Source organism: Bacillus sp. 1780r2a1, from assembly GCA_024134725.1.
In the GTDB taxonomy this organism is placed as follows: domain Bacteria; phylum Bacillota; class Bacilli; order Bacillales; family Bacillaceae_H; genus Priestia; species Priestia aryabhattai_A.
This window is the reverse complement of record CP099863.1, coordinates 3,561,078-3,676,420: the sequence shown is the minus strand read 5'-3', so window position 1 is coordinate 3,676,420 and position 115,343 is coordinate 3,561,078. Positions and strand designations below refer to the sequence as shown.

Genomic DNA, 115,343 nt, shown 5'->3' with positions numbered 1-115,343 from the left:
TGTATGTCCTCCTCAAGAGCTATCCATTGCGGAGACACATGAGTTTGAGAACTTTTAATGCGGTGACAAACAGGCCTCCTTTTCAATTAGGGGGCTTGTTTATTGGCATAATATTATGAAATGCCTTTGAGAACTTTAAAGAATCAGTGTATGATAATGACATACATATAGATAAAATAATGGATGAAGTGGCGTTTAAAATGAATTGATGGAGGCTTATGTTACGAACATGAATAAGAGATTATTAGTAGTAGACGATGAACAGTCAATCTCAACATTATTACAGTATAACCTGCAGCAAGCTGGTTTTGAGGTTAGCACAGCAATGGATGGAGAAGAAGGGTACAATAAAGCACTGGAAGAAAATCCAGATTTAATCGTGTTAGACTTAATGCTTCCCAAAATGGATGGAATTGAAGTGTGTAAAAAGCTTAGACAGCAGAAAGTTATGACGCCTATTTTAATGTTAACGGCTAAGGATGATGAGTTTGATAAAGTGTTAGGCTTAGAACTTGGAGCAGATGACTATATGACCAAACCTTTCAGTCCACGAGAGGTTGTTGCTCGGGTGAAGGCCATACTTCGTCGTTCGCAAATTAGTAATCAAGCGGATCAGGAAGAAGAAGATGGAGAAAGAATTTTTATTGGAGACTTAAAAATTCTTCCTGAGCATTACGAAGCTTATTTTCAACAAGAGCAGCTAGAATTAACGCCAAAAGAGTTTGAACTACTATTATATTTATCAAAACATAAAGGACGGGTGTTAACTCGTGATCAGTTGTTAAGTGCTGTTTGGAACTATGATTTTGCTGGTGATACACGCATCGTAGATGTCCATATTAGTCATTTGCGTGAAAAAATTGAAAGCAATACAAGAAAGCCTATTTATATTAAAACGATTCGTGGTTTAGGGTATAAGTTGGAGGAACCAAAGGTAGATGAATAAGTTCCGCTCGCGCTTACTTTTTGCACTGCTAACCTTAATTATTGTGGTACTGGTTTGTTTAGGCTTATTATTAGCTCAGCTCTTTAAAAACTTCTATTTTCAAACCTTTCAAGAACGTATGGAAAAAGAAGCTGAGCTTGTAGAACTTTTTATTGGTAAAGAAGGCCTGACAAATCCAACTCTGCAAGAAAATGTAGATTCAATTAGTGAGTCATTAAGTGTTCGAGCAACTGTTATTAATAATGATGGCACAATTCTTGTAGATTCAAACGCAAGTAGTGACAGTGGTTCTTTGGAAAACACTAGGATACTCCAAGAGGTAATAAAGAAGCAAAGCATGAATAAGGAAGCGTTCAGTCGTATTGAAGAAAACCATGATCTCTATTACTATGGCGTACCGCTTGTCATTGATGGTGAGAAAGAAGGTTTTGTTGTTTTAAGTACCTCTTTTGCATCGTTAAATCAAGTGAATCAACAAATATGGGGACTGTTAATTGGGAGTCTTGGCGTTGCGTTAATCGTCATTTTATTACTAGGAATAAAGATAATGAATCGCTATACGAGACCAATTGAATCTGCTACTCAGGTAGCCATGGAGTTAGCAAGAGGCAATTATAAAGCTCGTACCTATGAAGATTATATGGATGAAACAGGAATGTTAAGTCAGTCCATCAATGCTTTAGCTCGCAATTTACAAGAGTTAATTCGTAGTCAAGAGATGCAACAAGATCGCTTGCGGACGCTCATTGAAAATATGGGTAGCGGGATGATTTTAATTGATAGTCGCGGCTATATTAACCTAGTAAATCGAGCTTATAAAGAACAGTTCCAAATAAAGATGGATGATTTCTTATATCATCTTTATTATGAAGTGTTTGAACATAAAGAAGTGGTTTCTCTAGTAGAAGAGATTTTTATGACAGAAGTAAAAGTTCGCAAGCATGTTGTACTCTCTAGGAATATTGAGCGTCGTCACTATGATGTATATGGAGCACCAATTATTGGGTTAAATGATGAATGGAAAGGGATTGTTCTTGTCTTTCATGACATAACAGAACTTAAGAAACTAGAGCAAGTTCGTCGAGATTTTGTTGCTAACGTATCTCATGAGTTAAAAACACCTATCACATCAATTAAAGGGTTTAGTGAGACGCTTTTAGATGGAGCTATGGAGGAACCTGAGCTAAGAAAGCAATTTCTATCGATTATCATGAATGAAAGTCAACGGATGGAAACGTTAATACAAGATTTATTAGATTTATCAAAAGTGGAACAGCAAGGTTTTCAGTTAACCGTTCAAACTATTAATATTAATACGCTTCTTTACGAAATTGTTATGGTTCTTTCTAATCGAGCAAAAGAGCGAGAAGTTGATCTTCAAATCGAAACATTGGAAGAGGAATGTTTAATTGAAGGAGATATCCAGCGGTTAACCCAAGTTTTTATGAATTTAATTAGTAATGCACTGAATTATACGATGCCAAGCGGAAAAGTGCATATTCAAATTGAAGAGAAATTAGAAACGGTCCTTGTTCATATCACTGATACAGGGATTGGCATCGCTCAAGAAGAAATTCCTCGGATTTTTGAACGCTTTTACCGGGTGGATAAAGCAAGAAGTAGAAACTCCGGTGGTACAGGTCTTGGACTAGCTATTGTCAAGCATCTTGTAGAAGCACATAAAGGACACATTGACGTACAGAGTAAAGTAAATGAAGGGACAACCTTTTCTGTCACATTAAACAAATACTTAGAAAACTAAGCAAATGTTTACGCTCCTTTTACAAAGTGTTTAAGGAAGCTTAATATAAGCTTGTTATACTTTTCTATGGAAACCCCTTCATCCAAGGAGCCAATTTTGGAAGACGAAAGGAGTCTTCATACTTCTTTCGTCTATTTTTTTATGACATAAGACAAAGGCATTATTCTATAAAGGATAATGCCTTTTTTGTTTATACCATTTATAATTGAGGCGCATTCCTCGTTCAAATTATGTATGAAACTAGTTTCTGGTAAAAAACTAACTGTAATTAGATAGATTAGTTTTTGTTGTTAAGAGGGAACTTTTGATAAAATAGAATAAACGTTCTTTTTTTTGAAATGGAGGATTATTCATGTCCAAGAAATTAGTATTAATAGACGGCAATAGTATTGCATATCGTGCATTTTTTGCTCTGCCTTTACTGAATAATGATAAAGGTATACATACAAACGCCATTTACGGATTTACAACGATGTTAATGCGCATTTTAGAAGAGGAGAAACCAACACATCTTCTTGTTGCATTTGATGCTGGCAAAACAACGTTTCGTCATAAAACATTTACAGAGTATAAAGGTGGAAGACAAAAAACGCCGCCTGAGTTATCAGAGCAATTTCCATTTATTCGAGACTTGCTAGATGCTTACGGAATTAAGCGCTATGAGCTAGAGAATTACGAAGCCGATGACATTATCGGTACATTGGCAACACAAGCTGAAAAAGAGAACTTTGAAGTGAAAGTAATTTCAGGTGATAAAGATTTACTTCAGCTTGTTTCAGAACACATAACAGTCGGTATCACGCGAAAAGGCATTACAGATGTTGATGCCTATACTCCAGCTTTAATTGATGAGAAGTATGGAATTAAGGCTATGCAAATAATTGATATGAAGGGGCTTATGGGGGACTCTTCTGACAACATTCCGGGTGTTCCTGGAGTTGGAGAAAAGACGGCTCTGAAATTGTTAAAAGAGTTTGGTACAGTTGAAAACGTCTTGGAATCGATCGATCAAGTAAGTGGTAAAAAATTAAAAGAAAAGCTATCGGATAACAAAGAGCAGGCACTCATGAGCAAAGAGCTTGCTACAATCGACACAAACGCACCCATTGAAGTGAGCTTGGAAAGCGTTTTGTATGAAGGTGAAAATAGTGAAAAGCTTCTAGCATTATTTAAAGAGCTCGGCTTTAATTCCTTGTTAGATAAATTTGGTGGCGATTCAGAGGATAGCAATTCTTTTGAAGAGCTTGAACATAAGATAGTGCAAAGTGTAGACAAAAATATACTAACCAAAGACGCTGCGCTTGTTGTGGAAGGGTATGAAGAGAATTATCATCGTGATCAGCTGTTAGGCTTTGGTATTAGCAATGAAAACGGCCACTTTTTCATTGAAAAATCAGTAGCCTTAGAGTCTTCTGAATTTGTAAACTGGCTGCAGGATGCATCAATGAAAAAGACCGTATTTGATGGAAAAAGAATGGTTGTCGCGATGCGTTGGGAAGGCTATGAGATTAAAGGAATTGAACAAGATATCATGATTGCTTCCTATATCTTAAACCCTGCGGAAGCCAACGATGATTTAGCTACAATTGCTAAGTTAAAAGGCTATACGCAAGTAAACTCTGATGAAGCAGTATATGGAAAAGGTGCAAAGAAATCTGTACCTGAAGTAGATGAATTAGCAGAACATGTTGCTAGAAAAGCTGCAGCGCTTCGATTTTTAAAAGAAAAGCTGCTAACAGAGCTAAAAGAAAATGAGCAATATGACTTATATGAACAGCTTGAGATGCCCCTGTCATTTGTATTAGCTGACATGGAATATCAAGGAGTGAAAATTGACCACAACCGACTAGATGAGTTAGGGAAAACTATTCATGAGCGCTTGAAGGAATTAGAAGCTACTATTTATAGTTACGCTGGAGAAGAATTTAACATTAATTCAACGAAGCAGCTGGGAGTTATATTGTTTGAAAAGCTTGAGCTTCCCGTTATTAAAAAGACAAAAACGGGCTATTCTACTTCTGCAGATGTGTTGGAACAGTTGGCTAATAAGCATGAAATTATCCAAGAAATCTTAGAATACCGTCAGCTTGGTAAGCTTCAGTCTACATATGTGGAAGGGCTAAAGAAAGTCATTCATTCTGATGAAAAAGTTCATACGCGTTTTAATCAAACGTTAACGCAAACAGGACGGTTAAGTTCAGTTGATCCTAATTTGCAAAATATCCCTATCCGCTTGGAAGAAGGGAAAAAAATACGTTCAGCTTTTGTTCCTTCTCAGAAAGATTGGGTAATCTTTGCCGCCGATTATTCTCAAATCGAGCTGCGTGTCTTAGCACATATTGCAGCGGATGAAAAACTAATTGAGGCATTTACAGAAGATCTAGATGTTCATACGAAAACGGCTATGGATGTGTTCCACGTAGCAAAAGAAGATGTGACGTCGAATATGAGACGTCAAGCAAAAGCGGTTAACTTCGGGATAGTGTATGGCATTAGTGATTATGGGTTATCACAGAATCTCGGTATTACGCGAAAAGAAGCAGCAAAGTTTATTGAGCGCTACTTAGAAAGTTTTCCTGGAGTTCAAGAATATATGGCAGACATTATACGTCAAGCGAAAGAAACAGGCTATGTAACGACTTTATTGCACCGTCGTCGCTACCTACCTGAGATTACAAGCCGCAACTTCAATCTCAGAAGTTTTGCTGAGAGAACGGCTATGAACACACCTATTCAAGGAACAGCTGCTGATATTATCAAAAAAGCAATGCTCGAGATGGCTAAGCGATTAAAAGAAGAAAATTTAGAAACCAAGCTTCTTCTTCAAGTACATGATGAGCTTATCTTTGAAGCACCGAAACATGAAATTGAAATTCTTGAACGCATTGTTCCAGAAGTAATGGAAAGCGCACTGAAATTAGATGTACCTTTAAAGGTAGATTATTCATACGGTGCTACTTGGTTTGATGCTAAGTAAACAACAATGAACTAGCAAAGAGAGGTGGATAAGGTGCCGGAATTACCAGAGGTTGAAACGGTTCGCCGCACGCTCATTCATTTAGTAAAAGGAAAAACAATTGATGAAGTAAAAGTAACTTGGTCAAATATCATTAAGCGACCAGTTGATGTTGAACAGTTTTGTGACGCACTAAAGGGACAGACGATTCTAGATGTACACCGTCGAGGTAAATTTTTGAAAATTATCTTAGATGACTACGTATTGGTTTCTCATCTCCGAATGGAAGGGAAGTACGCTCTTGCTGAAAAGGATGAACCGATTGATAAGCATACGCATGTTATCTTTTTGTTTACCGATGGTACGCAGTTAAGGTACAAAGATGTACGGAAATTTGGGACTATGCATTTATTTCAGCCAGGAGAAGAAGAATCATCACTACCCCTAAGTATACTTGGTCCAGAGCCTTTTGAAGCGCTGTTTACAGCTGAAGTTCTAAAAAAACGAATCGGTCGAACGACCCGAAAAATTAAGGCGGTCTTATTAGATCAACAAGTGGTCGTTGGTCTTGGAAATATTTATGTGGATGAAGCACTGTTTCGAGCTCGTATACATCCTGAACGTGTAGCAAGCGAGCTCACCGATGAAGAGCTGGACCGTTTGCATAAAGAAATAGTAGCAACTCTACAGGAAGCGGTTGAAAAAGGCGGAAGCACCATTCGGTCCTACGTAAACACTCAAGGAGAGATGGGAATGTTTCAGCTTCAGCTTTATGTTTATGGGAAAAAAGACCAACCTTGTGCTATATGTGGCACCCCGATTAGAAAATATGTAGTAGCGGGAAGAGGTACGCATATTTGTCCAAGTTGCCAGAAGCTTGAAGAATAATAACAATGGATGGGCTCCTTTCATATACTTTAGATAGATGAAATGGAAGGAGCTCTTTAAGATGATTTCACTTTCTTTAATACTAGTAGCTTTTGCAGTAAGCCTAGATAGCTTCAGCGTAGGATTAACATACGGATTGAGAAAACTTAAAATTCCGTTTAAATCAATTTTAATCATTGCATGTTGTTCCGCGTTTACATTAACTCTTGCAATGTTTGTCGGTAAAATGATTACTCACTTATTTTCTCCGGCTGCGCTTGACACCATTGGTGGTATTATCTTTGTATTGTTGGGCATGTGGATTTTGTATCAATTTTTTCGTCCTGAAGATGAGGAAACAGCAAAGTTGGAAGAAAAGATTATTTTTAAAGTGGAAATAAAATCTATTGGGTTGGTTATTAACATTTTGAAAAAGCCGACGACAGCAGATTTAGATAAATCCGGCTCTATTACGGGAGTTGAAGCGTTAATTTTAGGTATTGCGTTATCGTTGGATGCATTTGGAGCTGGAATAGCAGCAGCTTTATTAGGCTATTCTCCAATTATATTGGCCATTGCCGTAGCAGCAATGAGTTTTATTTTTCTTACATTAGGAATTCAAATTGGAAAATGGTTTTCTAAATTAGCTTGGATGAGGATGTTTTCATTTGTACCAGGTGTTGTATTGATTTTAATGGGGATATTTAGATTATAAGAATTAAAAAGGGAGAACATTATGACGATTGTTGTTGGTTTAACGGGTGGAATTGCTAGTGGAAAAAGTACGGTTGCAGCCATATTCCGTGAAATGAGTATACCGGTTATTGATGCTGATCAAATTGCAAAAGAAGTCGTTCAGAACGGTAGAGCGGCTTATAGTAAAATTGTTGAGACGTTTGGAAAAGGCATTTTACAAGAAGATTTAGAAATTAATCGTGCTGCTCTTGGTCAGATTATCTTTCATAATGAACAGGAACGTCAAAAGCTAAATTCAATTGTACACCCGGAAGTTCGAAAGGAAATGTTAAAGCAAAAAGAGCAGCTGATTGCTGAGCAATATCAGCTAGTTGTGTTGGATATTCCGCTTTTGTTTGAAAGCAAATTAACGTATCTGGTAGACCAAGTTGTTGTTGTCCATGTAAATGAACTTGTGCAGCTTGAGCGACTACAGAAGCGGAATAACCTTTCTAAAGAAGATGCATTAGCAAGAATTAAGTCTCAGCTGCCTTTAACTGAAAAGGCAAAGATGGCAGATTTTATAGTTAATAATAATGGAAGTATAGCTGAAACAAAAGAACAAGTGATAAAACTTGTATCAAAATTAACAAATTGAGCTGGAGAGAAGTCATTCTTTCCAGCTTTTTTTAATATATGTAGAATAAGACAATAAAATAATGTGCAATAATTCTTCATTTTAAAATTATTTATGTTATACTATTTTGTATAAAAGGTTAAATAGTATAACATATTTGTTAGGGGGAACAGCCATGAAAGCACGAATTGCAATTAATGGTTTTGGGAGAATTGGAAGAATGGTTTTTCGAACAGCAATTGAAGAGGAGAAGTTAGATATTGTTGCAATTAATGCAAGCTATCCTGCAGAAACATTAGCACATTTAATTAAATATGACTCTATTCATGGTCCATTTAATGGAGAAGTTATTTGTGAAACAGATGCGTTGATTGTAAATGGTAAAAGAATTCAACTGCTTGACTCGCGAGACCCACTCTTATTACCGTGGAAACAGTTGCAAATTGATCTAGTGATTGAAGCAACTGGGAAATTTAACTCTAGAGAAAAAGCACAGTTACATATTGAGGCTGGTGCTCAAAAAGTTGTCTTAACAGCACCTGGTAAAGATGAAGATGTCACGATTGTAATGGGGGTAAATGAAAAGGTATTGGATGTGCATAAGCACCATATTATCTCAAATGCATCTTGTACGACAAACTGCCTAGCGCCTGTTGTGAAAGTATTAGACGAAGCTTTCACCATTGAGAACGGATTGATGACAACAGTTCACGCATATACGAATGATCAAAAAAATATTGATAATCCACATAAAGATTTGCGACGCGCGCGCGCATGCGGTCAGTCCATTATCCCTACAACAACTGGGGCTGCCAAAGCATTATCGCTGGTGCTTCCTCATCTCAGTGGGAAATTACATGGTATGGCGCTGCGGGTTCCAACGCCAAATGTCTCGCTTGTCGACCTTGTTGTCGATGTTAGGAAAGCGGTAACAAAAGAAGCGGTGAATGAAATGTTTATTCAATCGGCAGAGGGTCCCTTACAAGGCATATTGGCATTTACAACAGAACCATTAGTATCAATTGATTTCAATACAAACCCTCATTCAGCAATCATTGACGGCTTATCAACGATGGTCATGGATGAACATAAAATTAAAGTATTAGCGTGGTACGATAATGAATGGGGATACTCACAAAGAGTAGTCGATTTGGTGAAATATATTACAGCAGAAATGATTCAAAATTCAAAGCTAAAAGTTGGATAAAAAAGCGAGGCAATCATGCCTCGCTTTTTGTGTTTGAATTCATTGTTTGTTCTAATTAAGATAGGGAACTAATAAATGAGAGGTCTTAAGAAAGCGGTGGGGCAGAGAATAAATTGTGTTTAGCTACAGATTGTAAATTTAAATAAAATCACGTGTTGCAAAATAAGTCTAAACAAAGTATACTATGTTTCGTGAACTTCTTGTGTACCTTTCGGTTATGTATCTACTTAAAGGGTTAGGACCTCTCTGGACTAACTTTCCCCCGTGGTAGTTAACATGCTATATGGCGAAAGAATTTCATATTTAACGATTAAAAATTGTTAAAGGGGGAAATATCATTATGGAAACAATGGGTCGTCACGTTATCTCAGAATTATGGGGTTGTGATTTCGATAAGTTGAATGATATGGATTATATTGAAAAAACGTTTGTAGATGCAGCATTAAAGACTGGAGCGGAAGTTCGTGAGGTTGCTTTTCATAAGTTTGCACCTCAGGGTGTAAGTGGGGTTGTTATTATCTCAGAATCACACTTAACTATTCACAGCTTTCCAGAGCATGGATATGCAAGTATCGATGTATACACATGTGGAGACTTAGATCCAACAATCGCTGCTGACTATATTGCAGATGAACTAAATGCTCAAACACGTGAGACAATTGAAGTGCCACGTGGAATGGGTCCTGTACAAGTAAAGCAAACGAAAGCAAATGTACTTTAATAGTATAAAACAAAGCTAAGACAATTAGGGACTGCTCTATAAATTGGACTCGCCATTTATAGACAGTCCTTTTTAGATACAAAAATATCGTTTATCCATTATAATAAAGAAAGTAGCTAGTATATTTTTAATAGCTATAGCGATTATTTTGATAAAAAGGAGTCTATACAACATGGGGATTATTCAAAAAGTAAAGTCAGTTTTTTCGAATCATTCTGAAACTAGAGACCACCACGAGAATCCAAAGTTACAAACACATTACTATAAATCAACAGCCTCTCAAACATTTACTCAGGTGCAAAATTTATTGAAGAATATGAATGGAGTAGAGATTTTAGCTGCTTATGAAGAGCGTGGAGAGATTAGTTTAAACGTATCTAAGGGGCGAAAAGCATTTGTTGTTATTACGATTATTTCATTACGACCTTTTGAAACCGCTATCGATTTTTCGGTTACAACGGAATCAAAAGTGATGCCATTCGATTTTGGGTATAGTAAAGAATTAATCATCTTTTTTTATAAGCATTTTGATCAGCATTTGATTGCTATTAAGTAAGGGAAATAAAGTATATTGAATAAATAAAGCTGTATAACGCCTTTATCTATTGGAAAACAAATGTTTTAGGAAATAAAATTTCAGAATTCATTCTCCTTCACTTGTATTCAAGCTTTGTTTTCTATAATATGAAAAGAAAGTGAATTTTTATTTTAAATTTCTAACATACATAGGCAGTCAGTTCGTACAAGCTGCTTAGTTTATACAAATATAAAAGGTTATTTATTGGAGTTGAGAAGATGAAATGTCCTTCCTGTCAGTATAATGGAACGAGAGTGTTAGACTCACGGCCTGTTGAAGAAGGTCGTTCAATTCGCAGGCGACGTGAATGCGAAAATTGTCACTACCGTTATACAACATTTGAAAAAGTAGAAGAGCCACCTTTAATCGTAGTGAAAAAAGACGGAGCGCGTGAAGAATTTAGTAAAGAGAAGATTTTACGCGGTTTGATTAAGGCATGTGAAAAAAGACAAGTTAGCTTGAAACAACTTGAAGATACTGTACATGATATTGAATCTGAACTGCGTAGTCAAGGTGCATCAGAAGTTCAGTCGGACGTTGTTGGGGAAATGGTAATGGAAAGGCTAGCTGCTATTGATGAAGTATCGTATGTACGCTTTGCCTCTGTTTATCGTCAATTTAAAGACATTAATGTCTTTATTGATGAACTAAAAGAGTTAATTAAGAAAGAAAAACTATAAAAGAGCTATTAAAGAGATTTTTTAGCTCTTTTTTGCTATTTTAGAATTGGGTAGGTAATGATGATGAATGAGCAACATTGGAAAGAAATTATTCCAGTTGACCGTTATGTTGTGAGAACGAGCGGCGTTATTCAAGAATATGATCGAAAAGTGTTAACAACTCTCTATCAACCGTTAATTGGAACCGTGTGCTATGGCTTATATATGACGTTATGGAGTGAACTAGAGCAAGGGCGCTTGTGGGGAGCAGAAGTAACGCATCATCATCTAATGGCCGTTATGCAAATGAACTTAAAATCCATTTATCAAGAGCGATTAAAGCTTGAGGGAATTGGCTTATTAAAAACCTATATGAAAGAAGATGACGGGGGAAGAGTTTATATTTATGAGTTAATTCCTCCATTAACACCACAACAGTTCTTTGATGATGGTGTTTTAAATGTCTACTTATACAATCGATTAGGGAAAAATGTATTTCAAAAAATTAGACGATACTTTATGGACCCAGCTGTTGACCAGATGGAATTTAAAGACGTTACTCGGTCATTTAACGATGTCTATAAGTCAGTACAAACGACAGAGCTCACGTCAAGTTTACAACGAGAGAATCAAGATGTCTTCATACCAAGTAAAGATTTAGACTATGTTGATAACTCCAAAAGAGCGAATATAACGATTAGGGATGCAGGGTTTGATTTTGATTTATTTCTGGCAGGTTTAACCGAGTCCATGATTTCTAAAAAAGCCATTACAATCAAAGTAAGGTCAGCAATTGAAAAGCTGGCGTTTTTATATCAAATCGATGCTTTGCAAATGAAGAATGTTGTCTTGGACGCGCTTAATGAAAATGATCAAGTAGATATTGAAATGCTTCGAAAAGCTGCTAGAAACCATTATCAGTTTGAAAATGGTGAAGCACTGCCTAACTTAAGTGAACAAGTTCAGCCGCCGTTATTACGAACAATGGAACATAAAGAGCCTATTTCTCAAGAGGAGAAGTTAATTAAGCAGTTAGAAGTGACGTCGCCAAAGCAGCTACTGACAGACTTGTCCGGTGGAGCAACGCCTTCTAAAGCAGATTTACAAATGGTTGAAGACGTTATGTTTCATCAAAATCTTTCTCCTGGTGTTGCTAACGTACTTATTTATTATGTCATGCTAAGAACAGATATGAAGTTATCGAAAGCATATGTGGATAAAATTGCGGGGCACTGGGCTCGTAAAAAGGTAAAAACAGTGGAAGAAGCGATGATTATTGCGAAGAATGAGCATAAGGAATACCAAAATTGGGCTGAGTCTAAGCAAGCAACGACGAAGAAAAAACGAACGGTTCGTAAAGAGCTGGTCCCAGACTGGTTGAAAGAAGAGTCGGAAGAGGAAAAGAAACCTCAAAGCCAAAAAGAAGATTTAGATTTTGAAGAAGAAAAGCGGAAACTTGAAGAAGAATTAAAGCAGCTTGATTTGGACTTAAAGAAGAATCGTGAGGATTAATGAATGGAAAGGAGAGGTAATGGGATGAAGTCAATCAATGATTCACTAAACAAATTAGCGAATAATCAAGGTTTTAAGGAACGATTTGAAACGTTAAAATCAGAAGTACTTTCTGATCGTAATGTCCAAGATTTTTTAAGGAAGAATCGGGATCAATTGGATGAAGGTATTGTAGAACGTGGTCTTATTAAGATGCATGAGTTTAAAGGGCAGAGCAAAGAGTGTCAAGACTGTCCATCTTTACAAAGCTGCGTTAATATGATTAAAGGCTATCATCCAAAGCTTTCCATTGATGGTAAGAATATTGATGTAACTTATGAGCGCTGTCCTAGAAAAGTAACTGAAGATGAACGCAAAGAGCAAGAGTCATTTATTCAGTGTCTTTATGTACCGAAAGATATTTTGAGCGCTTCCATGTCAGAGATTGAAATTGAGCAAGGCCGGCTTGAAGCTATTAAGTTAGTGCGAGATTTTGTCAGGGAGTATGAACCTAATAAAAAGATGAAAGCTCTTTATCTACATGGGTCTTTCGGTGTTGGGAAAACCTACTTTTTAGGTGCGATTGCTAATGCCTTAGCTGAAAAGAAAGTGAAATCAACCATTGTATATGTTCCTGAGTTCTTGCGAGAGCTTAAAGGATCTTTTCAAGATAAAACTTTTAACGAGAAGATAGAATACGTTAAAAAAGTGCCCGTCTTAATGTTAGATGACTTGGGCGCAGAATCTGTAACGAGCTGGATGCGAGACGATGTGCTGGGCACTATCCTTCAATTCCGAATGCTGGAAAATCTACCGACTTTTTTTACGTCAAATCTAAATTTTCAGCAGATGAAGCACCATTTAACGTATACACAAAAAGGTGAAGAGGAAGAGTTGAAAGCCGCGCGGATTATGGAACGAATCAAGACGTTAGCCACTCCTGTAAAGGTGGAAGGTGAAAATAAACGTAATAAATGAGCAGTTCTTTTACATTTCATGTAAGGACTTGCTCATTTTTTTTCATGTTGCCCCATATATATAAATAAAGCGTGTCCAAAAGGGGGCTAACATTAGTGAGAATTTTCTTTAAGTATGAGAAAGAAGCAATTGGTATTTACAGGTCTCTATGCGCGAAACGAAGCGCTTTATCATATGCTCCGCAATGCTTTAAACTTGTGAACAGTCAGCTTCTAGTAATTGACGTGACATATAATCGAGACGAAATTGTACACGATATGCTAATCCCAGTATTGACAGATTTTATATTAGGGCAGAAAGAAGAGTCCATTTTAAGTGAGATTTTGACACAGAAATTTTTTTATACAGATTCACAAGAGCTACAGCTTATTATAGACATGGTCTATCATATTGTAGAGGGTGAGAAAGAGGATGTACCAAAACAGGATTTTTCAATGCCGAAAGAGCTATTAATTAGAGAAGCGCTGCAAGATTTCTTAGTGAACAACGTTACGTTTACATTTGAGTCCTTTCTCCAGTTTCGATTAAAGAATTATCGATCTCGCTTACAATACTATGTAGAAATCGCTATTGATGAATATAAACTAGAATATGAATATCAAATGTTTGTTGAACAGCTCAGACAAGTTATTTTAACGGAAGAGGCAAACTGCGAAGCAATACATGTTGTGTATTCACAAGAAAGTGAATTTCAACTCTATGATGAAAATTTTACATTGTTAACAGCAAATCAGCGTCAACATTTAGCTGAGGAATTTATGAAAAAGAATGAGTCGTTATACATAGATCCATCCGTTATAGCGCCTCTCATTACGCTATCTCCAGAGCATATTTATATTTATAGTGATCGTGAGCATACACATGATTTCATTTATACCATTCAAAACCTTTTCCAAGAGCGAGTAATCATATGTACAAAACAAGAAGCCACATTTTTAAAAAAAGAGAATCTGACTTGAGAGGTTGATTTCTATTTTAAAAATGAATATAATAGGCTCATATTGTAAAAATATTAATTAGCGATAAGTAATGATGAGGACATGAGTTTATATTTACGGTTTATTAGAGAGGGAATCCATGGCTGAAAGATTCTTAACACGATTTATATCCTTACCACCTCTAAACTTCAGTAGTAAACAAGTATTTTACTTTAGTAATTACTGACGGAATTTCCGTTATCAAGCCTCGAGCTGTCTTTTATTGTGCTTTATTAAGCAGAAAGACAGAAACAAGGGTGGTACCACGTGTATACACAACTCGTCCCTTACTAAGGGACGAGTTTTTTTATTTGCATAAATAACCAGTTTATGCAGGATTATACTGAGATAAATAAGGAGTTGAATCACATGTCAGAAGTTATTTCAATGACATTTCCAGATGGTGCAGTAAAAGAATATCCTAAAGGTACAACGACAGAACAAATTGCGTCATCGATTAGCCCAGGGCTAAAGAAAAAATCAATTGCAGGTAAGGTAAACGGTGAGCTTTTAGATTTACGTACACCAATTTACGCAGACGGTCAGCTTGAAATCATCACGCAAGATTCAAGTGAAGCACTTGAAATTATGCGTCACAGTACGGCTCACTTAATGGCTCAAGCGATTAAGCGTGTTTTTAAAGATCAAAAGGTTCAGCTTGGCGTAGGACCAGTTATCGAGAGTGGATTTTATTATGACATTGATATGGAGCAATCCATTACGCCTGACAATCTAATTGAAATTGAAAAAGAAATGAAGAAGATTGTGAATGCAAATATTGATATTGAGCGTCGCGAAGTATCTCGTGAAGAAGCAATTGAGCTATATAAAGAAGTTGGAGATGAATTAAAGTTAGAGCTTATCGATGCAATTCCAGCAGGTGAGACTGTAACAATTTATCAACAAGGCGAGTTCTTTGATCTTTGTCGCGGTGTTCATGTTCCATCAACCGGCAAAATTAAAGAATTTAAGCTATTGAATATTGCTGGTGCTTACTGGCGTGGAGATAGCAACAATCAAATGTTGCAGCGTATCTACGGTACAGCATTCTTCAAAAAAGCGGACTTAGATGAGCACTTACGCTTATTAGAGGAAGCGAAGGAGCGTGATCACCGTAAAATTGGTAAAGAGCTTAATTTATTCACAAACTCACAAAAAGTTGGACAAGGTCTTCCATTATGGTTACCAAAAGGGGCAACAATTCGTCGCGTTATCGAACGCTATATTGTGGATAAAGAAGTTGCACTAGGTTATCAACACGTGTACACACCAGTCCTAGGTAGCGTAGAGCTATATAAAACATCTGGTCACTGGGATCATTATCAAGACGGCATGTTCCCAGCAATGGAAATGGATAATGAAGATTTAGTTCTTCGTCCAATGAACTGTCCGCACCATATGATGGTATATAAAAATGATATTCATAGCTACCGTGAATTACCGATTCGTATCGCAGAGCTAGGTACGATGCACCGTTATGAAATGTCCGGTGCACTTGCTGGTCTTCAGCGTGTTCGTGGTATGACGCTAAATGACGCGCACATTTTTGTTCGTCCAGATCAAATTAAAGAGGAGCTAATTCGTGTTGTTCGTTTAGTAGAAGCTGTATATAAGGATTTTGGCTTTGAAAACTATTCGTTCCGCTTATCATATCGCGATCCAGAAGATACAGAAAAGTACTTTGATGATGATGCAATGTGGGAAAAAGCACAAACGATGTTAAAGGACGCAATGGATGAGCTTGGTTTAGATTACTATGAAGCAGAAGGAGAAGCGGCATTCTATGGTCCAAAGCTTGACGTTCAAGTTAAAACGGCTCTTGGAAAAGAAGAAACTCTTTCAACAGTACAGCTAGATTTCTTATTACCAGAACGCTTTGATTTAACATATATTGGAGAAGATGGGAAGCAACATCGTCCAGTTGTTATTCACCGCGGTGTTGTGTCAACAATGGAACGCTTTGTAGCCTTTTTAATTGAAGAATACAAAGGGGCGTTCCCAACATGGTTAGCACCTGTTCAAGTTCAGGTGATTCCAGTATCTCCAACAGTTCACTTAGACTATGCAAAAGAAGTTCAAGAGAAACTTCAGTTAGCAGGGGTGCGCGTGGAACTAGATTCACGTGAAGAAAAAATTGGTTATAAAATTCGTGAAGCTCAAATGCAAAAAATCCCTTACATGCTAGTAGTGGGAGATAAAGAAGTAGAAGAAAAAGCAGTCAATGTGCGTAAATACGGCGAGCAAAATTCAGAAACTGTTGATTTTGAACAGTTCTTAGCAGGGCTAAAAGTAGAAATTACTCGCTAATAAAAAAGTGGAGAGGGGACCCTCTCCACTTTCCTTTTTTAAAAAAAGCAAAAAAAATGTTGCATAAATGTTTTTCCTTTGGTAAAATAATTTTTGTTGTTAAATAAAGAACGAAATCATTGACTTTTGTCTTTGTTGATACTATAATAGCTTAAGTAATTGAATACTTGTTTGTGCAGAAGAAGAAGCACCCGCTTCTCACCTGATTGACGCCTATAGAGCAGTTAGCAGGTTGACATCGTATTTACTTTTAACGATAGTAGTGTGGGTGCATTGTGTACTCACGCTTTTTTGTGTGTATACTCAACATCTACACAAGCGTATTCATTCATTAAACCTTGGAGGTGGCTACTTATTAGCAAGGACATGATGGTAAACGAGGGCATTCGAGCTCGCGAAGTTCGTCTAATTGATCAAAACGGTGAGCAATTAGGAATTAAATCAAAAAATGAAGCACTTGATATTGCTGCACGAGCAAATCTTGACTTAGTAATGGTTGCTGCAAACGCGAAACCACCTGTATGTCGTATTATGGACTACGGTAAGTTCCGCTACGAGCAACAGCGTAAAGAAAGAGAAGCTCGTAAAAACCAAAAGGTTGTTAACTTAAAAGAAGTTCGTTTAAGCCCAACAATCGATGAGCATGATTTTAACACAAAACTTCGTAACGCACGTAAGTTCCTTGAAAAAGGTGATAAAGTAAAAGCGTCAATTCGTTTTAAGGGTCGTGCTATTACTCATAAAGGAATTGGACAAAAAGTACTTGATCGTTTTTCAGAGGCTTGCGCTGATATTAGTTCAGTTGAATCAGCTCCAAAAATGGAAGGACGCAGCATGTTCTTAGTGCTTGCACCTAAAAACGAAAAGTAATAGAACGAGGAGGAACACCCCATGCCAAAAATGAAAACACATCGTGGCGCTGCAAAGCGTTTCAAAAAAACTGGAAGCGGTAAGTTAAAGCGTGCTCGTGCTTACACTAGTCACTTATTCGCTAACAAATCTACTAAACAAAAACGTAAATTACGTAAAGGTTCTTTAGTAAGCAAAGGTGACTTCAAACGTATTCGTCACTTATTAGATAACATTAAGTAATTTGGGTTGAGATAGAAACATAACAGGAGGTAACAATTATGCCACGCGTAAAAGGCGGTACAGTAACACGCAAACGTCGTAAAAAAGTTTTAAAATTAGCCAAAGGTTTCTTCGGTTCAAAGCATAGATTATACAAAGTTGCTAATCAGCAAGTAATGAAATCATACATGTATGCTTATCGTGACCGTCGTCAGAAAAAACGTGATTTCCGTAAATTATGGATCACACGTATCAATGCAGCAGCTCGTATGAACGGTCTTTCTTACAGCCGTTTAATGCACGGATTAAAATTAGCAGGTATTGAAGTTAACCGTAAAATGCTTGCTGACTTAGCTGTAGCTGACGAAAAAGCATTTGCTGAATTAGCAGCAGCTGCTAAAAAAGGTTTAGAAAAGTAATTTTCTACTGAAAAGTCTTGTTACCACGAGGTAGCAAGGCTTTTTTTGTTTATTGGAGGGATTATTTTTGTTTTTGATAATATACGCAGTGTTTATTAATCTTGTTGGCTTATACGTAATGAATACAGACAAAAAGAGAGCTAAGCGAAATGAATGGAGAATTAAAGAGCAGACTATTTGGACTATTGCTATTATAGGAGGAGCTCTAGGGGCAACGATTGGCATGAATCTCTATCGTCATAAAACAAAGCATGCAAGCTTTCGTTTGGGTCTCCCTTCTTTAGTAATCATTCATGTGGCTTTATTGCTAATCTATATGTAAATAATGTGAAGAACGAAGTGGGGCAGACAATGAAGGCGTGAAAATTTATGAAGTAGAAGCTGATTATCAACGAATAGTAATGAAAGACTTAATGTTTCCAGAAATAGTTTTCAAACTAGATGAGTAGTGAGCAGGGCGAGATCCCCCAGTTTACGAGGAGGCTCGGTACTTACCCTGCGGAAAGGGAGAAATTTGTAATGGAAGTTAGGCCAAGCAAAGAGGCTTTTTTCAACTAGAAGTAAGCACATTGTTTTTCAAATGTTCTCTCACTAAAAAAGCCCAAAAGCTACTGCTTTTGTGGCTCTTTCTTTAAAAACTCTCGTACAGGACTTTTCCAGGTAATAATAGCTTTTGGATATAAAGTTGATACCTTAGTGGACACTGATCTTATATCTTCATGAGTTAAATCATTGAGCTGGTCAGGATTTTTTAATAACATAGTAATAGAAAAAACTTGTTCATTTATATATTTTTCACCTTCAAACAAAATACCTTTATACGTTAGTTCTAAGTTTTTACGAATATTTTCTGCTTCATCAATTACATAAAACTCATTTTGCTCTTTGGCTTGCATTAATTTTCGCTTTGGATTTCGAACATATCGTATAATAAAAAGCACAAAATAGACTAATAAAGCAATTACTAATAGTCGCATTAAGAGCACAATCAAAGCAATATCGCCTCCTTGCCAGGGGTTGTTTCCTAACAGTACGTATAAAAGGGGAAAAGGTTTCATTTATTTTTAGTTTTATATTAATATTTATTTTATTTTAGGAGAGATTAGATATGAACTTAAAGTCTTTATTTAACATGCAGCGTCAGCTAGACCAACATATTGAAACAAATCATAATCTTCAAAACGAGGATTTGGTTTCACGCAAGCTTCTTGCTTTATTAGTAGAATTAGGTGAGCTGGCTAATGAAACGCGTTGTTTTAAGTTTTGGAGCCTAAAACCGTCAGCAGATAAAAAGATTATTTTAGAAGAGTTCGTAGACGGCGTTCATTTCTTGTTATCTTTAGGGATTGAATGGGGGTTTGATTCAATTGAAGAGCTTCCGGTTAATGCGGACAAAGAAACTGCAACAGAACAATTCTTACACGTGTTCTCTTTGCTCACACAATTAAAAGCAACCGTAAGCCTAGAACAGTACATAGAAGCGTTCTCTTCATATATGGGACTTGGAGAAGTTCTTGGCTTTGCAGCTGAAGAAGTGAAAACGGCTTATATTATGAAAAATGAAGTAAACTTTAAGCGTCAAGATGAAGGGTATTAAGAAGAAACCGTTTCCTCTGAAAATGCTTTCTTATATAATAAAAGATATACATATGAAAGGGGTATGAATAGATGAAAAAGTTAGATGAAACATTACAAATGTTAAAAGACTTAACTGATGCAAAAGGTATTCCTGGAAACGAACGTGAACCAAGAGAAGTGATGAAAAGATATATTGAATCTTACGCTGATAGCATTTCAACAGACGGACTTGGAAGCCTTATTGCCGAAAAAGTTGGAGATGAAAAAGGCCCTAAAATTATGGTTGCAGGTCATTTAGATGAAGTTGGCTTTATGGTTACTCAAATTGATGATAAAGGCTTCATTCGTTTTCAAACGGTAGGTGGCTGGTGGTCGCAAGTAATGCTAGCGCAGCGCGTCACAATTGTAACGCGTAAAGGTGATATTACAGGGGTTATTGGTTCTAAACCACCGCATATCCTACCAGCTGAAGTGCGTAAAAAGACCGTTGAGATTAAGGATATGTTTATTGATATCGGCGCATCTAGCCGTGAAGAAGCAATGGAGTGGGGCGTCAAGCCTGGAGATCAAATCGTTCCTTATTTTGAATTTACCGTTATGAATAACGAAAAAATGCTGTTAGCAAAAGCATGGGATAATCGTATCGGCTGTGCTATTGCTATTGATGTGCTCAAAAATTTAAAGGGGCAAGAGCATCCAAACGTTGTATACGGTGTTGGAACAGCTCAAGAAGAAGTGGGCTTACGCGGTGCAAAAACATCAGCTAATCTTATTCAACCTGATATTGCATTTGGGGTAGATGTAGGTATTGCTGGTGATACGCCTGGGGTGTCAGAGAAAGAAGCAGCGTCAAAAATGGGTGAAGGTCCGCAAATCATTTTATATGATGCATCGATGGTTTCTCATAAAGGTCTACGTGACTTTGTAACAGACGTAGCTGATGAAATGAACATTCCATACCAATTTGATGCGATATCAGGCGGTGGTACTGATTCAGGCGCTATTCATATTTCAGCTAACGGAGTACCTGCACTATCTATTACAATTGCTACTCGCTATATTCATTCACACGCTGCAATGTTACATCGCGACGATTATGAAAATGCTGTGAAGTTAATTACAGAAGTGATTAAAAAACTTGATCGTGAAACGGTTAATAAAATTACGTTTGAATAAAACAAAAGGTGCACTCAGTTTGAGTGCACCTTTTATACTTACTTTAAGCTATTTTCAAGGGTTGTTAAAATTTCTTCTTTTTCACTTTTAGGTGAGTTTTCCCATAGTACTTCGAAAAGCACCCCTAGACCCGGAAGCATTTTTTCTTCACCGCTTTTAATAGCATCCATAATCGTTGCTTCAAGCTCTTCTTGAGAATTACCTGAAACATTTGATATAATAGCATTTCGTAAATTAAGATCCATCGTGATCACCTCAACTATAGATAGTAAAATCAAAAATAGTTTGTGTATGTCACATTCAATTTATGTATCGTAACTGAAATTGATAAATAGAGGAGTTATGTTTGGTGAAGCGCATTGATTCCGTGAAGAACCCACAGGTTAAACTATGGAAAAAATTACACACAAAAAAAGAACGTGATAATCAAGGATTGTTTTTGGTGGAAGGTTTTCATCTTGTGGAAGAAGCCTTGAACCAAAGAGAAATGATTAAGCATCTCATTGTTGCTGATAACGTTGATATTCCATCGCATTGGAATGTTGATACGATTGAGATTATTGTGGTGACGTCTGCTGTTATTAAAGCAATTGCTGATACGGAAACCCCCCAGGGAATTGCCGCAGTATGTTACCAGAACCAGTCATCATCAGTTATACAGACAGCGCGTCGATTAGTACTGTTAGATGCCGTCCAAGATCCAGGTAATGTAGGAACTATTATTCGGACAGCCGAAGCGGCTGGAATCGATGCGGTCATTATTGGAGAAGGCTGTGTAGATGTTTATAATAGTAAAGTCATCCGTTCGACTCAAGGTGCAATTTTCAACTTGCCTGTTATTAAGAAAGATTTAATTAGTGCGATTAAAGAGATAAAGGAACTTGGAATTAACGTGTATGGTACATCCTTACAAAATGCTTCGGTGTATACAGAAGTTGAAAAGCCAGAAGCTTTTGCTCTGATTGTTGGTAACGAAGGGAACGGTGTAAGCTCAACGGTGCTGAGTGAAACGGACCAGAACTTATATATACCGATCTTTGGAAAGAGTGAATCCTTAAATGTAGCAATTGCATCAGCAATTTTAATGTACTATTTACGTGGAATGTAGTTGCAACGGCTAGCCGTTTTCACTATAATAATACAATAGCTAAATATGCGAAAAGCAGTGATAGAGAGCAGTAGCTTATGTAACGTTATTCAGGGAGAAAATGCCGTGACTGAAAGCATTTTTATAAGCGTGATAAGTGAATTCACCTCTTGAGTTGACACTTGGACCATCATTTTTGATGTAAAGGTGTTCCGGATATTCCGTTAACGTTAATGAAGTGAACCATGCTTTTGTATGGTTAACAAGGGTGGTAACGCGATTAAACCTCGTCCCTTTTTGGGGAGAGGTTTTTTTATTTGCAATTTTTTAAAACAAAAGGAGGATTATTCAATGAAAGAGCGTTTACAAGAGCTGCAACAAGAAGCCATTGTTAAAGTTAATGACTCAAAAGATTTAAAAGCATTGAATGATGTACGTGTAGCTTATTTAGGAAAAAAAGGACCAATTACAGAAGTACTTCGCGGAATGGGGAAATTATCTGCTGAAGAGCGTCCTGTAATGGGGGCACTGGCAAATGAAGTACGTGAAGCAATTGCTTCAAAGATTGAAGAAAAGCAGGTAGCGCTAGAAGCAGAGGAAATTAACCGCAAGCTAGCTTCAGAAACAATTGATGTAACACTGCCTGGCCGACCAGTTAAAGTGGGTACGCATCATCCGTTAACAAGCGTAATTGAAGAGGTTGAAGATTTATTCCTAGGCATGGGCTATGAAGTAGCTGAAGGGCCTGAAGTAGAGCAAGATTACTACAACTTCGAAGCGTTAAATTTACCAAAAGGTCACCCTGCTCGTGATATGCAGGATACGTTCTACATTACCGAAGAAACGTTATTGCGTACTCATACATCAACTGTACAAGCGCGCGTAATGAATGGAAATGAAGAAAAAAGTCCAATTAAAATCATTTGTCCTGGTAAAGTATATCGTCGCGATGATGATGACGCTACGCATTCCCATCAATTTATGCAAATTGAAGGTTTAGTGGTAGATGAAAATATTCGCATGAGTGACTTAAAAGGAACACTTGAAGTGTTTGTGAAAAAAATGTTCGGGGCTGAGCGTGAAATTCGTCTGCGTCCAAGCTTTTTCCCATTTACTGAACCATCTGTTGAAGTAGATGTATCGTGTGCTAAATGTGGAGGGAAAGGCTGCAACGTTTGTAAGCAAACAGGGTGGATTGAAATTTTAGGTGCTGGTATGGTACACCCAAATGTACTTGAAATGGCCGGCTATGATTCGAAGAAATATCGCGGCTTTGCATTTGGAATCGGTGTAGAACGTATCGCTATGTTAAAGCACGGCGTTGATGATATTCGTCATTTCTATACAAATGATGCTCGTTTCTTAAATCAATTCAAACAAGTATAAAGGAGGGACTAACATGTTTGTATCATATCGTTGGTTGCAAGAATATGTAGATTTATCAGGAGTAAAAGCAGAAGAGCTTGCTGATAAAGTCACAAAAAGTGGAATTGAAGTTGAAGGTGTAGAAAAATTAAATAAAGGGATAAGTGGTGTTGTTATCGGTCATGTCGTAGAACGTGAACAACATCCAAACGCAGATAAGTTAAGCCGTTGTCAAGTTAACCTTGGGGATGAAACGGTTCAAATCATTTGTGGTGCTCCAAACGTAGCACAAGGTCAAAAGGTAGCCGTAGCTAAAGTGGGCGCCGTATTACCAGGTAATTTTAAAATTAAACGCGCTAAGCTTCGCGGTGAAGAATCAAACGGCATGATTTGTTCTCTTCAAGAGCTTGGAATTGAAAGCAAGCTTGTCGCAAAAGACTATCAAGAAGGAATCTTCGTATTCCCAAATGATGCTGAAGTTGGAGCAGATGCTTTAGAGGCATTGAACTTGTATGATGAAGTATTAGAGCTTGGATTAACGCCAAATCGCTCAGACTGTTTAAGTATGCTAGGCGTAGCTCATGAAGTAGCAGCAATCTTAAATCGCGAAGTGAAATATCCAAAGGTGGAGCTTCAAGAATCGGAAGAAAAAGCATCTGATTACATTTCAGTTGCAGTAGAAGCAAAAGAGGATAATCCGCTATACGTAGCACGTGTTGTAAAAAATGTTAAGATTGCGCCATCACCACTGTGGATGCAAACGCGCTTGATGGCAGCTGGCATTCGACCACATAATAACGTAGTTGATATTACAAACTACATTTTACTTGAATACGGCCAACCACTTCATGCGTTTGATTATGATCGTCTTGGCTCAAAAGAAGTTGTTGTTCGTCGTGCAAAAGAAGGTGAAGAAATTGTAACTCTTGATGATCAAAAACGCGTACTGAAAGGAAATCAGCTTGTTATTACAAATGGCAAAGATCCAATTGCCTTGGCTGGTGTAATGGGAGGCGCGAATTCTGAAGTGCAAGATGACACGGTCAATGTGTTAATTGAATCTGCTTACTTCCGCGGATTATCTGTGCGCCAGACTTCTAAAGAACACGGTTTGCGCAGTGAAGCAAGTGCACGTTTTGAAAAAGGAATCGACCCAAGCCGTACGCGCGTAGCAGCTGATCGTGCTGCTGAACTAATGGCTGCGTATGCTGGTGGGGAAATTATTTCAGGAACAGTTGAATTTGATGAAATGACAATTGAGCCTGCTGTAGTATCTGTAGCGCTTGAGCGTATTAACCACGTTCTTGGTACAGAATTAGAAATGGACGAAGTTCAAGAAATCATGAATCGCCTTCAGTTTGAAAGCAAAGTGGAAGAGGATACTATCATTGTAACCGTTCCAACGCGTCGCGGTGATATTACAATTGAAGAAGATATCGTGGAAGAAGTAGCTCGTATGTATGGATACGATCATCTGCCAACAACTCTTCCTGTGACTGTAGCAACGCCAGGTCGTTTATCAGATTATCAGCTAAAGCGTCGTAAAGTACGCCGTTTCTTAGAAGGGGCTGGGTTAGCTCAAACAACAACATATTCATTAACAAGTGCGGATAAAGCAACACAGTTTGCATTAAATACTGCATTAACAGTTCGCCTAGCAATGCCAATGAGTGAAGACCGTAGCGTTCTTCGTCAAAGCTTAGTACCACACTTACTTGAAGCTGTGAAACATAATAACGCCCGTCAAACGGATTCAATTGCGTTATATGAAACAGGTTCTGTGTTCTTAGGCACAGAAGAAGGTAAGCTACCAACAGAAGAAGAGAGAGTAGCGGGTGCAATTACAGGCTTATGGCATTCTCACAGCTGGCAAGGCGAAAAGAAAGCAGCTGATTTCTATGTGGTCAAAGGTGTTGTGGAAGGGTTATTATCAACATTAGGTCTTAATAATCAAGTTGGATATCAACCTACACACCAAGAGGGCATGCACCCTGGCCGTACAGCAGCAGTTGTATTAAACGGTCAAGAAGTTGGGTACGTTGGTCAGCTACACCCAGTCACACAAAAACAATATGGTCTTCGCGAAACATATGTATTTGAACTAAACCTAAAAGCAATCTTTGCAGCGAAAATAGAAGAAGTTCGCTATTCTGCAATTCCTCGCTTCCCATCAATTACAAGAGATATTGCTCTTGTTGTGGATACGGAAGTATTAGCAGGAGAACTTCAAAGAGCGATTTATGAAGCTGGTGGAGAACTATTGAAAGAAGTTGCAGTGTTTGACTTATATGATGGTGAAAGAATGGAAGAAGGCAAAAAATCTGTCGCTTTCTCTTTACGTTATCTAGATCCAGAGCGCACGCTTACGGATGAAGAAGTATCAGCAGCTCATGCTAATGTATTGAAAGTGGTCGAAGGACAGTTTAAAGCGAGTTTACGTTCATAAAAAATAAGGAAGCGCCCTTGGGCGCTTCCTTATTTTTTGACTAAAGCTAAAGCTTTTTCCGTATTTGCGAAGTGAGTTTTAGCAATGGAGTGTAAACCTTTGACTCCGTGCTTTTTAATAATGGAGGCAGCTGCGATATCCACCTGTTTGCCTGCGCCACGAGGAATGGTCATACCGACCGTTTCCGAAAGCTTATCCATCTGTTTTAAAAATGCATACCTTGCAATAATAGAAGCAGCAGCTACTGCCAAATGTACGCCTTCGCCTTTTGTACTAAAATATACGTTTTCATTAGCAATTGCTTTCTCGTTAGCAATGTGCTTGTAGTAAGTATTTTTTTCAACAAATTGATCAATTAAAATCGCGTCTGGCTTTTCAGGACTAAGCTTATTCAGCACATTTAAAATGACTTTATTATGAAGAAGTGCTTTCATTTTTCCTTGAGTCATCCCGCGTTCTTGGAAAGTATTGTACTTTTCATTATGTAGAACGAGCAAGCTGTATGGGATAATTTTTATTAATTGCTGAGCAAGTGAGATGATTTTTTGATCGGTTAAATCTTTTGAATCGCGAACGCCGAGCTCTTTTAACAATGGAATTTGTTCTTTTTTTACGTATGCAGCAACAACGGTCATTGGACCGAAGTAATCACCAGTACCTACCTCATCAGAACCAATTACTGACAGCTCACTAAAATTTGGAGGTAAAGTTGTATTGGCTTTAGAGACTTTCTTTTTTGTCGGCGCGGTTGTCTTGCCCCACTTCTCAGCTTCTATCTCTGCATCTTTTCCTTGAAAAAGGACTTTTCCAGATCTATAAGCAGTGATTGAGCAACTTCCTGTTTTTGCAGTAAATAATGCACCAGCAGGCACTTTAGCCTGTAAATGCGGGGTGTAAAATGCTTTCATTTTGAAGATGTCATCAGATGACAGTGTTAAAACAGCGTGTGACATATGTCTCCACCTTTCTTTGTCAATAAGCTGGTAAGTCAACTTATTTTACAAATAAACGTCTATTTTTTATAATAACGTAAATATTGATATGTTTCCATTGCAGTCTTCTTCATGATATGATATTGATTAGGATTTTTCGTGGAACGGAGGACTTTCTCGTGTCAGGACAAGATAAAACACGTGCGACAGTTGATATATATGGCCAACCCTATAAAATTGTTGGAACAGAAAGTACTAGTCATATTCGACTAGTGGCTTCTATCGTTGATGATAAAATGAGGGAGATTAGCAAAAAGAATCCGTATTTAGACATTAATAAACTAGCTGTTCTAACTGCGGTCAATATTGTAAATGAGTATGTAAAGCTCAAAGAAGAATATGAAATGTTAGAAAAAAAACTTCATCGGAAAGAGGAATGAGACTTCTAATGTTAGACATTATTTTAGTTATCCTGCTGCTGTTGGGATTTGTTACTGGATTAAAACGCGGGCTGATACTACAAATTGTTCATCTTGTGAGTTTTGCCGTAGCGTTTATTGTGGCCTATATTTTTAGCGCAGATTTAGCACCTCGACTACGTTTGTTAATTCCGTTTCCAAATATGCAACAGCAAAGCGTTGCTTCATTTGTACTAGATCCTGCGTTTCTTGAAGATGCGTTTTACCGCATGATTGCCTTTGCGATTTTGTTCTTTGTAACCCGTCTTGTTTTACGTATGGTTGGTTCTGTACTAACTGCTTTAACGGACCTTCCAATTTTACGTCAGTTGAATAGATGGGGAGGAGGAGCATTAGGATTTGTAGAGGTTTACGTTCTTGTATTCATTTTACTATATCTTGGAGCTGTTCTTCCTGTAAATGACGTACAAATGGCGATTCAGCAGTCGGCAATTGCTACAAATATTGTAGAAAATACACCTTATCTATCATCTGTTATTCAAGATTTGTGGACAGAATACGGTATGGTATAAGTAATTAATTTAAATAGACAGTGGAGAGGATTGCTCAGAAGTGGCATAATACTTTTGAAATCCTCTTTTTTTGTTTTACAATAATGAAGAAGGACTAAACGTAAATAAAGCTTTTTAGTGTCAAAATAGTAAAGATAAAGATAGACGGTACTCATACATATAAATCTTGAATCGAGGTTGAATAATGAATAAAAAAGATGTTATTAAACTTTTGGAGACTATTGCTATATATATGGAGTTAAAAGGGGATAATCCATTTAAAATTTCTGCTTTTCGTAAAGCTGCTGCAGCTCTTGAAAGCGATGAGCGTAGCCTAAGCGACATTGGAGACGTAACAGCTCTACAAGGAATTGGAAAAGGTACGGCGACGGTAATTGAAGAGTTTAGAGAGACAGGTCAGTCATCCGTATTAGACGACTTGAAAACAGAGGTTCCCGAAGGACTAGTGCCACTTTTGAAACTTCCTGGATTAGGTGGGAAAAAGATTGCGAAGTTATATAAAGAGCTAGACATTGTGGACATCATTTCATTAGAAGAAGCTTGCCGTAATGAAAAAGTTCAGGGATTAGCCGGCTTTGGTAAGAAAACGGAAGAAAAGATTTTAGCTGCAATCGCGGAATATGGAAAAAGACCAGAGCGTTTACCACTTGCATTCATGCTGCCAATTGCTGAAGAAATTCTAGGCCAACTAGAAGCGATGACAGATATTATTCGATATTCACAAGCTGGAAGTATTAGACGAATGAAAGAAACGGTAAAAGATTTGGATTTTATCATTTCAACGGAAAACCCAGCAGCTGTTCGAGAACAGCTTGTATCACTACCACTTGTTAAAGATGTCATTTCAAATGGAGATACAAAAGTTTCTGTTACGCTAGGCTATGATTATGATGTATCTGTTGACTTCCGTCTTGTCCAAGATGAAGCTTTTGTTACAACGCTTCATCATTTCACGGGTTCTAAAGATCATAATGTTCGCATGCGTCAATTAGCCAAAGAAAACGGTGAGAAGATTAGTGAGTACGGTGTGGAAAACGTAGAAACAGGTGAACTTCAAACATTTGAAACAGAAGAAGCGTTCTATCACCATTTTGGACTAGCATTCATTCCACCCGAGGTGAGAGAAGATGGACGTGAAGTAGATGTGTTTATAAAGAACCAAGAGCTCTTAAAGCATGAGGATATTAAAGGTGACTTACATATGCACTCAACTTGGAGTGATGGAGGTTACTCGCTTGAAGAAATGGCTGAAGCGTGTCGAGCAAAAGGCTATGAATATATGGCTATTACCGATCACTCACAGTATTTAAAAGTAGCTAATGGATTAACACCAGAACGTATTCGCAAGCAACGAGAAGAAGTAAAGAGGTTAAATGAAAAATATACTGATTTTACAATTCTAGCAGGAATTGAAATGGACATTTTACCAGATGGGACGCTTGATTATGAAGACGATTTATTAGCGGAAATGGACTTTGTCATTGCGTCTATCCATTCAAGCTTTTCACAATCACGTGAAGAAATTATGATGCGTTTGAAAAATGCATTAACAAATCAACATGTAGATTTAATTGCACATCCAACCGGCCGCTTAATTGGTCGAAGAGAAGGATATGATGTGGACATTGATTTGTTAATCTCACTTGCTAAAGAAACCAATACTGCGCTTGAGTTAAATGCAAACCCGAATCGCTTAGATTTAGCAGCAGAACATATTAAAAAAGCACAAGAAGCAGGGGTGAAAATCGCTATTAATACAGATGCTCACAACCTTGAGATGTTAGAAGACATGAAGGTTGGTGTATCAACTGGCGTAAAGGGATGGTTAAAGCCTGAAACAGTATTGAATACGTATAATTTAGATGAGTTAAAGATATTTTTAAATCGCCATAAAGAGTAATAATTATCAGGAGGAATTTATTTTGCAACCAAGGATCTTTCAAGTGCTTGAATTTAATAAAGTAAAAGAACAGCTAGCTACAAAAGTTGCCTCATCTCTAGGAAGAGAAAAAGTAGAACAGCTTGTTCCATCTACAGACTATGAACAGGTGTTAAAATGGCAGGATGCTACAGATGAAGCAACAACGGTTCTAAGGCTTCGTGGACATGCCCCTTTGGGAGGAATTTCGGATGTGAGACAAAGCGTAAAACGAGCTGAAATTGGAGGAACATTAAGTCCAAATGAGCTTTTAGATATTGCAGGTACAATTTATGCAGCGAGACAATTAAGACAATTTATTGAACAGTTAGCGGAAGACGAAGACGTTCAAATTCCAATTATTCAAGAACATATTGAAAAGTTAATATCGCTCCCAGAAGTAGAGCAAGCAGTTAAGATGAGTATCGATGAAAATGGAACAGTTCTAGATGGTGCTAGCGAACAGCTGAGAGGTATTCGTCAAAAACTTCGTTCGACTGAATCACGTATTCGCCAAAAGCTAGAGAGCTTAGTTCGCTCATCTTCTGCTCAAAAAATGCTCTCAGATACGGTTGTAACAATTCGAAATGACCGATTTGTTATTCCGGTAAAACAAGAGTATCGAAGTGCTTACGGGGGTATCGTTCACGATCAATCATCTTCAGGTGCAACACTATTTATTGAACCGCAAGCAATTGTTACGTTAAATAATGAATTGCAAGAAGCAAAAATGAAAGAAAAGCAAGAAATCGAGAAGATTTTGATTGAACTCACGACTCAAGTAGCAGAAGTAGCAAATGAGCTGAGACAAAATGTTTATTTGCTTGGTGAATTAGATTTTATGTTTGCTAAAGGCCGTTATAGTCATGAATTAAAAGCTTCAAAGCCAAAAATGAATGACCGAGGTTACATTAAGCTATTTAAAGCGAAGCATCCTTTGATTTCACAGGATGAAGTGGTAGCCAATGACATTGAGCTTGGTAATGACTATACGTCAATTGTTATCACTGGTCCTAATACAGGTGGTAAAACCGTTACGCTAAAAACAATTGGTTTATTTACATTAATGGCTCAAGCAGGTCTTCAAGTTCCAGCGCTAGACGGTTCAGAGATGGCAGTGTTTAAAAACGTATTTGCTGACATTGGAGATGAGCAATCAATTGAACAAAGTTTAAGTACGTTCTCTTCTCATATGGTTAATATAGTAGATATTTTAAAGAAAGTAGATAGCGAAAGTCTTGTTTTATTTGATGAGCTGGGAGCGGGTACAGACCCTCAAGAAGGAGCAGCTCTAGCTATTTCGATTTTGGATGAAGTATATGGATGCGGTGCAAGAGTGGTTGCAACCACTCACTATCCAGAATTAAAGGCGTATGGATATAACCGGGCTGGTGTTGTAAATGCGAGCGTGGAGTTTGATATTGAAACGTTGAGTCCAACTTATAAGCTGTTAATTGGTGTACCAGGACGAAGTAATGCATTCGAAATTTCCAAGCGACTAGGGCTAGAAGATAAAGTCATCGATCATGCTAAGAGTTATATTGGTTCTGAGACAAATAAAGTAGAAAACATGATTGCGGCTCTTGAAGAGAGCAGACGTAAATCAGAAGCTGAGCTAGTTGAAGCGGAAATGTTACGTAAGGAATCTGAAAAGCTTCATCAAGAGCTTCAGCGTCAAATCATTGAATTTAATGAACAGCGTGATAAGCTCTATGAAAAAGCAGAAAAAAAAGCTGAAGATACAATTAAGGAAGCATCACAAGAAGCAGAAAACATTATCCGAGATTTACGACAAATGCAAAAAAATCAGCAGGCATCGATTAAAGAGCACGAGCTCATTGAAGCAAGAAAGCGTCTAGAAGATGCAGTCCCTACATTGGAGAAGAGTAAAAAGAAAGTTTCTAAACCTCAAAAGCAAGAACGAGTTCTGTCGTCAGGAGATGAAGTAAAAGTATTAACATGGGGACAAAAAGGCACATTAATTGAGCGTACGGGGAGTAATGAGTGGCAAGTTCAGATGGGCATTATGAAAATGAAAGTAAAAGAAAAAGATTTAGAGTATATTAACTCACCAAAACCTGTTGAAACAAAGCCTCTTGCAACGGTAAAAGGTAAAGACTATCACGTTAGCTTAGAATTAGATCTTCGAGGAGAAAGATTTGAAAATGCACTTAGTCGAGTTGAAAAATATTTAGATGATGCGCTTCTTGCAGGGTATCCACGCGTATCTATTATTCATGGAAAAGGAACTGGTGCTTTACGAAAAGGTGTGCAAGAATACTTGAAGAACCATCGTTCGGTTAAATCAGCTCGATTTGGCGAAGCTGGTGAAGGAGGGACAGGTGTTACTGTCGTAGAATTTAAGTAATAGAGAAAATGAGGGGGAGGAGAGCTGCAAGGAATGGATAATTTTTGGAAAGATCCGTACGTGGAATCAGCTGCTTACTACAGCGTTGTTATATTAAGTATCGTTGTATTTTTAGCGATTTTTGAACTCGTAACAAAGTATAAAAATTGGGAAGAGATTCAAAAGGGAAATCTTGCAGTTGCCATGGCTACAGGAGGTAAAATATTTGGATTAGCCAATATTTTTAAATACTCTATTGAGCATAATGATAATTTATTTACAATGCTGGGTTGGGGAATTTATGGATTTGTTCTTTTGTTAATCAGCTACTTTATCTTTGAGTTTTTAACACCAAAGTTTCGAATCGACGACGAGATTGAAAAGGATAATCGCGCAGTCGGCTTGATTTCATTGATTATTTCTGTTGGCATGTCGTTTGTCATTGGTGCAGGAATTGGATAGGGGAGCAGAGACATGGAACTATTGGCAAAAGTATTGATTGGACTATGTGGATTGTTTATGGTGATTGGCCTTATATATTTGTTGTTTTTTTCATGAGTTAGTTAGAGAAGAGAAGAGTGAAAACCTCTTCTCTTTTTTTATAACTATTTGTCATGCTAACCGCTGGTTCAAAAGTAGTATACTTTAAGAAGAAAGAAAATTTTAAAAATAAAGGGAGGGAGCAGTATGCTTGATAAGCCATGGGTTTCTCAATATCCACCTGAAGTACCTCATTCACTTGCATACAGTGAAAAGACATTAGCACAGCTTTTTGAGGAAGCAGCTAAGAAGAATCCTCATAAATGTGCTGTGCATTTTTTAGGAAAACGACTCACGTTTCATGAACTATACGAGCAAGCCATTACGTTAGCTGTATACCTAAAGGAACTAGGTGTCCAACACGGAGATCGAGTCGCCATAATGCTGCCCAATTGTCCTCAAGCTGTTATTTCTTTTTACGGGGTTCTCTTAGCCGGAGGAATCGTTGTTGAAACTAATCCGTTGTACACAGAAAGAGAATTAGAGTATCAATTAAATGATTCAGAAGCAATATGTATTATTGGTTTAGATTTATTGTATCCACGCATTTCAAAAGTGAAAGCGTTAACAAAAGTTAAGCACGTTATTTCAACTTCAATTAAAGACTACTTACCATTCCCGAAAAACCTATTATATCCTTATGTACAAAAAAAGCAGCAAACCATCACTGTTCAAGTTGAGCATATGGGTGATACGCACCTATTCCCAACTATTATGAAGCGTAAAAGAGAATCTGAAATCTTTGTATATGACGTTACTTCTAATGCGGATATTGCCTTATTACAATATACTGGTGGAACAACTGGATTTCCAAAAGGGGTTATGCTTACCCATAAAAATTTAGTAGCGAACGCAACAATGTGCTCTCATTGGCTTTATCGATGCAAACAAGGTCAGGAAAAGATTCTTGGAGTTTTACCGTTCTTTCACGTATATGGTTTAACAACCGTACTCATCTTATCTGTTTTAGAAGGTTATGAAATGATTTTATTACCCAAATTTGATGCGGAAAGTGTTTTAAAAACGATTCATAAGCAGCGGCCTACCTTATTTCCAGGTGCACCAACTATTTATATTGCGTTATTAAACCATCCAGATCTGAGCAAATATAATTTGTCATCCATTGATTCATGTATTAGTGGTTCTGCACCTCTCCCTGTTGAAGTACAGGAAAAATTTGAGGAAATAACGGGAGGAAAGTTAGTAGAAGGTTACGGCTTAACCGAAACTTCTCCAGTTACACACTCTAATTTTGTTTGGGCAAAGAGAATTAGAGGGAGTGTCGGTGTTCCTTGGCCAGATACAGATGCCAAAATTGTTTCTTTTGAAACTGGTGAAGCTTTGCCAATTAATGAAGTTGGTGAAATTGTGGTAAAAGGTCCACAGGTTATGAAAGGATATTGGAAACGTCCTGACGAAACGGAAGCTGTGTTACAAGATGGATGGCTGAAAACAGGTGATGTTGGTTATATGGATGAAAGTGGGTTCTTCTATATTGTAGATCGTAAAAAAGATATGATCATTGCAGGGGGATATAATATTTATCCTCGTGAAATTGAGGAGATACTCTATGAACATCCTAAAGTACAAGAAGTCGTTGTGGTTGGGATTCCAGATGAATATAGAGGAGAAACAGTAAAAGCTTACATTGTTCTAAAAAATGGTGTATCATGTACAGAAGAAGAATTAAATACTTTTTCACGTCAATATTTAGCGGCATATAAAGTTCCTCGGGTATACGAGTTTCGAAAAGAACTTCCGAAAACAGCAGTCGGAAAGATTTTAAGGAGAGCACTCGTTGAGGAAGAAAAAGAAAGCCAAAAAAAGGCGACGTGATAAACGTCGTCTCTTTTTTTTATAAAACACAATTGACAGAATCATCTTATTTCTTTATTATAAAAATATGAATGAATCATCATTCATATTTTAAAGGAGCGTATCTAGATTGAAAAGAAATAAGCCAAAGTACATGCAAATTATTGATGCAGCAGTAATTGTTATTGCTGAAAACGGCTACCATAATGCTCAGGTTTCCAAGATTGCTAAACAAGCAGGGGTAGCTGATGGAACGATTTATTTATACTTTAAAAATAAAGAAGACGTATTAATTTCTTTATTTCAAGAAAAGATGGGGCAGTTTATTGAAAAAATACAGGAAGAAATCGTTGAAGTAAACACTGCTTCTGAACGCCTGTATATGTTAATTGATAAACACTTCTCATTCTTAGCAAGCGATTATTCATTAGCAGTTGTCACACAGTTAGAGTTAAGACAATCTAATAAAGAGCTTCGTTTGAAAATTAATGATGTATTAAAAGATTATCTTACTGTTATTGATACCATTCTTCAAAAGGGAATTGAAACAGGAGAGTTTCCAGAAAACTTGGATATTCGTTTAGCACGCCAAATGATATTTGGAACAATTGATGAAACGGTCACTACATGGGTGATGAATGATCAACGTTACGAATTGAGCGAATTATCTAAAAAAGTACACTATTTATTAATGAATGGATGCAGTGGCTCTCCGCTTTAATGGGGAGAGCTCATGCTCTACATAAATTGAAGCAAGAGGTGAGTAGAATTGAGCGCTTTGTATAGTGAAACAATTCAAGGAATGACGTTTATTACATTTAATAACCCACCTGCTAATGCGTTGTCTCAAGGCGTATTACAAGAGCTTTCACAACTATTAAAAAAGTACGAAACAATTGAGGAAACTCGAGCTATTATTCTAAAAGGTGAAGGGCGCTTTTTCTGTGCAGGAGCCGATATTAAAGAGTTTACTTCCTTACAACAGTCCACTCAATATGAAAACTTAGCTAAAAAAGGTCAAGACTTATTCGAGTATATTGAAAATTATTCAAAGCCTATTATTGCCATGATTCATGGAGCGGCTCTAGGCGGCGGGTTAGAATTAGCAATGAGCTGCCACATGCGATTTGTTACGCATGATGCAAAGCTTGGCCTACCTGAACTGCAGCTTGGAATCATTCCTGGATTTGCAGGTACCCAGCGACTACCACGCTATGTGGGAACTGCTAAGGCATGTGAAATGATGCTAACAAGCAGACCAATTAAGGGAAAGGAAGCGGTAACTCTTGGACTAGCGAATGCTTCCTACGAAGAGGAGGAACTGCATTCAAAAGTAACAGCGATAGCAGAAGCTATTGCTAAAAAGAGCCCAAGTTCTGTAAAAGCAACTCTTGAATTACTACAGTATACAAAAACGAACCGTTATTACGAGGGTGTAGAAAAAGAAGCGCACCTTTTTGGAAGCGTATTCAATACAGAAGATGCAAAAGAAGGCGTTACGGCTTTTATTGAAAAAAGAGAGCCAAAGTTTGTTGGGAAGTAACTATCTTTAGGAGGGGAAATAAATGAATATTTATGTTTTATTAAAAAGAACATTCGATACTGAGGAGAAAATCGCTTTACAAAACGGTCAAATTGCAGAAGATGGAGCAGAGTTTATTATTAACCCTTACGATGAATATGCAGTAGAGGAAGCAATTCAGCTGAAAGATAAGCACGGGGGAGAAATCACGGTTGTAACGGTAGGAAGTGAAGAAGCAGAAAAAGAGCTTCGTACAGCACTCGCAATGGGAGCTGACAAAGCAGTGTTAATTAACATTGAAGACGATGTTGAGTATGGAGACCAATATACAACAGCTAAAATTTTAGCGCAGTATTTAAAAGACCAATCGCCGGATTTAGTTTTAGCAGGAAACGTGGCAATCGACGGAGGATCAGGCCAAGTTGGTCCACGTGTCGCTGAATTATTAGAAATTCCGTACGTTACAACGGTAACCAAGCTTGATATCAATGGAACAAGCGTAACAGTTGTAAGAGATGTAGAGGGTGACTCAGAAGTTATTGAGACAACGTTACCGCTGCTGGTTACTGCGCAACAAGGTCTAAATGAACCACGTTATCCATCTTTACCAGGTATTATGAAAGCGAAAAAGAAGCCGCTAGAAGAGCTGGAATTAGATGATTTAGATTTAGATGAAGATGATGTTGAAGCAAAAACAAAAACAATCGAAATTTATTTACCGCCTAAAAAGGAAGCAGGACGGGTTTTAAGTGGCGATATTCAAGATCAGGTAAAAGAGTTGGTTACGCTATTGCATTCAGAAGCAAAAGTAGTTTAAAAACGCTTAGGATAATGGGGGAATCGAGATGGGACGCAAAGTATTGGTGTTAGGAGAAGCAAGAGAAGGTGCATTACGACACGTATCATTTGAAGCAATTGCGGCAGGTACAGCGGTTGCCGAGGGTGGAGAAGTGGTTGGAGTTCTTGTTGGTAAAGGGGTAAAAGATTTAGGGGAAGAACTCATTCATTACGGAGCAAACCGAGTCATTGTAATTGAGCATGATGATTTGGCTTCCTACACATCTGATGGCTACGCACAAGCACTCTTGACTGTTATTCAAGAAGAAAAACCAAACGCAATTATATTTGGTCATACGGCTTTAGGAAAAGATTTATCGCCTAAACTGGCTGCTCGTCTAGATAAAGGACTGATATCAGACGTAACAGCGCTTGAAGTAGCAGGTGGAAACTTAGTTTTTACTCGTCCAATTTATTCAGGAAAAGCGTTTGAAAAGAAAATTTCTACAGACGACTTTATTTTTGCTACTATTCGTCCAAACAATATTTCAGTGTTGGAAAAAGATACGAACCGTACAGGAGATATAAAAGAACTTGATGTGGAAATTAAAAATCTACGTACAATTGTAAAAGAAGTAGTTCGTAAAGCCACTCAAGGGGTAGATTTATCAGAAGCAAAAGTGGTTATTGCAGGTGGACGTGGTGTAAAAAGCGAAGGCGGATTTAAGCCGCTAGAAGAATTAGCTGATGTGCTTGGTGGAGCAGTTGGAGCATCCCGTGGAGCTTGTGACGCGGAGTATTGCGATTACTCACTTCAAATTGGTCAAACAGGAAAAGTCGTAACACCAGATCTCTATATCGCTTGTGGTATCTCAGGAGCCATTCAACATTTAGCTGGGATGTCGAATTCAAAAGTTATTGTGGCTATTAACAAGGATGCAGAGGCAAACATCTTTAAAGTAGCCGATTACGGCATTGTCGGAGACTTATTTGAAGTCGTACCAATGCTTACAGAAGAGTTTAAAAAATTAAAAGTACAATCCTCATAAGAAAAAGTCTTTTCTGCCCGCTATGGTGGAAAAGACTTTTCTTATGAAAATAATGAATGAATTGTTTAAAGGTGTGTAAAATAGGATACAGGTATTATATAAAGTCATCTAGCATGACTCGCCCTTAGATGTTCCATGTCTGTAAAGGACTGTATTATGTAGTAAATAAGTTGTTACTGATATGCTAAAAAGTATAAGCAAATAAATAGCCACTGTTATATGAAGGTGGTATACTTTCTTTATCATGTAGATATAGCATATATTTAGGAGGAATTAGAATGGCAATTGCACACGCAACAGATCAAACTTTTTCAAATGAAATCGGTTCAGGGCTAGTTCTTGTTGATTTTTGGGCACCATGGTGTGGACCATGTAAAATGATCGCTCCAGTTCTTGAAGAATTAGATCAAGAATACGGTGAGAAAGTGAAAATCGTAAAAGTAGACGTGGATGAAAACCAAGAAACTGCTGGTAGCCACGGCGTAATGAGTATCCCAACTTTAATCTTATTTAAAGACGGGCAAAAGGTAGACCAAGTTATTGGTTACCAACCAAAAGAAGCATTAGCCGAATTAGTTGATAAGCACGCGTAAGTAATAAAAACCTAGCTACAGCTAGGTTTTTTTACTACTTATATCTTATTGGCGGTTTCGTACATTTTTTCTAAAAGTGATATAATAAAAGGAAACGAACATTTATTCGTTTCCTTTTATTTTTGTATGGATGAATAATAAATATAGATAAGCAAGAAGACTTTGGCGAAAGTTAAGAGTATTAAAGGAAGGAGAGCAACATGAATCCTTATTTAAAAGAAAAACTGGTAATTTTACCTGAGCAACCGGGTTGTTATTTAATGAAAGATAAGCATGGAACGGTTATTTATGTTGGAAAAGCAAAGGTTTTAAAAAATCGAGTTCGTTCTTATTTCACAGGGTCTCATGATGGAAAAACGCTGCGGCTAGTTAACGATATTGTAGATTTTGAGTATATTGTGACATCTTCAGATTTAGAAGCCCTTATTTTAGAAATGAATTTAATTAAAAAACATGACCCTAAATATAATATTATGCTGAAAGACGATAAGGGATATCCCTTCATTAAAATTACGAGTGAAAAACACCCTCGACTTGTCATTACGCGCAAAATTAAAAAGGATAAAGGGAAATATTTTGGACCGTATCCAAACGTTCAAGCTGCCAATGAAACCAAGCGGCTATTAGATCGTATTTACCCTTTGCGCAAATGCACGACAATGCCTAATCGAGCATGTTTATATTACCATATTGAACAGTGCCTAGCTCCCTGTGTATATGATATTACAGATAGCCAGAACAAAGAAATTATTGACAATATTACGCGCTTTCTAAGCGGTGGATATGAACAGGTGAAAATTGAATTGACAGAAAAGATGTTGAAAGCTTCAGAAGAGCTAGACTTTGAACGTGCAAAAGAGTATCGAGATCAAATTGCTCATATTGAAGCTACAATGGAGAAGCAAAAGGTAACGTTCAATGATTTTATTAATCGTGATGTATTTGGCTACTCCTATGATAAGGGTTGGATGTGTGTGCAAGTCTTCTTTATTCGACAAGGAAAGCTAATTGAGCGCGAAGTATCTATGTTTCCGTTTTACAACGAACCAGAAGAAGATTTCTTAACGTTTATTGGACAATTTTATGGGAAAAACTTAAAGCCTAAAGAAGTACTTGTACCAGCAACCGTAAATGCAGACCTTGCAGAACAGCTGTTAGAAGTGGACGTTCAGCATCCAAAACGAGGCAAAAAGAAAGAGCTTGTTGAGCTTGCTTCAAAAAATGCCCAAATCGCTTTGAAAGAAAAGTTTTATTTAATTGAACGAGATGAACAGCGTACTGTTGGTGCTGTGGAACGGCTAGGACAAGCACTAGGAATTGAAGCTCCTTATCGCATTGAAGCTTTTGACAATTCTAACATTCAAGGAACAGATCCAGTTTCTGCTATGATCGTTTTTGTTGACGGTAAGCCTGAAAAAAAGGAATATCGAAAATATAAAATTAAAACAGTTGAAGGCCCTGATGATTATGGTTCAATGCGTGAAGTGGTAAGAAGACGATATATGCGCGTATTAAAAGAAGGTTTACCTTTACCAGATTTACTTATTGTGGACGGTGGAAAAGGTCATTTAGCAGCTGTTCAAGATGTTTTGGAAAATGAACTAGGGTTGCTTATTCCTACAGCTGGGTTAGTAAAAGATGAAAAGCATAGAACATCTAACTTAATGATTGGAGACCCTCCTGAAATTGTTCCACTTGAGCGTAACAGCCAGGAGTTCTATTTGCTTCAACGAATTCAAGATGAGGTTCACCGCTTTGCTATTACGTTTCATCGGCAAGTTCGTTCTAAGTCTGCTTTTCAGTCTGTATTAGACAATATTCCAGGAGTGGGAGAAAAGCGTAAAAGAGCATTATTGCAAAAGTTTGGGTCTGTTAAAAAAATGAAAGAAGCATCAATCGAAGAGATTCAAAATGCAGGAGTTCCAAGGTCGGTTGCAGAGCAAATTGTTGAAGCCTTAAAAAATTAGTATTGAATTCCAGTTTAAACTCTGATAAGCTAGAACATAATTTCATATGACACTTCATTAAACTGAAGTGAAGATAGAGGTGCAAATTTTAAGAGTACACGTTTTGAAGAGTATGAGCTCTAAAGACGAATGTGGAAAGGGAAATTTGCCGAAGTGAATGACATCTCATAGAGTCATTTGCTGGTTCTGCGTTGAATAAATGTAGGATTGTCAAGAATATGTTTCTTGGAGAGCTATCTCACGGCATTGAACGTTTTATATACTTTTCGTTCGTTAAGCAATGAGATATCAATCTCATTGCTTTTTTTATTGTCTGAGCTTAAGCAATAGATCGCCTCTTTATCATATTGAAAATAAAAGAAAGGGTGAGAATACTTATGGGATTAATCGTTCAAAAATTTGGTGGTACTTCTGTTGGATCAACCGAGCGAATTCAGAATGTAGCCAATCGAGTAATTCAAGAAGTTCAGCGAGGTAACCAGGTAATAGTGGTAGTATCAGCAATGGGAAAAACAACAGACGAACTAGTAAGATTGGCAGGGGAAATTACAAGTAAGCCAAGTAAACGAGAAATGGATATGCTACTAACAACTGGTGAGCAAGTAACGATTTCCCTTCTTACAATGGCGCTGCAAGAAAAAGGTTATGAAGCTACGTCCTATACAGGGTGGCAGGCAGGAATTTGTACGGAAGCTCAGCATGGAAATGCACGCATCACCAAGATTAATGAACAAGCTATTGCAGAGCGTTTGAAAAAAAATCATATTGTGGTTGTAGCAGGGTTTCAGGGAATGTCAGAAGATAACAGCATTACAACATTAGGCAGAGGCGGATCTGATACAACAGCCGTTGCTTTAGCAGCAGCATTAAAAGCAGATAAGTGCGATATTTATACAGACGTAACGGGAGTGTTTACAACTGACCCTCGCTACGTACAAGGTGCTCGTAAACTGCAGTCTATTTCATATGATGAAATGCTAGAGCTTGCAAATTTAGGGGCGGGCGTATTGCATCCTCGAGCAGTAGAGTTTGCAAAAAACTATCAGGTGCCACTAGAGGTAAGGTCAAGCTTAGTAACAGAAAGAGGAACGATTGTGGAGGAGGAAGTATCAATGGAACAAAACTTAGTAGTAAGAGGAATCGCATTTGAAGACAATATCTCAAGAGTCACCATTGAAGGGCTAAATAATGAGCTGCAGACGTTATCAACCATTTTTACAGCATTAGCAAAAGAACATGTCAATGTAGATATCATTATTCAAAATGTTACGTCAGACAACCGTTTATCCATTTCTTTCTCTATTAAAACAGAAGATACGGATACAACTTTGTCAGTGTTATCTCAATTAAAAGACATAGTTGGTCATAAAAAAGTGGAGCATGAAAGTGGCTTAGCTAAAGTTTCAATTGTTGGTTCGGGGATGATTTCAAATCCTGGCGTTGCGGCTGATATGTTTGAAGTATTAGCTGTGGAAGAAATTGAAGTGAAAATGGTAAGCACATCTGAAATTAAAGTATCAACAGTTGTTCCACATAAAGAAATGGTCAAAGCGGTAGAAACATTACATACTGCTTTTGAATTAGAAGAGCAAGATATTTATCAAGTTCAATAATAAAAAGCGGGCTTTGCCCGCTTTTATTTCTTATATCTTTCCGCTCTAGTTTCAGGTGTAATGATATCTTTTTTATCCCATTGAACTGAAAACAGGATTTTGCCTGCTTTTTCTTTATTTGTTAAATAGGTTTCTGTTAGGCAGTTTTTTAACTGCTGAACTTGTTCAGCAACAAAGCCAGCTTCAAGATGAAAAGATGAATTTGGATACTCAGTAAATCTTCGCTTCACAACTTCACCTGTTAATTCCATTTCAATGTTATATTTTTCCGTTTTTAAAATGGTTAATTGTCCCCAACCAGCTTTTATAAAAAAGCCGCTAATCTCTTCAACAGAGGAAAGTGGGAATTTTCGTGCTAACTGCTTTCCTGCCCAGTACGAGATTTCATTTGTATCACTGCTAAGAAGCTCTGGAATTAACACATCTCGAAGTAAGCTGTATCCAAAATAAGGAGTTGTAGGTACTTGTGGAGTATCGGTTTGATCGATTTCTTCAATTTCAACGATTTCTTGCTGTGTTTCAGTTTGTTGATTGCTCATTTTTTCCCCTCTTTCTTTACATCTATTATATACAAATTACACAGGTCTCTCATCTTTTTTTAAAAATAAATCAAGCAAATCCTTTGAAGTTGTTGTTACGTCTATAAGTTTTCAAAATACGTAAAAAAATTATTGTGCAATAAAATGAATATCCTTTTATAGGAAGTCGTAATCTTTTGTAGAAAACGGTTACATAAAGGTGTACAATAAGAAGTGTAAAAAATCTAAAATCCTATAACGACAACTCAGTAAGCGTTAACAAACTTAATTTTTCATAAATTTATATTTTAATGAAGATTTAAACATCTTATCTTGACGCTCTATGTTGATGGGAGTAAAATTGATGTGTCACATATTTTAATAGAGAATGCAAAGGTTTTCATTTTCTACTGTATCAATCTATTTATTTTATTCGGGAGCTTTGTTTTCACTAACATTGTTTATCTAACTAAGGGGGGTATACGCACATGGCGGCGAACAAAGAGTTTCAGTATCGCAAACTACATTCTTTACTAGGTGTCATACCAGTAGGCATATTTTTAGTCCAACATCTGGTTGTCAACCACTTTGCAACAAAGGGAGAAGAAGCATTTAATCAAGCAGCTCATTTTATGGAAAGCTTACCTTTTCGCTACGCACTTGAAATCTTTATTATCTTCTTACCTATTTTATTTCATGCTATCTATGGCTTGTATATTGCGTTTACTGCCAAAACGAGTGTAAGTAGATACGGTTTTTTCCGTAACTGGATGTTTGTCTTACAACGTGTATCTGGCGTGATAACGCTTATTTTTATTACATGGCATGTTTGGGAAACACGTATTCAAGCTGCACTTGGTCAAAAAGTAGATTTTAATATGATGCAGGATATTTTAAGTAATCCTGGTATGATGGCATTTTACATTGTGGGTGTTGTTTCAACAATTTTTCATTTTGCTAATGGATTATGGTCATTTGGAGTTAGCTGGGGGTTAACTGTAACACCTCGCTCACAACGAATCTCAACATATGTAACGTTAGCGATTTTCTTCGCATTAACATTTGTAGGTGTACGCACATTATTCGCATTCGCATAAAATCACGTTTTAAAGGAGTGAGGTTACAATGAGTAAAGGAAGAATTATTGTTGTTGGTGGCGGCTTAGCGGGCTTAATGGCGACAATTAAAATTGCTGAGTCTGGCAAACAAGTTGATTTGTTTTCATTAGTTCCAGTGAAGAGATCTCACTCAGTTTGCGCTCAAGGTGGTATTAACGGAGCTGTAAATACAAAAGGTGAAGGAGATTCACCATGGGAACACTTTGACGATACGGTATACGGCGGAGACTTTTTAGCCAATCAACCTCCAGTAAAAGCAATGTGTGAAGCTGCTCCAGGAATTATTCACTTATTGGACCGTATGGGTGTTATGTTTAACCGTACTCCTGAAGGTTTGTTAGACTTCAGACGATTCGGAGGAACACAGCATCACAGAACGGCCTTTGCAGGCGCAACAACAGGTCAACAACTTCTGTATGCACTAGATGAGCAAGTTCGTCGTTATGAAGTAGCAGGACTCGTAACAAAGTATGAAGGTTGGGAGTTCTTAGGGGCAGTATTGGATGACGAGCGCACCTGTCGAGGGATTACTGCACAAGATTTAAAGTCTATGGAAATTAAAACATTCCCTGCAGATGCGGTAATCATGGCAACAGGTGGACCTGGTATTGTTTTCGGAAAATCAACGAACTCAGTTATTAATACTGGTTCAGCGGCATCAATTGTGTACCAACAAGGAGCATACTATTCAAATGGAGAGTTTATCCAAATTCATCCAACAGCTATTCCTGGAGACGATAAGCTTCGCTTAATGAGTGAATCAGCTCGTGGTGAAGGTGGACGTGTTTGGACATATAAAGACGGTAAACCTTGGTATTTCTTAGAAGAAAAATATCCTGCTTATGGTAACTTGGTACCTCGTGACATTGCAACACGTGAAATATTTGATGTGTGTGTAGCGCAAAAACTTGGTATTAACGGCGAAAACATGGTGTATTTAGATCTCTCTCATAAAGACCCAAAAGAACTTGATATTAAGCTTGGTGGTATCATTGAAATTTATGAAAAATTCATGGGGGATGACCCACGTAAAGTACCAATGAAAATCTTCCCAGCTGTTCACTATTCAATGGGCGGACTGTGGGTAGACTATGATCAAATGACAAATATCCCAGGTCTGTTTGCGGCAGGCGAGTGTGATTATTCTCAGCACGGTGCAAATCGCTTAGGTGCTAATTCACTTCTGTCAGCGATTTATGGCGGTATGGTTGCCGGTCCAAAAGCTGTTGATTACATTAAAGGTTTAGAGAAAAGTGCGGATGCTCTACCAACAAGCCTGTATGATCAACATGTAAAACAGGAAGAAGAAAAATGGCAAAGCATTATGTCAATGGATGGGACAGAAAACGCGTATATTCTTCATAAAGAGTTAGGAGAATGGATGACTGACAACGTGACAGTTGTGCGTTATAATGACAAGCTATTACAAACAGATGAGAAAATTCAAGAGCTTATTGAACGCTATGATCGTATTAATATTAACGACACAGCAAAATGGAGTAACCAAGGTGCAACGTTTACTCGTCAGCTTCAAAATATGCTTCAGCTTTCTCGCGTAGTTACGCTAGGGGCATATAATCGTAACGAAAGCCGTGGCGCTCACTACAAGCCTGAATTCCCAGATCGTAACGATGAAGAATTCTTAAAAACAACAATGGCTCAATTTGTTGATAAGAAAAAGGCACCAGCTTTCCATTATGAAGAAGTAGACGTGTCATTAATTAAGCCACGTAAACGTGACTACACAAAGAAAAAAGATGAGAAAAAAGTAACGAAAAAACAACAAGAGGGGGTTCGTTAAATGAGTGCACAACAAACGGCACAAAAAACAGTTCGTTTTGTTATTACTCGTCAAGATTCGCCAGAGACAGCTCCTTATAATCAAGAATTTGAGATACCTTATCGTCCAAATATGAACGTAATTTCTGCACTAATGGAAATTCGCCGTAACCCTGTTGATGCAAACGGAAATGAAACAACGCCTATTAACTGGGATATGAACTGCTTAGAAGAGGTTTGTGGAGCATGTTCAATGGTCATCAACGGCAAGCCGCGCCAATCTTGTACAGCTCTAGTAGATAAGTTAGAACAGCCGATTCAACTTCAGCCAATGAAGACATTTCCTGTTGTTCGTGACTTACAAGTTGATCGAAGCAGAATGTTTGACTCATTAAAGAAAGTAAAAGCATGGGTTCCAATTGATGGAACATACGACTTAGGACCAGGTCCTCGTATGCCTGAGAAAAAGCGTCAGTGGGCATACGAACTTTCAAAATGTATGACGTGTGGGGTTTGCTTAGAAGCATGTCCAAACGTTAATGATAAATCAAACTTCATCGGGCCAGCACCACTTTCTCAAGTACGTTTATTTAATGCTCATCCAACTGGAGCTATGAATAAAGGAGAAAGACTAGAAGCAATCATGGAAGATGGAGGCCTTGCAAACTGCGGTAACTCACAAAACTGCGTGCAGTCTTGCCCAAAAGGTATTCCATTAACAACATCAATTGCAGCGCTTAACCGAGACACAACTATTCAAGCATTCCGTAACTTCTTTGGTAGCGATCAAGTATAATAGAAAAAGAGCTCAACAGCTTTTCCAGCTGCGGAGCTCTTTTTTATTTAAAAAAACTTAGAATACAGTAACCCATTTATTACTTCCTACATAAGATATGGTGACTAAATTTACACCCATCCGATAGTTCAACTCAGGATCAGGCAAGGAGGGTTACATTGAAAGAAAAAGAGTTTCAACCTAAACCACTGCTGACAAAGCGTGAAAGAGAAGTATTTGAACTTCTAGTACAAGACAAAACAACAAAAGAAATCGCGAGTGAACTATTCATTAGCGAGAAAACAGTGCGCAATCACATTTCAAATGCGATGCAAAAGCTTGGAGTTAAGGGGCGTTCTCAAGCAGTTGTCGAACTCCTTCGTATGGGGGAACTTGAATTATAACATGAGCGGGGTATCCCTTTTGGGAACCCGCTTTTTGTTAGTTACTTTGAATGTATCATTAGGGAAAGTTGGGATAAATAAAAATATACATAAATGAAACTTATCGCTTGAATACAAAACATATCCTCCGTATAATGAATAGTGAGAAAAAATTTCTCTATTTTAGAAAAAAGGAGGTGTAGATATGAGGAAAGTATGGTTTTCAATAATGTTGTTTATGCTGCTTGGTTTACCTTTAGGAAATTTGCCAGTTTCGTTCAATGATGGCACACAGCCATATTCTACTGTGGATACTGTAGCCTTAAATCACCCTACGGAAAGCGTACAGCACTCACCTGGTTTAAAACCAATTACTAAGCATTTTAATTTATCATTGGAGACGGGATATACACCTGTTTTACCTATTATTAAAGATGAACAACCTCAACTATATGAAAGTCAAAAAGAGTCTTTTATTCTCCGACAATCCTTTATTTATGCAAAACAATTTCAAACAAATTACCTCTGACCATTCAACAACTTAAATTCTACTTTTACCTTACTAAAAAATGATGTTTAATAAGGCTATTTGTTGTGCGCATTTTTATGTATTAAACGTCACTTTTAAAACTCCAAACCTCAATACTTTTATTGTTTAAAATTATTCTATTTAAAAATGATTGACTGTGAAAAAAACACTATTAATCTTATAGGAGCTGTTTATTTATGGTTATTAGAGAATCTGAGCTTCCAGGTATCGGAAGGAAATTTGAGATTGATACACAGGAAGGAAATCGTATTGTCATTATTCTTCATGATGACGGTCGTCGTGAAGTATATTACTTTGACAAAAGAGACTTAGAAGAAAGCGCATTTGATATTACGCTTAACGATACGGAAGCAAGACAGTTAGCTGCCATTTTAGGAGGCATGATTTATAAGCCAAAGGCGATGGAAACAATCGAGGTTGCCTTTAATGATCTTATCATTGAATGGTATAAGGTCGAGCCTGGTGCAGAAGCTCATAATCAAACAATTGGTAATATTGATGTTCGTAGTAATTATGACGTAACCATTATCGCGATTATGAAAGGACCTAAAACAAAGCTTTCTAGTCCTGGTCCAGATACCGTCATTGAAGAAGGAGATACGCTCGTTATTTCTGGTGAAAGAGGCAACCTGAAAAGGTTAATTGCAGAGCTTCTTTCAAAAGGAGGTAGCGCTTAATCCATGGATCATTTAGTTTTTGAAGTAGGAACAGCGCTAGTATTAGTGGCAGTAGCTGCTGTTTTGGCAAATAAATTAAAATTTACTATTATTCCATTTTTAATCTTATTAGGAATGGCTGTGGGTCCGCATGCTCCAGAATTTGGAGACCTAAGCTTTAAGTTTATTGAAAGTGAAGAAATTATCTCTTTTATGGGCAGGATTGGAGTGCTATTTCTTCTCTTTTACTTGGGGTTGGAATTTTCAGTGGGAAAGTTAATTAAATCGGGGCGGTCTATCGCCGTTGGTGGTTCCATTTATATCTTAATTAACTTTAGTCTTGGTTTGTTGTATGGATACTTGACAGGTTATCCTCTTTTAGAAGTACTGATTATGGCTGGTATTATTACGATTTCTTCAAGTGCAATTGTTGCTAAAGTTCTGGTTGATTTAAAGCGAACGGCTAATCCAGAAACAGAACTTATTTTAGGGATTATTATGTTTGAAGATATTTTCCTAGCAGTCTATTTATCCGTCGTGTCAGGGCTTGTACTCGGTGACCACACATCCGTCTTGAGCTCTGTTCTATCGGTTTTAATTGCATTTGGTTACATGCTGTTGTTCTTTATTGTTGCTCGAAAAGCAACGCCTTTACTCAACAAACTATTAAATATTTCTTCTAATGAAATCTTTATTATTGTTATATTTGCAACGCTGTTTTTTGTTGCTGGATTTTCAGAAACAATTCACGTTGCAGAAGCAATCGGAGCATTGTTGTTAGGCCTAGTGTTTTCAGAAACGGAGCACCGGGATCGCATTGAACATTTAGTCATTCCATTTAGAGATTTCTTTGGTGCGATTTTCTTCTTTAGTTTTGGATTAAGTATTGATCCTTTAACGTTATTAGATGCTGCATGGTTAGCAACCGGGGCAGTTGTTTTAACAATCATAGGGAATTTCACGGCTGGTATGATAGCAGGTCGGAGAAGTGGTTTATCTCACAAAGCATCAACAAATATTGGGTTAACAATTGTGTCACGGGGGGAGTTCTCAATTATTATGGCCAATATTGGTATAGCGGGTGGACTGGCTTCAATTTTACAGCCATTTGCCGCTCTGTATGTACTCATTTTAGCCATTCTTGGCCCATTATTAACAAAAGAATCAAAGATGATTTATGGATTGTTAAATAAAGTTTTTAAATGGAAAAAGGTTGAAAAGTCTTATTAATCTTAGTTGACAAATCGGAATAATGTGATAAAATTCAAAATAATCAAACGAATAGATTGTTATTTTGAGTAATTGCTGATCGGCCAACCGAAAGCTTCTACCTATTTTAGGTAGGAGCTTTTCTTATTTTTTGGGGGTGATTACGTGGATTGTTTCTGTAAAAAAGCAATACATTGTTTGTTTATCACAAAGGGGGTAAATCATTGAGTGTACGTTTAGAAAGAATCACAAAGCGTTTTGTAAATAATAATAAATTTACTGTTGTGTTAGAAGATGTAACTGTTGATATTGAGCAAGGAGATTTTGTTACGTTGATTGGCCCTAGCGGTTGCGGGAAAAGTACGTTGTTAAAAATGATTGCAGGGTTAGATACAGACTTTGATGGAAGCGTGAAACTCGATGGCCAGGTAGTTGAGGGTCCATCTTTAAAAAAAGGAATGATTTTTCAAGAACATCGTTTGTTTCCATGGTTAACGGTTGAAGAAAATATTGCAGCAGATTTGTCGTTAAAAGATAAGCAGATTCGTAAAAAAGTAGATGAGTTAATTGGTATTGTTCGCTTGCAAGGTTTTGAAAAGTCGTATCCTCGTGAGCTGTCTGGTGGAATGTCTCAGCGAGTAGCAATTGCTAGAGCGCTTTTAAGAAATCCAGACGTACTGTTGTTGGATGAACCTTTCGGAGCTTTAGATGCGTTTACGCGTACACATTTACAAGATGTACTTTTAGAGATTTGGAACCAAAAGAAAACGACAATGATTTTTGTGACGCATGACTTAGACGAATCTATTTATTTAGCTAATAAAGTAATGGTTATGAGTGCGAAGCCAGGAAAAGTTCGCAGTATAATACCAATTGATTTGCCTTATCCAAGAAGGAAAGCTGATCAATCCTTTCAAAAAATGAGACACCGTGTATTAAAAGAGTTTGAAGAAGTTGGTATTCACTAAAACAATTGGAGGAATGGTACAGTGAAGAAAATAAGTTTAATCGTACTTTTTTTAGCTTTATTAGTCATAGCAGGATGCAGCTCATCGTCAGCCAATACAGAACAAAAAGCGAAAACAGTTACCATTGGTATTCAACAAAGCTTAGGCCCATTATTATTGGCTAAAAATAAAGGATGGTTTGAAGAAGAATTCGAAAAGATTGGCGTAAAAGTAAAGTGGACAGAGTTTCAGAGCGGTCCGCCACATTTTGAAGGAATTGCATCAGATCGTTTAGACTTTGGGCAAGTAGGCAATTCGCCTGTTATTTCTGCTCAAGGGGCTGATATTCCATTTTTAGAAATCTCAAATGCAAGTGATGGATTAAAAGGGAACGCGATTGTCGTACAACGAGGTAGTAAGATTAATACAATTAAAGACTTAAAAGGAAAAAAAGTAGCGGTTGCTAAAGGAAGCAGTGGTTTTAACTTCTTATATCGAGCAATTGATGAAGCTGGTTTAAAGCCTGATGACGTTGAAATTATACAGCTACAACCTGATGAAGCACAGCCTGCATTTGAAAATGGATCAGTTGATGCATGGGCAATTTGGGAGCCGTTTATTTCAGTTCAAGAAATTAAAAATGGAGCTCGAGTTTTAGAAAATGGAGAATCTTTAGGGATTTATTCGCCAGGTTTTACCATTGTAAGGGAAAAGTTTGCAAAAGAAAATCCAGACTTAGTTGTACACTTTTTAAAAGTTTATGAAAAAGCACGTGTATGGCAAAACGAAAACTTTGACGAAACGGTAGAAATCTTTGCCAAAGAAAAGAAAATTGATTCTAAAATCGTAAGGAAAGTATTGGAAAATAACCCACCTATAAATATACCTATTACAGATGAGATTATTGCTGAACAGCAGAAAACAGCTGACTTTCAGTATTCATTAAGCGTAATTAAGAAAAAGATCGATACGAGTAAGATTGTGGACAATAGCTATATTGAAAAAGCACTGAAAGAGCTAGAAGAAGGTGAATAAAGTGGAGAAATCAACTGCTGTTACGAGTCACATTCAGCCTAGAGTGGTTGTGAGTGAAGAAAATCAAACAAAAACCAAATCGAAAAGTCAGAATAAAAAGAAAGTTTTGTTGAGAGGCTTATTATTTCCAACTCTACTAACAATCGTATGGCAAATTATTGGTTCAATGGGGATTGTATCGAGTACAGTACTGCCTACACCTTTAGATATTGTTATCGCGTTTCAACAATTGATTCTAACAGGAGAGCTTCCAAGCCACTTGCAGGTTAGTATCTTTCGAGCTGCTCTTGGTTTTTTAGTTGGAGCGGGACTTGGATTAGTCTTTGGAATTATTGTTGGATTTTCAAGTAAAACTGAAGCGTATATGGATCCATCCATCCAAATGCTTCGTACGGTACCACATCTAGCGGTTGCTCCATTATTTATCTTGTGGTTTGGTTTTGGTGAAGTGTCAAAGGTACTTTTAATTGCTAAAGGAGCATTCTTTCCGATTTATGTAAACACATTTTTAGGAATTAGAGGAGTGGATTCAAAATTATTTGATGTTGCTCGCATCTTACAGTTTAGCAGATGGAAGCAAGTAACAAGATTAATTCTTCCAGCTGCTTTACCAAGTATTCTGTTAGGAATTAGACTATCGCTGGGCATTGCTTGGCTAGGGTTAGTCGTAGCAGAGCTTATGGGATCAAGTGAAGGTATTGGTTATATGATTATGGATGCGAGACAGTTTTCTCAAACAGATATTGTTTTTGTGGGTATCATTATTTTTGCTGTAGTTGGTAAACTGTCGGATTCATTTGTTCGGCTGCTCGAAAAGCGGTTATTGAAATGGAGAGAAAGTTATACAGGGACACATTAACGAATAAAGGGGAGAAAGATTATGAAAATATTATGGTTTATTCCGTCTCACGGCGATGGGCGTTATTTAGGAACAAATAAACGAGGAAGATCAGCTGACTATACGTATTTTCGTCAAGTTGCTCAAGCTGCTGATAGATTAGGATACGAAGGTGTACTTATACCTACTGGTAAATCTTGCGAAGACCCGTGGCTGTTGGCTGCATCGTTAATTCCAGAAACAGAGCGTCTGAAGTTCCTTGTGGCCGTTCGTCCAGGTATTATGACACCGACGGTAGCAGCCCGGATGACATCGACGTTGGACAGAATCTCAAATGGCCGCTTATTGGTAAACGTTGTAACAGGAGGAGATCCAGTTGAGCTTGCAGGGGATGGTGTTTTCTTAAATCACAATGAGCGTTATGAAGTAACTGATGAGTTTCTATCGGTATGGAAAAGGTTATTAAAAGGTGAGAAAGTCAACTTTCATGGAAGTCATATTCGCGTTAAAGAAAGTGAGCTATTGTTTCCGCCAGTACAACAACCACATCCGCCTATCTATTTTGGAGGGTCATCAGAAGCAGGTCAGCACGTTGGAGCTCAGCATTCAGATGTATACTTAACTTGGGGAGAACCAGTAGAACAAGTAAAACAGAAGATAAAGGCTGTTCAGACAAAAGCAAATGGCCGTGATATTAAGTTTGGTATCCGCTTGCATGTTATTGTTCGTGAAACAGAAGAGGAAGCATGGCAAGCAGCAGATAGATTAATTCAACATCTGGATGAAAAAACGATTCAAGCTGCACAAGCTACATTTGCTCGTTATGATTCAGTTGGTCAACAGAGAATGTCTTCTCTTCACCATGGTACAAGAGACCAGTTAACTATAGCTCCTAATTTATGGGCTGGAGTTGGATTGGTTAGAGGAGGCGCTGGTACGGCACTAGTTGGGAGTGCTGAAAATGTAGCAAAACGCATAAAGGAATATCATTCCATTGGAGTGGATACATTCATCTTATCTGGCTATCCACATCTAGAAGAAGCTTATAATGTAGCAGAGCTGCTGTTTCCCCTTTTACCTGTAGGTATAAAAACTCAATCGCCTATTGGAGAAGTGGTAGCAAATCATTCGTTTCCGAAATAATAGATAATAAAAAAAAGCCGACTCATAAAAGAGCGGCTTTTTAGGTTGTTGGTTTTGGTTTAGTAGGAACAGCTTGATCGACTTTTTTAGTTTGCTGGATATAGACTTTAAATAAGAAGATATTTAAGCATCCTAATGTTAAAAACAAAGGTGCGAAATAATATTCTTTTACGAGAAACAAAACGAAAACGCTTCCAAAACAGAACAGAGAACTAAATAAAAAGTAAAACTGTAAGAACTTTTTCACTTTAATCGCCTCCTGTTTACAACTTCTTACACTTATTATATCAAATGATTAACAAAATAGACACAAAATATTCACAAATTGTTCAAAAAAATTTCGCAAAACATCTTGAATTTTTGTCGAAAACAATCATATGTGTATGATGTATAACAAATGAACGAAAAAAGTTGCTTAAATTGAGAATGTATATGTAAAATTTAATATTAAAGGAAAAAAGTACAAGTGAAGGGGATGAATCGATGAAAAGATTTAAAATGCTTTGTTTGATGCTGTTAATCATGATTATAGCGGGCTGTTCAAATGAAGAAGCAGCAAACGATCGCTTTAAACAATATGTGAAGCTTTGGAATGACCAAAAATTTGAAGACATGTATTCTTATCTATCTCAAGAAGCTAAAAAAGATTTGGCAAAAGATGAGTTTGTAGCTAGATATCAAAAGATTTATAATGCAGCTGAAGTAACCAATTTAAAAGTAAAGATTATAAAATCTGAAGAAAAGCCAGAAAATAGTGAAATTTCTTTGCCGTTTGAAATAAGCATGGATACGGTAGCTGGTAAAATTTCTTTTAAAGAAAATGTGCTATTGGTTGAAGAAAAAGTTGGTGATCAAAGCACGTGGAACGTATCTTGGAAACCTAATATGATTTTTGATGAAATGACACAAGGAGATGAAGTAAGCGTTAGAACATTACGAGCTGAACGTGGAGAGATTACTGATCGTTCTGGAAGCTATTTAGCTCAGAATGGAAATGCTTCTCAAATAGGAATTGTGCCAGCAAAGTTTAATGCAAAATTAGATGAGAATAAAGAGAGCTTAAGCAAGCTTTTAAATATATCTACTGAAGAAATTGATAAGGCGCTTAACGCTTCATGGGTAAAAGAAGACCAGTTTGTACCAATCAAAACCATGACGGAAGAAGAAGCTTTAAAAGGAGAAGAGCAGCTTCTAAGTGTTGAAGGAGTTCAAATAAATAATGTACCTGCACGTATTTATCCGTGTGCTGAAGCATGTGCACATCTAGTAGGTTATGTAGCTCCCGTGACGGAAGAGTTTTTAACAGAACACAAAGGTGAAGGGTACAACTCCCAGTCTAGCGCTGGTTTAATTGGTATAGAAGCTCAATATGAAAAGACCTTGCGTGCCAAAGATGGAGCCATCATTTCAATTATCGGTTCTGATGGTAACATAAAAAAAGAAATTGCAAGTAAGAAAGTTGAAAATGGAAAAGACTTGAAGCTGACGGTAGATGCAGATATGCAAAAAAAGCTGTATGAACAAGTAAAAGGCGAAAAGGGTCTAGGAGTTGCAATTCATCCTTTAACAGGAGATGTATTAGGAATGGTTAGTGCACCTTCTTTTAACCCAAACCATTTTTCTTTGGGAATTACATCTACAGAGTATAGTAAATTATCTAACGATGCAGATAAGCCGCTATTAAATCGTTTTAACAAAACATATTCACCTGGCTCTACATTTAAATTATTATCTGCAGCACTGATTGCTGATAGTGGGAAATTTGATTTGAGCGAAAAGAGGAAAATCGGTGATAAATGGCAAAAAGATAGCGGTTGGGGTGATTTTTATATCACACGTGTAGGCAGTCAGCCTAATGTGAATTTTCGAGATGCGCTTGTCACATCAGATAATATTTATTTTGCCCAAGCCATAACAGAATTAGGAGTAAAAGCGTTTGAGCAAGGTAGTGAAAAATTCGGCTTTAACGAAAAGTTACCAATTGATTTTCCGTTTCAAACATCTAAAATTTCACAAAGTAATTCTATAGACTCTGAACTTCTTTTAGCAAATTCAGCGTATGGACAAGGAGAAGTACAGGTTAGTCCTCTCCATCTAGCATCTATTTATTCTTCTATTGTAAACGATGGTAATATGATTAAACCAAAGCTTATTATGAATGAAGAAGCAGAGCTAGAATTTTGGAAGAAAGATGTAATGAGCAATGAAGCAGCTTTAAACATTAAGGAAAGTCTGATTGGTGTTATTGAAGATTCTAATGGCACAGCAAAAGAAGCGAAGATAAATGGTTTAACACTTGCTGGAAAAACTGGTACAGCAGAGTTAAAACTTTCTCAAGGGGAAAAAGGAAAAGAGAATGGTTGGTTTGTAGCAGTCGATACGGAGTCACCGCATTTACTGGTAGCTATGATGGTTGAGGATGTAAAAAAAGGTAGTCATGATGTTACGCCAAAGGTGAAAAATATATTTAATCAAACATAACAATTAAATAAGAAAAAAAGAGGGGAGAATTTAAGTACTCCCCTTCTTCTTGATTTCGATTTAATTTTCTGAATAAACAAAAATGTTAAAAGTTTGTAAATCTCAATATTATCCAATTGTTTGTTATCCCTTGATACAACAAGGATTTGTATAATAAGGGAATAAAATTGTAAAGTTAAGTCTTTACAATTCATCTGAAAACATATTGACATTCATGCATAATAGGAGTAATTTTTGTTTTGGTATTAAAAAATTCAGTGAAAAAGCTAAGTTTTTGTCGAATGATGTAAAAAGACATAATCTATGATAAAAGCTTGATTAAAATAGGGACTAAAAAAATTACATATAACGAGTCCTTATAGAGGTTAATAAATTGGATGGAGGCTTTACCGTGATTAAAAGGAAAAAAGACAAATTTTCTGAAATGTTGCTTGATATTGCTCAAAACCTAAAAGAATCAGCTGACTTTTTAGGTAACTTTGAATTAAACAATGTATCAGATTTAAAAGAATTCGCTAATGTATTAAAAGCATACGAATCAAAAGGTGACCAGTATGTTCATACAGTAATTACAGAACTAAATAAAGCATTTATCACACCGATTGAACGTGAGGATATTTTACAATTAGCGATGAGTCTAGATGACGTATTAGATGGTATTGATAATTTTGCTGCTATGCTGGAAATTTACTCAATTGCAAAATTTGATGAATATGTAAAAGAATTTGTGAAGAATATTCAAAGCTGTGCAGCAGAAATTTTAGTAACAATCAATCTTTTATCTGAAAAGAAATTATCTCAAATTAGTGCACATGCAATTAAAATTAAAGAGTATGAGTCTCAATGCGATATTTTATATAGAAAAGCATTGAAGCAACTGTTTTCTACATGTAAAGATCCAATTAAAGTAATTCAGTATAAAGAAATTTATGAAATATTAGAAGAAGTGGCAGATTACTGTCAGACTGTTGCTAATAACTTAGAAACAGTTATCATGAAGAACGCGTAAAGGGGCAATAAAATTGGATTCACTGTTACTTTTAACTATCCTTGTTGTTGTTGGAGCGCTTGCCTTTGATTTTATCAACGGATTTCATGATACAGCAAATGCAATTGCTACGTCTGTTTCAACAAAAGCGTTAAAGCCTAGACATGCCATTATTATGGCGGCAACAATGAACTTTGTAGGCGCAATGACTTTTACAGGAGTTGCAAAAACAATTACAAAAGATATCGTTGATCCATTTACACTTCAAAATGGATCCGTTGTAATACTAGCTGCGTTAATCGCTGCAATTGCGTGGAATTTAATTACGTGGTACTACGGAATACCTAGTAGTTCTTCTCATGCTATTATCGGTGCTATTGCAGGAGCTGCCATTGCAGCAGCGGGATTTGGTGCGTTAAACTATGGTGGTTTTATCAAAATTATTCAAGCTCTTATCTTCTCACCAATTCTTGCTTTTGTGGTTGGTTATATTGTATATACCATTATAAAGTTAGTCTTTAAACATAATAGCAATTTATCTAAGACTAACAAGCAGTTTCGACATGTTCAAATCTTAACAGCGGCATTACAATCTTACACTCACGGAACGAACGATGCTCAAAAAGCGATGGGGATTATTACAATGGCTTTAATTGCAAATAACATGCAGAGCTCAACTGATATTCAGTGGTGGGTACAGCTCTCTTGTGCATTAGCAATGGGAATTGGAACATCTGTTGGTGGTTGGAAAATCATCAAAACAGTTGGTGGTAAGATTATGAAGATTCGCCCGGTAAACGGTGTAGCAGCAGATTTAACCGGTGCAGCGATTATTTTTGGAGCGACTTTTATTCACCTACCAGTTAGTACGACGCATGTTATTTCATCATCAATCCTTGGTGTTGGCTCAGCTCATCGTATTAAAGGTGTTAAGTGGGGGACGGCACAGCGCATGCTAATTACATGGGTTATTACGTTGCCAATCTCCGCTACGTTAGCAGCAATTGCGTATTTTATCTTAGATTTATTCTTTTAAAGAAGCTCATTATGCGAGCTTCTTTTTTTATTTATCTAAATGAAGGGTTAAATTTTACACAGCTGTTTAAGTTCTAGCTTGAAAAAGAGCATGAAAAAGAGGACAATAAATATGATGGTTATGAAAATACATAGCGCACTATGTGTTCAGATAAAAATAGAAATAAGGTCAATTCCTTAGAAGGTTAGAAAGGTGGTATATGATTGCGAGATCAAGATGAAAGCATGGTAGTAGAGTTGGAAAGGTCGCTTCGGCATATTGAAGCAATCATTAAGCAAAAAGGTAGAGAAATTTTAGGTCAGTATTCAATTACTCCGCCCCAATTTATTGCATTACAGTGGTTGTTTGAGCGTGGAGATATGACAATTGGTGATTTGTCTAATCGAATTTATTTAGCTTGCAGTACCACAACTGATTTAGTAGATCGTATGGAAAAAAACAAATTGGTGATAAGAGTAAAAGATCCAAAAGATAGACGAGTTGTTCGTATCCATTTGCTTCCGGAAGGAGAGCGAATTATTGAAGAAGTCATTTATAAAAGAAGAGGTTATCTAGAAGGTGTACTGAGTGACTTTTCAAAAGAGGAAATAAAAGATCTTCAAGGTAAATTAAAGAGATTACATGATGAAATGAAAGAAAAATGAGGCGATTTTTGTGAGTAGACCAATAGGTGTTATTGATTCAGGTGTAGGTGGATTAACTGTTGCGAAAGAAATTATGAGACAGCTTCCGAAAGAACAGATTATGTATATCGGAGATACAGCCCGCTGTCCATATGGGCCCCGACCAAGTGAAGAAGTGAAAGCTTTTACTTGGGAGATGACGAATTATTTAGTAGAGCGCAATATAAAGATGCTCGTCATTGCCTGTAATACAGCTACGGCTGTTGTGCTTGAAGAGATTCAGCAGCAGTTAGATATTCCTGTACTTGGGGTCATTCAACCTGGTTCTCGTGCAGCGCTTAAAGTGACGAAAAATCATAAAATAGGTGTCATCGGAACAAACGGTACGGTCAAGAGCCAGGCATATACACATGCTCTTAAAGCTTTGCATAATCGAGTAGAAGTAGATAATCTAGCTTGCCCACTATTTGTACCGTTAGTCGAGAGCGGTAATTATGAAAGTGACGAAGCTTTACGGATTGTAAAGGAAACCTTAAGGCCGTTGACTAACACGGATATTGATACGTTGATTTTAGGATGTACTCACTACCCGCTGTTACGACCAGTTATTCAACAGGTAATTGGAAGTGGTGTCCAGCTGATAAGCTCTGGTGAGGAGACAGCGATTGAGGTGAGCGCTATCTTATCCTATAGTAATTTACTAGCATCAAGCGATGAATTACCTGAGCATCAATTTTTTACAACGGGATCGGTTGAGCTTTTTCAATCTATTGCATCGAAGTGGTTTGAACATCCGGTGTATAACGTAAATCATATTGTTTTATAATCAATACGAAAGGAGCAGTGAGAGGTCGCTGCTCCTTTCGTATGAAAAAATAAATTCCTTCGGTCTAAAATAAAAAAAGGCTCGTATACATAATAGTACAAACCGTCTGAGGAGGGGAAGAAATGTCTAAAAAGACAAATCTTATCATGGTGTCAGCAGTGGTAGCTACATCGGTACTATTATCGGGGTGTGGGATGTTTGGCGGTGAAAAAACGGCAGAAATTGATCCACCAAAAGATGTCACCTATGTTAAAGATGAAAAAGCATTGGAAACCGAAGGTAAAGTAGCAAAAGAAGGAAACGATCAAAAAAAAGAAGCAGCAAAGTCTAAAGCTGAAAATAAAACAGAAGTTTATTTAATTGATAAAAATGGCTATGTTGTGCCTCAAACATTAACTATGCCGAATGAAAAAGGTGTTGCAAAACAATCCCTTGAGTATTTAATTGAAGGTGGAGAAGTTTCAAATCTGTTGCCAGATGGTTTCCGCGCAGTGTTGCCAGCAGATACCCGCGTATTAGGAACAAAGTTGGAAAAAGATGGGACGATGATTGCTGATTTTTCACCTGAGTTTGCCAATTATAAAAAAGAAGATGAACTGCGTATTTTACAAGCGATTACTTGGACGCTTACTCAGTTTGACGGAGTAAAAAAAGTTAAGCTTCGTATTAATGGTTATGATAAAGACACAATGCCAGTTAATAATACGCCAATTAGCGAAGGGTTAAGCAGAGCGGATGGCATTAACTTTGATAATGCAGGTGTTGTAAATATTACTCAAACAAAGCCGGCTACAGTTTATTATTTAGCTCAAAACGGGAAGCACACGTACTACGTTCCTGTTACGAAACGAATCAAGGCGAATGAGAGCGATATGTATACAGCTATTGTTAATGAGTTAGTGGAAGGCCCATCTGCTTCTTCAGGGCTTGTTACAGACTTTAATCCAGATGCACAGCTTGTATCTAAGCCGAAATATGCGGATGGTAAGTTAACGTTAACGTTCAATGAAAACATTTTTGGTAATCTGAAAGGAAGCAAAGTATCTCAACAAGTATTAGATTCACTTGTCCTTTCATTGACAGAGCAAAAAGGTGTTGAGAGCGTTGCGATTAAAGTAGATGGTAAGAAGACGTTAACAAATGAAGAAGGAAAAAAGTTAACTGAGCCAGTTTCTCGACCGAAAAATGTGAACACAAAAAGTTTCTAAAAATTTTCTTACTATATTGATGGTTAAAATATGAGAGGTGCGCTTATAAAAGCGACCTCTTTTCTTGTTGGATAGGTATGCTTATGAATGATATAGGTATATAATAAAAAGTGTTGTGTTTGACATCGTTTTATACGAAATGATACATATAAAAAAATCATATTTAAGGAGGAGAACATATGCGCAATGATGGTCGAAATCAAAAGGAAATGCGTCCGGTTACCATTCAAACGGAATACTTAAAGCACCCTGAAGGTTCTGTGTTAATATCTGTAGGAGATACGAAAGTAATTTGTACAGCAAGTATTGATGATCGAGTACCACCTTTTATGCGTGGTCAAGGAAAAGGTTGGATTACGGCTGAATATTCTATGCTTCCAAGAGCAACGCAGCAGCGAAATATTCGTGAATCTACTAAAGGAAAAGTGACGGGGCGTACAATGGAAATCCAGCGCTTAATTGGGCGTGCTCTCCGCGCAGTTGTAGATTTAGATAAAGTGGGCGAAAAAACAATCTGGATTGATTGTGATGTTATTCAAGCTGATGGAGGTACTCGTACAGCATCTATTACAGGAGCGTTTGTTGCAATGACCCTCGCTTTTGAAAAGCTTCTTAAAGAAGAAAAGATTAAGGAAATGCCAATTACAGATTATCTAGCTGCTACGTCTGTTGGAATACACGATGAACATGGTGCGATTCTAGACTTGAATTACGAAGAAGATTCAACTGCAGCAGTTGATATGAACATTATTATGACAGGGCAAGGTAAATTTGTTGAGCTTCAGGGAACAGGTGAAGAGGCAACGTTTTCTAAGCAAGAGCTTGATGAATTAATTTCTTTGGGAGAAAGCGGAATTAAGCACCTTATTGAAGCGCAAAAGCAAGTACTTCAATCGCTATAAGAAAAGATATTAACATTAGGTGTGGAGGAGATTAAGATGGTTCGAGAAGTTATTATTGCAACAAAGAATGCAGGAAAAGTAAAAGATTTTCAAACACTTTTTTCTTCTAAAGGCATTGAAGTTAAGTCGTTGCTTGATTTTCCTGAGATTGCTGATGTTGAAGAAACGGGAACAACTTTTGCTGAAAATGCCATTTTAAAAGCTGAAGCAATTTCACATACATTACATACTGCCGTTATAGCGGATGATTCAGGGTTATCTATTGATGCGTTAGGCGGAGAACCGGGCGTGTATTCAGCGCGATATGCTGGCGAACAAAAGGATGATAATGCTAATATAGAGAAAGTACTAGAAAAGTTGAACGGTGTGCCGTTTGCTGAACGAACAGCAAGGTTTCATTGTACGCTGGCTCTTTCTGTACCAGGCAAAGATACAATTACAGTAGACGGAACGTGTGAAGGATATATCTTGGAAGAGAAAAGAGGAGAAAATGGCTTTGGCTATGATCCAATTTTCTATATTGAACAGTGGAAGCGTGCTATGGCGGAGTTGAAGAAAGAAGAAAAGAATAAAATTAGCCACCGAGCAAACGCACTGAAAAAACTTGAACCACTGATTGATGCCCAATTTTAAAGGAGTGATGACGTGTGAAACTATTGATTGTAAGCGATAGCCACGGATTACAAGATGAGTTAATCGTAATTAAGGAGAGACATGCAGATGTAGATAAAATGATACATTGTGGTGACTCAGAACTTTTGCAAAATAGTAAAGAAATGGCGAACTTTTTAAGTGTTCGTGGAAATTGTGATTACGATGCATCCTATGTCAACGATCGCGTTGAAAAAGTGGGAGAAGCTACATGTTTGGTAACACACGGTCATTTATATAACGTTAAAATGTCAATGATGAATCTTCACTACAAGGCAAGGGAAGTAGGAGCGAATGTCGCATGCTTCGGTCACTCTCACGTTGCAGGAGCAGAAGTAATGGATGGCGTATTATTTATTAATCCCGGAAGTATTTTACTGCCTCGTATGAGAAAAGAGCGCACGTATGCTATACTTGAGCTTGAAGACAATGAAGCAACTGTACAGTTTTATGAGATAAGCGGTGAGCGTATTCCTAGCATGCAGCTGACGTGCACGCTTGCTTAAAAAATAAATAAAATAAATGAGAAGAGAAAATTTCTCCTCTCTTCTCATTTATTTTTAAAAAAACGTTGACTTTTTAATTGTATTTAAATATAATTAAAAATGTCTTTGAAACAATTTAACAATATGTCCCAGTAGCTCAGCAGGATAGAGCAACGGCCTTCTAAGCCGTCGGTCGGGAGTTCGAATCTCTCCTGGGACGTCCTAAAAGCCTACTTTTTATTTTAAGATAAAAAGTAGGCTTTTTGTTTTTCTAAGGAATACAAATGAACTCGATAGAAAAACTTTTTTAAATCCTCTCATCCTTAGAGTCTCAATGATGAAAGCGTATCCAAAAATTCTGTTTAGTCTAAATTATCTAAAAAATATTCAAAAAACGGTTGACTATGTATAAAAATGGGCGTAAGATAGTCCTCAAATATAAGTTTTCTAAAAATTTTAATTAGTTGAAAACGTTAGTTTTCTCTGTTATTTGAAAGTGAAAATCTGAGAATAACATCAGGATAAAATAATGAACTAAAACGTTGAAGAGGATAAGTAATTTTGATAGTTTGGTATCAACAGAGAGTCGGGTTGCTGGAAGCCGACGTTACCACATCAAAGTGAACTCACCTCAGAGTGTCATCCTGAATTGAGTAAGGATGGCCGAGTGTTATTCCAACACACTCGTTATCAAAACGAATGTTTATACATTCATGAGGTAGTCTTCGTGACTACAAATGAGGGTGGTACCGCGTAAAGTACAAAAGACTTTTCGCCCCTTGACCTATCTTAATAAAGTGGGTCTTTGTCAGGGGTGGAGAGTCTTTTTTTCTTTTTATTAAGAAAACGAAAGGATGAGAAAAAGTGGGAGCCAATATGCAAACAAAAGAGCCAGCAAACATTGGGAAACAAATGAATGGATCTGATATGTTGATTGAATCTCTAAGAAGAGAGAATGTTGACGTCATTTTCGGTTACCCAGGAGGAGCTGTCTTACCAATTTATGATAAGCTTTACGGCTCAGGAATGTTTCATGTACTTGCTCGTCATGAGCAAGGTGGGATTCACGCAGCTGAAGGGTATGCGAGAATTTCTGGTAAGCCTGGTGTTGTCATTGCTACGAGTGGACCTGGTGCTACAAACATTGTAACTGGTTTGGCGGACGCAATGATTGACTCACTTCCTTTAGTTGTATTTACGGGGCAAGTAGCGTCAAGTGTAATTGGTTCAGATGCGTTCCAAGAAGCCGACGTATTAGGAATTACAATGCCGATTACCAAGCACAGCTATCAAGTGCGTAAAGTCAGTGATTTGCCAAGAATTATTAAAGAAGCATTTCACATTGCAACAACGGGAAGGCCTGGTCCAGTCTTAATTGATATTCCAAAAGACATGGCACAAGGAGATGGTGAGTTTAGCTATGAAGGTGAGGTTAACTTACCAGGCTATCAGCCTACATACACGCCAAACCAGCTCCAGGTTAAGAAATTAGCCGAAGCGGTAACAGTTGCTAAAAAGCCAGTTATTTTAGCAGGTGCGGGTGTATTATTGAGTAAAGGTTCAGAAGAATTAAAAAATTATGTGGAAAAGCAAAACATTCCTGTTGTGAACACGTTGTTAGGGTTAGGCTGTTTTCCGGCGGATCATCCGCTTCATTTAGGAATGGCCGGTATGCACGGCACGTACACAGCAAACATGGCGATTTATGAGAGTGATCTACTCATCAGCATCGGAGCTCGGTTTGATGATCGTGTAACAGGCAATTTAAAGCACTTTGCACCAAATGCTAAAATTGCTCACATCGATATCGATCCAGCTGAAATTGGTAAAAATGTACCAACGAAAATCCCGATTGTGGGAGACGCAAAAGAAGTGCTTGCACAGCTTCTTTTACAAGATGGAGAAACAGGAGATTATACGAAATGGCATGAGAAGTTAGCGGGATGGAAACAAGAATATCCTTTATGGTATGAGAACTCTTCAGAAGTGTTAAAGCCTCAAAAAGTGATTGAGCTACTACATCAATACACGGATGGAGATGCCGTAGTGACAACAGACGTAGGCCAGCATCAAATGTGGGTTGCTCAATACTATACGTTCAACAATCCAGATCGATGGGTAACGTCAGGCGGCTTAGGGACAATGGGATTTGGTTTACCTTCTGCCATCGGTGCACAGCTGGCAAACAAAGATAAAACAGTTGTAGCAGTTGTTGGGGATGGCGGCTTCCAGATGACGCTTCAGGAATTAGGTGTGATTCATGAGCTTAATCTACCTGTGAAAGTGGTTATATTAAACAATCATTCTCTTGGAATGGTTCGACAGTGGCAAGAAATCTTCTATGAAGAGCGATATTCTCATTCACTGATTCCAAATCAGCCAGATCTTATGAAACTAGCGGAAGCTTATGGTATTAAAGGACTTCAAGCAAAGACTGAAGAAGAGGCACACGCTGTGTTAAAAGAAGCGATGGAGACGGATGGTCCAGTGTTAATGAATTTCTTCGTAGCACCAAAAGAAAATGTGTATCCGATGGTTGCTCCTGGAAAAGGACTTCATGAAATGGTGGGGGTGAAACCGTGAAGCGGATTATAACAGCAACAGTGTTAAATAGAGCAGGTGTTTTAAACCGAGTAACAGGGTTATTTACTAAAAGAAATTTCAATATTGAAAGTATTTCAGTGGGGCATACCGAGTCAGAAGGCGTATCGCGTATGACGTTTGTAGTAAACGTGGAAGATGATGGGGCTGCTGAGCAGGTAATTAAGCAATTAAACAAACAAATTGACGTCTTGAAAGTTCAGGACATTACTGAACAGGCGGTTGTTTCACGTGAGCTTGCTTTAATGAAAGTAGCTTCAACACCAGCCAGCCGAAATGAGTTGTATGCAGTTATTGAACCTTTTCGAGCAACCATTCTTGATGTTAGTCGAGATAGCTTAATCATCCAAGTAACGGGTGAATCGAGTAAAATCGAAGCTATGATTGATTTACTTCAACCATATGGGCTGAAAGAAGTAACGCGAACGGGTACCGTAGCTGTGCCGCGTGGAACACAAAAAGTAGCTGCAAAATGGTCATCAATTATTTAACTAGGATTTAAACAAAAAATTAACCTATAAAAAATTAAAAACAAAGAGGAGAGATTTATTATGACAAAAGTATATTATAACGGTGACGCAAAGGATCAATTTTTACAAGGTAAAACAGTAGCAATCGTAGGATATGGTTCACAAGGTCACGCTCATGCACAAAACTTACGCGATAGCGGAGTAAACGTAGTTGTTGGTTTAAGAAAAGGTAAATCATGGGATCAAGCTGAACAAGATGGATTCACAGTTCTTTCAGTAAAAGAAGCTGTACAACAATCTGAAGTTGTGATGGTCTTATTACCGGATGAGCATCAACCAAAAGTATATAATGAAGAAATTTTACCAGGATTAAAACCAGGAAAATCATTAGTATTTGCACATGGTTTTAACATCCACTTCAACCAAATCGTTGCTCCTGAATTTGTAGATGTATTCTTAGTAGCTCCTAAAGGCCCAGGACATCTTGTGAGAAGAACATACGAAGAAGGTGCCGGTGTACCAGCTCTATTTGCTGTATTCCAAGACGTAACTGGTGAGGCAAAAGAAATTGCGTTAGCATACGCAAAAGCAATCGGATCAGCTCGTGCAGGCGTATTAGAAACAACATTTAAAGAAGAAACAGAGACAGATTTATTCGGTGAACAAGCAGTTCTTTGCGGTGGCTTAACATCATTAGTAAAGGCAGGTTTTGAAACACTTGTAGAAGCAGGTTACCAGCCAGAAGTTGCATACTTCGAGTGTTTACATGAATTAAAATTAATCGTTGACCTTATGTATGAAGGTGGATTAGCAGGAATGAGATACTCAATTTCTGATACGGCTCAATGGGGTGACTTTGTATCAGGTCCACGCGTTGTAGATGAGCGTTCAAAAGAACAAATGAAAAAAGTGCTTGAAGACATTCAAACAGGTAAATTTGCTAAAGGATGGATCTTGGAAAACCAAGCAAATCGTCCAGAATTTACAGCAATCAATAACAATGAAAATGAGCATTTAATTGAAAAAGTTGGTGCACAGCTACGTGAAATGATGCCATTTGTAAAAAAACAAAAGAAAGAAGCGGTGGTCGCTAGTGCAAAAAATTAACCTATTTGACACGACGCTAAGAGACGGGGAACAATCACCAGGAGTTAACTTAAACCTACAAGAAAAGCTTGAGATTGCAAAACAATTAGAGCGCTTAGGTATTGATGTAATCGAAGCAGGTTTCCCAGCTTCTTCAAAAGGCGATTTTCAATCGGTGAAGGAAATTGCGTCGACTGTCAAACATTCTTCTGTAACAGGCCTTGCGAGGTCTGTTACACAGGATATTGACATCGCTTGGGAAGCCTTAAAAAGCAGTGCTGAACCAAGGCTGCACGTATTTATTGCTACTTCTCCAATTCACTTGGAACATAAGTTGAAAAAGACACCAGAGCAAGTGTTAGAAACAGCAGTTGAAATGGTGAAATACGCAGCGAAAAAATTTCCGATTGTTCAATGGTCTGCTGAAGATGCATGCCGAAGCGAATTACCGTTTCTAGCACAGATTGTAGAAGCTGTCATTGACGCAGGGGCTAAGGTTGTTAATATCCCGGATACGGTTGGTTATACAACGCCGGCTCACTATGGATCTGTCTTTCAATATTTAAAAGAAAATGTTTCAAACATTGATAAAGTATCATTGTCTGCTCACTGTCATGATGATTTAGGCTTAGCTGTAGCTAATTCACTTGCTGCAATTGAAGCAGGAGCAACACAAATTGAAGGTACAATCAATGGGATTGGTGAGCGTGCTGGAAATGCGGCTTTAGAAGAAGTTGCGCTTGCTTTAAACATTCGCAAAGATTTCTATCAAGCTGAGTCAGGCCTAGTTTTACCAGAAATTAAGCGAACAAGTGATTTAATTAGTAAGCTAACTGGCATGACGATTGCACCTAATAAAGCAATTGTAGGTAAAAATGCTTTTGCTCACGAATCTGGTATTCACCAAGATGGTGTCTTGAAAAATCCACTAACATACGAAATTATTTCGCCAGAGCTTGTTGGAGTGAAACAAAATCCAATTGTGCTTGGGAAGCATTCTGGAAGACATGCATTCCGTACACGTTTAGTAGAGTTAGGGTTTGTTCTAGAAGATGAGCAAGCAAACGTTCTATTTGAAAAGTTTAAGGACTTAGCAGATAAAAAGAAAGACATCACAGACGATGACTTGTTTGCATTAGTAGTGCACAAGCAAGTTAACGATGATGTTGAATATAAGCTAGACGGACTTCAAGTGCAGTATGGTATTAATAATATTCCAACGGCTACAATCACGCTTCAACGTAAGAATGGAGATGTTGTTCAAGAAGCAGCAACGGGATCAGGAAGCGTTGAGGCGATTTACAATACGCTGGCACGTTGTTTAGAACAAGATGTAAAGCTGTTAGATTATCGCTTACAGTCCATTAATGGTGGGCCGGATGCGCTGGCAGAAGTATTTGTTAAAGTACAAAGTGGCGGTGTTGAAGTAAGTGGAAGAGGTGTAGCGTTTGATGTACTAGAGTCATCGGCAAAAGCCTATATTAACGCAATTAATCGCCTATTTGCTATTAAGCAGCACCGTATTGAGCAAGAAGTGTAATACGTAAACAAGAAGGGAGAGACTATCATGACAAAAAAGGTAGCTGTGTTACCTGGAGACGGAGTTGGGAAAGAAGTTACAAAAGGTGCGATTGATGTCTTAAACGCCATCGGTCAACGCTTTAACCATCAGTTTGAATTTAGCTATGGGTTAATTGGAGGAGCTGCTATCGATGCAGAAGGAGTACCCCTTCCAGCAAGTACAGTAGCAGTTTGTAAAGAAGCGGATGCAGTATTGCTTGGTGCTGTAGGTGGCCCTAAGTGGGATGCTGTTCCTACACACCTCCGTCCAGAGCGAGGCTTATTAGCAATTCGTAAAGAACTGGACCTTTATGCTAACTTACGTCCAGTTACTTATTATGATAGTTTAGCAGATTCTTCTCCTTTGAAAAAAGAATATATTCAAGATGTTGATTTCATTATCGTACGTGAACTAACAGGCGGTTTATATTTTGGAAAACCAAGCGAACGCCGCACAAATGGGAACGAAGAAGCCGTTGTAGATACGCTATATTATAAGCGCGAAGAAATTGAGCGCATCATTCGTCAAGCATTTGAAACAGCAAAGGTTCGTCGTCAAAAAGTTACGTCTGTTGACAAAGCAAATGTATTGGAGTCAAGTCGTTTATGGCGTGAAGTCGCTGAAGAAGTATCAAAAGATTATCCGGATATTGAGCTTGAACATATGCTAGTAGATTCAGCAGCAATGCAGCTTATCCGCAACCCAAAACATTTTGACGTAGTAGTTACTGAAAACATGTTTGGAGATATTTTAAGTGATGAAGCGTCGATGCTAGCTGGATCTTTAGGGATGTTACCATCTGCTAGTTTGACATTAAACGGACCTTCTCTTTATGAACCTGTTCATGGCTCAGCACCAGATATTGCCGGGCAAAATAAAGCCAATCCAATCGCAGCTATTTTATCAGCAGCGATGATGCTAAGACATTCATTTGGCTTTGAAGAAGAAGCCAAGGCAGTGGAACAAGCGGTAGAACACGTATTAAACGCTGGTCATCGTACAGCAGATTTAGCGAACGGATCACATTATTTATCAACTGAAAAAATGGTCGAAGCAATTGTAGATACGATTGCTGATGACTCTGCAATTATTAACATTATGACGGCTTATAGTTAATCATGCGTTTCTCACCTTTGTGTGAGAAACGTTTTTCATAACTGGAAAGGAGGAGCAAGATGAAAGCAAAGAACATTATTGAGAAACTATGGGAACAGCATGTAGTACGCCAAGAAGAGGGGAAGCCGGATTTATTATACATTGACCTTCATCTTATTCACGAAGTAACGTCACCTCAAGCATTTGAAGGCTTACGTGTTGCTGGACGAAAAGTAAGGCAACCTAATTTGACGTTTGCAACGATGGATCACAATATTCCAACCGTTGACCGTTTCAACATCAAAGATCCAATTGCAAAAAAACAAGTTGATACATTATCTGCAAACTGTGCTGAGTTCGGCGTGAGGTTATTAGACTTAACGAATGAAGAACAAGGAATCGTTCATATTATTGGACCAGAATTAGGCTTAACGCAGCCTGGAAAGACAATAGTATGTGGGGATAGCCATACATCTACCCACGGAGCGTTTGGGGCATTAGCATTTGGTATCGGTACGAGTGAAGTTGAGCACGTGTTAGCTACTCAAACACTTTGGCAAGCAAAGCCGAAAACGATTCAAGTAAAAGTAAATGGCCAAAAGAAAAACGGTGTATTTGCAAAAGATATCGTGCTAGCAATTATTCAGAAATTTGGTGTGAACTTCGGAACAGGATCTATCATTGAATTCACGGGGGATTGTATTAAGCAGCTTTCGATGGAAGAGCGTATGACCATTTGTAACATGTCCATTGAAGCGGGAGCAAAAGCAGGCTTAATCAGCCCTGATGAAGTAACTTTTTCTTATATTAAAGGAAGAGAATATGCACCAAAAGGTGAAAAGTTCGCTGAAGCAGTTGAAAAGTGGAAAGCGTTAGCTTCTGATGAAGGAGCAGAATACGATCAAACGCTAGAAATTGATGCAAATGAAATCGAGCCTGTTGTGACATGGGGAACAAACCCTGCAATGAGTTCGTACATTAGTAAAACAGTTCCTACATTCGAATCGTGTAACACAGATTCAGAACGCAAATCATTGGAAAGAGCGCTAGACTACATGGGGTTAACTCCAGGTATGGCAATTGAAGATATTCCAATTCAACACGTGTTTATTGGTTCCTGTACGAACGCTCGCTTATCGGATCTGCGTGATGCAGCTTCTTTTATAAAAGGAAAGAAAGTATCACCGAATGTGCGAGCGATGGTTGTACCAGGTTCTCAGAAAATCAAGCGTATTGCTGAAGAGGAAGGCATTGCTAAAACGTTTGTTGAAGCCGGATTTGAATGGCGCGATTCAGGATGTAGCATGTGTTTAGGAATGAACTCAGATTTAGTTCCTCAAGGGGAACACTGTGCTTCCACGTCAAACCGTAACTTTGAAGGACGTCAAGGTAAAGGGGCACGAACACACCTTGTTAGTCCGGTAATGGCAGCGGCAGCAGCAGTATATGGTCACTTTGTAGACGTTCGTAAATTACAAGAAGAAGCTGTGAGATAAGGAGAGGTAACATGAATGCATTTACAGTTGAAACAGGAAAAGTAGCCGGGATGGACCGCTCTAACGTCGATACAGATCAAATTATTCCAAAGCAGTTCTTAAAGCGCATTGAGCGTACTGGCTTTGGAAAATATTTATTTTTTGATTGGCGATATAATGAAGATGGAGTAACACCAAATCCTAGCTTTGAGCTAAATGCGCCTGAAAATGAAGGAGCAACAATCTTAGTTGCAAATGAAAACTTCGGGTGTGGTTCTTCACGTGAACATGCACCGTGGGCATTGTTAGATTACGGCTTTAGAGCTATTGTAGCGCCATCCTTTGCAGATATCTTTCAACAAAACTGTCTGAAAAATGGAATTCTACCAATTACATTACCGGTTGAAGATGTTGAGTATCTATTGAAGGAGTCCAAAGCAGCTGATTATAATTGCACAATTGATTTACATCAGCAAACAATTTCAGATAAAGCTGGATTCAAACGAACGTTTGACATTAATAGCCATTGGAAATATATGCTTGTAAATGGGTTTGATGAAATTGGTTATACATTATCGTTTGACTCTGACATTGATCAGTATGAACACAATACCGTTCGATATTGAAAAAAGCTGGGCAAAGTTACGTCTTTGCTCGGCTCTTTTTTGCGTTCTATTAGACAACTTGCTAAACTGTATAGCAAGTAAATGTGAAGTGAGGAGAGAATATGACAGAGCAAAAGCGAGATAATGTAATTGCGTTTCCTCATTTGCAAGAGCGTTTAGTAGAAAAAGCGAAAGAATATCTACAGCATAAGCGCTTTAATGAGGCTCTGAATTTATTTGAGCAAGCATATGGAATAGACCAAGAACACCGAGACGTATTGTTCGGGCTAGCTGTATGCTATTTAGAGCTAGGTGAGGTCGAAACAGCTAAAACGATTTGTAAAAAGATGTTACATGAAGATATCGGACATTACTATGATAATCTACAAATGCTTTTAATGATTCTTATACAGCTTGGTGAGTACAAAGAAGGTTATGAAACCTTGCAGGCTGTTGTAGAAGAACATGATGTACCTGCTGAGTATCAAGAACAAATTAATCAACTTTTAGCGTTTTGCTTATCAAGAATGAATCAAGAAATGGATATAGAAGGACAAACAGAGCAGGAGCAACTTACACGCTTAAAAGAGTTCTTAAATGAGACGGTCGTTGCAAATCAAATTGATTATTTACATACGCTCCCTCTCCATCGAATGAATCAGTATAGCTTCTTTTTACAAGAGCTATTTAAAAATGAATACATTCATCCTATTGTGAAAACTGAGGCTCTTAAAATATTAATGAAGGAGCAGGTTAACTATGACTTTCAAATCAACAAATTTCAGCGTGAGAAAAAAATTAATCCGCTCACTTTACAACAACTAATACCATCTCCTTTAGCCATTCATGTTGAGAAATCCCTGAGGGAAAAGTTGGAACACGAAAATCCCACTATGCTTCAAGCAAGCTTAGAGATTTGGAATCGCTATTTGTATGTTTTATTTCCATTGAATCCGGTTAATGAACATGTAGATATCTGGGTGGAGGCGCTATATGCAGTTGCAAATGAACTATATGGTGAAGAGGTTGATACTGAGCAAATTGCATTAATGCATAACTTCTCTGCTGATGATTTAAAACAAGCTATTAAACACCTAAAGGAAATTGAAGAAATTTCTTTAATATAAAATGAGGTGTTTTGTTGAAACGTCTTTGTTGTATGTTATAATATAATGGTTGTAAAATGCACTTAAACAAGTATAGTAGAATTTCATCTTTACATCACGTTCCTACTTACTTTAAAGTAATAGGGAGTTCGATAGATAATGAAGGAAGCATTGATCTCATTATCAGAGTGAAAATCACTACTTAAAATGATTTTGGAGGGAAATATACATGTCTGCAAAATGGGAAAAACAAGAAGGTAATCAAGGCGTTTTAACAGTAGAAGTTGAAGCTGCTGAATTCAATAAAGCCTTAGATAAAGCATTCACAAAAGTTGTTAAACAAGTAAACGTACCAGGTTTCCGTAAAGGGAAAATGCCACGTCCACTATTTGAAAAACGCTTTGGTGTAGAATCTTTATACCAAGATGCATTAGATATCTTATTACCAGAAGCTTACAGCAACGCTGTTGCCGAAGTTGGTATCGAGCCAGTAGATCGTCCAGAAATCGATGTTGAAACAATCGAAAAAGGACAAGATTTAGTTTTCACTGCTAAAGTAACAGTTAAGCCTGAAGTAAAATTAGGCGAATACAAAAACTTAGAAGTTGAAAAATTAGACGCAACAGTAACTGACGAAGATGTTGAAGCAGAATTAAAATCTCTTCAAGAGCGTCAAGCTGAGCTAGTAGTAAAAGAAGAAGGTGCTATTGCTGAAGGCGATACTGCTGTAATCGACTTTGAAGGATTCGTTGACGGAGAAGCATTCGAAGGTGGAAAAGGTGAGAACTATTCATTAGAAATTGGTTCTAACACATTTATTCCAGGCTTTGAAGAGCAATTAGTAGGCTTAGAAGTTGGAGCTGAAAAAGACGTTGAAGTAACGTTCCCAGAAGAGTACCATGCTGAAGAGCTTGCTGGTAAAAAAGCAACTTTCAAAGTGAAAGTACACGAAATTAAAGCAAAAGAATTACCTGCATTAGACGATGAGTTTGCTAAAGATGTAGACGAAGAAGTAGAAACTTTAGAAGCATTAAAAGCAAAAACAAAAGAAAACCTACAAACTGCAAAAACAAATGAAGCTGAATCAGCTCTACGTGATGCATTAGTAGAAAAAGCTGCTGAAAACGCAGAAGTTGAAATTCCAGAAGCAATGTATGCAACTGAAATGGATCGCATGATGCAAGAATTCGAGCAACGCTTACAAATGCAAGGTTTAAACCTTGAGCTATACTTCCAGTTCTCTGGTCAAGATGAAAAAGCTTTACGTGACCAAATGCGTCCAGACGCTGAAAAGCGCGTGAAGATCAACTTAACGTTAGAAGCTATTTCTCAAGCTGAAAATCTTGAAGTAACTGACGAAGAAGTAGAAAAAGAATTAGAGAGCATGGCAGGAATGTACAACATGCCTGTCGAAGAAATTAAGAAAGTGCTTGGCAGTCTTGAAACAGTTAAAGCTGACATGAAGATTCGCAAAGCTGTAGAATTTCTTGTAGAAAACAGCAAAGCTGTAGCATAATAATAGTAAAGAACAAGGCGCGACTTGATCGTGCCTTGTTTTATAACCTTCAAAAGTTTTTTCATACCATAACGACACGCCAGCACGCTGTTTTGTTCAATTGTCAAAAATCCGTAGTTATGAAATTGGCTTAATAAGCTGACAATACATAATAGCCAATCGATGCTTTTCACTCATCAAGTGTTTATACATAAAACGTTTTAGTATCTATTCCGAAAAATGTATGATAAAATGCAATACAAATCTTTTCATACATGGAAAACTCGGTATGATAAAAGGTCATGCTTTTACTAAGAAGAGAAAGAGCAGTTGGCAAATAACTCGGATTAAGTGAGCTTCCAGCACTTTAGTCATTACTATAAGGGGTGAAAATTATGTTTAAATTTAACGATGAAAAAGGGCAACTAAAATGTTCTTTTTGTGGTAAAACACAAGAACAAGTTCGTAAATTAGTTGCTGGTCCAGGTGTTTACATATGTGATGAATGTATCGAGCTTTGCACTGAGATTGTTGAAGAGGAGCTTGGAACAGAAGAAGAAGTAGAGTTTAAAGATGTACCAAAACCAAAAGAAATCTGTGAAATTCTAGATGAGTATGTAATTGGCCAAGATGAAGCGAAAAAGTCTTTGGCTGTAGCTGTTTATAACCATTATAAACGCATTAACTCCAACAGTAAGATTGATGATGTTGAACTAGCTAAAAGTAACATTTCTTTAATTGGTCCAACGGGTAGTGGTAAAACATTACTTGCTCAAACTTTAGCTCGCATTTTAAACGTGCCGTTTGCTATTGCTGATGCGACGTCATTAACAGAAGCTGGTTACGTTGGTGAGGATGTTGAGAATATCTTACTAAAGCTAATTCAAGCTGCTGATTATGATGTAGAGAAGGCAGAAAAAGGCATTATCTATATCGATGAAATTGATAAAGTAGCAAGAAAATCTGAAAACCCATCAATTACGCGTGACGTATCTGGTGAAGGTGTTCAGCAAGCATTGCTTAAAATTCTTGAAGGAACTGTAGCAAGCGTTCCTCCACAAGGTGGACGTAAGCACCCGCATCAAGAATTCATTCAAATTGACACCACAAATATTCTATTTATTTGTGGTGGGGCATTTGATGGTATTGAACCAATTATCAAGCGTCGTTTAGGTAAGAAAGTAATTGGATTCGGTTCAGAAACAAAGCAAGCGGATCTTAACGATAAAGAATTATTATCAAAAGTGCTGCCAGAAGACTTATTAAAATTTGGTTTAATTCCTGAGTTTATCGGTCGTCTACCTGTTACGGCTAGCCTTGTACCTTTAGATGAAGGAGCGCTTGTTGAGATCTTAACAAAGCCAAAAAATGCGCTAGTAAAACAATATCAAAAGCTTCTTGAGCTAGATAATGTTGAGCTAGAGTTTGAAGATGAAGCACTTGTTGAAATTGCTCGTAAAGCAATTGAACGTAAAACAGGTGCACGTGGTCTACGTTCAATTATTGAAGGCATTATGCTAGAAGTAATGTATGATTTGCCTTCCCGTGAAGACATTGTAAAATGTATTATCACTGGAGAAACGGTTCGTGATCAAGTAGCACCTAAGTTTATTCTAGAAGATGGTTCAACCGTTGAACAGGGAAGTAAAACATCTGCTTAATAAATAAGAAGACAGGGCGTTAGTTTTTTAGCGCTCTGTTTTTTTTATTTTATAAAGAATTTTATGCTAAATTTGTTTATTCCACCTGTTGCAAGGAGATAATAACAAATAATTATCTTAACAATTGTTGCAGGAGGTTACTTATGAATTGGACGAATATTGCCTTAATGGTTCAGCTGTTCTTTGGTATCATTATTGGCTTGTACTTTTGGAACTTATTGCGCAATCAGCGCACACAAAAGGTATCAATTGATCGGGAATCAAAAAAAGAAATGGATCAATTGCGAAAAATGCGTGCCATTTCACTAACTGAACCATTAGCAGAAAGAGTTAGGCCGTCAAGTTTTCATGATATCGTGGGACAAGAAGATGGCATTCGTGCTTTAAAGGCCGCGCTATGTGGTCCAAACCCACAGCACGTTATCGTATATGGACCTCCAGGCGTAGGTAAAACGGCAGCAGCTCGTCTTGTATTAGAAGAGGCAAAAAAGAATCAGAAGTCTCCTTTCAAAAAAGGATCAGTATTTGTAGAGCTTGATGCGACGACAGCGCGTTTTGACGAACGAGGAATTGCAGACCCCCTTATTGGATCTGTGCATGACCCTATTTATCAAGGAGCTGGGGCTATGGGACAAGCTGGAATTCCTCAGCCAAAGCAAGGTGCTGTAACGGATGCTCACGGAGGAATCTTATTCATTGATGAAATTGGTGAACTACATCCTATCCAAATGAACAAATTACTAAAGGTATTAGAAGACAGAAAAGTGTTTATGGAAAGTGCGTATTATAGTGAAGAAAATGCACAAATTCCAACTCATATTCACGACATCTTTCAAAATGGACTCCCTGCAGACTTTCGTTTAATTGGGGCCACAACAAGAACACCTAATGAAATTCCGCCAGCCATTCGCTCACGCTGTGTGGAAGTGTTTTTTCGTGAACTTGATCAAGATGAAATCATTAGTGTTGCGAAAAAAGCTGCTCAAAAAGTACAAATGGAAGTAACAGACAAAGGCCTGTCTATGTTGTCTACATATGCTCGCAATGGTCGAGAAACGGTTAATATGATGCAAATTGCAGCTGGATTGGCAATTTCAGAAGATCGTAAAGACATAAAGAATGAAGATATTGAATGGATTATTCATTCGAGTCAGCTAACTCCACGTCACGAGCCGAAGATTCCAGAACAAGAACAAGTAGGACTAATTAATGGATTAGCTGTATATGGACCTAATTCTGGTGCGCTGTTAGAAATTGAAGTAAAAGCAATTAAAGCAAAAGAAAAGGGAAATATCACCATCACAGGTATAGTTGAAGAAGAAAACATTAATGGGCAAGGAAAATCAGTACGAAGAAAAAGTATGGCAAGAAGTTCAATTGAAAACGTCATTACTGTACTCCGCTCCATGGCTGTGCCTGCCGATGAATATGATATTCATGTAAACTTTCCTGGAGGAGTACCAATTGATGGACCTTCGGCTGGAATTGCCATGGCAACAGGCATTTATTCTGCTATCTATGAAGTGCCAATCAAACATACAGTTGCAATGACTGGAGAAATTGGATTGCATGGAAATGTTAAACCAATTGGAGGCGTCATTCCTAAAATTAAAGCTGCAAAGCAGGCAGGAGTAACTCACGTAATCGTTCCAAAGGAAAATATGAATGGAATGGTAGAACAGATTCGAGGAATTGAAATTTTACCAGTGACTCAACTAGCAGATGTTTTAAATTATGCACTCTTACCAATACAAGATCACGTTGCTCATCTATCAAAAGAAGCTGGGGTGCCAAAGCGTGAATCTATGTAATATTGATAACATTTAGTTGGAAAAATTTTTTTATATGAATATCATCTGCCTTTTTCGCGTATAAAACCTTTATACACGCTTTACGAAAAAGGCTTTTTCTATGTGAAAAAAGATATTGATTTCACTTTGCATTTCAAAGACTTCACATGGTACAATTAATAATTACTATTATTAGACATGCCAAGTTAAATAGGATAAAATTGAAGCAGAATTTATCCCTTACATACTATGGAATAAACGGGCATTGGAGGTGTTCATTGAATGACGAAAAATGAAACAATTCGCATTCCACTTTTACCTTTACGTGGGCTTATTGTCTATCCAACTATGGTATTACATTTAGATGTTGGAAGAGATAAATCTGTGCAGGCTTTAGAAAAAGCAATGATGGACGACCATTTGGTGTGCTTAGTTTCTCAAAAGGAAATGGGCATCGATGAACCATCGGTTGATGACTTATATAGAATAGGTACTTTAGCAAAGATTAAACAAATGTTAAAGTTGCCAAATGGAACGATGAGAGTATTGGTTGAAGGATTAAACCGTATTAAAGTTAAGGAAGTAGTTGAGGAAGAAGATTGCTTCCTGGCTGATGTAGTGAAATACAATGAAGAACATGAAACAGATGTAGAAGACAAAGCGCTAATGCGCACGCTTTTAGATTACTTTGAACAATACATAAAGCTATCTAAAAAGGTGTCTGTTGAGACATTTTCAACGGTAACAGACATTGAAGAACCGGGCCGCTTAGCCGATATTGTTGCTTCGCATTTGCCAATTAAAATTCAGTTGAAGCAAGAAGTTCTTGAAACTGAAGATGTAAAAGAGCGTTTGAACATGCTCATTTCTTACATTCAAGATGAACAAGAAGTGCTACAACTTGAAAAGAAAATTGGACAGCGCGTGAAAAAATCAATGGAGCGTACTCAAAAAGAATACTATCTTCGTGAACAAATGAAGGCTATTCAAAAAGAGTTAGGTGATAAAGAAGGAAAAGGCGGAGAAGTTGCTACGCTTCGGGAAAAAATTGAAGAAAGTGGTATGCCCGAGCGTGTGATGACGACTGCGTTAAAAGAACTAGATCGATATGAGAAAATCCCTGCTACCTCTGCAGAAAGCTCAGTTATTCGCAATTATATCGATTGGTTACTTACTTTGCCATGGACAAAGGAAACAGAAGATCGTTTAGATATTCATCGTGCAGATAAAATTCTAAATGAAGAGCATTATGGTCTTGAAAAAGTAAAAGAGCGAGTGCTTGAATACTTAGCTGTGCAAAAACTAACGAACTCATTAAAGGGACCAATTCTTTGTTTAGCTGGACCTCCAGGAGTAGGTAAAACGTCTCTGGCACGCTCTATTGCAACAGCATTAAACCGAAACTTTGTCCGCGTATCGCTCGGTGGCGTGCGTGATGAATCTGAAATTCGAGGTCATCGCCGTACATACGTAGGTGCCATGCCTGGACGCATTATTCAAGGAATGAAAAAAGCTGGTACAGTTAACCCTGTCTTTTTATTAGATGAGATTGATAAAATGTCTAACGACTTCCGTGGAGACCCGTCTTCTGCTATGCTTGAGGTCTTAGATCCTGAGCAAAATCATAATTTTAGCGATCATTACATTGAAGAAACGTATGATTTATCAAAAGTGATGTTTGTAGCTACTGCTAATAATTTAGCGACGATTCCAGGACCTTTGCGCGACAGAATGGAAATTATTAATATTGCAGGCTATACAGAACTTGAAAAGCTTGAAATTGCTAAACGTCATTTAGTAGTAAGACAGTTAGAAAACCACGGCTTGAAAAAAGCTGACCTTCAAATTCGTGAAGATGCTTTATTAGCAATCATTCGTCTCTATACGAGAGAAGCGGGTGTTCGTAATCTAGAACGTGAAATTGCGTCTATTTGTCGTAAAGCTGCCCGCATTATTGTATCTGGAGATAAGAAGCGCGTAGTGGTAACTGAGAAGAACTTAGAAGAATTTTTAGGAAAAGCTAGGTTCCGCTATGGGCAAGCTGAATCAGAAAACCAAGTTGGTGTTGCAACTGGATTAGCTTACACAACTGTGGGAGGAGATACGCTTGCAATTGAAGTCAGTCTATCTCCCGGAAAAGGTCGCCTTGTGCTAACCGGAAAACTTGGTGATGTAATGAAGGAATCTGCTCAAGCGGCGTTTAGTTATATTCGCTCAAAAGCCGAAGCGTTAGGAATTGATGAGAAGTTCCATGAAAAATATGATATTCATATTCATGTGCCAGAAGGAGCAGTGCCAAAAGATGGACCTTCGGCTGGAATTACAATTGCAACAGCTTTAACATCAGCTTTAACAGGTAGACCGGTAAGAAGAGAAGTAGGAATGACGGGTGAGATTACGCTCAGAGGTCGTGTCTTACCAATCGGTGGATTAAAGGAAAAATCTTTAAGTGCACATCGTGCTGGACTTACAAAAATCTTAATCCCTCAAGATAATGAGCGTGATATTGAAGATATTCCAGATAGTGTACAAGAACAGTTAGACATCGTACTTGTATCTCATTTAGATCAAGTATTGGAACATGCATTAGTAGGAGAGGTAAAATGAAAGTAACTCAAGCGGAGATTGTTATCAGCGCAGTAAAGCCTGATCAATATCCAAAAGAAAATTTGCCAGAATTTGCTTTGGCTGGTCGATCAAATGTAGGAAAATCATCATTTATTAATAAAATGCTTAATCGTAAAAACTTAGCACGTACATCTTCAAAACCTGGAAAAACACAAACGTTAAATTTTTATTTAATTAATGAAATGATGCATTTCGTTGATGTTCCAGGCTACGGCTTCGCTAAAGTATCTAAGAAAGAGCGTGAAGCATGGGGGAAGATGATTGAAACGTATTTAACGGATCGTGATCAGCTAAAAGCTGTTTTATTAATTATTGATTTACGTCACGCTCCGTCTAAAGATGACGTCATGATGTACAATTTTTTAAAACATTATGGAATTCCCGTAATGGTTATTGCCACAAAAGCGGATAAAATTCCGAAGGGGAAATGGCAAAAGCACTTAAAAGTTGTACGTGATACGTTAGAGCTAGACTCTGAAGATGAATTAATCCTATTTTCATCTGAAACGGGTCAAGGAAAAGATCAGTCTTGGAGATCACTCCAATATCGTATGAATAACTAACAAAAAAGGTTGAAACGAAAAGCTACCGCTTTTCGTTTCAACCTTTTTACATATATTACTTACGTTTGAAAAATAATAAATATAAGCCAATGAGTAGAAATAGAATAGGCCAAAAGGTGGCTAAATAGTTCACGCCGTTTTCAACCGCCGGAGCAAATTGGTTTAAATTATTCGAAAACATCATAAACAACGCAATGAGTAATAAAAGAATCCCTTGAAATAGGCCAGTTTTACTCTTTTTCGCACTCAGTAAAAAGCTTAGTGCAACCATCAAAACAACCATACTAGTATGTTGAGGCCAAAACGGCAGCCAGTCACTTACATAAAAATGTCCGCCTAATGTAATTAATATGTAGCTTGATAGTACGTTGGAATAGTCTTGGGAAATCCGACATTGTGCCCAAAGCGCAACGCCAATTAAAACGAGCAGGAGAGGCCAGGTGTATAAATGTTCTGCAATTTTTAAATTAAGCTCGTCTACTAGAAAAAAGATTCCAAATCCAACTAATAAAACTCCGAAAAAAATTGACTGTTTCTTCATCGTAACCTCCTGGTGTGATTAAACAGGAAAAGTGATAAATCACTGCTTTTTTGATACAATTTGTTATGGATAATCGTTAATATCTTAACACATGTTTTCAAAGACTGTTCACATTTTTTTTAAGAACGAGTAGGGAAACATGTTATAATAGAGATAGACAAAAGGACAGTAATTTAATTTTTTATTGAAGGGGGTATGTACAAGTGCATATTATAGCAGTCGGCTTAAATTATCGAACAGCCCCTGTTGAAATAAGGGAAAAGCTTAGCTTTAAAGAGCAAGAGCTAGGCTCTGCAATGAAAGCTTTAAGCAATCAAAAGAGTATCTTAGAAAACATTATTGTGTCAACATGTAATCGTACGGAAATCTATGCAGTAGTGGATCAATTACACACAGGGCGTTATTATGTAAAAGCCTTTTTGGCAGAGTGGTTTGAGCTAGATAAAGACGAGTTTTCACCTTTTTTAACAATTGCTGAAAATGATGGTGCTATTGAGCATTTGTATCGAGTAAGCTGTGGGTTAGATTCAATGGTTGTTGGTGAAACACAGATTCTTGGACAGGTACGTTCAAGCTTTTTACTTGCCCAGCAAAATCAAACAATCGGAACGGTATTCAATCAACTATTTAAGCAAGCTATTACATTGGCTAAGCGTGCTCATAGTGAGACAGAGATTGGAGCCAATGCTGTGTCAGTGAGCTACGCTGCAGTTGAGCTAGCAAAAAAAATCTTTGGTGATCTATCATCAAAGCATGTACTTATTCTAGGTGCAGGTAAAATGGGCGAGCTTGCTTTACAAAACCTATACGGCAGTGGTGCTCAACAAGTAACAGTTGTTAATCGTACATTTGAAAAAGCAGAAGAACTTGCTAAGCGCTTTTCTGGTCAAGCGAAGCAGCTAAGTGAACTTCAATGTGCGCTCATTGAGGCTGATATTTTAATTAGCTCTACGGGAGCAAATACGTTTGTTGTATCAAAAGATATGATGAAGCAAGTGGAGCGTATGCGAAAAGGACGACCTCTCTTTATGGTTGATATCGCAGTTCCACGGGATTTGGACCCTGCACTTGAAGAGCTTGATAGCGTCTTTTTATATGATATTGATGACTTACAAGGAATTGTGGATGCAAATTTACAAGAACGCAGAAAAGCTGCTGAAACGATTGAGTTAATGATTGAAGCTGAAATTGTTGATTTTAAAATGTGGATAGGCCGCCTTGGGGTTGTGCCTGTTATCTCAGCTCTTCGAGAGAAAGCATTAACCATTCAGGCTGATACGATGGCAAGCATTAATCGTAAGCTTCCGAATTTGTCGGAGCGTGAACGAAAAGTGCTGAACAAACATACGAAAAGTATCATAAATCAACTGCTGCGAGATCCGATTTTACATGCAAAAGAACTGGCTGGAGAGCAGCATGCTGAAGAGTCGTTAGAATTGTTCATGAAGATTTTTAATATTGAACAAGAAGTGGAAGCTCAAAAGCAAAAAGAATCTCATCATGAGCTACCCGCAACTCCTCAACAAGTAGCTTACCAGTCGTAAGTGAGGCTTTGATATGGTTGATATCTCGTTGACCAGAATTTATGAGTTAATTGTGATTTTATACGCGGTCAGTGTTTTACTTTATTTTATTGACTTTGTACAGCATAACCGGAAGGCGAATAAAGTAGCCTTCTGGTTACTTTCTATTGTTTGGTTTTTACAAACAATCTTTTTATTTTTACGAATGTGGGAAACAGGTAGAGTTCCAATCTTGACTATTTCAGAAGGACTGTATTTTTATGCCTGGGTGCTCATCACGTTATCATTAGTCATCAACCGTTTATTTCGAGTTGATTTTGTCGTGTTCTTTACGAATGCGATCGGCTTTTTGATTATGGCCATTCATACGTTTGCGCCAATGGAGACACAAACGTCAGTTGAAGCAGAGCGATTGGTATCAGAGCTGTTAATTTTTCATATCACCATGGCTATTTTATCTTATGGCGCTTTTTCTATTTCGTTTGTTTTTTCAGCTTTGTATCTTGTACAGTACGATTTGTTGAAAAAGAAAAAGTGGAACAAGCGACTGATGCGCATTGAGGATTTAACGAAGTTGGATTATCTGTCTTACGTACTTATCTTAATTGGTGTACCTCTATTGCTGTTGTCCTTGATGCTTGGGTTAATATGGGCGTATATTAAAGTAGTCAACTTTCATTGGTACGATACAAAAGTATTAGGTTCGTTTTTTATGCTCCTTGCATACAGCGCTTACTTGTATGTGCGTTTGAGAAGAGGGATTCAAGGTCGGGCAATTGCTATTTGGAACATCGCATTATTTTTAATTTTATTGATTAATTTTTTCTTATTTGGAAGTTTGTCAAACTTTCATTTTTGGGAGTCGTAAAACTAGGAGGACAACATGCGGAAAATTATTGTCGGTTCGCGCCGAAGCAAACTAGCATTAACACAGACAAAGTGGGTTATCGAACAGCTGAAACAACAAGGTCTTCCTTTTGAGTTTGAGATTAAAGAAATTGTCACAAAAGGAGATAAAATTCTAGATGTAACGCTTTCTAAGGTAGGCGGAAAAGGCTTATTTGTGAAAGAAATTGAACAAGCAATGCTGTCAAAAGAAATTGATATGGCCGTTCACAGCATGAAGGATATGCCTGCTGTTTTACCTGAAGGGTTAACAATTGGTTGCATTCCGCTGCGTGAAGATCACCGGGACGTGCTGATTTCAAAGACAGGACAAACGTTTGAAGAGCTACCAAGTGGAGCTGTTATTGGAACAAGTAGCTTACGACGTGGTGCACAGCTTCTTGCAAAGCGCTCAGACATTGAAATTAAATGGATTCGAGGGAATATCGATACACGTTTAAACAAATTACAAACAGAAGAATATGACGCAATAATTCTAGCTGCAGCTGGTCTATCACGAATGGGTTGGTCTAAAAATACTGTGACGCAGTATTTAAATCCTAGCTTAAGTGTCCCAGCGGTTGGTCAAGGGGCTTTAGCGATTGAGTGTCGTTCAGATGACAAGGAGTTACTTGAACTTCTACATATGTTAAATGATGAGGAAACAAGCTTAGCAGTGCAAGCCGAGCGCGTGTTTTTAAAACGCATGGAGGGCGGCTGCCAAGTTCCGATTGCAGGCTATGCTCACGTAGTAGAGAATAAGCGTGTACAATTAACAGCGCTTGTTGCTTCTCCAGATGGCCAACAAATTTATCAAGAAACGCTTGCTGGTACGGATCCTGTAGAAATTGGAGAGGAAGCTGCACGTCGTTTAACTGCCAATGGAGCTAAAGAATTAATTGAACGTGTAAAAGAGGAGCTGGACAGTTAATGAGTCAACAGGCTCCTCTTTTTTTAAAACGAGTGTTGATTACGCGCCAAGCGGAGCAAGCGAAAAGTTTCACTGCTGCAATACAAAATCTAGGTGGTATTCCTTTAACGGTGCCTGTTTTATCTTTTGTACCAGCAGTTAATCGTGAGGGTATACAGAGAGTACTTGAACAGCTTCATACATATCAGTGGATTATCTTTACAAGTCAAAATGGAGTCGACTTTTTCTATCAGTGGCTCAATCTATTAAACATACACAGTAGCTTAGCAAAATCATGCAAGGTTGCTGTTGTTGGAAAAAAAACAGGTGAAGCTCTCAAAAAACGTGGAGTAGAACCAGACGTAACTCCTGAAGAATACGTAGCAGAATCGTTGCTAGAAGCATTGGTGAAAGAGGCCAATCCTCATGAGAAAATACTTGTTGTTAGAGGGAACTTAGCGCGCCCTATTCTTTTACGAGGTCTTGATGAGAAAGGTTATAGGGTGACGGACCTTGTGATGTATGAGACGGTTCAAAATAAAGCATCTATGACCGAGCTTCAACGTGCTGTGGAGCAAGCGGATATCATTACGTTCACAAGCTCATCTACCGTTAATTTCTTTGTTGATATGATGGATTCAAAGCAAGATTGGCTATCAGTTATAAATGAAAAAGTGGTTGTATGTATAGGACCTATTACGGCTCAAACCGCTGCGAAATATGAAATTGAGCACATCGTTCCAGAAGAGTATACAATTAATGGTATGATAGAGAAAATGGTAGATTATTTTAAGGGTAACAATTAAGGAGGATTCTCTTATGACATTATTACAATTTAATCGTCATCGTCGTTTAAGACGTTCAGATAGCATGCGTGCGCTTGTTCGCGAAACGCATTTAAAGCCAGAAGACTTTATTTATCCAATCTTTGTAATTGAAGGGGGAAATAAGCGTAATCCAGTTCAATCAATGCCAGGCGTAGAGCAAGTATCTCTTGATTTATTAAGTGGGGAAATGCAGGAGCTTGTCGATTTAGGTATTCAATCCGTTATTGTTTTTGGCGTACCAGCTGAAAAAGATGCTGTTGGTTCCCAAGCTTATCATGACCATGGAATTGTTCAAAAAGCAATTCGTCAAATTAAAGAAGAGTTCCCTCACTTAGTCGTTATTGCAGACACTTGTTTATGCCAATATACTGATCATGGGCATTGTGGCATTATTGAAGAAGGAAAAGTTTTAAATGATCCAACCCTTGATTTGCTAGCAAGAACAGCTGTTAGTCAAGCAAAAGCAGGTGCTGATATCATTGCTCCTTCTAACATGATGGATGGGTTTGTAGCGGCTATTCGTCACGGTTTAGACGAAGCGGGTTTTGAAGATATCCCGGTTATGTCTTATGCTGTAAAATATGCTTCAGCTTTCTACGGTCCTTTCCGTGATGCAGCGCACTCTTCTCCGCAATTTGGAGATCGTAAAACCTATCAAATGGATCCAGCCAATCGCTTGGAAGCTCTTCGTGAAGCGGAGTCTGACGTAGCGGAAGGCGCAGACTTTTTAATTGTAAAACCAGCGTTGTCTTACTTAGATATTATGCGTGATGTGAAAAATAATTTTAACTTACCTGTCGTGGCTTATAACGTTAGCGGGGAATATTCCATGATTAAAGCAGCTGCACAAAATGGATGGGTCAATGAAAAAGAGATTGTGTTAGAAAAGCTTACAAGTATGAAGCGTGCTGGAGCAGATTTAATTATTACGTATCATGCAAAAGATGCTGTTCGCTGGCTAAAAGATAACTAAAAGGAGTGTTTGTTCGATGAGAAGTTATGAAAAATCAAAAGCAGCCTTTCTTCAAGCAAAGCAACTAATGCCGGGCGGCGTAAATAGCCCAGTTCGTGCTTTTAAATCTGTAGATATGGATCCTATCTTTATGGAACGTGGAAAAGGAGCAAAAATCTACGATATTGATGGAAATGAATATGTAGATTATGTCTTATCTTGGGGACCGTTAATTCATGGTCATTCAAATGATCGTGTAGTAGAAGCAATTAAGAAAGTAACGGAGTCTGGAACAAGCTTTGGTGCTCCTACTTTAATTGAAAATGAATTGGCGAAAGTAGTAATTTCACGCGTACCTTCAATTGAAGTTGTTCGTATGGTAAGCTCTGGAACGGAAGCGACAATGAGCGCTCTTCGCTTAGCTCGTGGTTATACGAACCGAAATAAAATTTTAAAATTTGAAGGGTGTTACCATGGGCACGGTGATTCATTATTAATTAAAGCTGGTTCTGGTGTAGCAACCCTTGGTTTACCAGACAGCCCTGGTGTACCAGAGGGGATTGCTAAAAATACGATTACGGTTCCTTATAATGATTTAGAAAGTGTAAAGTATGCGTTCGAGCAGTTCGGTGAAGATATTGCAGGTGTTATTGTTGAGCCGGTGGCTGGAAATATGGGAGTAGTACCACCTCAACCTGGTTTTTTAGAAGGGCTTCGTGACATTACATCAGATTATGGTTCACTGTTAATTTTTGATGAAGTAATGACAGGATTCCGCGTGGCATATAACTGCGCGCAAGGATACTATAACGTAACGCCTGACTTAACTTGTTTAGGAAAAGTAATTGGTGGTGGACTTCCGGTTGGTGCGTACGGGGGAAAAGCGGAAATTATGGAGCAAGTAGCACCAAGTGGTCCAATTTACCAAGCAGGTACCCTTTCTGGAAACCCACTTGCAATGACGGCAGGTTACGAAACGCTAACACAGTTAACGCCACAGTCGTATGATGAATTTTCTAGAAAAGCAGATCGCCTTGAAGAAGGGCTAAAAGCAGCTGCGGAAAAATATGAAGTGCCTCACACAATTAATCGAGCAGGTTCAATGATTGGCTTATTCTTCACAAACGAAGAAGTAATTAATTATGAGACAGCGAAAACATCAAATCTTGAATACTTTAGCAAGTACTATCGTGAAATGGCAAATGAAGGAGTCTTTTTACCACCTTCTCAATTTGAAGGTATGTTTTTATCAACTTCTCATACGGATGCAGATATTGAATTTACGATCCAAGCTGCTGAAAAAGCCTTTGCTAAACTTCGTTCATAAACAAAAAAGCTTACGTGATAAACGTAAGCTTTTTTGCTTTTAAAGACATATTTTATTTTTCACTTTCATACATCTTTAATGACAACGCTATTTTATAAGGTGTTGGAAGGGGGAGAGCAATTTGTCGCAGGATAATTTATCGGGTCTGCGTTTTTCAGTAGAAGAATCAGTATGGTTTCAAAAGGGACAGGAAGTGTCTCAGCTTTTATCAATCTCCTTAGAGCCTCAAGTCGCAATCCAAGAATATGATCAATATGTCTCCATTCGTGGAGCTTTATTGCTAACAGGTGAATATGAAACGTTAGAAGAGGAAGCACACTCTTTGCGCGAATATACAAACGAAAAGCACGTTGAATCAGTGCTTGTTAGAGAAGATGGTATAGCTGAGCTATCACATGCCTTTCCTGTTGACATTACGATTCCTAAAAATCGTATTCAGAATATGGAAGATGTTTACGTGTCCATCGATCTATTTGATTATGAGTTACCAGAATCGGATTGTCTACAGCTAATGGCAGATTTATCGATTACGGGTCTTTATGGAGAACAGCAAAGCCACGTAAGAGAAGAGGAAGAAGATTGGATAGAGATTGAAGAGCCAGAAGTAGAATATGAAGAAGAGCTTGAAGCTTCTCAGCGCAACAATGTTGTTGAAGAAGTGGAAGAAAAGGAAGAGCTTGAAGTTTCTTATCGTAACACTTCCGTTGGAGAAGAAGCGAAACAGGAAGAAGAGCTTGAAGTTTCTTATCGAAACGCTTCTATCGAGGAAGAAGTGGACGTAAAGGAAATTGAAAAAGAAGCTGAAGTTCAAAACTATTTTTCATCTGTTTTTCGTACTGAAGAACCAAAAGAAACGTTAGTCAAATATGAAGAAGATGTGTATGAACCATTTGAAGTAGAAGTGAAAAAAGAAGAAGTTCAAGAAGAGCGGGAAGATAATGTGATTGAGCTGTTTCAAGCACGTGAAGATGCGTCTAGCTGGAGCGAAGAAGAGACAGAAACAGCACATTATGAGGAAAAAGAACAGGAAGAAAATGAAATTGTAGTAGAGTTTCGAAAAGAAGAAGAATCGGCTTCAAACCGTGCGGAAAATGCGCTGTATTTAACAAAGCTATTTTCTCGTGAGGAAGAGAAACAAGCGACGTGGCGGCTGTGTATTGTCCAAAGCGGAGACTCACTTGATACAATTGCCGAACGCTATGATACAAATGTACAGAGTCTTTTAAGAGTAAATGATTTAGAAGACGAGCAAGAGTTAGAAGAAGGAAGTATTCTAAACATTCCTGTTAACTAAAATAGCAACAGAAAACAGTTTTGACTTCTGCTACGTCTTAACTGTTTTCTTTGTGTATAAATAAATGTTCAAGGCATATGAAGTGACAAGGAGGTGTGAACATGAACCATCAGGGATCTGTTAATTATCATGAACTGCTGAAACAGTATCAGCTTGAAGTTGATTTCATTGAGGACTACGGGAAAGTCAAAAAAGTTTATACCAAAAGCGGAGTCTATGCCTTAAAAGAAGTAGAAGAAGTTGAAATTAGGAGCCATGATTTTATTAGAAAGCTTCAAGATCTTCAACACAAAGGATGGATGGGATTTGTCCCTATCTATCAGTCCAGACAAGGTTCGCCTGTTATAACGCATCAAAACAAAGGTTATTATTTAATGCCCTGGCTTCCTAATACCCCTTCCGACGAACGAGATATAAGATATCATAAATTATTTCAAGAGTTAGCAAAGCTTCATGGTACTTCTTCAAAAGAAGTGGAAGTCAAAAAGGAAGACATTGAAACGCATTATAATGGATTAAAAACAACGTGGGAAGATCGTCAGAAAGAGCTTGAAGAGTATGTAATGGAATGTGAGAAAAAGGTGTATATGTCTCCTTTTGAGCTTCATTTTTGTACAGTTTACTATGAAATGACGCGGGCTATGGAATTTGGGTTTAGTCGGTTAGATGAATGGAACACTGAAATGGAAGAAAAAGAAAAAATACGACTTGTGACGATTCATGGAAAGCTGTCGGCAAAACATTTTTTATACGATGAACGTGGTAACGGCTTTTTTATTAATTTAGAGCAAGCACGTGAAGCCTCACCCATCCATGATCTTGTCTCATTTTATTTACGAACGCTACGCACATATCCGTTAACGAGTTTAGATAGCTATGAGTGGTTCGCAACGTATGAGAAGCATTTTGCACTGAGAGAAGAAGAACGTTTACTTTTGCATTCCTATCTTGCTTTTCCAGAACCTTTATATCAGTGCATCATGCAGTATCGCCATCAGCGCTATAAAACAGAGCTGGAACATATGCAATCATTGATTCGAGCATACTGGCTGACAAAAAATATTGAGCAAGTCAACATTAAAATCTTTGAAGTAGACCAACAGAAAAAAATAGCAGCAGAAGCGGCTGCTAATGCCCAATCGACTGATTGATTCGATTGGGTTTTTTACATCCATTCTAAATAGAGTGCAATGGTGATGAGTGCAAAAATGGCAAGAAGGAAAACGTCGAACGTGGTGGGGAAAAAAAGCGTTCGAATTCCTTGAATAATCGTGAGGGGAATAATAAATTGTGCACACGCTGCTCCAACTGTTTTAAACCAGCGCTGTATTTGATAAGAGTTAAACTGTAAGTTGGTTCGTTTTCTCATATTCCATAGGCTCCTTTCCTACCTGCAGACCGTTACATAATAATGTATGAATCATGGGCGCTAGGTGTTCAGTTTTTTTGGTAAGATCCGGGGCGTTTGTGAATAGAATCAGAAAAAAATGGAGAAGATTATTGACGACTTCATATTTTTTCATATAGTATAATTAAGAGAAAATCATATGAACATACAGTGAGTAGGAAGAGTACAAACTAAAGCACCTTTAGAGAGAGAAATCAATAGCTGAAAGATTTCTTAGGAAGGCTTATTTGGAAGGTCGCCTATGAGTAGTTTTTTTGAACAGACTATGGTCTAAGTAGAAAAAACCGGTTAATAAACCGTTATGAAATGAAGTGTATAGACGTCTTTACGGGAGAAGTCTATAAAAAAAGGTGGTACCGCGAAATCAACTCCTTTCGTCCTTTTATGGAAGAAGGAGTTTTTTTATGTTCATTCGAGCTTTCATATATTGAAAGCTATATAAGAAATCATACATGGAGGTACAGAGTATGTCAGAACAAGAAGTAAAGCTTTCAACGAAGTATGATCCAAAATCCGTTGAAGAAAATCGCTATCAATATTGGTTGGATGGTAAGTTTTTTGAAGCCACAAACGATGCTGAAAAAGAGCCTTATACAATCGTAATTCCACCCCCAAACGTAACGGGTAAGCTACACCTAGGGCACGCTTGGGATACAACGTTACAAGATATTTTAACGCGTATGAAGCGTATGCAGGGCTATGATGTTCTATGGTTACCTGGGATGGATCATGCTGGTATTGCTACACAGGCAAAAGTAGAAGAAAAGCTTCGTCAAGAAGGAAAAAGTCGTTATGATTTAGGACGCGAAAAGTTTGTAGAAGAAACGTGGAAGTGGAAAGAAGAATATGCTAGCTTCATTCGTCAACAGTGGTCCAAGCTAGGTCTTGGTTTAGATTATTCTCGTGAGCGCTTTACGTTAGATGAAGGCTTGTCAAAAGCCGTTCGTGAAGTATTTGTTAAGCTATATAAAAAAGGCTTAATTTATCGCGGGGAATATATTATTAACTGGGATCCAGCAACAAAAACAGCTCTCTCTGATATTGAGGTTATTTATAAAGATGTGCAAGGTGCATTTTATCATATGCGCTATCCGCTTGCGGACGGTTCTGGACATATTGAAATTGCAACAACTCGTCCAGAAACAATGCTAGGTGATACAGCAGTCGCTGTTCATCCTGAAGATGAACGCTATAAACATTTAATTGGTAAAACAGTGAAGCTTCCAATTGTAGGTCGTGAAATCCCTATCGTTGGTGATGATTATGTAGATATGGAATTTGGTTCAGGTGCTGTTAAGATTACACCTGCTCATGATCCAAACGACTTTGAAATCGGGAACCGCCATAACTTAGAGCGCATTCTTGTGATGAATCAAGACGGTACAATGAACGACAAAGCAGGAAAATATGAAGGTATGGATCGCTTTGAATGCCGTAAACAAATCGTAAAAGACTTACAAGAAGATGGTATTTTATTTGAAATTGAAGATCACATGCACTCTGTAGGTCATAGTGAACGTAGTGGAGCAGTTGTAGAGCCTTATTTATCAACTCAGTGGTTTGTGAAAATGCAACCCCTAGCTGATCAAGCAGTTGACCTTCAAAAGGGAGAAGAAAAGGTTCAGTTCGTTCCAGATCGTTTTGAAAAGACGTACCTGCATTGGATGGAAAATATTCGTGATTGGTGTATTTCACGTCAACTATGGTGGGGACACCGTATTCCGGCTTGGTATCATAAAGAAACTGGAGAAGTGCACGTTGATCATGAGCCTCCAGCAGATATTGAAAACTGGGAGCAAGATTCAGATGTACTTGATACGTGGTTCAGCTCAGCTTTATGGCCATTTTCAACGATGGGTTGGCCAGATGTGGAATCAATTGACTTCCAGCGTTATTATCCAACAAATGCGCTTGTAACGGGTTATGACATCATCTTTTTCTGGGTATCTCGCATGATTTTCCAAGGTCTTGAATTTACAGGTAAGCGTCCATTTGACGATGTATTAATTCACGGACTTGTACGCGACGAGCAAGGACGTAAGATGAGTAAATCTCTTGGAAACGGTGTAGATCCGATGGAAGTAATTGAGAAGTACGGTGCCGATTCACTTCGCTATTTCTTATCAACAGGAAGTTCACCGGGGCAAGATTTACGTTTTAGCTTTGAAAAGGTTGAAGCAACTTGGAACTTTGCCAATAAGATTTGGAATGCATCTCGCTTTGCATTAATGAATATGGATGGCATTACGTTTGAAGAGCTTGATATGTCAGGCGAGAAATCAGTAGCAGATGAGTGGATCTTAACACGCTTAAATGAAACAATTGAAAGCGTGACGAAGCTAGCTGATAAGTATGAGTTTGGTGAAGTAGGGCGCGTGCTTTATAACTTCATCTGGGACGACTTCTGTGACTGGTATATCGAAATGGCAAAGCTACCTTTATATGGAGAAGACGAAGCTGCTAAGAAAACAACTCGTTCCATCTTAGCGTATGTGTTAGATAACACAATGCGACTTTTACATCCATTTATGCCGTTTATTACCGAGGAAATTTGGCAAAGTTTGCCGCATGAAGGCGAATCAATTACGGTAGCGAAATGGCCAGAAGTACGTCCAGAGCTAACAAACAAAGAAGCGGCAAATGAAATGCGTTTACTTGTAGATATCATTCGTTCAGTACGTAATATTCGTGCGGAAGTAAATACGCCAATGAGCAAGCAAGTACGCTTATTCATTAAAGCAAAAGATAAAACGATTCAAGCCCAGCTTGAAAAGAACCGTGCATACATCGAGAAATTCTGTAATCCAAGTGAGCTTGCAATTTCTACGGAAATCTCTTTAGACGAAAAAGCAATGACAGCTGTTGTAACAGGAGCTGAATTGATCCTACCTCTTGAAGGGTTAATTAATATTGAAGAGGAAATTGCGCGCCTTGAAAAAGAATACGATAAGCTGAATAAAGAAGTGGAACGTGTTCAAAAGAAACTTGGAAATCAAGGTTTCATCGCGAAGGCACCTGCAAAGGTAGTAGAAGAAGAGCGCCAAAAAGAACAGGATTATGTTGAAAAGCGTGAAGCTGTTCAAGCGCGTATTGTCGAATTGCGCGGGGAATAATAAAAAAAAGCGCTGCTTATGAAGCAGCGCTTTTTGTATACATAATGGAACCAAAATTGGAAGTTCATTCGATTTTTACTGTTGCATTCGCTATAATAATCATAATACAAAAAGAAAGGTGAACGCCATGATACAAACATATGATGAGGCCTTACAATGGATACATAATCGCTTACGCTTTGGCATAAAGCCAGGCTTAGAGCGAATGAACTGGATGCTTGAACAACTTGATTATCCCCATCAAAATATAAAAGCTATTCATATTGCGGGCACGAATGGAAAAGGCTCAACTGTTACGTATATGCGCCATATGCTTCAAGAAGCAGGTTATAATGTGGGAACATTTACTTCTCCCTATATTGAAACGTTTAATGAACGAATCAGCATAAATGGCACGCCAATTTCAGATGAAGACATGCTTCGCCTTGTACAAGAAGTTAAAGCAGTTGTAGAAAGGGTAGAAGAGACAGAATTTGGCGCTGCGACTGAGTTTGAAGTCATTACGTTGATGTTCTTTTTATATTTTGGCTATCATAAAGACGTTGATTATGTTCTTGTTGAAGCTGGACTTGGTGGTCGGTATGACTCAACAAATGTCGTTGAACCACTGTTAACGATTATTACGAATATTGGGTTTGATCACATGGCTGTATTAGGGAATACGGTAGATAAGATTGCTTTTGAAAAAGCAGGAATCATTAAGTCAGCAGTACCTTTAGTGACCGGTGTAGAACAAAAAGAAGCGATAGAAGTAATTGAAAGCATCGCTCGTGACCATGAGGCGTCGCTAGATCGTTTGGGCAGGGACTTTACAATTGAAAGTTACAAGGTTTTAGAAAATGGCGAAGCCTTTACATTACAAACACCTGTTCATACTTATGAAAATCTTGAACTTGGCATGTTTGGCTATCATCAAGTGAAAAACGCAACCTTAGCGATTCGAGCTTTAGAGATTCTACATCAAAAAGGAGAGCTAAAACTTTCTTATGCTCAGCTAGCAGAAGGTTTAAAAAAAGCACGGTGGAGCGGACGCTTTGAAAAAATTAGTGATTCTCCATTAGTAATTATTGATGGTGCCCATAATCAAGAAGGCGTAGACAGCCTATTGAGTACGCTGCGTCTTCATTATGAAAACAAACGGATTCATATCATTTTCAGCTGCTTAAATGATAAGAGTGCGGAGGAAATGGTGGCAAGTTTGGAAGATATAGCTGAGAGCATTACCTTTACATCATTTGATTTTCCAAGAGCGAGAACAGGCCAAGAACTATATGAGCTCAGCAAGCATCCTAATAAAAAAGTGAACGAAGAATGGCAAGAAGCAATTGAACAAGCTCTTTTAAGTCATGCTAAACCGAATAACTTAATCATCATTACAGGTTCGCTTTACTTTATTTCAGAAGTTCGATCATTTTTACTTCACTCATAAAAGCAAAGGGTGGGCGGGGGAATGAATACTATAATTTAAAGCAGGATGGCTTTTAGCTGTTCAAAGTATTGTCACTTTAATCAATGGGAAAACTGATATATAATTGACATGAATCTAAACGTAAGGAGATTGTGAAAATGAGTAAGGAAAATGAGAAAATAGTGCCGACTAGTAATAAAAATTACACGGGCATTATCTTAACGGTTTCATTAATTGCAAATGCAATTATCTTAGCACTGTTCTTTTCACCAATCGGTTATCAAGGAGAGGTTCACTTTGACCTAACAATCTTTCCGCGATTAAATGCAATATTAAACAGTTTTACTTTTATCTTTCTTGTAGCGGCATTAGTATCAATTTTAAAGAAAAACATTAAAGCTCATAAAGGGTTTATTTTAGCGGCATTTTCTTCAACTCTCTTGTTTCTTGTTTTTTATTTGACATTTCACTATATGTCAACGGAAACAGCAACTTTTGATGGGGAAGGGATTATTCGCCCAATCTATTTCTTTATTTTAATTACTCATAGCTTCTTAGCGGCCGTAGTTGTTCCACTTGCACTGTTTTCAACGGTTTGGGGCTGGACAATGCAAGTAAATAAACATAAAAAAATTGTTCGCTGGACAATGCCTATTTGGCTTTATGTAAGTTTTACAGGTGTACTTGTATACTTGTTTATGGCACCTTATTATTAAAAAACCTTTTCCAATTGGAAAAGGTTTTTTTATTTCAATACTTTATAAGGGTTTCGAAAGTGGATTGAACAAGCAGTGAATCATTAAAATGGATATAAAACTAAAGGTTTATCTTAATAGATTTAAATTTCTATTTTTTAGTATGAGACTGTTGGCTCTGAGGGCTTAATAAAAAAATGCATCATTAAACACAATTATAGAGCTAGTATTCATTATAAAAACAGGTTTAATACAAGAGTTCAATTATCTAGGTTTACGATGAAATCACTTTTATATTCTTTAAACCAATGTATAATAAAGGTAAGTTTAATTGCCTATAAATTGGTAGTTTGGATTAATTGAATATGTAACTTTTTATGAATTTTGGATGAGTGTACAGCTATTATATAGTTATAAAGAATCAGTAGTTAGCAAATGCTATTCATTGGTCCTTTACATATTTAACAGCTTAGAGAACAGGATGTATTGTAAGAATAATAAGCTCAATTTTCATTAGCATCACTCTTACATCAAATAATAGGTATATGCAAAATGTACAATTGGAAAGGAGTGGAAAAATTGATTAAAAAAGTCTTGGGGAATGAAAAAGCATTAACTCTCATTGAACTATTAGGTGTAATCGTTATACTTGGAATTATCGCAGCAATTGCCATTCCAAGTATCGGTGGAATGATTCAAAAGTCTCGTGAGGATGCGGTTAAGTCTGATGCTCTTAAAGTATTAAGAACCGCTCAAGCTTACATTGTATCTAATGATTTTAAAGATCATGATGAAGACATAAAAATCACCAAAAAGCAATTAAAGCCATATGTAGAATTGGAAAGTTTAAATTTAGAACTTAAAGAAGTGATTTACAATGGAGAAACTTACGCAATAGAAGGGTTTGGCGTAGCAGGTAAGAAAATTATTACTTTTAATAGAGCTACTATTAAGGATATACAGTCAAAACATAGTAGTAAGGTTACTATAGCAGTAAATCCATCACGTACTTCTGAAAACAATGAGAGAACTTATAAACAATGACTATGCTTTATATTTTCACAATAGGTCTTGTTTTAGGGTCTTTTTATAACGTGGTAGGTTTACGAATCCCCATTGGAAAATCTATCGTCAAGCCACGATCGAGCTGTCCTAAATGTCAACATGTTTTGACAACTCGAGAGCTTCTGCCAGTGCTGTCTTATATAGTGCAAATAGGGAAGTGCCGACACTGTAGTACAGCTATCCCAATTAAGTATCCAATTATAGAGTTTTTAACAGGTATTTTGTTTGTTTTATCTTTTCAATTATATGGCTTTCAGTTAGAAGTTATTGTCGCATGTACGCTCATATCGTTGTTGATAATTATTGTAGTCTCCGATTTATCATACATGCTTATTCCTAACAAGGTGCTTTTGTTCTTTTTACCATTTGTAATTATCCAACGACTCTTTATTCCTCTTACACCGTGGTGGGATATGTTCTTAGGCGGTTTTGTAGGGTTTACTCTTTTGCTTTTAATAAGCTTAATGAGCAAAGGTGGAATGGGAGGAGGTGATATTAAGTTGTACGGAGTTCTTGGTTTAATTCTTGGTTGTAAGCTTATTGTCCTTTCTTTCTTTTTGGCTGCATTAGTTGGTACAAGCGTTGGGTTACTTGGTATGGCAATAGGGAAAGTTCAACGTGGAAAGCCAATTCCATTCGGCCCTTCAATCGCAACAGGAACGCTTGTTGCATATTATTATGGAGATGTTCTTATCAACTGGTACTTTACATATGTATTTAACATATGAAGAAGCTTCTTATTACACCTCATCAATTAGAAATAATATGTGAAAGCTCAAATAAATGTTTCTTGAAAATATCTAGTTAGCAAGCTATCATACCCAAACTTAAATAGTTAGATTTAGTGACTATTAGACCACATCCCATTTCCTCTATAGAACAAGTAATCTTCACCAATATTCTGTTATCCTTAATTAGCAAATTTGCGTAATAAAACTCCATTAATCGACATAATAAAAGTTTATAAACAAAATCAAACACGAGGGAAGTATAACTAAAGTCCTGGATGTTCTTGTTGTTTTTATGATTGTGATCTCCTTAGTATTTATAGGTATATAGATTTAGTTCAATTGTTAAAATATGATATGGGATTACTTGTATAAGAAGAGACATTAGGATCTTTACCACCTTAACTGGTGGTCGACAAAATTAAAAATTCTGTAATAAAATAGCGAAACCTTTTATAACAAGACGACAAATGTCTTGTTATTTTTTTTATCGTCTATGATAGCATGGTAAAAAGTGTATGTGTTAGGCAGCAAAGGGTGGTGAAAAAGTGGACAAGCAAAATCCAAAAGTTACGGTCAAAATTAATGGTAAACAAAAGAATATACAAGATACGACTGCACCTAAGGAAAAGGAAGAAGACGTAGTATGGGTTCTTCCAGAAAAAATCGAGATGTCTGAGCGCAAAGTCGTTTCAATTGAAGAAGTGCGCAACGAAAAGAAAAAGCAGCCCAAAAAGTCCAAAGAGCCCAAAGAGCCCAAAGAGCCCGTAGGTAAAATAACCATCAATAAATCATCGTTCTCAGCAGTGAGGAAATTCATTGTCATTGTAGGATTAGCAGTTACCGTCGGCGTAGGATTTGGCATGTTTGGCTTAAATACGATTACCAATGATAAGCAGCCCACTCCGGTCAGTAAAACTCCATCGGCAGTTGCGGTTAATTCTGAAGTGACTAATCAGCCGGAACAAACAAGTGCGGTTAAAAAAGAACCAAAAGAAAACGCAAAGTCTTCAGCAAAAGCAACGGTTGATGCATTCCAAATCTATATTGTACAAGCAGGTGTTTTTTCTTCAAAAGAAGCAGCGAATAAAGCAAAAGAAAACCTAAGTGGCGAAAGCGTTGTTTTTGGAAAAGATAATACTTACACCATTGTCATAGGAGCTAGCACAAGTGAATCAAAAGCAAAAGAGCTGAGGGATACCTATAAAAAAAGTAGTGAAGATGCCTATGTAAAATCATACGAGATGAAAGGTGCTGCTCAGCTGGCAGAAAGTGACGAAAAAGTAATGTCAACTCTACAACCATTTATGGCTAACGTAATGGATCAAGTAGGAAAAGCAGCGGAAGGAAACAAAGTATCAAGCGTAAGCGAGGTCAAGAAAGAACTGGATAAAATCCAAGAGCAAACGGATAATAAAGAGATAGGAAAGTTAATTAAAACATTGGAACAATCGGTTTCTTCACTTGAATCATTTAATCAATCAAGTAAAAAAAGCGATAGTGATGAAGCGACTAAGTATTTGCTAACGTCTCTTGTTCAGTATCAGCAAATCATTAAGAAGTAAGTCAGGTGGCCTCGCTACCTGATTTGTTTATTGTAAAAAATGGTTAATCTTGTTAAAATTGAGTTGTGTTCTTTTTTTCAAATATTCGAAGTGTAAAGGTTGAGATCAATGAACAAAGAATTAATATTAGCCTCTGGCTCTCCTCGTCGTAAAGAACTGCTACAGCAGCTTCACATTCCTTTTTCCGTACATGTAAGCAACGTTGATGAAAAAGTTAATCCAAACTATTCACCGTCTGAGGTGGTGATGGATTTAGCATTGCAAAAAGCATCTGATGTTGCAATGCTGTATCCCAATCATATTGTACTAGGTTCCGATACGGTTGTTGTCTACAAAGACATTATTTTAGGAAAACCAGCTAGCGAAGCAGAAGCAGTTCAAACCTTAGAGATGCTTTCAGGAAAAAAACATCAGGTTCTTACAGGAGTAGCTCTTGTAGAAGGTGAGCAAGTTCAGACATTCTATGAAAAAACAGATGTTGAATTTTGGTTATTAACAGTAGATGAAATTACGCAGTACGTTCGAACGGGTGAGCCAATGGACAAGGCAGGCTCGTACGGTATACAAGGCCTAGGAGCTGCGTTTGTCAAAAGCATTCAAGGTGATTACTTTTCTGTTGTTGGTCTGCCATTGTCTCGTACAATAAGAGAACTGAGAAAGCGTGGTTTCGCCTACTCCAATTGAGGAGGGAACCCATTTGATGAATGAATCATTAATGATGAAAGATTTTCCATATGAAGAAAGACCAAGGGAGCGCCTTATGCAAAAAGGTGCTTCCAGCTTATCAAATCATGAACTTATCTCTATCTTGCTTCGAACAGGAACGAAAGAAGAATCCGTTTTTCAACTAGCCAATCGAATTCTGCGCTATTTTGATGGATTGGAGCTATTACAAAATGCAACGCTGGATGAAATGGTGAGAATGAAAGGAATTGGACAAGCAAAAGCGGTTCAGCTTATGGCTGCAATTGAACTCGGAAAGCGGATGGCTCAGGTGAAACCAGGAGTAAAGTACGCTATTCGAAGCCCAGAAGATGGAGCAAATTACGTAATGGAAGAAATGCGTACATTACTTCAAGAGCATTTTGTCTGCCTTTATTTAAACACGAAAAACCAGGTTCTTCATAAACAAACCATCTTTATTGGTAGCCTCAATTCATCGATTGTACATCCTCGTGAAGTCTTTAAAGAAGCTTTCCGTCGCTCGGCAGCCTCTATTATTTGTGTACACAATCACCCTTCCGGAGACCCTACACCTAGTCGAGAAGATATCGATGTGACTAAACGCTTGCAAGAGTGTGGATTAATCATTGGTATTGAACTTTTAGACCATTTAATTATTGGGGATCGAAAATATATTAGCTTAAAAGAAAAAGGATATATGTAATGCTATGCTTTTTAATTTCCTTGAGTTATAATAGTAGTCATGATTTTAAATGACAAGTTCTTTACAATCATCGGTTATTAATAGACAAAGTATGAAAATATATCATACAATATTTGGCGTTGACATCTATAAAAGAAGTATAGAAAATAAAAAATGTTATTAATGAAATGGTGAAATCGACTGAGAGGGTTTAGCCTTTGCATTTCGGTAAGAGAAAGGAAGAGACACATGTTTGGAATCGGTACTAGAGACCTTGGAATAGATTTAGGTACTGCAAATACACTTGTTTATGTTAAAGGAAAAGGAATTGTTGTACGTGAACCGTCAGTTGTAGCATTACAAACAGATACAAAGCAAATTGTAGCAGTTGGTAATGATGCGAAAAATATGATTGGTCGTACACCTGGAAATGTTGTAGCACTTCGTCCTATGAAAGATGGCGTAATTGCTGATTATGAAACAACAGCAACAATGATGAAATATTACATCAAACAAGCACAAAAAACAAAAAGTTTGTTTGCTGGCAAGCCTTATGTAATGGTATGCGTACCATCAGGAATTACGGCTGTTGAGAAACGCGCGGTTATTGACGCAACTCGCCAAGCTGGAGCTCGTGATGCTTATACAATTGAAGAACCATTTGCAGCAGCAATCGGGGCAAATTTACCTGTTTGGGAACCAACAGGAAGCATGGTGGTTGACATTGGTGGCGGTACTACAGAAGTAGCAATTATCTCATTGGGTGGTATTGTAACATGTCAGTCAATCCGTATTGCTGGAGACGAAATGGATGAAGCAATCATCCAATATATTCGCAAAAATTACAATCTTATGATTGGTGAACGTACGTCAGAAGCGTTAAAAGTTGAAATTGGTTCAGCAGGTATCCCTGAAGGAATCGATAACATGGAGATTCGTGGACGTGACTTATTAACTGGGTTACCGAAAACAATTGAGATTTCGGCAGAAGAGATTGCTGATGCGTTGAAAGATACGGTTGCAGCTATTGTTGATTCAGTAAAAGGTACGCTTGAAAAAACACCACCAGAATTAGCGGCAGATATTATGGACCGCGGAATTGTGTTAACAGGCGGCGGTGCCTTACTACGCAATTTAGATCGTGTAATTAGTGAAGAAACAAATATGCCTGTTGTCATTGCAGAAGATCCGTTAGACTGTGTAGCAATTGGAACAGGAAAAGCATTAGATAATATTGATTTATTCAAAAATCGTACAAGCGATTCATATCGCTAAACAGTAAGAGGTGTAAATCGTGCCACAGTTTTTTCTAAATAAACGTCTAGTTATTTTGTTAGTTAGTATTATTGTATTAGTGGCATTGATTGGTTTTTCGTTAAATGGTCGTAAAGATGTAACGTGGCCTGAACAGTTTGTGAAAGACACGGTCGGTCTTGTTCAGGCTACATTTCACCAACCCGCACAGTATGTAGCGGGTTTCTTTGAAAATGTAGGTGACCTAAAACGTACATATGAAGAAAATGAAGTGCTAAAAGCACGCCTTGACGAGCGTATGCAATTAGAAGCGAAAGTAAGTGAGCTAGAAACAGAAAATGATAAGCTACGTGAACAAGTGGATAAAGAAAGCGACCTCAAAGCTTATAGTCCAATCGAAGCAACGGTTATTGCTCGAAACCCAGACCGCTGGCATGACGTTATTGCTATTGATAAAGGGAAAGTTCACAATGTTGAAGAAAACATGGCCGTGATTACGCCAGGTGGACTTATTGGGAAAGTAAAACATGCTTCTCAGTTTACTTCAACGGTTCAATTGATTAGCTCATCCGATCGTACTAACCGCGTATCGGCTAAGATTCAAGCAAAAACACCTGTGTACGGTTTAATTGAAGGATACGACGAAGAAGAACAAGCTCTTTTATTAAGACGAATTCCATTTGATGCTGAAATTAAAGAAAAACAAAAAGTTGTTACCTCTGGCCTTGGGGGCGAAGATGGTGTATTCCCAAGCGGACTTGTTATTGGGGAAATTACAAAGATTGAGCCTGATGAGTACGGTTTAACACAAAAAGCATACATTAAGCCATCAACAGACCTATACGACCTTGACCATGTCATGGTTGCTAAAAGAAGTACAGTGATGTCTGAAGATAGCCTAGAAGTAGAGGAGGAAGAGTGATGAAACGCTTCCTCTTACCTTTCATAATTCTAGTTATTTTTATGTTAGAAAGCATTTTTGTAAACTTTGTTGCGATGCAGCCAGCTTTTCGAGACTGGCTTTTATCGCCGCGCTTTGTTTTAATTGCGCTAGTGTTTATGACCATTTATATTAATCGCAAGCAAGCGATGATTTTTGGAATTGTTTTTGGGTTTTTATATGATATCGCCTTTACGGATGTACTGGGTATTTATGCGCTTGGCCTACCAGCCGTATGTTATATCGTGTCACAGCTTATAAAAATTTGGCAAAACAATTTATTAGTGGTACTTTTCATTTGTTTAATTGCAGTTGCAATTATTGAATTTTATGTATATGGCATTAATACAATTATCGGGGTATCCGATATGGTACTGGGGCGTTTCTTAGCGGAACGATTCTATGCGACTCTGATTTTAAATGCAATTTTTGCGGTGATTTTTGCGCTACCTCTACAAAAGTGTTTTCAATACTTTTCACTGTTTTATGCGAAGGAGCGATGATGCTTCAAAAAAAGTCAATTTTCTAGTTCCAAGTTCGTAGAAATGTTGTGATTCTGCGAGTGAAAAAAAGGAATTGGTAAGTCTCTGTCGAAATTATATATTCGTTGAGGTGAGCGTCTTGAATAAACAAAAGCAACAAAATATAACCATTAAAGGAACGAAAGATGGACTAACGCTCCATCTCAATGACGCATGTTCGTTCGAGGAGCTATTAGCTGAACTACAGACGAAGCTTTTGACGAATAAACATGGAGATGACGAGCAGCATGTCACCGTATATGTGAAAGTTGGAAATCGTTTTATTACTGAAGATCAGGAAAACGAGCTAAAGGCGCTCATCGAGAAGAATCGACACTTAGTGGTCAAGCAAATCGATAGTAACGTCATTTTAAAACAGGATGCATTACGGGTAAAAGAACAAGAAGAATTAGTTTCTGTTGCAAAAGTTGTGCGCTCAGGACAAGTGCTTCACGTCGAAGGAGATCTATTATTAATCGGCGACGTTAATCCTGGGGGAACCATTGTAGCAGGGGGAAATCTTTTTATATTAGGTGCTTTAAAAGGAATTGCTCATGCAGGGTATCGTGGTAATAAAACGGCAGTCATTGCAGCTTCAATTATGCAACCGTCTCAGCTTCGAATTGCTGATGTAATTACACGACCCGAAGAAGAGGATAGTGATAAAGAGCAAAGTGTCATGGAATGCGCATATTTAGATGACGCAAATCAAATGGTTATAGACCGCGTTCAAGGCTTAGCGAGTCTACGACCTAACTTGACAAGGTTAGAAAGGAGAATTTGACAGTGGGAGAGGCTATTGTTGTTACGTCTGGTAAAGGTGGAGTTGGGAAAACAACGACATCTGCCAACTTAGGTACTGCGCTGGCGTTAGCTGGAAAGCGCGTTTGTTTAGTAGACACTGATATCGGTCTGCGCAACCTTGATGTTGTGATGGGACTGGAAAATCGAATTATATATGATCTTGTAGACGTGGTAGAAGGGCGCTGCCAACCTCAAAAAGCCTTAATTAAAGACAAACGATTTGAATGTTTGTATCTGCTTCCTGCTGCTCAAACGAGCGATAAGACAGCTGTTCAGCCAGAGCAAATGCGTGAGCTGATTCTTGAATTAAAGCAAGAGTACGACTATGTCATTATTGATTGCCCAGCTGGTATTGAGCAAGGGTATAAAAATGCAGTAGCTGGTGCAGATAAAGCGCTCGTTGTGACAACTCCAGAAGTGTCAGCTGTTCGTGATGCTGATCGCATTATTGGGTTGCTCGAGCAAGAAGATATTGAATCACCAAAGCTTGTCATTAACCGAATTCGAAGTCATATGATGAAAAATGGAGATATGCTTGATGTAGATGAAATTGCTCAGCTGCTTGCAGTTGACCTTATTGGAATTGTAGCCGATGATGAAAATGTCATTAAAGCATCTAATAGCGGTGAGCCTATCGTTATGGATCCATCTAGCAAGGCTTCCATTGCTTATCGTAATATCGCACGACGAATTCTTGGTGAAACCGTTCCTTTACAATCGCTTGATGATGAAGATAAAGGGATGTTCGCACGCATTAAACGATTCTTTGGTGTACGCGCATAAAAATAAAACGTTTGTTTGAAAAGCTTCCGGTATGGAAGCTTTTTTTCGTTTCGCTATTCATCATTTTAATCCTGTCATAACGATACCGGACAAGTCATACATTAAATTGTATAAGTTTAAGGACAAGGAGAATGATGAATCATGAATCGACGTGCTGATGAAATTCGAAAGCGAATTGCTGAGCGTAAAAAAAAGCAGCTGTCTACTGCTAAGAAAATCCCGCATGAGCCACTTCATACGTCATTGATGAGTGAAGAAGAAAAGTATGGATTTCCTGATTATTCACCTATTGAATATACGCCTACTACTAGTGGCGGTGAGCGCTATCCCTTCTTTCGAAAAGAGCGTTTCTTTTTTAAAGTGTTAGCTTCAGCTTGCTTAGTGCTCATCGTAGCAATTTTATTTAAAAGTCCGTCCCCGACATTTGAAAAAGCAAGGACGTACATTTCCACAACAATGGATCAAGAATTTCAGTTTGCAGCAGTTTCATCTTGGTATGAAGACCAATTTGGCAAGCCTCTTACACTTTTACCACAAAAAGATGAACCTAAAATTGATGAGCAAAGCGTTAGCGGAGGTTACGTTATGCCTGCATCTGGAAAAGTGATGGAAACTTTTGAAGAGGATAAGCAAGGCGTAACAATTCAAACAGGAGCTGATTCTGTTGTGGAAGCCATGAGTGAAGGGATTGTTCGCTATGTTGGTAAGCGAGATGGAATTGGTAACACGGTAATTATCCAGCACGCTGATGGCTCTGAAACATGGTATGGACAATTAAAAACGGTGGATGTAAACGTTTATGACTTTGTTAATAAAGGAAAAGAACTTGGCGTAGTGGCAAGTTCAGACGATGGAGAAACAGGCCTCTTTTATTTTGCTATAAAAAAAGGTGAAAAGTTTGTGGATCCTAGTCAGGTGATTCAATTTGAATAGCTACTTATCACTCCTGATGAAAATTCATATTCACCCTCTGTTGTGGGGGGTTTTTATTATTGGGATTTTTACAGCCACAATTAAGCCCTTGATGATTTTATTTGTAATTATCCTAATTCATGAGTTGGGTCACGCGTTTGCTGCTCACCATTTCTCATGGCGAATTAAACGAATTATGCTGCTGCCATTTGGTGGAGTAGCAGAAGTAGATGAACATGGAAACCGTCCGTTGCGTGAAGAGCTAATTGTTACAATTAGCGGACCTATTCAGCATATTTGGCTCGTTGGAGGTGCTTACTTATTTGCTGAGCTTGGTTGGATCCAAGCAGAAACATATGAACAATTTCTCTATCAAAATGCGCTTATATTCTTTTTTAATTTATTACCTATTTGGCCCTTAGATGGAGGGAAGATTTTGTTTTTATGGTGCAGTAGATATGCACCGTTTTTAAAAGCACATGAGCGAATGTTAAAGCTATCAAGTGGATTTTTAGTAGCTTTATGCCTCTATACAGCTATTGTTTATTCAATGCACCTTCACTTATGGATTGTTTTAGCCTTTCTAATTCTTTGTCATTATCAAGAATGGCGTAATCGCCATTTTGTTTACATGCGCTTTTTACTAGAGCGATATCATGGAAAAGAAAGGGCAATTGCTACTTTACAGCCGGTGAATGCGTCTGCAAACGAGCAGATTTACGACGTGTTAAAAAAGTTCAAAAGAGGTTGTAAGCATATGATTGTGTTTCAAGCAAACGGTGAAGCATTGAGAATTGATGAAAACGAATTGCTTCATGCTTACTTTGTGGAGAAAAGAGTGGACAGCTCACTTAACGAGCTTGTATCTATCTATTAAAATCAAGTAACATATAAAGAAGGTAAAGTTCGGCTGAACGCGTAGCCGGACTTTTTTAATTGAACATTTAAAGAAGTGGAGATTGAAACGTGAGAAAATGTATTATTAATGCTGCAACAAAATCGAAGCGCATTGCTGTTATAAATGATGGAGAGCTAGAAGAGGTTTATTTAGAAGAGCAGAATAAGCACCAGATTGTTGGTGATATTTATATAGGGCGAGTTGTGAAGGTTATACCCGGTATGCAGGCCGCATTTGTTGACATTGGTCTATCACAAAATGGATTTATTCATCAGCAAGAGCTCATTTCGTATCGAAATGATTCAGACAGCCAAAAGGACAGCAGGGCAATGTCAGCTTTTATTCGAGAAGGTGAAGCCATTGTTGTTCAGGTGATTAAAGAAGGGATTGGAACAAAAGGACCACGCTTAACCGGTGTTATTGAATTTGCAACAGAAGAGCTTGTTTATTTGCCCGAAGGAAATTATGTGGCAGCTTCGAAAAAGATGGAGGAGCAGGAGCGAGTTAAGTGGAAACAGCTCGGTCAACAGCTCATTGAAAACAAAGAAGGCCTTGTCTTTCGAACAGCTGTGCAATCGCTGACAGAGGAACAGGTAGTGAAAAGAATTAAAGAACTACGGAGGCAGTATCAGCATGAAATTGTAGCAAATAAGAATCAGAAGGCACCAAAGCTCTTAAAAAAAGGCCAAGAGTTTTTGAATTCAGTTGTACAAAGTGTGAGTAAAAAAACAATACAAGAATTTGCAGTGGATGATTTTACCCATTATCAACAGCTTCTTGAAACGTATCCAACATTACCTTTTTACTATTATAAAGGAACTGAAAGCGTATTTGAGCACTACGATATCGATAGCCAAGTTGAAAAACTTTTGAGACGAACGGTTTGGCTAAAAAGTGGTGGCTATATTGTGATTGATGAAACAGAAGCAATGACGGTAGTAGACGTAAATACAGGAAAGTTTAGCGGGAAAAGCTCACTGAGGGAAAACATTTTGCGTGTTAATAAAGAAGCTGCCCTTGAAATAGCTAAGCAGCTAAAGCTTCGCCATATCGGAGGTATGATACTAGTTGATTTCATTAACATGAGTAGCCGACAAGATCGTGAGGTATTGCTACAGTATGTTCAAGATATTGTTAAAGCAGATGAAGTTCGTACTACTGTGGTTGGGTTTACTGAACTTGGTATTTTGCAACTAACGCGCAAAAAGGTACGCGATAGCATTGGTTCTACCTTAACGATGGCTTGTCAGGTTTGCAATGGAACAGGACGAGTGATGGATGCAGAAACCATTGCGTTTCAAATTGAACGTAAGTTATGGGAATATCGATTTTCAACAGAAGAAGCCATTTGGATTGAAACGCGTGAAGATGTAGAAGAACACTTAAAGAAAGATGGTTTCTTTCATGCGTTAGAAGAAATGATTGGACTAAAGTTGTACTGTACGTCAACTCTTTCAGCTTCTCATACGTATCACATTAAATATGTAGGGCAAGAATCTGTCATTCAGGAAAGGATAAGAAAGTAATCTTTTTACGAATAAAGTTACAAATCTAATTGACACTTACCTTCATACTGTAGTAAGATTTAATATGTTGGTTTGTAGCACCCGTGCTACAACCGCTCAGAACAGGTTTTAAGTCCGATATGGACACCTGTGATGGCGAGTCTTAGTTTTTAGAGGAGGTGCAGAGAATGTACGCAATTATCGAAACTGGTGGTAAACAAATTAAAGTAGAAGCTGGTCAAGCAATCTACATCGAAAAACTTGCTGGTGAACAAGGCGAAACAGTTACTTTTGATAAAGTATTATTTGTAGGTGGCGACAACGTTAAAGTTGGTGCTCCATTTGTTGAAGGTGCAACAGTTACGGCTAAAGTTGAAAAACAAGGTCGTGCTAAGAAAATCACTGTATTCAAATACAAAGCAAAGAAAAACTATCGTCGTAAGCAAGGTCACCGTCAACCTTACACAAAAGTTGTTATCGACGCTATCAACGCGTAAGATTAGCATCTGATGATCAAGGTGACAATTTCTCGTAACGCAAACAAGCAAATCGACGGGTTCACGATGAGTGGACATGCTGAATTTTCCGAGCATGGAAAAGATCTTGTTTGTGCGGGAGCATCGGCAGTTTCATTTGGCACTTTAAACGCTATTCATTCAATAACCGGCGTAACGCCAGTTATTAAGCAGGGTGGAGATGGTGGATATCTTCGCTGTGAGATTCCAGAAAATGTTGATTTATCGGCATTGGAGCAAATTCATCTTTTGCTAGAAGGAATGGTTGTGTCTTTGAAAACAATCGAATTAGACTACAGTAAATATATAAAAATTAACGACAATTAAACAGGAGGTGGATGTCATGTTAGTAAGATTAGACCTTCAATTCTTCGCTTCTAAAAAAGGAGTAGGTAGTACTAAAAACGGTCGTGATTCAATCGCGAAACGTCTTGGTGCTAAACGTGCTGATGGCCAATTCGTAACTGGTGGTTCAATTTTATACCGTCAACGCGGTACTAAAATTTACCCAGGTGCAAACGTAGGTCGTGGTGGAGATGATACTCTATACGCTCAAATCGACGGTATCGTTAAATTTGAACGTTTCGGTCGTGACCGTAAAAAAGTATCTGTATATCCAGTAGCTCAAGAAGCATAAGCTGTGAAAAGAAAACTCTAACCTCAATGGAGGTTAGAGTTTTCTTTTTGTAGAATAATTCACCTATTCTCCACTGGAATTTGTTATAATCGAACATATTAAATAACAATGATGCGAGATGTTTTTATCGCCTAGAAGTTACTTATGCTCGAGTCAAAAGTTAGTTAGGAGTGCGAAAATGAAAAAAGAGTGGGATGTTGTCGAAGTATTAAAATATGCTAGGCATGATTGGCTAAACAAGATACAGCTAATTAAAGGCAATTTAGCACTGAATCGGATAGATCGAGCGAACGACATCATCAATACAATCGTGAACGAGTCACAGCACGAATCAAAATTGACAAGCATGAATATGCGTTTGTTCACAGGGTTTGTTATGACTTATCACTGGTATAACCACGCGGTTCGGTTGGAGCTTGAAGTGCTCGGAAACGCTCAGGATTTATCAAAGTACGATAATGAATTATACAGATGGTGCCGTTATTTAACCGGTTTGCTAGAATCTCATATTGATTATCATGCTGATAATTATTTGAGTATTTCATTATGCACAGAAGAGCAGGAACCTCGTTTCTTTTTTGATTTTAGTGGAATACTAACGGATATGCAAAATTTACAAGAACAGCTCGGTAGGTATGAATATGGTCAAATGCTTACATGCGTTGAACAAGAGATGCTTCCAACTGAGTTTAATATTCAAATTAAAATAAATACATGAGTAGATCTCTTTTGTACAAGTGTACAGAAGAATGAACTAGAACGGAGTGAAAGTACATGTTTGTAGATCAGGTCAAGGTATATGTGAAAGGTGGCGACGGAGGAAATGGTATGGTTGCCTTCCGTCGTGAAAAGTATGTGCCAAAGGGAGGTCCTGCTGGGGGTGACGGTGGTCACGGAGCAGACGTTATCTTTGAAGTAGAAGAAGGCTTACGTACACTTATGGATTTCCGCTATAAGCGACATTTTAAAGCAGATCGTGGTGAGCACGGTATGTCAAAAGGTCAGCATGGTCGTAATTCAGAAGCAATGATTGTTAAAGTGCCACCAGGAACAGTTGTGATTGATGCGGAAACAAAAGAAACGGTCGCAGATTTAGTCGAACACGGTCAGCGTGCAGTGATTGCAAAAGGGGGACGTGGTGGTCGAGGAAATACGCGTTTTGCAACGCCGGCTAACCCAGCTCCAGAGCTTTCTGAAAACGGAGAGCCAGGGCAAGAGCGCGATGTTATCCTTGAGCTAAAAGTATTGGCTGATGTTGGATTAGTTGGATTTCCAAGCGTAGGGAAATCAACGCTACTATCCGTTACGTCTGCTGCTAAGCCAAAGATTGCCGAGTATCATTTTACAACGCTTGCACCAAATTTAGGCGTTGTTGAAACAGGAGACAACCGTAGCTTTGTTATGGCGGATCTACCTGGTTTAATTGAAGGTGCACACGAAGGCGTTGGTTTAGGACATCAGTTTTTACGCCATATTGAACGTACGCGTGTTATTGTTCACGTAGTCGACATGTCTGGATTAGAAGGTCGTGACCCTTATGAAGACTATTTAACAATTAATGAAGAGCTACGCCAATACAACCTACGCTTAACAGAGCGTCCGCAAGTGGTAGTAGCAAATAAAATGGATATTCCAGAAGCGGAAGAAAATTTAGCGCGCTTTAAAGAAAAAGTAGGAGAAGAAGTGAAGGTATTCCCTATCTCTGCTGCAACGCGTGATGGAATTCGTGAACTGTTGTTTACGGTTGCTGACCTTGTAGATACAACGCCTGAATTCCCAATGCATGAAGAGGAAGACTTATCAACTCATCGCGTACTTTACAAGCACGAGAAGAAGGAAGTAGAATTCCACATTACGCGTGATAGCGATGGTTCATTTGTATTAGATGGTGAAAAAGTTGAAAAGCTGTTCAAGATGACCGATTTCTCAAGAGACGAATCTGTTCGCCGCTTTGCTCGCCAGCTTCGTGGTATGGGCATAGACGAAGCGCTTCGTGAAAGAGGCGCAAAAGATGGAGATATTGTAAAGCTATTTGAATATGAGTTCGAATTTATCGACTAATCATTCATGTCACAGGGGAGGGGCTTGACTTGGATAAGGCTGATAAGCAGTTTTATTTAGTACGAGAAGATGTATTGCCAGAAGCCATGAAGAAAACGCTGGATGCAAAGCTGCTAATTGAACGTGGAAAATCAGCTTCCGTAGCTGATGCAGTTCAAGAGGTTGACTTAAGCAGGAGTGCTTTTTATAAATATAGAGATACTGTGTTCCCGTTTCAAACGGTTGTGACACAGCGAATTATTTCACTCTTTTTTCACCTGGAAGATCGCTCAGGTACGTTATCTCATTTACTAAGTGTCGTAGCCTCTTCGGGGTGTAATGTGTTAACAATTCACCAAACCATTCCGCTACAAGGAAGAGCAAATGTTACGCTCTCTTTAGATATTGCAAGCATGAAGGTTGAGCTGAACGATTTGTTACGAGAATTAAAAAGGCTTGCATTTGTAGACAAGGTTGAAGTCCTTGGTTCAGGTGCTTAACTAGAAAGCAGACATAGACAGGAGAGAGAAGAATCGTGGGGAAAGTAGGATATTTAGGACCAAAAGCAACATTTACACATGTAGCAGTTCAAGAAGTGTTTTCAGAATATGAGCAGATTCCCTTTAAGACTATTCCATCTTGTATTGATGCGGTGTATAACGAAGACGTAGAGTATGGAATCGTTCCGCTTGAAAATGCATTAGAAGGTTCCGTTAATTTAACACTTGATTATTTAATTCATGAGCATCGCCTTCCCGTGGTAGGTGAGATTGTTTTACCGATTCGTCAGCATTTAATGGTTCATCCTAATCATGCAGACAAATGGGAAGAGGTTAAGACTGTGTATTCACATCCTCATGCCATTGCGCAGTGTCATAAGTTTTTGTACGGTAGCTTGGGACATGTTCCGGTGGAAGAAATGACATCAACAGCATTTGCTGCAAAGTACGTTAGCGAGAACCCAGAAGAAGTAGTCGGTGCAATTGCCAACGGATTAGCTGCTAAGGAGTATGGGCTTCATATTGCACGCCCCAATATTCATGATTATGATCATAATACGACTCGTTTCGTCGTGCTCCATAAAGACCGAACTCGCGCTGTGCCATTTGAGCAAGAGAATGGCTACAAAACGACTTTAATGATTACATTACCATCGGATCAAGCTGGAGCACTGCATCAAGTACTGTCTGCATTTGCATGGCGTAAGTTGAATTTATCTAAAATTGAATCAAGACCAATGAAGACAGGACTAGGAAATTACTTCTTTATTGTCGATATTGAACAAGAAATGGACGAGGTGCTAATACCAAGCGCTATTGCTGAACTTGAAGCACTTGGATGTAAGGTAGCTATTCTAGGAAGCTACCCACATACGTTACTCGACCGAAAAATCCCGCTATAAAATATAGCGGGATTTTTTATTCACTCTTTAATAAGTAGCCAGCTTGCTCAAGTGCTTCGCAGGCTGCATCAAGCTTCTGAATAGTGTCAGCTTCAAGTGTATGAAGGTGAGTACCTTCTGTTAATTGCGACAGATACGTTGCATTTGTTTGGTTAATCTTTTGTAAAAAGGCTTCTACATCTTTACGAGTTTGAACCATCATTGAAGCCGTGAGTTCTCCGTACACGGGATGTTCAATGGTTACGTCTTTTACGCATACTCCATGATCTACAATCATAAACAGCTCTTTTTCCGTATCTTCAGGTGCATGATGACAAGCAATAATTCGTTGCTGAGAGGATGCCTGGTTAGGAGATTGCATATAAATATAGCCTTGGCTTGTAGCTAGAATGGGTTCATTACGGGCCTTTAAGAGCGAGATATCTTGCACAATTACCTGTCTGCTTACCTTTGTTCTCTTTGATAGTTCACTGCCCGTCATAGGCTGTTGCTCAGTTTTTAACCATTGTAAAATGAGCTCTCGTCGCTCTTCACCTAAAACTTTGCGTTGATTTTCTGACATGCTTTTACCGCTCCTTCATAATCTCTTTATGTAATAAATGAAGCACCTTCATTAGTTCATCCAAATCTTCCGTAGTTGTATGCAAACTAAAGGAAATACGAATAAAATTTTTGGCTTGCTCGGGGCTTTTTCCAATAGCTAGTAACGAACGAAGAGGGGCTTGTTTATGAACTGTACAAGCACTGCCGGTTGCTACTGCGATATTGTGACGATTACATTGTAACATAACATACTGACCTTGTACGTTGCGGAACGTTAGTCCAATGATGCCTGGAAAATGAGCGGGACTATTTGCTTCCATCTGAACAAACCCTTGTAAGCCCTCAATTTGTGTAAGTAAATACGATTTTAAGTTCTCAAAGTGGTTGTAAGATTTTTTTAACTGGTTATGGGCATGTTCTGCAGCTGTCGCAAAGGCTACAATCCCTGGGACATTCATAGTACCTCTATCGTGTTCTGTAACTAAATTAATTAGGTTAGAAATGCTTTTACCAGAGGCTGGGCGAATGTAAACAAATCCAACTCCTTTAGGACCATATAATTTATGACTCGCTACAGATAGACTATCAATGCTTGCTTTTTCAACGTCAATTGGTATTTTTCCAAATGACTGCACGCAGTCACAGTGAAACCAAATACCGTGTTCTTTTAGCAACTGTCCAATAGCTTGGATTGGCTGAATGGACCCAAGCTCGTGATTGACATGCTGAATGGCTACAAGAACCGTATCTTCTTGAATTGCTTGTTTCAAAGCTTCTATTGATACAACGCCAGCTTTATTAACCGGTAGATAAGTAATGGTGTAACCAACTTTTTGAGAAGAAGAAAGCGCTCGTAAGACCGAAGCATGCTCTAACGAAGTCGTTATAATATGTTTTCCTCTATGTTCCGTACGCTGAAGAAGAGATTGAATAGCCAGCATATTGGACTCTGTTCCTCCGCTTGTAAAGTGTATACCTTGCGTATCTCCATTTATAAAAGAAGCGAGCTTGTGTCGACATAAAGAAAGCAAGTCCCCTGCTTGAGTACCAATCGTATGTAGACTGTTCGCGTTTCCATAATAAGATATAGCAGCTGTGTTATATGCTTCGATTGATTCCTTACTCATAGGCGTGGTTGCCGCATAATCAAGATAAACCATAGCTTTCCCTCTTTTCTTAAAAATAAAAAATATCTTGTCTTTTATTTAATAATATGTAAATATAGGTGTCAAGACACATGTAAAGTTAATGTCTTATTTTTTGTTTTGAAAATGAACAGAAGTATAAGAGGTGAAGCATGCATAAGACGGACGTATTAATTATTGGGAGTGGATTGGCAGCTTTAGCTACGGCTTATGCTTTGTATCCATATAAAAAAGTCACGATGGTAACAAAGGGGCGTATAGAAGAAAACAATTCTATATTGGCACAGGGAGGAATTGCAGCGGCAGTAGGAAACCATGATGGCTGGCAAGAGCATGCTTATGATACGTTAGCAGCTGGAAGTAGCCACTGCATTGAAGAAACAGTACATATACTGGCTAAAGAAGGTGTTAGCTGCGTATGGGACTTTATCGCTGATGGAATGAAGTTTGATCAGTTGAAAAATGGAGATTTTCATTTTGGTCGAGAAGGAGCTCATCGATTAAATCGAATCTTGCATGCAGGAGGAGATAAAACGGGTGCTTTGCTATTTTCATTTTTAAAGAAGCGAGTATTACCTCATGTTGAAATCATAGAGCATCAAGTCATTCAGAAGCTAATTTGTGACGACAGAGGCTGCATTGGAGCCATTGGAGAAGGAAGAAGAGGACAGATGCAAGCGTATTTGGCAGAGCACGTTGTAGTGGCTACTGGCGGAATTGGCGGCTTGTATCAGTATACATCCAATCATGTTCATGCCACTGGAGAAGGGGTGATGCTGGCTTATGATGCAGGAGCAGAACTTGAAGATTTAGAATTTATTCAGTTTCACCCTACGCTATTGCGAAAGGGGAATCATGCAGTTGGATTGGTATCAGAGGCTGTGCGTGGTGAAGGTGGTGTGCTCGTAACTGAAGATGGAGAGTACTTCATGAAAGGAATTCAGCCGTTTGAAGACCTATCTTCACGAGATATTGTAGCCAGAGCAGTTTTTGAACAAATGCAAAGAGGAAAAGACGTCTTTTTAGATATTAGTGAGGTAGAAAAGTTTAATGAGCGCTTTCCAACAATAAAAGCTCTTTGTCAAAAAGCAAATATTGACCTTTCTCAAAAAAGAATACCAGTCATACCGGGAGCCCACTTTTTGATGGGGGGAATAAAGGTTAACGAGCATGGAGAAACGACTATTCCTTATCTTTATGCTGTAGGAGAAGTAGCTTGTACAGGGGTGCATGGTGCAAATCGTTTAGCAAGCAACTCGTTGTTAGAGTGTATCGTATTCGGTAGACGAGTAGGGGAACATATCCTATCAACAGAAAGTCGTCAAGTCATAGACTATAAAGTAGACGAGCAAGTTTCAAGGTTTGAGGAATCTTTCACTATGAACCAAGTAGATATTCAAGCGGTTATGATGCAGCACGTAGGGATAATTAGAAATGCAGCTGGTCTACAGGAGGCAATAAATTGGTTTGAACATGAGCTGAATTTGTTAAGGCTTAAAGTCGTAACTTCATATTCAAAGCAACAAAGACAGCGAATGGCAATGCTAAAGCTTGGAAAGCTTATAGCATCTTCAGCGATAAATC

The 115,343-nt window shown here is 37.9% G+C and carries 111 protein-coding genes, 1 tRNA gene, 1 riboswitch and 5 other annotated features (2 of these 118 cut by a window edge); of the genes, 103 read left to right on the top strand and 9 right to left on the bottom strand.

Annotated features, from left to right (window positions below; genetic code table 11):
• The 19 genes from NIZ91_18535 to NIZ91_18445 form a co-directional block, all read left to right on the top strand.
• Positions 1 to 58, top strand: the 3' end of a protein-coding gene (locus tag NIZ91_18535; protein USY54703.1) for an enoyl-CoA hydratase. Its footprint begins 419 nt before the window's first position; only the last 58 of its 477 coding nucleotides appear in the window; its start codon lies off the left edge, out of view; the stop codon is at positions 56 to 58.
• Between the two features lie 171 nt (positions 59 to 229).
• Positions 230 to 946, top strand: a complete 717-nt coding sequence (locus NIZ91_18530) for a response regulator transcription factor (protein ID USY54702.1) — start codon at positions 230 to 232, stop codon at positions 944 to 946.
• Positions 939 to 2,708, top strand: a complete 1,770-nt coding sequence (locus NIZ91_18525) for a cell wall metabolism sensor histidine kinase WalK (GenBank protein USY54701.1) — start codon at positions 939 to 941, stop codon at positions 2,706 to 2,708. The genes NIZ91_18530 and NIZ91_18525 overlap by 8 nt, the downstream gene beginning before the upstream one ends.
• Positions 2,709 to 3,060: 352 nt before the next feature.
• On the top strand, positions 3,061 to 5,685 hold the full coding sequence (gene polA, locus NIZ91_18520) for a DNA polymerase I (GenBank protein USY54700.1): 2,625 nt from the start codon (positions 3,061 to 3,063) through the stop codon (positions 5,683 to 5,685).
• A gap of 33 nt (positions 5,686 to 5,718) precedes the next feature.
• Positions 5,719 to 6,552 (top strand): DNA-formamidopyrimidine glycosylase, encoded by an 834-nt coding sequence (gene mutM, locus NIZ91_18515; protein ID USY54699.1) that lies wholly within the window; start codon positions 5,719 to 5,721, stop codon positions 6,550 to 6,552.
• A gap of 61 nt (positions 6,553 to 6,613) precedes the next feature.
• Entirely contained in the window at positions 6,614 to 7,246 is a 633-nt protein-coding gene (gene ytaF, locus NIZ91_18510) for a sporulation membrane protein YtaF (GenBank protein ID USY54698.1), read from the top strand.
• Between the two features lie 21 nt (positions 7,247 to 7,267).
• Positions 7,268 to 7,864 carry a dephospho-CoA kinase gene (coaE, locus tag NIZ91_18505; GenBank protein USY54697.1) on the top strand — a complete coding sequence of 199 codons (597 nt, stop codon included), beginning with the start codon at positions 7,268 to 7,270 and terminating at the stop codon, positions 7,862 to 7,864.
• A gap of 154 nt (positions 7,865 to 8,018) precedes the next feature.
• A complete protein-coding gene (locus tag NIZ91_18500) occupies positions 8,019 to 9,050 on the top strand; it encodes a glyceraldehyde-3-phosphate dehydrogenase (protein USY54696.1) in 1,032 nt (343 codons plus the stop codon).
• Between the two features lie 340 nt (positions 9,051 to 9,390).
• Complete coding sequence (gene speD, locus NIZ91_18495) at positions 9,391 to 9,771, top strand: adenosylmethionine decarboxylase (protein USY54695.1); 381 nt, start codon at positions 9,391 to 9,393, stop codon at positions 9,769 to 9,771.
• 172 nt (positions 9,772 to 9,943) lie between these two features.
• Positions 9,944 to 10,327 carry a cytosolic protein gene (locus NIZ91_18490; protein ID USY54694.1) on the top strand — a complete coding sequence of 128 codons (384 nt, stop codon included), beginning with the start codon at positions 9,944 to 9,946 and terminating at the stop codon, positions 10,325 to 10,327.
• A gap of 239 nt (positions 10,328 to 10,566) precedes the next feature.
• Positions 10,567 to 11,028: a transcriptional regulator NrdR gene (gene nrdR, locus NIZ91_18485; GenBank protein ID USY54693.1), complete on the top strand. Its 462-nt coding sequence runs from the start codon at positions 10,567 to 10,569 to the stop codon at positions 11,026 to 11,028.
• A 63-nt stretch (positions 11,029 to 11,091) separates the two neighbouring features.
• Positions 11,092 to 12,519 carry a replication initiation and membrane attachment family protein gene (locus tag NIZ91_18480; protein USY57228.1) on the top strand — a complete coding sequence of 476 codons (1,428 nt, stop codon included), beginning with the start codon at positions 11,092 to 11,094 and terminating at the stop codon, positions 12,517 to 12,519.
• A gap of 24 nt (positions 12,520 to 12,543) precedes the next feature.
• Positions 12,544 to 13,476 (top strand): primosomal protein DnaI, encoded by a 933-nt coding sequence (dnaI, locus tag NIZ91_18475; GenBank protein ID USY54692.1) that lies wholly within the window; start codon positions 12,544 to 12,546, stop codon positions 13,474 to 13,476.
• A 95-nt stretch (positions 13,477 to 13,571) separates the two neighbouring features.
• Positions 13,572 to 14,435, top strand: a complete 864-nt coding sequence (locus tag NIZ91_18470; protein ID USY54691.1) for a putative sporulation protein YtxC — start codon at positions 13,572 to 13,574, stop codon at positions 14,433 to 14,435.
• A gap of 387 nt (positions 14,436 to 14,822) precedes the next feature.
• On the top strand, positions 14,823 to 16,760 hold the full coding sequence (thrS, locus tag NIZ91_18465) for a threonine--tRNA ligase (protein ID USY54690.1): 1,938 nt from the start codon (positions 14,823 to 14,825) through the stop codon (positions 16,758 to 16,760).
• Positions 16,761 to 16,933: 173 nt separating this feature from the next.
• Positions 16,934 to 17,059 (top strand) — a sequence feature (ribosomal protein L20 leader region).
• A gap of 67 nt (positions 17,060 to 17,126) precedes the next feature.
• A complete protein-coding gene (infC, locus tag NIZ91_18460) occupies positions 17,127 to 17,630 on the top strand; it encodes a translation initiation factor IF-3 (protein ID USY54689.1) in 504 nt (167 codons plus the stop codon).
• 21 nt (positions 17,631 to 17,651) lie between these two features.
• On the top strand, positions 17,652 to 17,852 hold the full coding sequence (rpmI, locus tag NIZ91_18455; protein ID USY54688.1) for a 50S ribosomal protein L35: 201 nt from the start codon (positions 17,652 to 17,654) through the stop codon (positions 17,850 to 17,852).
• A 38-nt stretch (positions 17,853 to 17,890) separates the two neighbouring features.
• The gene (gene rplT / locus NIZ91_18450) at positions 17,891 to 18,250 is read left to right on the top strand and encodes a 50S ribosomal protein L20 (protein USY54687.1); all 360 of its coding nucleotides are present in this window, start codon (positions 17,891 to 17,893) and stop codon (positions 18,248 to 18,250) included.
• A 67-nt stretch (positions 18,251 to 18,317) separates the two neighbouring features.
• On the top strand, positions 18,318 to 18,572 hold the full coding sequence (locus NIZ91_18445; protein USY54686.1) for a DUF1294 domain-containing protein: 255 nt from the start codon (positions 18,318 to 18,320) through the stop codon (positions 18,570 to 18,572).
• A gap of 286 nt (positions 18,573 to 18,858) precedes the next feature.
• Here NIZ91_18445 and NIZ91_18440 read toward each other — a convergent pair whose 3' ends face one another.
• The gene (locus NIZ91_18440; protein ID USY54685.1) at positions 18,859 to 19,242 is read right to left on the bottom strand and encodes a hypothetical protein; all 384 of its coding nucleotides are present in this window, start codon (positions 19,240 to 19,242) and stop codon (positions 18,859 to 18,861) included.
• A 116-nt stretch (positions 19,243 to 19,358) separates the two neighbouring features.
• Here NIZ91_18440 and NIZ91_18435 point away from each other — a divergent pair, with 116 nt between their 5' ends.
• Positions 19,359 to 19,847, top strand: a complete 489-nt coding sequence (locus tag NIZ91_18435; GenBank protein ID USY54684.1) for a dUTP diphosphatase — start codon at positions 19,359 to 19,361, stop codon at positions 19,845 to 19,847.
• A gap of 71 nt (positions 19,848 to 19,918) precedes the next feature.
• Positions 19,919 to 21,004, top strand: coding sequence for a M42 family metallopeptidase (locus NIZ91_18430; protein USY54683.1), 1,086 nt, complete (start codon positions 19,919 to 19,921; stop codon positions 21,002 to 21,004).
• 38 nt (positions 21,005 to 21,042) lie between these two features.
• On the opposite strand, the gene sspI is transcribed toward NIZ91_18430, so the two are convergent.
• Positions 21,043 to 21,249 carry a small acid-soluble spore protein SspI gene (gene sspI, locus NIZ91_18425; protein ID USY54682.1) on the bottom strand — a complete coding sequence of 69 codons (207 nt, stop codon included), beginning with the start codon at positions 21,247 to 21,249 and terminating at the stop codon, positions 21,043 to 21,045.
• 104 nt (positions 21,250 to 21,353) lie between these two features.
• On the opposite strand from sspI, the gene NIZ91_18420 reads away from it, so the two are divergent.
• The 3 genes from NIZ91_18420 to pheT all read left to right on the top strand — a co-directional run bounded on the left by NIZ91_18420 (position 21,354) and on the right by pheT (position 25,902).
• Complete coding sequence (locus tag NIZ91_18420) at positions 21,354 to 22,112, top strand: RNA methyltransferase (protein ID USY54681.1); 759 nt, start codon at positions 21,354 to 21,356, stop codon at positions 22,110 to 22,112.
• A 48-nt stretch (positions 22,113 to 22,160) separates the two neighbouring features.
• Positions 22,161 to 22,389, top strand: a binding site (T-box leader).
• 53 nt (positions 22,390 to 22,442) lie between these two features.
• Complete coding sequence (gene pheS / locus NIZ91_18415; GenBank protein USY54680.1) at positions 22,443 to 23,477, top strand: phenylalanine--tRNA ligase subunit alpha; 1,035 nt, start codon at positions 22,443 to 22,445, stop codon at positions 23,475 to 23,477.
• A gap of 13 nt (positions 23,478 to 23,490) precedes the next feature.
• Entirely contained in the window at positions 23,491 to 25,902 is a 2,412-nt protein-coding gene (pheT, locus tag NIZ91_18410; GenBank protein USY54679.1) for a phenylalanine--tRNA ligase subunit beta, read from the top strand.
• A 29-nt stretch (positions 25,903 to 25,931) separates the two neighbouring features.
• On the opposite strand, the gene rnhC is transcribed toward pheT, so the two are convergent.
• Entirely contained in the window at positions 25,932 to 26,855 is a 924-nt protein-coding gene (gene rnhC / locus NIZ91_18405) for a ribonuclease HIII (GenBank protein ID USY54678.1), read from the bottom strand.
• A gap of 158 nt (positions 26,856 to 27,013) precedes the next feature.
• Between rnhC and zapA the strand changes: the two genes are divergently transcribed.
• The 13 genes from zapA (at position 27,014) to NIZ91_18340 (ending at position 41,966) form a co-directional block, all read left to right on the top strand.
• A complete protein-coding gene (zapA, locus tag NIZ91_18400) occupies positions 27,014 to 27,274 on the top strand; it encodes a cell division protein ZapA (GenBank protein ID USY54677.1) in 261 nt (86 codons plus the stop codon).
• 8 nt (positions 27,275 to 27,282) lie between these two features.
• Positions 27,283 to 27,825 carry a CvpA family protein gene (locus tag NIZ91_18395; protein USY54676.1) on the top strand — a complete coding sequence of 181 codons (543 nt, stop codon included), beginning with the start codon at positions 27,283 to 27,285 and terminating at the stop codon, positions 27,823 to 27,825.
• A gap of 184 nt (positions 27,826 to 28,009) precedes the next feature.
• Positions 28,010 to 29,725, top strand: a complete 1,716-nt coding sequence (gene polX, locus NIZ91_18390; GenBank protein USY54675.1) for a DNA polymerase/3'-5' exonuclease PolX — start codon at positions 28,010 to 28,012, stop codon at positions 29,723 to 29,725.
• A 22-nt stretch (positions 29,726 to 29,747) separates the two neighbouring features.
• Positions 29,748 to 32,111, top strand: a complete 2,364-nt coding sequence (locus NIZ91_18385) for an endonuclease MutS2 (protein USY54674.1) — start codon at positions 29,748 to 29,750, stop codon at positions 32,109 to 32,111.
• 33 nt (positions 32,112 to 32,144) lie between these two features.
• On the top strand, positions 32,145 to 32,552 hold the full coding sequence (locus NIZ91_18380) for a DUF350 domain-containing protein (protein USY54673.1): 408 nt from the start codon (positions 32,145 to 32,147) through the stop codon (positions 32,550 to 32,552).
• 225 nt (positions 32,553 to 32,777) lie between these two features.
• Positions 32,778 to 34,466 (top strand): long-chain-fatty-acid--CoA ligase, encoded by a 1,689-nt coding sequence (locus NIZ91_18375; protein USY54672.1) that lies wholly within the window; start codon positions 32,778 to 32,780, stop codon positions 34,464 to 34,466.
• Positions 34,467 to 34,575: 109 nt separating this feature from the next.
• Entirely contained in the window at positions 34,576 to 35,166 is a 591-nt protein-coding gene (locus NIZ91_18370; protein ID USY54671.1) for a TetR family transcriptional regulator, read from the top strand.
• An 81-nt stretch (positions 35,167 to 35,247) separates the two neighbouring features.
• A complete protein-coding gene (locus tag NIZ91_18365) occupies positions 35,248 to 35,988 on the top strand; it encodes an enoyl-CoA hydratase (GenBank protein ID USY57227.1) in 741 nt (246 codons plus the stop codon).
• A 22-nt stretch (positions 35,989 to 36,010) separates the two neighbouring features.
• Positions 36,011 to 36,784, top strand: coding sequence for an electron transfer flavoprotein subunit beta/FixA family protein (locus NIZ91_18360; protein USY54670.1), 774 nt, complete (start codon positions 36,011 to 36,013; stop codon positions 36,782 to 36,784).
• 28 nt (positions 36,785 to 36,812) lie between these two features.
• A complete protein-coding gene (locus NIZ91_18355; GenBank protein ID USY54669.1) occupies positions 36,813 to 37,793 on the top strand; it encodes an electron transfer flavoprotein subunit alpha/FixB family protein in 981 nt (326 codons plus the stop codon).
• 278 nt (positions 37,794 to 38,071) lie between these two features.
• Positions 38,072 to 38,386 carry a thioredoxin gene (gene trxA, locus NIZ91_18350; protein ID USY54668.1) on the top strand — a complete coding sequence of 105 codons (315 nt, stop codon included), beginning with the start codon at positions 38,072 to 38,074 and terminating at the stop codon, positions 38,384 to 38,386.
• A gap of 200 nt (positions 38,387 to 38,586) precedes the next feature.
• Positions 38,587 to 40,353, top strand: coding sequence for an excinuclease ABC subunit UvrC (gene uvrC / locus NIZ91_18345; GenBank protein USY54667.1), 1,767 nt, complete (start codon positions 38,587 to 38,589; stop codon positions 40,351 to 40,353).
• A 66-nt stretch (positions 40,354 to 40,419) separates the two neighbouring features.
• Positions 40,420 to 40,597, top strand: a riboswitch (Lysine riboswitch).
• A gap of 133 nt (positions 40,598 to 40,730) precedes the next feature.
• A complete protein-coding gene (locus NIZ91_18340) occupies positions 40,731 to 41,966 on the top strand; it encodes an aspartate kinase (protein ID USY54666.1) in 1,236 nt (411 codons plus the stop codon).
• Between the two features lie 23 nt (positions 41,967 to 41,989).
• Here NIZ91_18340 and NIZ91_18335 read toward each other — a convergent pair whose 3' ends face one another.
• The gene (locus NIZ91_18335; protein USY54665.1) at positions 41,990 to 42,505 is read right to left on the bottom strand and encodes a YslB family protein; all 516 of its coding nucleotides are present in this window, start codon (positions 42,503 to 42,505) and stop codon (positions 41,990 to 41,992) included.
• 467 nt (positions 42,506 to 42,972) lie between these two features.
• Here NIZ91_18335 and NIZ91_18330 point away from each other — a divergent pair, with 467 nt between their 5' ends.
• From NIZ91_18330 to ssuD, 11 genes are all read left to right on the top strand, one after another.
• Positions 42,973 to 43,581, top strand: coding sequence for a succinate dehydrogenase cytochrome b558 subunit (locus NIZ91_18330; protein USY54664.1), 609 nt, complete (start codon positions 42,973 to 42,975; stop codon positions 43,579 to 43,581).
• Between the two features lie 28 nt (positions 43,582 to 43,609).
• Positions 43,610 to 45,403: a succinate dehydrogenase flavoprotein subunit gene (gene sdhA, locus NIZ91_18325; GenBank protein ID USY54663.1), complete on the top strand. Its 1,794-nt coding sequence runs from the start codon at positions 43,610 to 43,612 to the stop codon at positions 45,401 to 45,403.
• Positions 45,404 to 46,177 (top strand): succinate dehydrogenase iron-sulfur subunit, encoded by a 774-nt coding sequence (gene sdhB / locus NIZ91_18320; protein ID USY54662.1) that lies wholly within the window; start codon positions 45,404 to 45,406, stop codon positions 46,175 to 46,177.
• A 158-nt stretch (positions 46,178 to 46,335) separates the two neighbouring features.
• Complete coding sequence (gerE, locus tag NIZ91_18315) at positions 46,336 to 46,560, top strand: spore germination transcription factor GerE (GenBank protein ID USY54661.1); 225 nt, start codon at positions 46,336 to 46,338, stop codon at positions 46,558 to 46,560.
• Positions 46,561 to 46,744: 184 nt separating this feature from the next.
• Positions 46,745 to 47,068, top strand: a complete 324-nt coding sequence (locus tag NIZ91_18310) for a hypothetical protein (GenBank protein ID USY54660.1) — start codon at positions 46,745 to 46,747, stop codon at positions 47,066 to 47,068.
• A gap of 197 nt (positions 47,069 to 47,265) precedes the next feature.
• Positions 47,266 to 47,766 carry a cation:proton antiporter regulatory subunit gene (locus NIZ91_18305; GenBank protein ID USY54659.1) on the top strand — a complete coding sequence of 167 codons (501 nt, stop codon included), beginning with the start codon at positions 47,266 to 47,268 and terminating at the stop codon, positions 47,764 to 47,766.
• 3 nt (positions 47,767 to 47,769) lie between these two features.
• A complete protein-coding gene (locus NIZ91_18300) occupies positions 47,770 to 48,975 on the top strand; it encodes a cation:proton antiporter (protein USY54658.1) in 1,206 nt (401 codons plus the stop codon).
• Positions 48,976 to 49,178: 203 nt separating this feature from the next.
• Positions 49,179 to 49,922, top strand: coding sequence for an ABC transporter ATP-binding protein (locus NIZ91_18295; GenBank protein USY54657.1), 744 nt, complete (start codon positions 49,179 to 49,181; stop codon positions 49,920 to 49,922).
• A gap of 21 nt (positions 49,923 to 49,943) precedes the next feature.
• Positions 49,944 to 50,936 (top strand): aliphatic sulfonate ABC transporter substrate-binding protein, encoded by a 993-nt coding sequence (locus NIZ91_18290; protein ID USY54656.1) that lies wholly within the window; start codon positions 49,944 to 49,946, stop codon positions 50,934 to 50,936.
• Positions 50,937 to 50,985: 49 nt separating this feature from the next.
• On the top strand, positions 50,986 to 51,795 hold the full coding sequence (locus NIZ91_18285; GenBank protein USY57226.1) for an ABC transporter permease: 810 nt from the start codon (positions 50,986 to 50,988) through the stop codon (positions 51,793 to 51,795).
• Between the two features lie 21 nt (positions 51,796 to 51,816).
• Positions 51,817 to 52,917: an FMNH2-dependent alkanesulfonate monooxygenase gene (gene ssuD / locus NIZ91_18280; protein ID USY54655.1), complete on the top strand. Its 1,101-nt coding sequence runs from the start codon at positions 51,817 to 51,819 to the stop codon at positions 52,915 to 52,917.
• 40 nt (positions 52,918 to 52,957) lie between these two features.
• On the opposite strand, the gene NIZ91_18275 is transcribed toward ssuD, so the two are convergent.
• Positions 52,958 to 53,164: a hypothetical protein gene (locus NIZ91_18275; GenBank protein ID USY54654.1), complete on the bottom strand. Its 207-nt coding sequence runs from the start codon at positions 53,162 to 53,164 to the stop codon at positions 52,958 to 52,960.
• A 236-nt stretch (positions 53,165 to 53,400) separates the two neighbouring features.
• On the opposite strand from NIZ91_18275, the gene NIZ91_18270 reads away from it, so the two are divergent.
• From NIZ91_18270 to yihA, 23 genes are all read left to right on the top strand, one after another.
• The gene (locus NIZ91_18270) at positions 53,401 to 55,398 is read left to right on the top strand and encodes a penicillin-binding transpeptidase domain-containing protein (GenBank protein ID USY54653.1); all 1,998 of its coding nucleotides are present in this window, start codon (positions 53,401 to 53,403) and stop codon (positions 55,396 to 55,398) included.
• A 424-nt stretch (positions 55,399 to 55,822) separates the two neighbouring features.
• Positions 55,823 to 56,407, top strand: coding sequence for a DUF47 domain-containing protein (locus tag NIZ91_18265; protein ID USY57225.1), 585 nt, complete (start codon positions 55,823 to 55,825; stop codon positions 56,405 to 56,407).
• A gap of 13 nt (positions 56,408 to 56,420) precedes the next feature.
• On the top strand, positions 56,421 to 57,422 hold the full coding sequence (locus NIZ91_18260) for an inorganic phosphate transporter (protein ID USY54652.1): 1,002 nt from the start codon (positions 56,421 to 56,423) through the stop codon (positions 57,420 to 57,422).
• Positions 57,423 to 57,646: 224 nt separating this feature from the next.
• Positions 57,647 to 58,066, top strand: coding sequence for a MarR family transcriptional regulator (locus NIZ91_18255; GenBank protein ID USY57224.1), 420 nt, complete (start codon positions 57,647 to 57,649; stop codon positions 58,064 to 58,066).
• A gap of 4 nt (positions 58,067 to 58,070) precedes the next feature.
• Positions 58,071 to 58,871 carry a glutamate racemase gene (gene racE, locus NIZ91_18250; GenBank protein USY57223.1) on the top strand — a complete coding sequence of 267 codons (801 nt, stop codon included), beginning with the start codon at positions 58,071 to 58,073 and terminating at the stop codon, positions 58,869 to 58,871.
• 122 nt (positions 58,872 to 58,993) lie between these two features.
• The gene (locus NIZ91_18245) at positions 58,994 to 60,079 is read left to right on the top strand and encodes a GerMN domain-containing protein (GenBank protein ID USY54651.1); all 1,086 of its coding nucleotides are present in this window, start codon (positions 58,994 to 58,996) and stop codon (positions 60,077 to 60,079) included.
• 179 nt (positions 60,080 to 60,258) lie between these two features.
• Positions 60,259 to 60,981 carry a ribonuclease PH gene (rph, locus tag NIZ91_18240; GenBank protein ID USY54650.1) on the top strand — a complete coding sequence of 241 codons (723 nt, stop codon included), beginning with the start codon at positions 60,259 to 60,261 and terminating at the stop codon, positions 60,979 to 60,981.
• Between the two features lie 36 nt (positions 60,982 to 61,017).
• Positions 61,018 to 61,614, top strand: coding sequence for an XTP/dITP diphosphatase (locus NIZ91_18235; GenBank protein ID USY54649.1), 597 nt, complete (start codon positions 61,018 to 61,020; stop codon positions 61,612 to 61,614).
• Between the two features lie 14 nt (positions 61,615 to 61,628).
• Positions 61,629 to 62,138, top strand: coding sequence for a metallophosphoesterase (locus NIZ91_18230; protein ID USY54648.1), 510 nt, complete (start codon positions 61,629 to 61,631; stop codon positions 62,136 to 62,138).
• Between the two features lie 125 nt (positions 62,139 to 62,263).
• A tRNA-Arg gene (locus NIZ91_18225) sits at positions 62,264 to 62,337 on the top strand.
• Positions 62,338 to 62,650: 313 nt separating this feature from the next.
• Positions 62,651 to 62,900, top strand: a binding site (T-box leader).
• Positions 62,901 to 62,993: 93 nt separating this feature from the next.
• On the top strand, positions 62,994 to 64,700 hold the full coding sequence (gene ilvB, locus NIZ91_18220) for an acetolactate synthase large subunit (protein USY57222.1): 1,707 nt from the start codon (positions 62,994 to 62,996) through the stop codon (positions 64,698 to 64,700).
• Complete coding sequence (ilvN, locus tag NIZ91_18215) at positions 64,697 to 65,209, top strand: acetolactate synthase small subunit (protein USY54647.1); 513 nt, start codon at positions 64,697 to 64,699, stop codon at positions 65,207 to 65,209. Before ilvB ends, ilvN begins: the two co-directional genes overlap by 4 nt.
• A 60-nt stretch (positions 65,210 to 65,269) precedes the next feature.
• Complete coding sequence (gene ilvC, locus NIZ91_18210) at positions 65,270 to 66,295, top strand: ketol-acid reductoisomerase (protein USY54646.1); 1,026 nt, start codon at positions 65,270 to 65,272, stop codon at positions 66,293 to 66,295.
• Positions 66,282 to 67,814: a 2-isopropylmalate synthase gene (locus tag NIZ91_18205; protein ID USY54645.1), complete on the top strand. Its 1,533-nt coding sequence runs from the start codon at positions 66,282 to 66,284 to the stop codon at positions 67,812 to 67,814. Before ilvC ends, NIZ91_18205 begins: the two co-directional genes overlap by 14 nt.
• Positions 67,815 to 67,841: 27 nt before the next feature.
• Entirely contained in the window at positions 67,842 to 68,951 is a 1,110-nt protein-coding gene (leuB, locus tag NIZ91_18200) for a 3-isopropylmalate dehydrogenase (GenBank protein USY54644.1), read from the top strand.
• A 59-nt stretch (positions 68,952 to 69,010) separates the two neighbouring features.
• Entirely contained in the window at positions 69,011 to 70,426 is a 1,416-nt protein-coding gene (gene leuC, locus NIZ91_18195) for a 3-isopropylmalate dehydratase large subunit (protein USY54643.1), read from the top strand.
• Between the two features lie 11 nt (positions 70,427 to 70,437).
• Complete coding sequence (gene leuD / locus NIZ91_18190; protein ID USY54642.1) at positions 70,438 to 71,031, top strand: 3-isopropylmalate dehydratase small subunit; 594 nt, start codon at positions 70,438 to 70,440, stop codon at positions 71,029 to 71,031.
• Between the two features lie 101 nt (positions 71,032 to 71,132).
• Positions 71,133 to 72,137, top strand: coding sequence for a tetratricopeptide repeat protein (locus NIZ91_18185; GenBank protein USY54641.1), 1,005 nt, complete (start codon positions 71,133 to 71,135; stop codon positions 72,135 to 72,137).
• Between the two features lie 208 nt (positions 72,138 to 72,345).
• Positions 72,346 to 73,632 carry a trigger factor gene (gene tig, locus NIZ91_18180; GenBank protein USY54640.1) on the top strand — a complete coding sequence of 429 codons (1,287 nt, stop codon included), beginning with the start codon at positions 72,346 to 72,348 and terminating at the stop codon, positions 73,630 to 73,632.
• A 374-nt stretch (positions 73,633 to 74,006) separates the two neighbouring features.
• Entirely contained in the window at positions 74,007 to 75,272 is a 1,266-nt protein-coding gene (gene clpX, locus NIZ91_18175; protein USY54639.1) for an ATP-dependent protease ATP-binding subunit ClpX, read from the top strand.
• A gap of 143 nt (positions 75,273 to 75,415) precedes the next feature.
• Positions 75,416 to 77,083, top strand: a complete 1,668-nt coding sequence (gene lonB, locus NIZ91_18170) for an ATP-dependent protease LonB (GenBank protein ID USY54638.1) — start codon at positions 75,416 to 75,418, stop codon at positions 77,081 to 77,083.
• 261 nt (positions 77,084 to 77,344) lie between these two features.
• On the top strand, positions 77,345 to 79,669 hold the full coding sequence (gene lon, locus NIZ91_18165; GenBank protein ID USY54637.1) for an endopeptidase La: 2,325 nt from the start codon (positions 77,345 to 77,347) through the stop codon (positions 79,667 to 79,669).
• Positions 79,666 to 80,253 (top strand): ribosome biogenesis GTP-binding protein YihA/YsxC, encoded by a 588-nt coding sequence (gene yihA, locus NIZ91_18160; GenBank protein USY54636.1) that lies wholly within the window; start codon positions 79,666 to 79,668, stop codon positions 80,251 to 80,253. Before lon ends, yihA begins: the two co-directional genes overlap by 4 nt.
• Positions 80,254 to 80,308: 55 nt before the next feature.
• On the opposite strand, the gene NIZ91_18155 is transcribed toward yihA, so the two are convergent.
• Entirely contained in the window at positions 80,309 to 80,794 is a 486-nt protein-coding gene (locus NIZ91_18155; GenBank protein ID USY54635.1) for a DUF5668 domain-containing protein, read from the bottom strand.
• A gap of 203 nt (positions 80,795 to 80,997) precedes the next feature.
• Here NIZ91_18155 and hemA point away from each other — a divergent pair, with 203 nt between their 5' ends.
• The 8 genes from hemA (at position 80,998) to ysxE (ending at position 89,663) form a co-directional block, all read left to right on the top strand.
• Positions 80,998 to 82,338, top strand: coding sequence for a glutamyl-tRNA reductase (gene hemA / locus NIZ91_18150; GenBank protein USY54634.1), 1,341 nt, complete (start codon positions 80,998 to 81,000; stop codon positions 82,336 to 82,338).
• Positions 82,339 to 82,351: 13 nt separating this feature from the next.
• Positions 82,352 to 83,185, top strand: a complete 834-nt coding sequence (locus NIZ91_18145; GenBank protein ID USY54633.1) for a cytochrome c biogenesis protein — start codon at positions 82,352 to 82,354, stop codon at positions 83,183 to 83,185.
• A 15-nt stretch (positions 83,186 to 83,200) separates the two neighbouring features.
• Positions 83,201 to 84,133 carry a hydroxymethylbilane synthase gene (gene hemC / locus NIZ91_18140; GenBank protein USY54632.1) on the top strand — a complete coding sequence of 311 codons (933 nt, stop codon included), beginning with the start codon at positions 83,201 to 83,203 and terminating at the stop codon, positions 84,131 to 84,133.
• Positions 84,133 to 84,918 carry a uroporphyrinogen-III synthase gene (locus tag NIZ91_18135; protein ID USY54631.1) on the top strand — a complete coding sequence of 262 codons (786 nt, stop codon included), beginning with the start codon at positions 84,133 to 84,135 and terminating at the stop codon, positions 84,916 to 84,918. The genes hemC and NIZ91_18135 overlap by 1 nt, the downstream gene beginning before the upstream one ends.
• A 13-nt stretch (positions 84,919 to 84,931) precedes the next feature.
• Complete coding sequence (hemB, locus tag NIZ91_18130; GenBank protein USY54630.1) at positions 84,932 to 85,912, top strand: porphobilinogen synthase; 981 nt, start codon at positions 84,932 to 84,934, stop codon at positions 85,910 to 85,912.
• Positions 85,913 to 85,928: 16 nt separating this feature from the next.
• Positions 85,929 to 87,218 (top strand): glutamate-1-semialdehyde 2,1-aminomutase, encoded by a 1,290-nt coding sequence (gene hemL / locus NIZ91_18125; GenBank protein USY54629.1) that lies wholly within the window; start codon positions 85,929 to 85,931, stop codon positions 87,216 to 87,218.
• Positions 87,219 to 87,339: 121 nt separating this feature from the next.
• Entirely contained in the window at positions 87,340 to 88,512 is a 1,173-nt protein-coding gene (gene spoVID, locus NIZ91_18120; GenBank protein ID USY54628.1) for a stage VI sporulation protein D, read from the top strand.
• A gap of 101 nt (positions 88,513 to 88,613) precedes the next feature.
• Positions 88,614 to 89,663 (top strand): spore coat protein YsxE, encoded by a 1,050-nt coding sequence (gene ysxE / locus NIZ91_18115; protein ID USY54627.1) that lies wholly within the window; start codon positions 88,614 to 88,616, stop codon positions 89,661 to 89,663.
• Between the two features lie 14 nt (positions 89,664 to 89,677).
• On the opposite strand, the gene NIZ91_18110 is transcribed toward ysxE, so the two are convergent.
• Entirely contained in the window at positions 89,678 to 89,881 is a 204-nt protein-coding gene (locus tag NIZ91_18110) for a hypothetical protein (protein USY54626.1), read from the bottom strand.
• A 180-nt stretch (positions 89,882 to 90,061) separates the two neighbouring features.
• Positions 90,062 to 90,305 (top strand) — a binding site (T-box leader).
• A gap of 82 nt (positions 90,306 to 90,387) precedes the next feature.
• On the opposite strand from NIZ91_18110, the gene NIZ91_18105 reads away from it, so the two are divergent.
• The 23 genes from NIZ91_18105 (at position 90,388) to pheA (ending at position 112,071) form a co-directional block, all read left to right on the top strand.
• Positions 90,388 to 93,033: a valine--tRNA ligase gene (locus NIZ91_18105; protein ID USY54625.1), complete on the top strand. Its 2,646-nt coding sequence runs from the start codon at positions 90,388 to 90,390 to the stop codon at positions 93,031 to 93,033.
• 127 nt (positions 93,034 to 93,160) lie between these two features.
• Positions 93,161 to 94,462, top strand: a complete 1,302-nt coding sequence (locus NIZ91_18100) for a bifunctional folylpolyglutamate synthase/dihydrofolate synthase (protein USY54624.1) — start codon at positions 93,161 to 93,163, stop codon at positions 94,460 to 94,462.
• Between the two features lie 137 nt (positions 94,463 to 94,599).
• Positions 94,600 to 95,157 (top strand): DUF420 domain-containing protein, encoded by a 558-nt coding sequence (locus tag NIZ91_18095; GenBank protein USY54623.1) that lies wholly within the window; start codon positions 94,600 to 94,602, stop codon positions 95,155 to 95,157.
• A 549-nt stretch (positions 95,158 to 95,706) separates the two neighbouring features.
• Entirely contained in the window at positions 95,707 to 96,180 is a 474-nt protein-coding gene (locus NIZ91_18090; protein USY57221.1) for a prepilin-type N-terminal cleavage/methylation domain-containing protein, read from the top strand.
• Positions 96,177 to 96,929, top strand: a complete 753-nt coding sequence (locus NIZ91_18085) for a prepilin peptidase (protein USY54622.1) — start codon at positions 96,177 to 96,179, stop codon at positions 96,927 to 96,929. The genes NIZ91_18090 and NIZ91_18085 overlap by 4 nt, the downstream gene beginning before the upstream one ends.
• A 548-nt stretch (positions 96,930 to 97,477) precedes the next feature.
• Entirely contained in the window at positions 97,478 to 98,494 is a 1,017-nt protein-coding gene (locus NIZ91_18080; protein ID USY54621.1) for an SPOR domain-containing protein, read from the top strand.
• Positions 98,495 to 98,602: 108 nt separating this feature from the next.
• A complete protein-coding gene (locus NIZ91_18075; protein ID USY54620.1) occupies positions 98,603 to 99,178 on the top strand; it encodes a Maf-like protein in 576 nt (191 codons plus the stop codon).
• Between the two features lie 16 nt (positions 99,179 to 99,194).
• A complete protein-coding gene (radC, locus tag NIZ91_18070; GenBank protein USY54619.1) occupies positions 99,195 to 99,881 on the top strand; it encodes a DNA repair protein RadC in 687 nt (228 codons plus the stop codon).
• 228 nt (positions 99,882 to 100,109) lie between these two features.
• Positions 100,110 to 101,135: a rod shape-determining protein gene (locus NIZ91_18065; GenBank protein USY54618.1), complete on the top strand. Its 1,026-nt coding sequence runs from the start codon at positions 100,110 to 100,112 to the stop codon at positions 101,133 to 101,135.
• A gap of 19 nt (positions 101,136 to 101,154) precedes the next feature.
• On the top strand, positions 101,155 to 102,036 hold the full coding sequence (gene mreC, locus NIZ91_18060; protein ID USY54617.1) for a rod shape-determining protein MreC: 882 nt from the start codon (positions 101,155 to 101,157) through the stop codon (positions 102,034 to 102,036).
• Positions 102,036 to 102,557, top strand: a complete 522-nt coding sequence (gene mreD, locus NIZ91_18055; protein USY54616.1) for a rod shape-determining protein MreD — start codon at positions 102,036 to 102,038, stop codon at positions 102,555 to 102,557. Before mreC ends, mreD begins: the two co-directional genes overlap by 1 nt.
• Before the next feature lie 118 nt (positions 102,558 to 102,675).
• Positions 102,676 to 103,359 carry a septum site-determining protein MinC gene (gene minC / locus NIZ91_18050; GenBank protein ID USY54615.1) on the top strand — a complete coding sequence of 228 codons (684 nt, stop codon included), beginning with the start codon at positions 102,676 to 102,678 and terminating at the stop codon, positions 103,357 to 103,359.
• 2 nt (positions 103,360 to 103,361) lie between these two features.
• Positions 103,362 to 104,162, top strand: a complete 801-nt coding sequence (minD, locus tag NIZ91_18045) for a septum site-determining protein MinD (protein USY54614.1) — start codon at positions 103,362 to 103,364, stop codon at positions 104,160 to 104,162.
• A 141-nt stretch (positions 104,163 to 104,303) separates the two neighbouring features.
• The gene (locus NIZ91_18040) at positions 104,304 to 105,095 is read left to right on the top strand and encodes a M23 family metallopeptidase (GenBank protein ID USY54613.1); all 792 of its coding nucleotides are present in this window, start codon (positions 104,304 to 104,306) and stop codon (positions 105,093 to 105,095) included.
• A gap of 16 nt (positions 105,096 to 105,111) precedes the next feature.
• On the top strand, positions 105,112 to 105,951 hold the full coding sequence (locus tag NIZ91_18035; GenBank protein ID USY57220.1) for a M50 family metallopeptidase: 840 nt from the start codon (positions 105,112 to 105,114) through the stop codon (positions 105,949 to 105,951).
• An 89-nt stretch (positions 105,952 to 106,040) separates the two neighbouring features.
• Complete coding sequence (locus tag NIZ91_18030; protein USY54612.1) at positions 106,041 to 107,498, top strand: Rne/Rng family ribonuclease; 1,458 nt, start codon at positions 106,041 to 106,043, stop codon at positions 107,496 to 107,498.
• 80 nt (positions 107,499 to 107,578) lie between these two features.
• Positions 107,579 to 107,651 (top strand) — a sequence feature (ribosomal protein L21 leader region).
• A 14-nt stretch (positions 107,652 to 107,665) separates the two neighbouring features.
• The gene (rplU, locus tag NIZ91_18025) at positions 107,666 to 107,974 is read left to right on the top strand and encodes a 50S ribosomal protein L21 (protein USY54611.1); all 309 of its coding nucleotides are present in this window, start codon (positions 107,666 to 107,668) and stop codon (positions 107,972 to 107,974) included.
• A gap of 12 nt (positions 107,975 to 107,986) precedes the next feature.
• Entirely contained in the window at positions 107,987 to 108,319 is a 333-nt protein-coding gene (locus tag NIZ91_18020; GenBank protein USY54610.1) for a ribosomal-processing cysteine protease Prp, read from the top strand.
• Positions 108,320 to 108,335: 16 nt separating this feature from the next.
• On the top strand, positions 108,336 to 108,629 hold the full coding sequence (gene rpmA / locus NIZ91_18015; protein USY54609.1) for a 50S ribosomal protein L27: 294 nt from the start codon (positions 108,336 to 108,338) through the stop codon (positions 108,627 to 108,629).
• A 178-nt stretch (positions 108,630 to 108,807) separates the two neighbouring features.
• Complete coding sequence (locus NIZ91_18010; protein USY54608.1) at positions 108,808 to 109,347, top strand: sporulation initiation phosphotransferase B; 540 nt, start codon at positions 108,808 to 108,810, stop codon at positions 109,345 to 109,347.
• Positions 109,348 to 109,403: 56 nt separating this feature from the next.
• A complete protein-coding gene (gene obgE / locus NIZ91_18005; protein USY54607.1) occupies positions 109,404 to 110,690 on the top strand; it encodes a GTPase ObgE in 1,287 nt (428 codons plus the stop codon).
• Positions 110,691 to 110,776: 86 nt separating this feature from the next.
• Positions 110,777 to 111,169 (top strand): ACT domain-containing protein, encoded by a 393-nt coding sequence (locus NIZ91_18000; GenBank protein ID USY57219.1) that lies wholly within the window; start codon positions 110,777 to 110,779, stop codon positions 111,167 to 111,169.
• 32 nt (positions 111,170 to 111,201) lie between these two features.
• On the top strand, positions 111,202 to 112,071 hold the full coding sequence (gene pheA, locus NIZ91_17995; GenBank protein ID USY57218.1) for a prephenate dehydratase: 870 nt from the start codon (positions 111,202 to 111,204) through the stop codon (positions 112,069 to 112,071).
• A 16-nt stretch (positions 112,072 to 112,087) separates the two neighbouring features.
• Here the strand turns inward: pheA and NIZ91_17990 are convergent, their stop codons facing one another.
• Both NIZ91_17990 and NIZ91_17985 read right to left on the bottom strand, forming a co-directional pair.
• Positions 112,088 to 112,633, bottom strand: coding sequence for a transcription repressor NadR (locus NIZ91_17990; protein ID USY54606.1), 546 nt, complete (start codon positions 112,631 to 112,633; stop codon positions 112,088 to 112,090).
• A gap of 4 nt (positions 112,634 to 112,637) precedes the next feature.
• Positions 112,638 to 113,774: an IscS subfamily cysteine desulfurase gene (locus NIZ91_17985; protein USY54605.1), complete on the bottom strand. Its 1,137-nt coding sequence runs from the start codon at positions 113,772 to 113,774 to the stop codon at positions 112,638 to 112,640.
• 137 nt (positions 113,775 to 113,911) lie between these two features.
• Here NIZ91_17985 and nadB point away from each other — a divergent pair, with 137 nt between their 5' ends.
• On the top strand, positions 113,912 to 115,343 hold the 5' portion of the coding sequence (gene nadB / locus NIZ91_17980; GenBank protein USY54604.1) for an L-aspartate oxidase. 104 nt of this gene lie beyond the right edge of the window; 1,432 of the gene's 1,536 nt are visible here — the first part of the coding sequence; its start codon is at positions 113,912 to 113,914; its stop codon lies off the right edge, out of view.

What these genes read in the sequence shown, in the direction of transcription:
- NIZ91_18530 (USY54702.1), top strand. Translation starts at nt 230, where the DNA reads ATGAATAAGAGATTATTAGTAGTAGACGATGAACAGTCAATCTCAACA.
- NIZ91_18525 (USY54701.1), top strand. Translation starts at nt 939, where the DNA reads ATGAATAAGTTCCGCTCGCGCTTACTTTTTGCACTGCTAACCTTAATT.
- polA (USY54700.1), top strand. Translation starts at nt 3,061, where the DNA reads ATGTCCAAGAAATTAGTATTAATAGACGGCAATAGTATTGCATATCGT.
- ytaF (USY54698.1), top strand. Translation starts at nt 6,614, where the DNA reads ATGATTTCACTTTCTTTAATACTAGTAGCTTTTGCAGTAAGCCTAGAT.
- coaE (USY54697.1), top strand. Translation starts at nt 7,268, where the DNA reads ATGACGATTGTTGTTGGTTTAACGGGTGGAATTGCTAGTGGAAAAAGT.
- NIZ91_18500 (USY54696.1), top strand. Translation starts at nt 8,019, where the DNA reads ATGAAAGCACGAATTGCAATTAATGGTTTTGGGAGAATTGGAAGAATG.
- speD (USY54695.1), top strand. Translation starts at nt 9,391, where the DNA reads ATGGAAACAATGGGTCGTCACGTTATCTCAGAATTATGGGGTTGTGAT.
- NIZ91_18490 (USY54694.1), top strand. Translation starts at nt 9,944, where the DNA reads ATGGGGATTATTCAAAAAGTAAAGTCAGTTTTTTCGAATCATTCTGAA.
- nrdR (USY54693.1), top strand. Translation starts at nt 10,567, where the DNA reads ATGAAATGTCCTTCCTGTCAGTATAATGGAACGAGAGTGTTAGACTCA.
- NIZ91_18480 (USY57228.1), top strand. Translation starts at nt 11,092, where the DNA reads ATGAATGAGCAACATTGGAAAGAAATTATTCCAGTTGACCGTTATGTT.
- dnaI (USY54692.1), top strand. Translation starts at nt 12,544, where the DNA reads ATGAAGTCAATCAATGATTCACTAAACAAATTAGCGAATAATCAAGGT.
- thrS (USY54690.1), top strand. Translation starts at nt 14,823, where the DNA reads ATGTCAGAAGTTATTTCAATGACATTTCCAGATGGTGCAGTAAAAGAA.
- infC (USY54689.1), top strand. Translation starts at nt 17,127, where the DNA reads ATGATGGTAAACGAGGGCATTCGAGCTCGCGAAGTTCGTCTAATTGAT.
- rpmI (USY54688.1), top strand. Translation starts at nt 17,652, where the DNA reads ATGCCAAAAATGAAAACACATCGTGGCGCTGCAAAGCGTTTCAAAAAA.
- rplT (USY54687.1), top strand. Translation starts at nt 17,891, where the DNA reads ATGCCACGCGTAAAAGGCGGTACAGTAACACGCAAACGTCGTAAAAAA.
- NIZ91_18435 (USY54684.1), top strand. Translation starts at nt 19,359, where the DNA reads ATGAACTTAAAGTCTTTATTTAACATGCAGCGTCAGCTAGACCAACAT.
- NIZ91_18430 (USY54683.1), top strand. Translation starts at nt 19,919, where the DNA reads ATGAAAAAGTTAGATGAAACATTACAAATGTTAAAAGACTTAACTGAT.
- sspI (USY54682.1), bottom strand. Translation starts at nt 21,249, where the DNA reads ATGGATCTTAATTTACGAAATGCTATTATATCAAATGTTTCAGGTAAT.
- pheS (USY54680.1), top strand. Translation starts at nt 22,443, where the DNA reads ATGAAAGAGCGTTTACAAGAGCTGCAACAAGAAGCCATTGTTAAAGTT.
- pheT (USY54679.1), top strand. Translation starts at nt 23,491, where the DNA reads ATGTTTGTATCATATCGTTGGTTGCAAGAATATGTAGATTTATCAGGA.
- rnhC (USY54678.1), bottom strand. Translation starts at nt 26,855, where the DNA reads ATGTCACACGCTGTTTTAACACTGTCATCTGATGACATCTTCAAAATG.
- NIZ91_18395 (USY54676.1), top strand. Translation starts at nt 27,283, where the DNA reads ATGTTAGACATTATTTTAGTTATCCTGCTGCTGTTGGGATTTGTTACT.
- polX (USY54675.1), top strand. Translation starts at nt 28,010, where the DNA reads ATGAATAAAAAAGATGTTATTAAACTTTTGGAGACTATTGCTATATAT.
- NIZ91_18380 (USY54673.1), top strand. Translation starts at nt 32,145, where the DNA reads ATGGATAATTTTTGGAAAGATCCGTACGTGGAATCAGCTGCTTACTAC.
- NIZ91_18375 (USY54672.1), top strand. Translation starts at nt 32,778, where the DNA reads ATGCTTGATAAGCCATGGGTTTCTCAATATCCACCTGAAGTACCTCAT.
- NIZ91_18365 (USY57227.1), top strand. Translation starts at nt 35,248, where the DNA reads ATGACGTTTATTACATTTAATAACCCACCTGCTAATGCGTTGTCTCAA.
- NIZ91_18360 (USY54670.1), top strand. Translation starts at nt 36,011, where the DNA reads ATGAATATTTATGTTTTATTAAAAAGAACATTCGATACTGAGGAGAAA.
- NIZ91_18355 (USY54669.1), top strand. Translation starts at nt 36,813, where the DNA reads ATGGGACGCAAAGTATTGGTGTTAGGAGAAGCAAGAGAAGGTGCATTA.
- trxA (USY54668.1), top strand. Translation starts at nt 38,072, where the DNA reads ATGGCAATTGCACACGCAACAGATCAAACTTTTTCAAATGAAATCGGT.
- uvrC (USY54667.1), top strand. Translation starts at nt 38,587, where the DNA reads ATGAATCCTTATTTAAAAGAAAAACTGGTAATTTTACCTGAGCAACCG.
- NIZ91_18340 (USY54666.1), top strand. Translation starts at nt 40,731, where the DNA reads ATGGGATTAATCGTTCAAAAATTTGGTGGTACTTCTGTTGGATCAACC.
- NIZ91_18335 (USY54665.1), bottom strand. Translation starts at nt 42,505, where the DNA reads ATGAGCAATCAACAAACTGAAACACAGCAAGAAATCGTTGAAATTGAA.
- NIZ91_18330 (USY54664.1), top strand. Translation starts at nt 42,973, where the DNA reads ATGGCGGCGAACAAAGAGTTTCAGTATCGCAAACTACATTCTTTACTA.
- sdhA (USY54663.1), top strand. Translation starts at nt 43,610, where the DNA reads ATGAGTAAAGGAAGAATTATTGTTGTTGGTGGCGGCTTAGCGGGCTTA.
- sdhB (USY54662.1), top strand. Translation starts at nt 45,404, where the DNA reads ATGAGTGCACAACAAACGGCACAAAAAACAGTTCGTTTTGTTATTACT.
- NIZ91_18310 (USY54660.1), top strand. Translation starts at nt 46,745, where the DNA reads ATGAGGAAAGTATGGTTTTCAATAATGTTGTTTATGCTGCTTGGTTTA.
- NIZ91_18305 (USY54659.1), top strand. Translation starts at nt 47,266, where the DNA reads ATGGTTATTAGAGAATCTGAGCTTCCAGGTATCGGAAGGAAATTTGAG.
- NIZ91_18300 (USY54658.1), top strand. Translation starts at nt 47,770, where the DNA reads ATGGATCATTTAGTTTTTGAAGTAGGAACAGCGCTAGTATTAGTGGCA.
- ssuD (USY54655.1), top strand. Translation starts at nt 51,817, where the DNA reads ATGAAAATATTATGGTTTATTCCGTCTCACGGCGATGGGCGTTATTTA.
- NIZ91_18270 (USY54653.1), top strand. Translation starts at nt 53,401, where the DNA reads ATGAAAAGATTTAAAATGCTTTGTTTGATGCTGTTAATCATGATTATA.
- NIZ91_18265 (USY57225.1), top strand. Translation starts at nt 55,823, where the DNA reads ATGTTGCTTGATATTGCTCAAAACCTAAAAGAATCAGCTGACTTTTTA.
- NIZ91_18255 (USY57224.1), top strand. Translation starts at nt 57,647, where the DNA reads ATGGTAGTAGAGTTGGAAAGGTCGCTTCGGCATATTGAAGCAATCATT.
- NIZ91_18245 (USY54651.1), top strand. Translation starts at nt 58,994, where the DNA reads ATGTCTAAAAAGACAAATCTTATCATGGTGTCAGCAGTGGTAGCTACA.
- rph (USY54650.1), top strand. Translation starts at nt 60,259, where the DNA reads ATGCGCAATGATGGTCGAAATCAAAAGGAAATGCGTCCGGTTACCATT.
- NIZ91_18235 (USY54649.1), top strand. Translation starts at nt 61,018, where the DNA reads ATGGTTCGAGAAGTTATTATTGCAACAAAGAATGCAGGAAAAGTAAAA.
- ilvB (USY57222.1), top strand. Translation starts at nt 62,994, where the DNA reads ATGCAAACAAAAGAGCCAGCAAACATTGGGAAACAAATGAATGGATCT.
- ilvC (USY54646.1), top strand. Translation starts at nt 65,270, where the DNA reads ATGACAAAAGTATATTATAACGGTGACGCAAAGGATCAATTTTTACAA.
- leuB (USY54644.1), top strand. Translation starts at nt 67,842, where the DNA reads ATGACAAAAAAGGTAGCTGTGTTACCTGGAGACGGAGTTGGGAAAGAA.
- leuC (USY54643.1), top strand. Translation starts at nt 69,011, where the DNA reads ATGAAAGCAAAGAACATTATTGAGAAACTATGGGAACAGCATGTAGTA.
- leuD (USY54642.1), top strand. Translation starts at nt 70,438, where the DNA reads ATGAATGCATTTACAGTTGAAACAGGAAAAGTAGCCGGGATGGACCGC.
- NIZ91_18185 (USY54641.1), top strand. Translation starts at nt 71,133, where the DNA reads ATGACAGAGCAAAAGCGAGATAATGTAATTGCGTTTCCTCATTTGCAA.
- tig (USY54640.1), top strand. Translation starts at nt 72,346, where the DNA reads ATGTCTGCAAAATGGGAAAAACAAGAAGGTAATCAAGGCGTTTTAACA.
- clpX (USY54639.1), top strand. Translation starts at nt 74,007, where the DNA reads ATGTTTAAATTTAACGATGAAAAAGGGCAACTAAAATGTTCTTTTTGT.
- lonB (USY54638.1), top strand. Translation starts at nt 75,416, where the DNA reads ATGAATTGGACGAATATTGCCTTAATGGTTCAGCTGTTCTTTGGTATC.
- lon (USY54637.1), top strand. Translation starts at nt 77,345, where the DNA reads ATGACGAAAAATGAAACAATTCGCATTCCACTTTTACCTTTACGTGGG.
- yihA (USY54636.1), top strand. Translation starts at nt 79,666, where the DNA reads ATGAAAGTAACTCAAGCGGAGATTGTTATCAGCGCAGTAAAGCCTGAT.
- NIZ91_18155 (USY54635.1), bottom strand. Translation starts at nt 80,794, where the DNA reads ATGAAGAAACAGTCAATTTTTTTCGGAGTTTTATTAGTTGGATTTGGA.
- NIZ91_18145 (USY54633.1), top strand. Translation starts at nt 82,352, where the DNA reads ATGGTTGATATCTCGTTGACCAGAATTTATGAGTTAATTGTGATTTTA.
- hemC (USY54632.1), top strand. Translation starts at nt 83,201, where the DNA reads ATGCGGAAAATTATTGTCGGTTCGCGCCGAAGCAAACTAGCATTAACA.
- NIZ91_18135 (USY54631.1), top strand. Translation starts at nt 84,133, where the DNA reads ATGAGTCAACAGGCTCCTCTTTTTTTAAAACGAGTGTTGATTACGCGC.
- hemB (USY54630.1), top strand. Translation starts at nt 84,932, where the DNA reads ATGACATTATTACAATTTAATCGTCATCGTCGTTTAAGACGTTCAGAT.
- hemL (USY54629.1), top strand. Translation starts at nt 85,929, where the DNA reads ATGAGAAGTTATGAAAAATCAAAAGCAGCCTTTCTTCAAGCAAAGCAA.
- ysxE (USY54627.1), top strand. Translation starts at nt 88,614, where the DNA reads ATGAACCATCAGGGATCTGTTAATTATCATGAACTGCTGAAACAGTAT.
- NIZ91_18110 (USY54626.1), bottom strand. Translation starts at nt 89,881, where the DNA reads ATGAGAAAACGAACCAACTTACAGTTTAACTCTTATCAAATACAGCGC.
- NIZ91_18105 (USY54625.1), top strand. Translation starts at nt 90,388, where the DNA reads ATGTCAGAACAAGAAGTAAAGCTTTCAACGAAGTATGATCCAAAATCC.
- NIZ91_18100 (USY54624.1), top strand. Translation starts at nt 93,161, where the DNA reads ATGATACAAACATATGATGAGGCCTTACAATGGATACATAATCGCTTA.
- NIZ91_18095 (USY54623.1), top strand. Translation starts at nt 94,600, where the DNA reads ATGAGTAAGGAAAATGAGAAAATAGTGCCGACTAGTAATAAAAATTAC.
- NIZ91_18085 (USY54622.1), top strand. Translation starts at nt 96,177, where the DNA reads ATGACTATGCTTTATATTTTCACAATAGGTCTTGTTTTAGGGTCTTTT.
- NIZ91_18075 (USY54620.1), top strand. Translation starts at nt 98,603, where the DNA reads ATGAACAAAGAATTAATATTAGCCTCTGGCTCTCCTCGTCGTAAAGAA.
- radC (USY54619.1), top strand. Translation starts at nt 99,195, where the DNA reads ATGAATGAATCATTAATGATGAAAGATTTTCCATATGAAGAAAGACCA.
- NIZ91_18065 (USY54618.1), top strand. Translation starts at nt 100,110, where the DNA reads ATGTTTGGAATCGGTACTAGAGACCTTGGAATAGATTTAGGTACTGCA.
- mreD (USY54616.1), top strand. Translation starts at nt 102,036, where the DNA reads ATGAAACGCTTCCTCTTACCTTTCATAATTCTAGTTATTTTTATGTTA.
- NIZ91_18040 (USY54613.1), top strand. Translation starts at nt 104,304, where the DNA reads ATGAATCGACGTGCTGATGAAATTCGAAAGCGAATTGCTGAGCGTAAA.
- NIZ91_18035 (USY57220.1), top strand. Translation starts at nt 105,112, where the DNA reads ATGAAAATTCATATTCACCCTCTGTTGTGGGGGGTTTTTATTATTGGG.
- rplU (USY54611.1), top strand. Translation starts at nt 107,666, where the DNA reads ATGTACGCAATTATCGAAACTGGTGGTAAACAAATTAAAGTAGAAGCT.
- NIZ91_18020 (USY54610.1), top strand. Translation starts at nt 107,987, where the DNA reads ATGATCAAGGTGACAATTTCTCGTAACGCAAACAAGCAAATCGACGGG.
- rpmA (USY54609.1), top strand. Translation starts at nt 108,336, where the DNA reads ATGTTAGTAAGATTAGACCTTCAATTCTTCGCTTCTAAAAAAGGAGTA.
- NIZ91_18010 (USY54608.1), top strand. Translation starts at nt 108,808, where the DNA reads ATGAAAAAAGAGTGGGATGTTGTCGAAGTATTAAAATATGCTAGGCAT.
- obgE (USY54607.1), top strand. Translation starts at nt 109,404, where the DNA reads ATGTTTGTAGATCAGGTCAAGGTATATGTGAAAGGTGGCGACGGAGGA.
- NIZ91_18000 (USY57219.1), top strand. Translation starts at nt 110,777, where the DNA reads ATGAAGAAAACGCTGGATGCAAAGCTGCTAATTGAACGTGGAAAATCA.
- NIZ91_17990 (USY54606.1), bottom strand. Translation starts at nt 112,633, where the DNA reads ATGTCAGAAAATCAACGCAAAGTTTTAGGTGAAGAGCGACGAGAGCTC.
- NIZ91_17985 (USY54605.1), bottom strand. Translation starts at nt 113,774, where the DNA reads ATGGTTTATCTTGATTATGCGGCAACCACGCCTATGAGTAAGGAATCA.